Raw genomic sequence first — 114081 nt, 5'->3', positions numbered from 1 at the left:
TCAGGCGGACGACCGCGTCGGACAGCAGGCCGAGGGTGCCGTAGACGACCAGGCCGACGATGATGATGTCGGTCTGCCCGTACGTGCGGGCCAGTTCCATCATGTAGCCGATACCGCTGGTGGAGTTGATCTGCTCGACGACGACCAGCGACAACCACGCGCCGGTCACCGCGAACCGCAGCCCGAGCAGGAACCCGGGCAGTGCGCCCGGCAGTACGACGCGCCGGACGAACTCCCACTGCGACAACCCGACGGTCTGCGCGAGCTCGACGTACCGGCTGTCGATGGTGCGCAGGCCGTTGTGGGTGTGGATGTAGATCGGCACGAACACCCCGAGCAGGATGGTGACGATCTTCATCGACTCGCCGATGCCGAGCCAGAGGATCAGCAGCGGCAGCAGCGCCAGCGACGGGATCGCGCGCTTGATCTGGATCGGCCCGTCGAGGACCGCCTCACCGAGCCGGGACAGGCCGGAGATCAGCGCGAGGACCACGCCCAGCACGATGCCGAAGGCGAGACCGATCAGCGCCCGCTGCGCGGACGTCCACAGGTTCGACTGCAAGCGGCCGTCGGCGATCAGGTCGCCGGCCGTGGTCACCACGGTCCACGGCGCGGACAGTACTCGTTGGTCGATCCAACCGGTGGCGGATCCGGCGCTCCAGATCACCAGCAGCAGCACCGGCCCGATCGCGGCGCCGAACCTGATCGGCTTCCCGGGCCCGAGGCGCCGGCGCCGTACGACGGGGGCCGAGGTCGTGCGCTGCCGGAGCCCGGGCAGCGTGGTCGCACTCATTTGGCGTCTCCCTTGATCGCGTCCGCGGCGACGGTCTGGAACCGCAGGTCGTACAGGTCCTTGGCCTGGATCACCTTGTTGCCGGTCTCCTTGGCGAGCAGCTCGATGGTCCGCTGCTGCCGCTCGATCGCGTCGCTCCAGTCGGCGCCGATGTCCGGGTGCCCGGCGTTGTCGACGAGCCACTGCCCGTCGGCCTCGGTCAGGCCCTGGTCCTTCACGTAGTACCCCTGGATCCACTCCTTGGGGTGCTTGTCGATCCAGTCCTGCGCGACACCCCACGCGGCGACGTACGCGCGGATCGCGGCCGCCTTGCCCGGGTCCTCGAGCGACTCCACCGGTCCGTAGAGGTGACCGGCGTCGTCGCGGATCCCGTGCGGGATCGTCGTCGCGCCGTCCTTGCCGTACTTCGTCAGGTAGCGCTTGATCTGTACGCCGCCGATCGGGGCCACGTCGACCTGCTTGCCGGACAGTGCGTTCGAGTACACATCGCCCGTGCTCGGCAGCTCGACCAGCTTCACGTCCTCCTTCGTCAGGCCTGCCTTCTGGAGCACCTTCAGGACCAGCGCGCCCTGTGCCTGACCAGGGCTGTACGCGATCTTCTTCCCGCGCAGGTCGCCCAGCGTCTTGACCGAGACGCCCGGCGCGATGCCCAGCTGGTAGATCGGGTGGTTGAGCGGGTCCTTGCGGAACTTCGAGGCGACGATCTTCACCTGCAGGCCGGTCCAGGTCGCGTGGATCGGCGGGATCTCGGCGACCGAGCCGAGGTCGAGGGCGTGCGCCCGGAACGCCTCGGTGGTTTGCGGACCGCCACTCAGGTTCGCGAACTGGACGAACTTCGAAACCTTGTCGTACTGGCCCGACAGCTTCAAAGCCACCTCGGTGGCGGGATCGCCGACGACGATCTTGGCGCCGTCCGGGACCGTCGCCGGCAGCGGGGCGTCGAGGGACAGCTTCGCGGCGTTGTCAGCGGCCGCGTTGCTGCCGCAGCCGGTGACGAGCGCGAGCAGGGCGAGGGCGGAGTAGAGGCGTTTTCTAGACATGGTGTGCTTTCGCGTAGCGGCCGTCGTGGTAGAGCAGCGGTTCGTGCTCACGACGTTCGGTGTGGGTGGCGAGGCGGGCGACCACCAGGTAGTGGTCGCCGACAGCGAAACGGTGCGCGATCTGCGCGCGCAGGAAGCTCGGGGCGTCGTCGAGCGCGGGCTCGCCGGTGGCCAGCCGCGACCAGCGGGTCGGCTCGGCGAACCGGTCGATCCCGCTGGTGGCGAACCGGCCGGCGATCGCGTGCTGGTCGGCGGACAGGAAGTTGATCACCACGCTGCTCGCCGTACTCACGGCCGGCCAACTGGAGGCGCTGGTTGCGATCGCGAACGAGACCAGCGGCGGCAGCAGGCTGATCGAGACCAGCGAGGTCGCGGTGAAGCCGACCGGGCCGTGCCCGGCGTCCGCGGTGATCACCACGACGCCGGCGGCGTGGCGACGGAACACGGACTTGTAGACGTCGGCGTCCACGACCCGCTCCACACTGAAGTTTCTTGAGCGGTCGGGGACTACGGCCAGGGCAGGACGATTCAGGGCAGGTACAGACATGTCTCTCCCTCGGAACGGGGCAGGGACCACAGGTGATGTGTGTGAGAGGCGTGATTCAGACAGGCCTCATGCAGGCGGCAGCGAGAGAACGCGTCACCGACAGGTGGCGCTCGCCGTCCGCAGCAGGTCGATGACGCGACGGCGGGTGAGGAGTGTCGTCGTCATGTCAGCTATCTTCGCATCAATGTCTACTAGCTAACTGCACAATCTCGGAATCCGGACCACCTGTCCATCCGGCGGCCGACGGCGGGTTCCCTCACACCACCCGGCAGCCGTGCGTTCTACTGGCGTGATGGTCCGGGAGAAAGTCGGATTGCCGCCGTTCCAGGCGCTGATCGACGCGCACTGGCGAGACGTTGCCAGGCTGGCGCGGGCGATGGCCGGTCAGGACGGCGACGACGTCGCGCAACGCGCCTGGGAGAAGGCGTACGCGGCGTACCCGACGCTGACCTCGGCGAAGAACCTGCGTAGCTGGCTCCTCACCATCACCGCCCGGTGCGCGACCGACGTCCACCGGGCACGGAAACCGCAGCGCCCGCTGGACGAGGCGCCGCCGGTCGCGGTCGACGGGCCGGAGGCCGCGGCCTGGCCGGATCCCGACCTGTGGCGGGCGGTCAACGAACTCCCGGAGCGGCAACGCTTCGCGATCACGCTCAAGTACGTCGGCGACCTGGACCACCACGGCGTGGCCGCCGCTCTGGACACCACGCCCGCCGCGTCGCGCCGGCTCGTCAGCGACGCGCTGGCGACCCTGCGCACGAAACTCGGAGTACACGATGACTGATCTCGAGAGCCGGCTGAACCGGCTCGACACACCTGGCCTGAGGCCACCCGTCCTGCCCGACGCCGACGTCGCCTACACGCTGCACGACACCCCGATCGGAACTTTGCTGCTCGCGGTGGCCGGCGGTCGCGTTGTCGCCAGTTCCTTCGGGGACGAGGAGACGATGACCACCCGGCTCGCCCGCGCCGTCTCCCCGCGCGTACTACGGCAGCCCCGGCCGCTGGACGACGTACGACGGCAACTCGACGAGTACCTGTCCGGTGTACGCCGGGCCTTCGACGTCGAGGTGGATCTGGTGCTCGCGACACCGTTCCAGCGGCTCGTGCTGAACGATCTGCCGACCCACACGAGCTACGGCGCGACCACGACGTACGGCGCGGTCGCCAGTGACATCGACAAACCCAAGGCGGCCCGCGCCGTGGGCACCGCGCTGGGCGCGAACCCGGTCTGCGTCGTCCTGCCGTGCCACCGGGTGGTCGGCGCGAACGGAGCACTGACCGGATACGCCGGCGGGCTCGACGCTAAACGATTCTTGCTGAATCTCGAAGCAAAAAGCTGAGTTTTCCGGAAATACCGGGAGTGGATTTAGACTCGATGAAATAAGGAGCAGATCCCCAATGTGGAGTGGGGATCTGCTCCTGTTGACTTGTCAGAGGGTGTCTGAGGATTCTGCGCCGTAGCGAGGAGGTGCTCGGCACGGCATCTCCTCGCGACGGCGCAGAGTCCTCAGACACCCTCTCAGGAAGTTGCCGGTTGGTGGATCTCCAGGATCAGCCGGCGACGGCCGCCCCAGTCGCGTTTGTAGACCTTGTAGTCGTCGATTCCGGCGGCCGCGCAGAGCCGGCTGTAGCTGATCTCGTCGTGGATGAAGTGCACGCTGCTGCGGTCGTCGTCGTGCTCGGTGGTGACGATCCGGTGCTCCGGGCCCTGCCGCATCCCGTTGGCGATCTCGGCCGCGGTCGCCGGTCCCCAGACCGGGCCCTCGATGATCGCGATCCCGCCCGGCTTCAGCACCCGGGAGATCTCGCAGATCGTCGAGATCTGCTCGTCCTCGGCGAACAGCTCGTGGAACGCCGTCCAGAGGCAGATCACCGCGTCGAACGAGTCCCATTTGTACGGCAGATCGGTCATCGAGCCGATCGCCCAGTCGATCGCGAGCTCCTCCTCGGCGGCCCGCGCGCGGCCGGCCTCGAGCAGGTTCGGCGAGATGTCCAGCCCGCGGACGACCTTGCCGGCGCGACGCAGCGGCAGCGCGACCCGCCCGTACCCGCAGCACAGGTCGAGCACCGACTCGCGGCCCTCCAGCAGCTCCTGCACCGCCTTGACGATCAGCGCGTCCCGTTCGGGCGACGTACGCGCGGCCAGTCCGTCGGCACCGAGTTCCGCATACTCGGCCCGACTACGCAGTGCGGAGTTCAGCATGCCCGCCAGTATTCCGGGTGCTCTGGGTCAGTTGTCCAGCAGGGATCTGCCAATAGTGAAGAACTCGACAACATCGGGCAGCTCGGCGAGCGGCCGGACGGCGCCGAACGGGGCATTCCAGAAATCACCGGTCCGCGGTGTCCAGGTCGACGTACGCGTAAGGCTCGGCCAGGTAGTCGTCACCTGGTGAGACACCGTAGTTGACTTCCGCGACCGTGCGTCCATGGCGGGCTCTCTTCCTGTAACGCCTGGCCGGTGGCCGGCACTGATCTGTCGAACGGTCCGTGTCACAAGGGGCGGCCTACGCCGAACTGTGCGGCGCGACCGGCCCGGCCCTGCTCTGCATCGAGCAGGACGCCGAACTTCTTTGAAGGAGACACCATGCCCGAGTACGACGACCTGCGCGCGCTGTTCCTGAACTGCACGCTCAAGCGCTCGCCCGCGGTCAGCAACACCGAGGGACTGATCGACGTCAGCCGTCGAATCCTCGAGAAACAAGGAGTCCAGGTCGACGTGGTTCGTGCGATCGACCACGACATCGCCACCGGCGTCTGGCCGGACATGACCGAACACGGCTGGGCGAAGGACGACTGGCCGGCGATCCAGGAGCAGGTGATGGCGGCCGACATCCTGGTGATCGCCGGACCGATCTGGCTGGGCGACAACAGCTCGGTCACCAAGCAGGTGATCGAACGCCTGTACGGCAACTCGTCGATCCTCAACGAGCGCGGACAGTATGCGTACTACGGACGCGTCGGCGGCTGCCTGATCACCGGCAACGAGGACGGCGTGAAGCACTGCGCGATGAACGTCCTGTACTCGTTGCAGCACCTCGGCTACACGATCCCCCCACAGGCCGACGCCGGCTGGATCGGGGAGGCCGGCCCGGGTCCGTCGTACCTGGACGAGGGGTCGGGCGGCCCGGAGAACGACTTCACCAACCGGAACACCACCTTCATGACCTGGAACCTGCTGCACTTCGCGCGGCTGCTCAAGGACGCCGGCGGGGTCCCGGCGCACGGCAACCAGCGGTCCGAGTGGGACGCCGGCTGCCGGTTCGACTTCGAGAACCCGGAGTACCGCTGACATCGGGGGTGCTGCTGTACCGTCGGCATGTGGGGGTGGTGGTACCGACGGACGACGTACTCGTCGCCGGGCTGCGAACCGGGGACGAGGAGACGTTCGCGTGTCTGCTGAACGGCTGGTCGGGCTCGATGCTGCGGCTGGCCCGCTCGTTCGTGTCCACCACGGCCAGCGCCGAGGAGGTCGTCCAGGACACCTGGCTGGCCGTCTTCGAGGGGATCGGGCGCTTCGAGGGCCGCTCCTCGCTGCGTACCTGGGTGTATCGGATCCTCGTCAACATCGCGCGCAAGCGGGCGACCCGGGAACAGCGGACGGTGCCGTGGACCAGCCTGGTCCCGGACCACGTGCCGACGGTCGATCCGCAGCGGTTCCGGGGGCCGGGCGACCAGTACCCGGGCGGCTGGCGCGCGTTCCCGGACCGCTGGCCGACCACCGAGAGCGAGGTTCTCGCGCACGAGGTCCGGTCGACCGTGGCCGCGGCGGTCGAGAGCCTGCCGATCCGGCAGCAGGTGGTGCTGACGTTGCGAGACATCGACGGATACGGCGCGGAGGACGTGTGCGCGTTGCTGGAGATCTCCATGGTCAATCAGCGGGTCCTGCTGCACCGCGCGCGGGCGACCGTTCGCGGGCGGCTCGAGCGCTACTTCACCGGGGTTGACGCATGACGTGTGAGGAACTGGTCGAGCTCGTCACCGCCTACCTCGACGGTGCGCTCGATCCGGAGACCGAACAGCGGTTCGTCGAGCACCTGGAGCTCTGCGACGGCTGCGAGATCTACGTCGAGCAGATCCGGCGTACTGCCGCCGAGGTCGGGCAGGTCGAGCCCGAGGACCTGTCCGCGGAGACCCGCGATCGGCTGCTGGAGGCGTTCCGCAGCTTTCCGCGCTGACCTGTAACGCCCGGCCGCGTCGACGGCACTGAACCGGTATGCCGGACGTTGAGTTCACCAACCTGTTCGCGGTCGCTCTGATCGCGTTACTCGCCCCGCTGCTGCTCGGGCTCGCCCCGCGGCTGCGGGTGCCGGCCGTCGTACTGGAGATCGTCGCCGGGATCGTGGTGGGCCCGCACGGTCTCGGACTGGTCGACGTGGACCTGCCGCTGCAGATCGTTTCGCTGCTGGGGCTGGGCTTCCTGCTGTTCCTGGCCGGCCTGGAGATCGACGTCCACCGGTTACGCGGGCAGGTGCTGCGGCTGGCCGTTCTGGGCTATGTGGTGACGTTGCTGCTCGGTGGGCTGGTCGGCTTCGGGTTCTCCGCGGTCGGCTGGGTGCAGAGCGCACTCCTGCTGGCCGTGACGTTGTCCGCGACCTCGTTGGGTCTGGTCGTGCCAGTGCTCAAGGACGCGGGCAAGGCCGAGGGCAGCGTCGGGCAGTTCACCATCGCCGCCGCATCAGTCGCCGACTTCGCCGCCGTACTGCTGCTCTCCTTGGTGTTCTCGACCGAAGGCGGCAGCGCCGGCGAGCGGCTGGTGATGATTGGCTTGTTCGCTCTGCTCGTGGTCGTCACCGGTCTGGTCGTCACGACCGCTGGACGGTCGCAGCGACTCGGCGGGGTGCTGCTTCGGCTGCAGGACACCACGGCTGAAATCCGGGTGCGGGCGGCTGTGGTGCTGCTGGTCGCTTTTGTTGCGCTGGCGGAGCAGTTCGGGCTGGAGACGATCCTGGGCGCGTTCCTGGCCGGTGCGGTGGTCGGGATGGTCGACCGGGACGCCACCTCGCACCCACGTTTCCGGGTCAAGCTGGAGGCCTTGGGGTACGGGTTCCTGATCCCGGTGTTCTTCGTGACGAGCGGGCTCCGGCTCGATCTGCGAGGTCTGCTCGACGACCCGGCCGCGCTCGTCCGCGTGCCGCTGTTCCTGCTAGCACTGCTAGCGGTTCGCGGAGTACCGGCGTACCTCGCGGTGCGGACGCTGGGAGCTCGCGCGACAGCAGCGACGGCACTGCTGCAGGCGACGTCGCTCCCGTTCATCGTGACCGCGACGCAGATCGGCGTGGCGACCGGTCTGATGACACCGGTCACCGCCGCCGCTCTCGTCTGCGCCGGGCTGCTGTCGGTGCTGCTGTTCCCGGCCGCCGCGCTGATCCTGCTCAGGCAGCCTGCCGGCGACCGATCCGGCCGAGCAGCACAGCAGCCACCATCGAGACGATGATTGAGGTGTACGTCGCACCGAGCCAGCCGGGGACGGGCTGATCGTTGAAGATCGCCTGCTGGATCTTTGTCCAGAACGGGGACCAGCCGGAGACGGTGCCCGGGTTCACCAACTGGTAGGCGACGAAGCCGATCAGCCACGCGGCGGTCGGTTGCCAGCGGAACTTCGCCGCACCGGAGACGTCCCACTTCATCTTGCTGACCACGAAGAAGTCCGCGATCGCGACCGCGAACAGCGGGATGAAGACCGAGCCGATCAGGTACAGGAACTGGGTGTAGTTGCCCAGGTCGATGAACAGCGCGATACCGGTGGCGAGAGCGCCGATCGCGATCGAGATCCACCGCCGGTCGATGTGGCCGATCAGGTTGTGCGCGGCCATCGTCGTCGAGTAGACGTTCGCGTACGCCTCGTCGACCTCGTCCACCAGCAGGACCAGCAGTGCGATCGCACCGGCCGGCAGCGTGACCAGCGCGGTGATCACGTCGTCGCTGTTGGTCCCCAGTGTCGCCACAGCGACGACACCGAGTGCGTAGTACCCGATCGCCGCCAGGCCGTAGCCGAGTGCGGAGCCGCTGAACGCGGCCTTGTTGGTCCGCGAGTGCCGCGTGTAGTCCGCGGCCAGTGGCGCGAACGACACGACGCCCGCCGCGGCCAGGTCGACGGCCGGCCAGAAGCCGAACACGCTGTCCTGCGGCAGGGCGTGCACCGGCTTGCTGAGCACCTGCACGAACAGGTACACCGACGCGAGCAGCACCAGCCAGACCATGAACTTCCGCAGGATCCGCACGCTGCCGAGCGGCCGGACCGCCATCGCGGTCGCGATGATTCCGGCGAGTACGACGAACAACCAGCGCCACCGCTCACTCGTGACCGCGACCGCGGCCTGTGAGATCACGATGATCTCCATCGTCGCCCAGCCGATGTTCTGCGCGATGTTCAGTACGGTCGGCGCGATCGAGCCACGGCGGCCGAACAGACCGCGCAGGCTCGCCATCGCGGGCGCCCCCGTCTGCGACCCGAACACGGCCGCGCCGCCGAGCACCAGCGCACCGATGCCGCAGCCGACGACCACCGCGAGCAGTCCTTGCCACAGCGAGCCGGTGTACGCCGCCACGAGCGCACCGGTCACCGGACCGAACAGCGAGATGCCGAAGTTGCCCCAGAGCGTGAACTGGTCGAAGAAACCGAGCGTGCGCGGCGCATCGGTGGTGAGAACGAGCGGCGCCTCGGTGGTACCGGCAGGACGAACAGCTGTATCGGTCATGAGTGACCCCACTCCCTACGCCGGCATTACCCGGTCAGGTTCAGGCGGTCGGCGACCCAGCTGTCGCCCTCTCAGCCCGCGCATCCTCGGTGCGAGCTCCCGCTTAGGTTTGTGCTGCTGAGTTTAACTCGTCAGCTACTTTCCGGGAGAGCGGCTGCTCGTTCTATGAGAGCGGCCAGCTCCGGGCCGTTCGTCACGACCGGCATGTGGGCCCCGGAGTCCAGCGTGCGGGCCTCTCCATGGCTGAGTTCGGCGAGTCGTTCGACCCATTCCGCCGTACACATCAGGTCATGCCTGCCGCGGACGAGGACGACCGGCGCCTTGACGCCAGGCATGACGGCAGCCAGGTCGTGGTGCCTCGACGCCTCCGCGGCGCGGGCGATCGACGGCAGCGTCGTACGGGCGTATTGCGGACTGATCCGGACGAGCTTCGGCGCGTCCGGGATGGCCGAGCCGACCAGCCGGACCGCGCGGTCGACCCAGCTCGACAGCCGGACGTCGCCGGTCGGTGCGGCCAGTACGAGCGCGTGGGCGAGCTCCGGGTAGCGGATCGCGGTCTCGACGACGATCTGACAGCTCGCCGAGTGGCCGACCAGGACGGACCGCTCGCGGATCTTCTCCGCCAACCTCACCGCGAGAGCACGGGGATGCAGGTCCTCACGGCTGCCCGCCGGTTCGCCGTACCCGGGCAGGGTGACCACGTGGTACGGCGTGACGAGATGCTCGACCGTCCGCGCGTACGACTCAGGGCCGAGGCCCAGGCCGGGCACAAGGACGACGGGTGCGTTCACTCCCACGGAGCCTTGGCCGGGGCGCTCTTGACCACAGGGTTCGATACGTCGGGCTTGAGCTCGCGGTACCCGAGGAGGAGGCCGACGGCGAGGATGAGCAGGCCGAAACCACCCCAGCCGTACGCCGTGGGCAGCCGGTGCACCGCGCCGTCGCTGGCACCGAGACCTGTGGACAGCACCATGATCAGCCAGACCAGGATCGGGACGAAGGAGACCGCGACCAGGAGCAGACCGGCCAGCTCAGCCGGGTCCGGCCGGCCACCGGCCTTGCGGCGGGCCAGCACGTCGCGGACCCACATCACGAGCGCGCCGGTGCCGACGACCACGAGCAGCAGCTGGCCGATCGCGTCGAGCACGTCGGTACGCAGTGGGTGGTTGAGCGGCGAGCCCGGTGCCTGGGAGATCTCCCGGAGCGCGACGCGCTGGACGGAGACAACCAGCAGCCCGTAGATCGCGGCGATGAACGCGGCCAGGCCGACAACCCTCGCCGCACGCGGGTCACGCTCGTGCTGCTCGCGGCCGTACGTCGGGAGCTCATGCGGCTCAGGGCTCGCGGGAGCGCCGTACGGTGCACCTGGGCGGTAGGCCGGGGGCTGGTGGTACGCCGGGTTGCCCTGCGTCGGCGGCTGCGTTCCGTACGCCTGCGGCTGCGCATACGGGAACTGCTCCGGCGCGGCCGGCTGACCGACGCCGTACGTGCCGCCGCCGTACGGCGTGGGTGGCGCGTAGTGCTGCTCCTCGCCGGGCCCCTGCTGCTCTGGCTGCCCTTGCTGCCCTGGTTGCTCGTCCCTGCCGTACGTCGGGAAGTCCTGTGACGACATCGCTTGCTCCTCCCGTCGTCCCCAGTTTCTCAGGTGGCCTTGACCGTCGGCCAGGCGTTCGGCAGGCAGCCGGCCAGACCCTTGGTCTGCTGCATCATCACCGGCGCGGGGGTCTTCGGGGTCGTGCAGGTCGAGTGCCCGTGACCGAGCGCGTGCCCGACCTCGTGGTTGACCAGGTAGCTGCGGTACAGGTCGACCTTCCCGTTGTACGCCGGGATCGCGTACAGCCACCGCTTCGCGTTCAGCACGACACGGTCCTCGACCCGGCAGGAGACCTCACCGCCGGTGTCGAGCGGCAGACAGAGCTTGTCCGTCAGCGTCGGCGTGGCCAGGATGATCCGGAGGTCGGCGTCGACGCGGTCCGTCCGCTCGAAACTCACCGGGTGCACCGCCTGCCAGCCGCGCGGGTCCGTCAGGGTCTTGTGGATGGCCGCGGCGACCGCGGCACCGTTCACCGACACGCCCTGCTCAATCTCCACCCGGTACGTCATCTTGTCGCGGACACCGGTCGCCTTGTCGGACCCAGGCACCACGGCGAGCTTCCCGGTCGACACCAGGACGTTCGGCTTCGCACCCTTCGGCTTCCGCGTCAGCGTCGGTGCCGGCCGCAACGGAGTCGTGAACTTCTGCGTCGGCGTGGCCACCGGAACCGGCGTCGTTCGCGGCGTCACCGAAGCCACCGGCTCCTCCTGCGCAACCTCGTTGACCCCCGCAACAGCCTGCGCCGCCAAGCTGTTCCGATGCGCGACATCCGGATGCGCCACCACCACAGTCCCCAGCACCGCCAACGCGGTCACCACAAGCCACTGCCCCTTGTAGGACTTCCGCCGACTGTGCCGCCCACCCCGCCGCCGCCCAGACGTGTGTCCGCGCTGGCCGCTCCGCCGGGTGGTCATGACACGTGACCCTACCGATACCTGCCAAGGCACGAAACCCCGGTTGTGTTAAGCCGTCCTCGTCCGCAGGAATTTTCCGAAGTGGGGGACGGTGAAGGCTACGGTGCCGCGTTCGGCGGAGAAGACCAGGCCTTTCTTGATCAGGCCGTCGCGGGCTGGGGAGAGGGACTGGGGTTTGCGGTTGAGGGTGCTGGCTACCTCGGCGGTGGGGACGGAGCCGTCGTCGACGCCGATGCCCAGTTCGGCCATGGCGCGCATGTACTCGCGTTCGGCGGGGGTGGCTCGTTCGTAGCGGGAGCCGAAGAAGCCTACGGTCAGCTCGGCGGACGCTTCGGGGCCCGCGACGGCGACGTCCTTGATGGTGATGGGTGAGGTCGGCGCGTGGTCCCAGGTGGAGTGCGCGAACGCCTGCACGAAGTACGGGTATCCGTCCGTCTGCGCGTACAGCTCGTCCAGCGCCTCCTCGTCGTACTGCACGCCTTCGCTCTCCGCCGGCACCATCAGCGCGCGGTCGCACGCCTCCCGCGCCAGGCGGTCCACCCGGATGTAGCGGAACAGCCGCTCGGAGTACGACTTCGAGGCCGACAGTACGGCGGGCAGATGCGGCAGGCCCGCTCCGACGACGACCAGCGGTGCGCTCTGCTGCGAGATCTCGTGACATGCGGCGCACAGCGCGGACAGGTCGTCCGCACTGATGTCCTGCATCTCGTCGATGAACAGCCCGACCCCGACGGTCAGGTCACCGGCCAGGTCCGCGGCGTCGGTGAACAGCTCGATCAGGTCCATCTCCAGGTCACCGGAGTCGGCCCGGCCCTTCGCCGCGGCCACGTCCACCGGCGGATGCCAGCGGATGCCCTTGCGGTCGTTGGCCGCAGTACGCAGTGCGAAGGCCTTCAGTACGGCGCTGAACTGGTCGACCTTCTCGTCGTCGCGGTGCCGGTGTCCCAGCTCCCGCATCGCCGTGTGCAGCGCCTGCGCGATCGGCAACCGGATGCTCTGGTCCGGTCGCGCCTCGATCTTCCCGGTGCCCCAGGCCCGCTTGATCGCCTGCGAGCGCAGTGTGTTGAGCAGCACCGTCTTACCGACGCCCCGGAGTCCGCTGAGCACCAGGCTCCGCTCCGGTCTGCCTGCCGCGACCCGTTCGAGGACCACCTCGAACTGCCGCACCTCGGTGTCGCGTCCGGCCAGCTCAGGCGGCCGCTGACCGGCGCCGGGCGCATAGGGATTCCGGATCGGATCCATGCTTTCACTGTATGAGGCCGTCTAGCGTTATCCGTAGATTGACCGATCAACGACGAGAGCGTGTCGCGACAGGTCTCTACAGCTTTCTAGTGAAATCACTAGAAACCGATAGACACCACGAGCGACCGGAAGACCACTAGGGTTCCGCCCATGGTGGAGTGGGTTCCGCAGGCCGGCGCCTTGTACGAGCGGGTGCACCAGCAGTACGTCGGCGGCGCGCGCAAGCTCGAGGCGCTGATCAACGAGCTGATCGGCGAAGAGGAAGGCATCAACTACCTGACCGCGACCGCGCGGGCCAAGGACCCCGAGTCGTTCCTCGCGAAGGCGTCGAAGCCGCATCCCGACGACCCCGCGAGACCGAAGTACGACGACCCGCTGAACCAGATCACCGACCTGGTCGCGGCCCGGGTGATCACGTTCCTGGTCGAGGCGGTGGACCGGGTCTGCGAGGTGATCGAGGAAGAGTTCGAGATCGTCGAGCACACCGACATGGGCGCGCACACCCGGGCGCAGGGCGTCTTCGGGTACGCCAGCAAGCATTACCTGGTCCGGCTGAACGATCACCGCCGCGAGCTGCCGGAGTACGCCGTACTGAAGAACCTGGTGATGGAGATCCAGGTCCGGACGGCGGTCCAGCACGCGTGGGCCGAGTTCGAGCACGACATCCGGTACAAGCTGGACATCCCGCCGGATCGCAAGCCGGAGTTCGACCGGAGGTTCCTGCTGGCGGCGGCGTTGATGGAGCTCGCCGACAACGAGTTCACCGAGATCGACCGCCTGTACCGCGAGCTCGCCGCCACCGCTGAGGACAAGGCGCCGCTGGACCTCACCACGGCCACGCTGACGACCTACCTGACCCGCCGCTACCCGGATGCGCCGCATGCGAAGACCACTCACTACGCCTGGATCCTGGGCGTCCTGCACCGCCTAGGCGTCACCACGGAGGAGCAGCTCACCGAACTGCTCAGAGGCATCGACAGCGAAGCAGTACAGGCAGCCATGACGCACCGAGCCCCAGCCGGCACGGTACGGCGCCTCGACGACGACCTGCTCGCAGCCAAGGGACCTGCCTACCTTGAGCTGTTCCCTGACGAGGAACGCCGCCAGAAGATCCTCCGCGGCCGACTGAAGGCACTGGTCCGCGCCGAGATCATCCAGCCCTGACGAGGTCCTCCGCCGTACGACGTGCCCACCGGGATGTCGTGATCAGTCCCAGAACCAGTACTAGCGCTCCGCAGCCCGCAATGATGTACCAGCAGAGCTTGGCGGCGCTGACGAAACCTGTCTCGAAGGAGCCGACCAGGCGCGCGGTGAGGACGGTACCGGCGACAGCGACGCCCAGTGAGGCGCCGACCTGGCGGCTGGTCGAAGCGATGGCTGCTGCGACACCTGCCTGTGCTCGTGGCATGCCGGAGACGGCTGCGTTGGTAATAGGTGCGTTCAGTACGCCGAAGCCGAGCCCGAAGACCAGGTACGCGATCAGCAGGTACACGGTCGCAGTAGTAGCGGTCAGGAACGACAGCAGAAGCCCAGACACAGTCAGCATGCTGCCCGCCACCACAAGCGGTATCCGAGGGCCTCTGTGGCCGACCAGCCAACCGGAGACCGGCGCGAACACCACGGTCATCGCAGCCATCGGCAGTGTGAGCAGACCGGCATGCAGTGCCGTGAAACCACGCACCGACTGCAGGTAGAGCGAGTTGAGGAACAGGAACGCCGACAACGCCGAGAACCCGCACACCGCGATCAGCGTGGCGCCCGAGAACGGTGCGCTCCGGAAGAACCGGGGCTCCAGCAGCGGCTGCTCTCGACGGCGTTCGTAGTGCACGAGCGTCACCAGTGCCAGGACGCACACAACGAAGCACCCGATGATCAGCGGTGACCCCCACCCGGCGGACCGGCCCTCGATGATCCCGTACGTCAGACCGCCCAGCAGCAGTACGACGAGCACCTGCCCGACCGGGTCCATCCGCCGCGGTACGGCGGCCCGCGACTCGGGTACGAAGAAGGCAGTCATCAGTACGGCGGCGACCGCGACCGGCACGTTGATCCAGAAGATGAACCGCCACCCGGCCGCGTCCACGAGCGACCCGCCGACGACCGGGCCGACGGCCATGCTCAGCCCGACCACACCGCCCCACACCCCGATCGCCTGCGCGCGCTCGCGCGGGTCCGTGAACGTGTTGGTGATGATCGACATCGCCACCGGGTTCAGCATCGACCCGCCGACGGCCTGCAGTACCCGGAACGCGATCAGCAGGTCGACGGTCGACGCGACTCCGCACAGCAGCGACCCGATCCCGAAGAGCACCAGCCCGACCTGGAACGTCCGCCGCCGCCCGACGCGGTCCGCGGTCGAGCCGGACACCATCAGCAGACTGGCCAGCACCAGCGTGTAGGCGTCGATCGTCCACTGCAGCTTCGCGACCGTGGCCCCGAACTCGGACCGGATCGCCGGAAGCGCCAGGTTCACGATCGTCGAGTCCAGCCCGACGATGAACAGGCTGGAGCAACAGATCGCCAGCACCAGCAGCCGCCGCCCGCGCGTCAGCTCCTCCACCCGGCTCCCTCCGTCCGTTGAAGACTGTACTACCCGGTCTGGAAACGGTTCCCGGGTGTCCGCGAAAACGGTTTGACGGACTGTCGGCGGGGCCGCCTAGGCTTGATCTGTTCGCCTGGTCAGGTGCCTTCTTTCAACCCTTCTATGCCTCTTTGTGAGACGTCATGTCTTTGCGCCTCATCCCATTCGCCGATCCGGGTGTGCCGGACACTCGATCCGGCGTCCGACTCATCCTCTGGCTGGAGCACCAGCAGCTGCGCGGGCAGGCCCTCGCGGTGTTCTGGGGTCTCGTCTACTTCGGCGGCATCGCAGCCGCTCCGGTCGCCGTCGGTCTCGCCGTTCAGGCGGCGATCGACCTGTCCTGGCCGAAGCTGATGCTGGCCGGTGGCCTCCTGCTCGCGTTCGGTGCGGCCAAGGCCGGCGCCGACTCGTACTTCCACAAGGCCGTCGTGACCAACTGGATCAGTACGGCGTCCCGCCTGCAGCAGCTGCTCTTCCGCAAGGCCGCGGAGCTGGGTTCGCTGCTGACCCGCCGGATCGCCGCCGGCGAAGTGGTCGCCGTGAGCAGCGGCGACGTCGAGAAGATCGGCTGGTTCGTCGAGGTCCTCGGCCGGTTCGTGGCCGCGCTGCTGACCTGTTTCGCGGTCGTGATCGGCCTGCTGCTGTACGAGCCGCAGCTCGGTCTGGTGGTCGCGGTCGCCGTACCGGTGCTCGCGTTCTCGATCGTCCCGCTGATGGGTCCCGCGGAGCGCCGCGCGGACGCGCAGCGGGCCAAGGGCGGCCGGGCGACCGAGCTGGCCGCCGACACCGTCGCCGGTCTGCGCGTGCTGCGCGGTATCGGCGGTGAGCAGCTGTTCCTCGAGCGGTACCGCGAAGCGTCGCAGGACTACCGGAGCAGTGCGGTCCGCAGTGCCCGGATGTGGTCGCTGATCGCGGCTCTGCAGGTGCTGTTGTTCGGGCTGTTCCTGGTGCTCGTCGTCTGGATGGGCGTCCGGCTGGTGACGTCCGGCCACATCTCGGTCGGCGAGCTGGTCACGACGTACGGCTTCATCACGTTCATGCTGGTGCCGCTGCACACGTTCGAAGAGACGGCGAGCGCGTTCATCTTCTCGAAGGTGTCGGCGCGCCGGGCCGCGCGGGTGCTGTCGTTGCAGCGGACCGACGAAACCAAGGGGACCGGTGCGGCACAGCTGCCGGAGGGCGACGTGCTCGACCCGGTGACCGGGCTGCATGTCCCCGCTGGAAGCTTCACCGCGGTCGTCTGCGGTAACCCGGACGAGGGCGGTCTGCTGGCCGACCGTCTGGGCGGCCACAGCCCGTCAGCCACCGACGAAGCGTCCGTGCTGCTCGACGGCGTCGCACTGGACGAGATCCCGCTGGAGTCGGCGCGCACCGTCGTACTCGTGCAGGACAAGGACCCGGTGCTGTTGTCGGGGACGGTGCGCGAGCTGTTCGACGTGCCGGCCAGTGGTGCGGTCTCACCGGAGACAGCGCTCGACGCGGCGCAGTGCGAGGACATCCTCGACGTACTGCGGCAGACACTGCCTGCTGGTGAGTCCGACGCTATGAACGCGGTGCTGACCGAGCGCGGCAGGTCCCTGTCCGGCGGCCAGCGGCAGCGGGTGGCGCTGGCGCGCTCGCTGTACGTCGACCCGCAGGTGCTGGTGCTGGACGAGCCGACCAGTGCGGTCGACGCGCACACCGAGGCGCGGATCGCGGACGGCCTGCAGCTGCTCCGGCGCGGCCGGACCACGGTGGTGTTCACGTCCAGTCCGCTGATGCTGGACCGCGCGGAACGGGTCGTGTTCGTGCCGGACGGCCGTGTGGATGCGGTCGGTACGCACCACGAGCTGCTGCACACCAATGCGCGGTACCGCGCCGTAGTCACCCGTGAAGAAGAACCGACGTTCGAGGAGTTCGCGTGAAGCCCCCGGAGTACGACCCGGCAGCCCCGCAGGAGGTAGTGCGGCTCCCGGTGGCAAGTGGCGCGACCGTCCGTGCCTACATCAAGGAGCTGTTCCGCCGGCACCGGCGCCAGTTCCTGTGGCTGACACTCGTGAACGCGGTCGCGGCGCTGAGCGGCATGGTTGGTCCGTGGCTGCTCGGCAACGTGGTGCAGAAGCTGTCCGAGGGTCACACCGACGTGGACCTGCCGTACGTCGTGATCGGCTTCGTCATCGCACTCGCGGTGCAGACGGTGTTCGTGCGGCTGACCCGCCTGCGCGGTGCGGTGCTCGGCGAGGAGATGCTCGCGGATCTGCGCGAGGACTTCCTGGTCCGTGCGGTCGGGCTGCCGCCGGGCGTGCTGGAGCGCGCCGGGACCGGTGACCTGCTGTCCCGGATCACCACGGACATCGACCGGCTGTCGCACGCGATGCGGGACGCCGTACCGCAGCTGACGATCGCGATCATCTGGGCGTCGCTGCTGATCGGCGCGCTGATCGTGACCGCACCGGCGCTGGCGGTGGCCGTGGTGATCGCGGCGCCGATCCTGATCATCGGCGGCCGGTGGTACTTCCGCCGCGCACCTGCCGGGTACCGGTCGGAGGCGGCCGGGTACGCCGCGGTCGCCTCGGCGCTGGCCGAGACGGTCGACGCCGGCCGGACCGTCGAGTCGCACCGGCTCGGTGGCCGCCGGATCGCCGTGGGCGACACCCGGATCGGTCAGTGGGTCGCCTGGGAGCGGTACACGCTGTACCTGCGGATGGTGCTGTTCCCGGTGATCAACATGACCCACACGGTCGCGTTGGCCGCCGTACTGGTCATCGGTGGCGGTTTCGCGATCCAGGGCTGGCTGACGGTCGGTGCGCTGACCACAGGTGCGCTGTACATCCAGATGCTCGTCGAGCCGGTCAACATGATGATCCGCTGGTACGACGAGTTGCAGGTGGCGCAGGTGTCGCTGGCGCGGCTGGTCGGCGTCCGTGAGGTGGAGACGGCCGCGACGACGAGCGATGACGAGCCGGACGGGCGGACGGTGCTGGCCGACGACGTCCGATTCGGGTACCTGGAGGGCCGCGACGTACTGCACGGAGTCACGCTGACGGTCGAGCCGGGTGCTCGCGTGGCGCTTGTCGGGCCGTCTGGTGCAGGTAAGTCGACGCTGGGCCGTTTGCTGGCGGGCATCTACTCGCCACGCGTCGGTGACATCACCTTGGGTGGTGCGGCGCTGGACCGGATGTCTGCCGAGCAGGTCCGTAGTCACGTTGCCCTGGTCAACCAAGAGCACCACGTGTTCGTGGGCAGCGTGCGGGACAACCTGCGGCTGGCCAAGCAGGACGCGTCCGACGCGGACCTGTGGGCGGCACTGCGGTCGGTGGACGCCGACGGCTGGGTCGCCGGCTTCGACAACGGGCTGGACACGGAGGTGGGGTCCGGTGGGGTCTCGCTGACGCCGGCCCAGGCACAGCAGGTTGCACTGGCGCGTCTGGTCCTCGCTGACCCGCACACGCTGGTCCTGGACGAGGCAACCTCGTTGATGGACCCGCGTGCGGCGAGGCACCTGGAGCGGTCGCTGGCGACCGTACTGGAGGGCCGGACCGTAGTCGCGATCGCACACCGCCTGCACACCGCGCACGACGCCGACGTGATCGCTGTCGTCGAGGACGGCAAGATCGTCGAACTGGGCGGCCACGACGACCTCGTCGACGCCCAGGGCCCCTACGCCGCCCTCTGGCACTCCTGGCACGGCGACCGCTGACGCGGGGGTGTCCGGCGGACCATCCGCCGGGCACCCTGCGCGTGTGAGGATGAAGGGGTGTTGCTGACGACGCTCTTCTCGCTGCCCACGACCATGGCGCTGGATGTCGATGACGAGGGGCGGATGCTGGTTCTGTATGACGGCACCGGGACTCGGCAGGTCAATGAGGTCGGGCCGGATGGGGCCTGGCGGGCGCTCACCGATCTCGATGACACGTGCCGTGGTGCGCGGTTCGTTCCGGGTAGCAGTCGGGTGGTTGTCGAGCACGACACCGGTGGCGACGAGCGCGGTCAGCTCTCGCTGCTGGACCTCGACGAGCCCGGTCTGCCCACCCTGACCCCGCTGGTCCACGACGCCGAGTACATCCACCACCTGGTCGCAGCTCGGTCCGGCAGTGTTCTCTACACGACGAACCGCCGCAACGGCACCGACTTCGACCTGGTCACCCGCGACCTGGCGACCGGCCGCGAGATCGTCCTGTACGACGGCGGCGGCTGGGTGATGGGCGTCGACCCGTCGCCGGACGACAAGTGGGTCGTGCTCTCGAAGGCCAGCACGCCCGCGAACTCCATGCAACTGCTTCTGCTCGACACGTCCAGCAAGAGCGTCACCGAACTCACCGCGGAAGACGCGCACAACGACCAAGGCCCGGTCGCGTGGCTGCCCGACTCATCGGCGTTCCTGGTGTCCAGCAACGCCGACCGCGACCGGATGGCGATCCGCCGGTACGACGTCAGCGCCGCGACGTGGACCGAGTTGCTGGCCGACGACGCCCGTGATCTCGCCGGGTGGCCGTCCCCGGACGGCGAGCACCTGTTGGTCGGCGTACTGGAGGACGGCGAGGTCGCGCTGGCGCTGCACCGGTTGGAGGACGGGTCGGCGATCGCTCCACTCGACCTGCCCGCCGGTGGTTGCGCTGGCCTGTTGTACGCCACCCCGGATCCGATCTGGTCGCCGGACGGCTCGTTCGCGGCGATCACCTACAACTCCCCGGTCGTCCCGCCGACCGTGTACCGGTTCGTGCCGGGCGGTGAACTGACGGCGATCCGCCCGGTGGAGGTTTCGGCCGAGCTGCAGCACCCGGAGAGTCTGCGCGTTCCGTCGTTCGACGGCGAACAGGTGCCGGTGTTCGTGTTCCGGCCGACCGCGCCGAGCCTGGGGACCACGGTGGTCCATGTGCACGGCGGTCCGGAAGGCGCGGCGATGCGGATCTGGAGCCCGATCATCTCGGCGCTGGCCGGTGAGGGCCACACAGTCGTCGTACCGAACGTCCGTGGCTCGGCCGGCTACGGCAAGCGCTGGTACTCACTGGACGACCGCGAGCTGCGACTGGACTCGGTGAAGGACCTGGCCGCGATCAACGCTTGGCTGCCGACGATCGGCGGCGACCCGCAGCGCGCCGCGCTCTGGGGTGGCTCGTACGGCGGGTACATGGTGCTGGCCGGTGTCGCGTTCCAGCCGGACCTGTGGGCGGCCGGTGTGGACATCGTCGGAATCGCTTCGCTGGTGACGTTCCTGGAGAACACCTCGGACTACCGGCGGTCGATGCGCGAGCGCGAGTACGGGTACCTGGCAACGGACCGGGAGTTTCTTCAGGAGGCGAGCCCGCTCAGCCGCGTCGACGACATCCGGGCGCCGCTGTTCGTCATCCACGGCGCCAACGACCCACGGGTGCCGTTGTCGGAGGCAGAGCAGATCACGGACGCTCTGACGACGCGGGGCGTACCGTGCCAGCTGCTCGTGTACCCGGACGAGGGGCACGGTCTGGCCAAGCTCACGAACCGCCTGGACGCCTACCCGCAGGCGTTCAGCTTCCTGCGAGACCACCTGGCGTGAGCACACCTGCGGTCGCGTCGAGCCGTACCGACAGGCCCAGCGGTACGGCGAGGTTCAGCGCCTCATGCCCGATCGCAGCACCCTCCACCATCGGTACGCCGAGTGGCTCGAGCCGCTCGCGGATAACCTCACCCGGGTCCTGGGTGCCGCTGAAGTCGCCGACCACCACACCGGTCACTTCGTCGAACCACCCGGCACGCAGCAACTGGGTCAGCAACCGATCGACCCGGTAGCCCGCCTCGTCGACGTCCTCCAAGACAACGACACCGGCCGGCGGTGCGTACGTCGGCGTACCCACACTCGAAGCCAGCATCGCCAGGTTGCCGCCACGCAACGGGCCCTCGGCAACGCCTCCCACCACAGTGCGCGCGCCCACTGGTGCGAGCAGGTCAGTCACCGTCTCCGGCTCGAAGAGCAAGGCCCGTAGCCGTTCACGTCCGTCAGACGTGTCCAGCTGCTCTACCGCAGCAGCCATCGGCCCGTGGAGAGTCACGAGGCCACGTGCGTTCAGCGGCTCGTGCAGCGCGGTGATGTCGCTGAACCCGACGAACCACTTCGGTACGGCGACCAGCTCGTCGACGTCGACGTACTCGAGCATCCGCTGCACGCCGTACCCACCACGGGCGCAGAACACCGCGGCGTACTGCGGATCCAGCCAGGCGTTCCGCAGGTCCTCGGCGCGTGCCTTGTCCTCGGCCGCCAGGTACTTGAAGCGCTCGTGCCCGGCGAGCACCGACGGCATGACGTCCGCCTCAAGCCCCCAGGACTTGAGGTGGACCACTCCAGCGTCCAGCCGCAGAGGGTCAACCCGCCCCGACGGCGCCACCACAGCAACTCGGTCCCCGCTCCGCAGCCGCTGCGGCACCACCACGTCAGTCACCTCGCCGACGCTACCAACCGACCTGCAGCGTCGTGCTCTTGGAGACGCCGTTCACCGTCACGCCCAGCTGGGCCGTGCCGGGGCGTAGTGCGGTCAGTACGCCGGTGGACGGGTCGTAGGAGGCGACTGCCCAGAACGGGGCGGTCTTCGCGGGGCCGATGTGCAGCGTGGACGAGCCCCACCAGTCAGCCGACACCGGGAACGCCACCGGGACCCGCCGACTCTCCTGTACGACGGTCGCGGCCGCCGTACCGGTCTGGCCGCGGCGCAGGGAAGCCGGCGCGGCCAGTTCGAGGGAGTCGACGTGCGGCCGCAGCTCCACCTGGAACCACGGCTGCGCGGACGGGCGGGCCGCGATGCCCACAAGCGCCCAGCCGGTGAATCCACCCGCGTCCGGTGCGGCCGCGGGGCTCTTACCGGAGTTGCCAGTCAGCGGGAGCAGCACACCGTCGGTACGAGTCGCGGCGAACGTGCCCGCGTGCGCCGCCATGTAGGCCGCACCCTTACCGGTCGAGGCGCGGAAGTCGGCCAGCCACTTCACGATCATCGCGGCTTCCTTGCGGTCGCCGAGTTGCGAGTTCTGCGTCGGCGACGGGTCGTCGATCGGGTGGTGTGCCATCACGACCACATTCTTGATCGACCGGTCCGCCGCAGCGGCGTCGAGCTGCTTGCGCAGGTCGAGGATCTGGTCGAACCCTCCGGCCCGGAGCGATCCGAGCGACGAGTCCCGCAGAACGAACCGGGTGCCCTTGTGGTCGAACGTGCTGGTCGCGTTGCCGAAGACCTTCTTCCACTCGGACAGGTCACCCGGGCCGTAGGTCTCGTGGTTGCCCGGCACGTAGTGCACCGGCACCTTGCCGGCCACTTCCTCGTCGATGATCTGCTTGGCCAGCGCGATGTCCGGACCGAACGCGCGGTCCACGAAGTCGCCGTTGATCACCAGGAAGTCGGGTTTCTGCGCGAGGACCTCGCGGATCGTCCGGCGGGCCTGCTTCACGTAGTCCGAGTTCGGGTCGTCGGCGGTGAACTGCGCGTCGGACATCACCGCGAACCGCCAGCGGCCGCTCGTCGCCACAGTCCCGTCGGTGACGACCATCGGGTCGATCACCTTGGCCGGCGGCTGGAGAGTCACCGGCGGCGCACTGCGAACGGTCAGGTCGTCGACGACGATGCGGCCGGAGTACTGCCGGGTCGGCGAGGTCTCCACGACGTAGATCCGCCAGAACCGCAGCGGCATCGTCAGCCCGGGCGGGATGTCCGCCTCGACGTACTTCCACCCGGTCCAGTCCACCGTCGGAGCCAGGTTGAGCGTCTGCGCCGAACCGCCGGCCGCGTCGTACGCGTTGGCCCGCAGCCACGCGCCCTTGCCGTCGCCGTACACCCAGGCGCCGAGCTTCTGCGGCTGTCCCGGCAGCGTCTGCTGCGGGGTCTGAGAGAGGTACGCCGCTCGCGTGGCGGTACTGCCCGTCAACGAGTAGTCGAGCGCGATCGCCTGCCCGCCGTCATGCCCTTCCGCGGCGGACCGCGTCGCCGTCGCGGCACCGGCCGGTACGGCGTTCGCTGCCCACTTGGTGACGTCGTCGAGCTCGTCGACCACCGTGCCGGCCAGACCGGAGGTGACGCTGAGCTGCGTGCTCAACCCACCGACCGTCGCCGTCACGACGGCCGATACCGCGTCGTTGCTCAAGGCGTTGACTTCGAATCCATTGCGCACAGCAACGATCTTCACGAGCGCCGCGTCATAGCTGAGCTTGACGTCGCGTGGTTCGATCCAGGTGGAGAACCCGTCGGCGTCGTACCCGTCGATCTCGAAGAAGCCTTTGGCGGCGGAGTCGGCGAGCGACACCTGCCGGGTCGAGGGCGCCAGGCGGGTCGGCGTACCGAGCACTGTCATCGGGAACCTTCCGTTCGCCGCGCCACGGGTCGCGGTGACGATCGCGTCGCCGGCGCGGCGGCCGGTGACCACGCCGTGCTGGTCGACGCGGACGTTGCTGCCGGCGTACCAGAACGGCGTACCGGTCGCGGGTGCGTACGTCTCGTCGTGGCCGGTGGCGCTGAGGACTCGGCTGAGTCCGGTGAGGACGCGGGAGCTGCGGGAGAGGTCGGCGTCCTGGTCGGCCTCGGAGGTGCCGACAGACTCGACGCGGAAGCCCTTCAATCGACCCGATCCCTTCACGGGGACGAGGCCGAGTCCGTTCGGCACGAGCCGCTCGCCGCCGTCGGACGGATCGTTCACGACCTCCGGCGCGGCCTTGCCCGGGGTGCGGGCGAGCATCGTCGAAGAGCCGCCGCCGTCCAGGTTGAGCGCGTCGTCAGCCCCGAGGCTGATCATCAGCCGGCCCATTTCCTTCAGCGACAGACCGCGCGACCCAGTGGCCCGGCCGTCGACGGTCAGCAGGATCATCCGGCTGCCGTCGGCGTCGAACCCGATCGCCGTGCGCGGCGCGAGGTCGGCGTCCGGCACCGTGTCCGGGACCTTGCCGTCCTTCGCGAGCTGGTAGTTGCCGCTCACCGCGGCCGCGACCTCGCCCGCGTCCGGGCGCAGGCCGTACTCGACGGCGACCTTGTCGCCCACGGCGAACGCGGCGAGCGCGTCGGCGCCTGCCTCGCGGCCGATCAAGGCCTGCTCGTTCGCTGCCAACGCAGTGGTGGCCGGAGTGTTGGCGATGGAGACGACGACACCGTCGCGAAGGATCACCTCGCGCACGGTAGGCAGGCCGTCCACGGTCCGGGTCCGGGCCGCATCACCCCACTCCGGGGTGTAGAGGCCGATACCGCCGGTGTTGACGGTCGGCGAGTTGAGGTTGGTCAGCTCGAGCTTCGTGGCGCCGTCGACGGCCGTCCCTTGCAGGAACAGCTGAGCAATCTTGCCGAGGCCGTCCTTGCCGATCACCGCGGTGTCGTTGTGCCCGGCGGCGGGGGCGTTGAGCAGCTTGCCGGACTCCACCCCGACGCCGAGCGGCGCGGTCGTGTCGTTGATGTCGAAGAAGTCGCCGTTGACACCAGCGATCGCGCCCTTGCCGGCCAACTGCTGACTGAGCGGCTGGCCACCGGACACCTTGCCGGTGTTGACCAGGTCGACGGTCACGCCGCGCGTGTCCAGGTCGGTGTCGAGGATGTCGCCGCGCTGCCAGCCCTTCGCGTCCAGGCGCTCGAACGACGTGTAGTTCACGCCCGGCGCCACCGGGCTGTCGTCCCGCGACGTCAGTACGCCGGTCTCGGCGATCGCGGCGTCGGGAATCCCGGTGGTAGCAGTGCTCGCGGTCCGCGCGGCAGCCGGGCTGACGAGAAAGCCCGCCAACAGGCCACCCACACCGATCGCTGTGGTCAAGGGACGGATGAGCGACACAGGAGCCTCCCCACGGTGGACGGACTCGGTCATCCGACGCCGCGCGCGCTACCGCCTCATGAGCCGCAGGTGTACGTCGATCAACCGACCGGTGACAAAGTAACGCCTGCGGTCACCGTGTGGAAGGTTTTCTTCTCAGTTCGTGGCGACCGGGCGGCCCGAGGTCTGCCAGGCGTGCATGCCGCCGTCGAGGTTGATCGCCTCGCGGCCGAGCTGGTTCAGGAACTGGGTGGCCATGCCGGAGCGGCCGCCGACCGCGCACACGCAGAGCACCTTCTGGTCCAGCGGCACCTCGCCGACCCGCTCCTGCAACTCGCCGAGCGGGATGTGCGTGGCGCCCTCGATGTGCCCGCGGTCCCACTCGTCCGGCTCCCGCACGTCGAGCACGAACGCCTCCGTCAGCAGGTCGTCGTCGAGCTCAGCCACCACGACCGAAGGAATCTCCTGGTTCCGGAACATGCCCCCAGCATGTCAGACCGGAGGGTAGGCGGCTGCCCGGAGTCCGGATAACGCGTTGACACCGGACGGCGGATTTCGGACCGTGGCTCGAAGGAGGCTGCGGTGGCACTGATTCAGGGGATCCCAGGGGAGTTCGAGCCGCAACCCTGGGGCGAGGCGATCCTGCGGAGCCGTGAGCTTCTGCTGCTCCGGATCGCGCGCCGGCCACCGGACCACGAGGTCCGCCTGCCGGGCCTCGCCACCACGCCACGGCACGTCGTCGAGGACCACACCGGCAAGGCGCTGACCTGGCGCCGCGACGGCGACGACCTGGTCGTCCGGCTGCCGGAGATCGGCGAGCCACCGGTCGTCCGCGTGGCGCTGCAGGGCAAGCTGCGGATCGTCCCGCCGGACACCGTCACCGCGAACGCGGACGGCGTCTGGGACCTGACTCCGACCGGTACGCCGGCCCACCTGGTCGCACGTCGCGCGACCGATGTCGCCGTACGGTTCATCGGCCTGGTCGATCCCGACAGCCGGCACCAGATCCGGCTGGCCGGTCGCAGGTACGGCGTGACCGGTCACGAACTGACCCGGACCACGATCGGTCCGTTCCCGATGCCGGAACTCCGCGTCCTGCCGCTGACAGTACCGGCCGGCGTACGGCGGGTGCTCGTCGCGCCGGTCGGCACCGTGCTGGCCTCGATCCATCCCGGCCGCGACGAGATCACCGTGGTCGTCACGAACTTCGGCCGGACGCCGGCGCGCGGTGAGGTGGAACTCCCCGTGCCGGCGGGCTGGTCCGCGAGCGAGCAGGTGTGGACGTTCGACGGTCTCGCTCCGGGCCGGTCGGTCGGCTGGGCGACGCGGATCGCGGGCCCGGCCGGTGCGCACGAACTGCGGGTCCGGCTGGAGGCGGGCCGACGATCCGCGTCATCGCCGTACGTCGTCCACCTGTGATCTAGGCAGCCGCGGCCTTGTCCTTCTCCTTGACCTCGGCCTCGACGCGCTTGCCGAGGTTGACGAAGAAGAAGATCAGGCCGAGGGTGATCGTGATGTGCCCCAGACCGGACAGACCGTCCAGTGCGGGACCGGCCTCGTGACCGAGCACGGTCAACGTGCCGCGCACGATCATCAGGCCGACGGTGAGGGCGAGACCGGCGTTGTAGACCCAGAAGAACGCGGTGAACAGCTTGCCGGCGCTCAGGGTGAACAGCTTCTCGAGTGCGAGCGCGATCAGGAAGAACAGCATGCCCAGCGCGAGGATGTGGGTGTGGACGACGCTGAGCTGAGTGTCGCCGGTGAAGTCGTTCGCCTTGGTGAGCTCGCGGTAGTACAGCCCGCTGATCAGCCCCAGGATCATGTAGACATCTGCTGCCACGAAGAGTTTCCGCATGCGCGGGAACCTACTACTTGAGCAGCTTCGACAGTCTCCGGTCGGCCAGCGGTTTGCCGCCGGTCTGACAGGTCGCGCAGTACTGCAGGGAGGAGTCGGCGAAGCTCACCTCGCGGACGATGTCGCCGCAGACCGGGCACTTCTCGCCCTTACGGCCGTGCACGCGCAGACCGGACTTCTTCTCCGACTTCAGGTCCTGCACGGCGAGGCCGGCGGAGCGGTCGACCGCGTCCTTGAGGGTTTCCCGCATCGCGTCGTACAGCGTCTTCAGCTCGTCGCCGGACAGGTTCGACGCCGGTTTGAACGGGCTCATCTTCGCGACGTGCAGGATCTCGTCGGAGTACGCGTTGCCGATACCGGCGATCACGGACTGGCTCCGCAGGACACCCTTCAGCTGGACCCGGCCCTGGCGTTTCAGGATCTCGCCGAAGTCCTCGAGCGACAGCGTGAACGGGTCCGGCCCGAGCCGCGCGACCCCGGGGACCTCGTTGACGTCGCGCACGACGTACACCGCGAGCTTCTTCTGCGTGCCGGCCTCGGTCAGGTCGAACCCGGCGCCGTCGTCCAGCACGGTCCGGAGCGCGATCGGCCCCTTCCCCGGGCGCACGAGGCCGGTGTTCTGCTCCTCTTTCCACCGCAGCCAGCCGGCCCGCGCCAGATGGATCACCAGGTGCACACCCTGTGCGGAGATGTCCAGGAACTTCCCGTGCCGCTGCACGTCGTCGATCAGCAACCCGACCATCGCCGAGATCGGCGGGTCGTAGGTCTTCAGCGCACTGATGGCCGTGATGTCGGCCCGCACGAAGGCGTGACCGACCGCGCGCTCCCGCAGGAACACGGCCAGCGACTCCACCTCCGGCAACTCCGGCATGGTCCTAGTGTGCCTGACGCCAGGGACAGTTCCGGAGGATCACCTATGGAGGAGGGTTGTGACGGCCGGTAGTTTCGGTGGCAACAGACGAGGGAGGCCCTGATGGGGTTCGTGAAGACAATGCTCAAGGGCGCTGTGGTCGCCAAGCTGGTGCAGGTCGCCCAGCGCGAGCTGAGCAAGCCGGAGAACCAGCAGAAGATCAAGCAGGCGGTCCAGAAGGTGCAGCAGCGCCGGGCTCACTGAGCGGGTTTGTGCGCCTGCAGGGTGTAGGTGGCGGCCAGATGGTGCGGGTTGTCCGTCAGGCGCCACTCACCTTCCGCGTCCTCGGTCATGAGGCCGGGGAGGGCGTTCCACGGTGCGCTGTCGTGGTCGGTCAGTGAGTCGAACACCAGACCGGCCCGCTGTACGGCGGTGATGGTCTCGCCGAGGCCGTGGTTCCACTCGTGCGTGATCGTGCTGGAGAACTCGACCTCGGTCTGGGCGTAGGTCCCGCCCTCGTCCCAGACGATCGGCGCCGCGGTCTCGAAGTACGGGAACCGCACCTCGGGGACCTCCGGTCCGGCGTCCAGCGCCCACAGCATCGGATGGCCCTCGCGGACGAACAGCCGCCCGCCCGGCTTCAGCAACCCGGCGACGACCTGCGCCCACCTGTCGATGTCCGGCAGCCAGCACAGCGCCCCGATCCCGGTGTAGACGAAGTCGTACGCCGACGCGCCCAGCACCCGCACCGCGTCGTACGCATCAGCCACGTGGAAGTCGACCGACAACCCGAGCCGTGTTGCAAGCGACCGCGCCTGCTCGATGGCCGGCTCCGAGAAGTCCAGCGCGGTCATCTGTGCTCCGAGCCGCGCCAGCGACACGGTGTCGGTCCCGATGTGGCACTGCAGGTGTACCCCGCGCAGCCCAGTGACATCACCGAGGCGCGGGCGGTCGAACCGGACCACCTCGCTGAGGTACGACGGGTCGGACAGGAAGTCGTCGACGTGGTAGCTGGGTGACGCCACATGCGCCGGGACCCGCTCGTCCCAGTTGGCCCGGTTCACCTCGCGATAGTCGCTCACACGGTCGAGGGTAGAGGTAGCTCTACCTTCGAGGAGGATTCAGCGCGACTGTGCACTCAGGGTTGCCCTGATGTGCTGGAGTGCATGAGCCAGGTACTCGATCGAACGCGTATTCAGGACATCGACGCGCTGCGTGGTTTCGCCCTGCTGGGCATCTTGGTCGTGAACATCACCTTCGCCGCCTCCGGCTTCCCGATCCATTTGGCCCAGAACCCGGCGTACGACTCCTGGCTCGATCACTCGGTGCACTGGGTGTCGTCGACGTTCGTGGACATGAAGTTCTACCTGCTGTTCTCGTTCCTGTTCGGGTACAGCTTCCAGTTGCAGATGGAGGCGGCGCAGCGGGCCGGTGCGGCGTTCAGACCGCGGATGCTGCGGCGACTCGGGGGCCTGTTCGTACTCGGTGCCCTGCACGGCGTCTTCCTGATCACGGGCGACATCCTGAGCGTCTACGCGATCATCGGCCTGGTCCTGCTCGCCATGCGCCGAGTGAAGGACCGCACGGCGCTCCTGGTCGCAGGAGGTATCTACGTGTACATGTTCATCACCCTGGCGGTCGCTGCGCTCTTCGTCGACAGCACCCAGTTCATGGACCCCACCACGGCAGTAGCAGCCGCACAGGAGACGACTGCGAACCTGGCGGGGTCGTTCAGCGACGTCATCGGCGAGCACGTCCGGGCGCTCCCGACGTACGGCCTGTCTCTGCTGACAGTGCAGGGCCCGACCACACTGGCCGCGTTCCTGATCGGCATGGTGGCCGGTCGACGGCGGCTGCTGCAGAACACCCACGATGCCGATGCGCTGCTGCGGCTCATCCAGCTGGTCGGCTTCGCGATCGGTATCACCGGCGGGCTCGTCTACGCGGCCGGCGGCAACGGCGACACCAGGGCAGTGCTGATGAGTGTGATGACAGCACCGTTCCTGACCGCGGCGTACGTCGCTTCACTGCTGCGGCTCATGCACTCGGACCGCGGGGAGGACATCCGCCGGCTCCTCGCACCGGCCGGACGGATGGCGCTGTCGAACTACCTGGGGCAGTCAGTGGCGACCATGCTGATCTTCACCGGTGTCGGCTTCGGACTGGCGGGTCAGGTGTCTCCGCTGGAGACGGTGGGCTTCGCGGTCGGCATCTTCACACTGCAGCTGCTCCTGAGCCACCTGTGGCTGAACAGCTACCGCTACGGCCCGGTCGAGGGCGCGCTGCGGGCGGTCACCAATGGGACCGCCCCCAGCTGGCGCAAACTCACTCAGGCCGCGTGACGGCCGTGGTGCAGGCGAACGGTGCGGATGTTGTGCACCGTCTCGGTGGTTGAAGCGGGCTTGTGGTTGAAGGGCTTGGCCGCCGCGCCGAGGGCGAGCAGGTCGAGCTTGGTCCGGGCCACGTCACGATCGTCGGTGATCCAGGTGCCCCGCGGTCCGGTCGCCGGACCGGTCGAGTTGCGCCTGTTGCTGATCTCCAGAGCCGCGATCACGGCCAGCACGATGACTGCGAGAACGATGTATCCGGTCATGGCAGTAATGATTCTATCTATCAGATCCTGCCACCAGTGGCACTATTGACATAGTCCGACAAATTACTGCCATACTGGCCAGATGCTGCAGAAGATCGCCGTCGTCCTGATGGAGGACGTCGCCCTGTTCGAGTTCGGCGTCCTGGCCGAGGTCTTCGGAATCGACCGCACCGACGACGGCGTGCCGCCCTTCGACTTCAAGGTGTGCTCGACCACGCCGGGAGTGCCGATGGAGACGAGCAGCCACTCCCAGGTGGTCGCGCCGTACGGGCTGGAGGAACTCGAGGACGCTGACCTGATCGGTATCCCGGCCACCACCTGGCGGCATGCGTACGACGACCGGATCCTGGACGCGTTGCGGCGGGCCGAGGCGCGCGGCGCGATCCTGCTGACGGTCTGCTCGGGCGCGTTCGTGCTCGGCGCCGCCGGCCTGCTCGAGGACCGCGCCTGCACCACGCACTGGCGCTACATCGACAAGTTCCACGACCAGTTCCCGGCGGCGAAGCTCGACCCGGACGTGCTGTTCGTCGACGACGGCAACATCATCACCAGCGCCGGCACCGCGGCCGGGATCGACGCCGCCCTGCACCTGGTGCGCCGCGAGCTCGGCAGCGCGGTCGCGACCCGGATCGCCCGCCGGATGGTGGTCCCGCCACAGCGCGACGGCGGCCAGCGGCAGTACGTCGACGTACCGGTGCCGGAGTCGTCCGGGGAGAGCCTGCAGCCGGTCCTGGACTGGATGGTCGACAATCTGACCGTCGACCACACCGTGCCCGCACTGGCCCGGCGCGCGCAGATGTCCGAGCGCACCTTCGCCCGTCGCTTCGTCGCCGAGACCGGTACGACGCCGCTCAAATGGGTCACCACCCAGCGCGTCCTGCGCGCCCGCACGCTGCTCGAACAGACCCGGATGGGGATCGAGCAGATCGCCGCCGAATCAGGATTCGGGACGGCCGCGCTGCTGCGGCATCACTTCCGTAGGGTGGTGGGCGTGCCACCACAGGACTACCGCCGCACCTTCCGGACCGCCGGCTGATGATTGCCTACCGCAACGCTACCGAAGCCGATATCGACGCAGTACTGGGGTTCTGGGCGACCGCCGCCGAGGATTCGCACCGACCACCGGACTCGGCCGACGCCGTCCGCCGGCTGATCGAGCGGGATCCGGAGGCGCTGATCCTCGCCGTCGACGGTGACACGGTCGTCGGCTCGATCATCGTCGGCTGGGACGGCTGGCGCTGCCACCTGTACCGCCTCGCGGTCGCGCCGACCCATCGCCGCCAGGGCATCGGCCGCGAACTCGTCACCCGCGCCGAGGCCCGCTTCACGACGTACGGCGGAACCCGCGCCGACGCGATGGTGCTCGACGACAACGCGCCCGCACACAGCGTCTGGTCCACCGCCGGCTACGCGCCGCAGCCCGAGTGGTCCCGGTGGGTCAAGCCACTCTGAAGCCGCTCTGAACCTGCTCCGACGGCCACGTGACATCGCGCACAGGATTTGCATCGTCACCCCCTGCTCTGGCTAAGGTCACGAGGGGGTAACAGCGATGTGTAGATGGAGTGGTTGTGACGACGCCGGACCGCCCCCTGGGCAGGACCGAACGCCGATTGAGCTGGGACGTGGTGCGTGTCCTGGCGGTACTGGCAGTGATTTTCACGCACACGACGTACATAGGCCCGTTCCTGCACCCTGAGCTGGGCGCACCACTCGGGCCGTACCCGTTCCAGGTCGGCGCCAGCGTCCTGCTGGTGATCAGCGCGTACTTCGTCTGCGTGACGGTCCGGAAGGGCTCGACGTACCGCTGGTTGTGGCGACGGGTGTGCCGCGTGCTCCCGCCGTACCTGATCGCCGTGCTGTTCACCTACCTGGTCGTGGTGCGGTTCGGGCCCAACAACTGGGTCATGCCGACGCGGCGCGACCTGTGGGCCAACCTCACGCTGGCCGCCTCGTTCGACCCGGGCGTCCAGCTCATCGACGGCTCGTACTGGACGCTGCCGCTGCAACTGATGGCGTTCGGCGCCGCGGCTTTGCTCTGGCCGCGGGGCCTCGGGCAGCGGATCACCACACTGCTCTGGATCATGATCATCGCGCCGGTCGTCCTGCAGTGGAACGACCGCATCGGCCACAGCCCGTTCTGGGTGCAGCAGGCGTGGAACGGCCTCGGACTGCACCGCCTGCAGCTGTTCGCGATCGGCATCGCGATCTGGCTCTGGGCACAGCGACGCATCGGCGTGGTTCATCTCAGTGCCCTGCTCGCGGCGACCGTCTTCGCGCAGCACGCGCACACCGCGGACCTGCCGTCGTCGCTGGGCATCGGAGCGTTGCTGGCGCTGGTCGCACTGGCTGCGCGCGGCCCGGACTGGACAGTCTTCTCCCGGCTGCGGCGACCGATCCAGTTCCTCGCCCGGATCTCGTTCGGGCTGTATTTGCTCAACCAGGTCGTCGGCTACCTGATCGCCTACCGCCTGATGGAGCTCGGCGCCGGCCGCCTGGTGCAGATCGCCGGCGCGGTCCTCGGCGTCATCGGGCTCGCCTGGCTGCTGACGAAGTACGTCGAGGAGCCGGCGTACCGCGCCCTCGCCGGCCTTCACGTCCGCGGCCTGGGAGCCCGGGCGTTCGCCTGGCTGAATACTTGACATCGGATACTCGTATCGTCGGCCTGGCTCTCCACCCGCACCTTCCGCAGCTACGAACGGTCAGTGTGAGGCGTACCAAGGCTTGATCACGTTGTCGATCAGCGCGAGTCGTTCGTCGAAGGGGATGAAGGCGGACTTCATCGCGTTGATCGCGAACCAGCGGAGGTCGGGGAGACCGTAGCCGAACGCCTCCGAGAGCAGGGCGAGCTCGCGGCTCATCGACGTACCGCTCATCAACCGGTTGTCGGTGTTGACGGTGACCCGGAAGCGGAGCTTGGCGAGCAGGCCGATCGGGTGGTTCGCGATCGAGTCGGCCGCACCGGTCTGCAGGTTGGAGCTCGGGCACATCTCCAGCGGGATCCGCCGGTCCCGCACGTACGCCGCGAGCCGCCCGAGCTCCGCCTTCTCACCCGCCTCGTCGTACGTGATGTCGTCGATGATCCGTACGCCGTGACCGAGCCGGTCCGCGCCGCACCACTGGATCGCCTGCCAGATCGACGGCAACCCGAACGCCTCGCCGGCGTGAATGGTGAAGTGCGCGTTCTCCCGCTGCAGGTACTCGAACGCGTCCAGGTGCCGGGTGGGCGGGAACCCCGCCTCGGCGCCGGCGATGTCGAACCCGACCACGCCGGCGTCGCGGTACGCGACCGACAACTCGGCGATCTCCATCGAGCGCGCCTTGTGCCGCATCGCGGTCAGCAACTGCCGCGCCACGATCGGCCGCTCGGCAACCGCCATCCCGTGCTCGAACCCCTCCCGCACCGCATCCACGACCTGCTCGAGCGTGAGCCCCTTGTTCAGATGCTGCTCCGGCGCGTACCGAACCTCGGCGTACACCACCCCGTCCGCCGCAAGATCCTGCACACACTCACTGGCCACCCGCTTGATCGCCTCAGCGGTCTGCATCACCGCAACCGTGTGATCGAACGTCTCCAGATACCGCTCCAACGACCCAGAATCCGCCGACTCCACAAACCACGCCCCGAGCTCCGCCGCATCCCCCCGAGGCAACACATGCCCAATCTCCCGAGCCAGCTCCACCACCGTCCCCGGCCGCAACCCACCATCCAGATGGTCGTGCAACAACACCTTCGGCGCCGCAACCAGCTGCTCAGGAGTGATCATCCAGCCATAGTGCCATCCGGCAAACGTTCAAGACTTCTGTCGGTTGGGGGTGTCATCGTGAGGGGATGGTGAGGCGGCTGCGTGGGCGGGCTGAGTGGCGGTTCTTTGGGGTGTTGGTGCGGGCGGATCGCCGGCTGGGGGTGGCCTGGTGGGTGCTGTTGGTGGTGCGGGGGGCGTTGCCGGCGGTGTTTGCGGTGGCTATGGGGTGGTTGGTGGGGGCGGTGCAGCGCGGCGAGGGGTTGGGGGCGCCGTTGGGGTTGATGGGTACGACGTTCGTCCTGCTGCAGGTGCTGACTCCGGTGCATCAGGCGGTCAGCGCCAACCTGGGGAGTCGAGTGTCGGCGTACCTGAACGACGCGCTGGCGAAGGCTTGCGTCGGGCCGCCGGGGATCGGGCATCTCGAGGATCCGGAGCTGAGTGAGGACCTGACGGTGGCGCGGGAGTTCGACCAGGGGCAGACCGGGCCGCCGATGTACCTGAATGTCGACTTCGTCGCGGGGAGTCTGGTCGAGCTGGTCGGCGGGATCGCGTCCGCGGTCGTGCTGTTCGGGTTCACCTGGTGGGCGCCGCTGGTGCTCGTCGCCGCGTGGTCCGCGACGCACTGGCTGCTCCGGGAGAGCGGTGTCTGGAAGGATCGGAACACGGCCGAGGTCCGTGCGGCGCAGCGGCACGCGACCTACGCGTACGAGTTGGCCGTCGAGCCCGATGCGGCGAAGGAGCTGCGCCTGTTCGGCCTCGCCGACTGGACCGTACGGCGCTTCACCGAGCGCCGCCGGCGTCTGTTCGAGCTGCAGTACGCCGCGACGCGCCTGCGCGAACGCCCAATGGTCTGGAGTCTGCTGATCGTGGTGGTGGCCAACGGTCTCGTGTTCTGGGCGCTCGGGTCGGCGGCGATCGACGGACGGCTGCCACTCGACCGGCTGGTGGTGTTCGCCCAGGTCGCCATCGGGGTCGGCATGATCGCGTTCGGCGGGCTGAACTGGGCGTTGGACGGAGCAGCCGCCCCGGTCGCCGCCGTACAGCGGCTGGAGCCCGCGATGGCGCCGGCCGGCGCGTTGAGCACCGGGCACCGACCGGCCGGTGCGGGTCCGGTCGAGATCGGGCTCCGGGGGCTGAGATTCAGTTATCCACAGGCCGATCGTCAGGTCTTCGACGGCCTGGACCTGACGATCCCGGCCGGGTCGTCGCTCGCGGTCGTCGGTCAGAACGGTGCGGGCAAGACGACGCTGGCCAAGCTGCTGTGCCGGCTGTACGACCCCGGTTCCGGGACGATCCGGGTCGACGGCAACGATCTGCGGGACCTCGACGTCGACGCCTGGCGGACGCGCGTCGCGGCTGTCTTCCAGGACTTCCTCAAGCTCGAGCTGCCGTTGCGGGACAACGTCGCGCCGGCTGGTGCACCGGAGGCGGACATCCGTGCCGCACTGGCGGACGCGGGCGCCGACGACCTGGCCGATCTCGACACCAGACTGGCCACGGGGTACGGCGATGGCACCGATCTCTCGGGTGGGCAGTGGCAACGCGTCGCGCTGGCGCGGGCGCTGTGCGCGGTCCGGCAGGGCGCGGGCCTCGTACTGCTCGACGAACCGACCGCCCAGCTGGATGTTCGCGGTGAGGCGGCGATCTTCGACCGGATCCTGACCGCGACCCGCGACGTCACCACGATCCTCATCTCGCACCGGTTCTCCACGGTCCGGCACGCTGACCGGATCTGCGTCCTGGAACACGGCCGCGTCGTCGAGCTCGGCAGTCACGACGAGCTGATGGCGCTGGGCGGGCGGTACCGGACGATGTTCGACCTGCAGGCACAGCGCTTCACGGCCGAGGTCGACGAGGAAGGGCTCAGCTATGACACGCTCTGACGACCTGCCCCGCGCGCTGCCGGCGATGTGGCGCCTGTGCAAGCTCGGGTACCAGCACGAGCCTTGGCTGCTCGTCGCCGCGTTCCTGATGACGCTACTGGCCGCGGTGCCGGACGCATTGCTCGCGCTGTGGCTGAAGATCCTCGCCGACGGCGTACTCGACGGCGATCGGCGCGCCGCACTGCTGGCCGCCGGCGGCCTGGCGTTGTCGGTGACGGCGACCTGGTTCCTGCGGACGTTGTCGACACGGATCTCACGCCGCTTCCGGGACCGCGTGACGATCATGCTGGAGGCGCATGTCGCCCGGCTGCAGGCGTCCGTCGCCACCATCGAGCACCACGAACGCCGTGACTACCTGGACCGGCTGTCCGTACTGCGCAAACAGGTCTTCGTACTCGACCACATGTACATGTCGCTGTTCTCCACCTGCGGCTGGCTCCTGCGGCTCGGCGTCACAGTCGCTCTGCTCGTGTCGATCCACCCGGCGCTAGCGCTCCTGCTGCTCTTCGCACTACCGACGGTGCTCAGCTCCAGTTGGCGACCGGGCGTCGAGCGTGAGGTGGAGGAGCGGCAGGCTCCGCACAGCCGGCTGGCCGATCACCTCTTCAGGACCGCGACGACAGCTGCTCCCGGCAAGGAGGTACGGGTCATCGGCATCGGCCCCGATCTCGTCGCGGGACGGCGCCGCGAGTGGGAGCAGTGGTACGGACCGATCGCGGCCGCTCGCTGGATCAGTGCGGTGTGGCACGGGATCGCGTGGGCGGTCTTCGGTGCGGCGTACGTCGGTGCTGTGCTGTTCGTCGCCTCGGGGCTGAACGGGTCGGTCGGTGCGGTGCTGCTGATCCTGGCCGCCGGTGCGCGGTTGTCGGCGTACGTCGGAGCGACGGTCGGCGAGATCGGGTTCCTACGCGGGATCTGGCTGGACGGGTCACGGCGGCTGGTCTGGCTGGAGAAGTACGCGGCCTCGTTCGACAGCGCAGCGGATCAGCCTGCGCCCGAACGGCTCGTCGACGGCATCCGCCTGGAGCACGTGTCGTTCTCGTACGCCGGAGCGTCGCGTCCCGCACTGGAGGACGTCGACCTCACACTCCCGTCCGGCAAGGTGATCGCGGTCGTCGGCGAGAACGGTGCGGGCAAGTCCACGTTGGTGAAGCTGATCTGCAAGCTGTACGAGCCTTCGGGCGGAAGGATCCTGGTCGACGACCAGCCGCTCGACCTGGTCCCGGCGGAGGCGTGGCGGGAAAGGATCGCGGGAGCGTTCCAGGACTTCTTCCGGTTCGAGTTCCGCGCAGGGCACAGCGTCGGACTCGGCGACCTGCCGCGACTGGACGACGTACCGGCCGTCACCACTGCTGTCGGTCGGGCCGGCGCGGAGGACGTGCTGGAGCGGCTCGAGTCGGGATTGGACACCCAGCTCGGTGCGACCTGGCCGGACGGTGCCGAGATCAGCTTCGGGCAGTGGCAGAAGCTCGCGCTGGCCCGCGGGTTCATGCGGGACCGGCCGCTGCTGCTGGTCCTCGACGAGCCGACGGCCGCCTTGGACGCCGAGACCGAGCACGCACTCTTCGAGCGGTACGCAGCGGCGGCGAAGGACAGCTCTGACGGGCGGATCACGATCCTCGTCTCACATCGGTTCTCGACAGTGCGGATGGCCGACCTGATCGTCGTACTGGACGGTGCTCACGTCGTCGAGACCGGCACCCACGAGGAGCTGATGGCACGCAACGGCCACTACGCGGACCTGTACCGGATCCAGGCAGCGGCTTATCACTAGTTGATTTTGAAGACCGGTACGCCGGGGGCGACGTGGTGGAGGACCTCGTCGGAGGAGTTCTTCGAAACGTCGCCCTCGAAGAACGCGCCGACCTCCCAGGCCCACTGCTTCAGGTACAGCCGGAGTGCGGGCAGTTTGTCGGCGTCGGCGAGCTCCTCGGCGCGGAACGTCTCGATCTTTCCGCCGAGCTGCAGCCGGCCCTCGCCACTCACCCGGAGGTTCTTCACCCACTGGGTGTGGCCGCGCGGCGCGACCAGGTAGCGCTGCCCGTCGATCACCAGCAGGTTCACCGGCGTACTGCGCCATTCGCCGGACTTGCGGCCCTGGACCGACAGCACCCGGCTGCCCATCAGGCTGAGACCGAGCTTCGTCAGCCGCGCGACGATCCGGTTGAAGACCCGCATGCTGCCCTCGTTGGCGGTGATCACGCGCTTGCTGTCGTAGGTCTGCTTGTACTCGGTCACGGTGCTTCCTCACTGTCCTGCGAGAGCGGTGCTCTCTGTTGTGATCAGTGAACATCAGATCGCCGCTCACTGTCAAGAGCACTGCTCTCGTTTCTGTGGCACACTGGCTCCATGAACGCCGGACGTACCGCCCGTGAACGAGCCCGGGCCGAGCTGACCGAGGAGATCAAGACCGCTGCCCGGCAGCAGCTGGCGACCGTCGGCGCCGAGGCGCTGTCGCTCCGGGCGATCTCCCGCGAGCTCGGGATGGTGTCGTCGGCGCTGTACCGGTACTTCGCGAGCCGCGACGAGCTGCTGACCGCGCTCATCATCGACGCGTACGACGCGCTCGGTGCGGCGGCCGAGGCGGCTCCGGCCGGTGGTGATCCGGTCGGCGACTGGATCGCGATCTATGCCGCCGTACGCGATTGGGCGCGGGCCAATCCGCAGGAGTACGCGCTGATCTACGGCTCCCCGATCAGCGGCTACCAGGCGCCGCAGACCACGGTGCAGCCGGCGTCGCGGGTGCCGTTGCTGTTGCTGGGGTTGTTGCAGCGTGCTCAGGAGTCCGGGCGACTGGTGACGCCTCCGGACGCGCCCACGCCGTCCGGAGCGCTGGCTCAGCAGACGGAGGTGCTGGTCGCGTTGGCGCCAGGGGTGCCGCCGGCGGTGCTGGTGCGGACCGTGATCGTGTGGACGCAGTTGTTCGGGATGCTCAGCTTCGAACTGTTCGGTCAGCTGGTCGGGTCGATGGACCCGGCGGACGAGTTCTTCGCGTCGGCCTCGCGGCAGATGGCGGCGTTCGTCGGGCTCAGCTGAACGCCTTCGGCAGCGGGACCTCGAGCGCCTTCGCGACGCGACGTACGTAGGTCTCGCGCGGGATCGAGACCGCGCCGAGCGTGGCCAGGTGATCGGTGACCCACTGGATGTCGAAGACCCGGTCGGCGGCGTACTCGTCGTTCAGCAGCTCGATCGCGCCCGCGACGGCCGCCTTCGAGCCGTCCGTCTTGTGGTGGAACATCGACTCGCCCGCGAACAGTCCGCCGACCGCGACGCCGTACAGTCCGCCGGCCAGCTCGTCGCCGTCCCACGCCTCGACCGAGTGCACCCAGCCGAGCCGGTGCAGTTCGGTGTACGCCGCGATGATGCCGGAATCGATCCACGACCCCGGGCGGCGCGGGTCGGCGCACGCGCGAATGACCTGGTCGAACGCGGTGTCGACCCGGATCTCGAACTTCCCGCGCGCCCGCCGCAGCGACCGCGACGGTTTGTAGTTGGCGATCTCGATCACGCCGCGGTCGACCGGCGACCACCACAGCACCGAACCGCGATGGTCCGGCATCGGGAACAGGCCCCGCCGGTACGCCGCGAGTACCGTCCCCGGCTCCAGGTCAGCGCCGCCCGCCACCACATCACTCGCCCCGGCCACACCGACCGGCGGGAAGTCCCAGTGGGACGGGTCAGGTTCGATCGGCACGACACCATCCTGCACCAGGGCACACCTCAGGGTTTGTCCCGAGTGCCGCGGGCCGGCGAGCCACGTACAGTTGAGGCACGTCCGGGTTCTGACGCGTGGGGCCGGGCGGGAAGGAGCACCGTGGCCGGAGTAGCCAGGTTCGTCGCCAGTAGTCTCGCGCCCGCCGCCCAGCGGTTCGCCCCGACGGCAGCGGGCGGCGTGTTGCGTCAGATCCTCGAGATCGCGATCGACGGGTACCAGCGGTTCCCGGGCGCGGAGCGGATCGCCGACAACAAGCTCGAACGATGCGACGGCGACGTCACGGACGCGATCGAGGCAGTGATCGACCAGCACATCCGGCTCGCCGGCGTGCAGGGATTCGTCACCAGCATCGGCGGTCTCGTCACCCTGCCCGTCGCGCTGCCGGCCAACCTGACCGGTCTCGCGGTCGTCCAGTGCCGGATGGTCGCGGCCATCGCGCACCTGCGCGGGTACGACCTCGACGACCCACGGGTCCGGACGGCGGTCATCACCTGTCTGCTCGGTGAGGAGGGAGTGGCGGCGCGGCTCCGGAAGTCGAGCCTGGTCTCGTCCCCGCTCGCGATCGCGACCGCGCCGGTGTTCGACCCGGAGCTGGATCGCCAGATCTCCGGCGAGGTCGTCGCGGAGCTGATCGGGCGGATCAGCGGCAAGCGGATGGCGTTGACCGTCACCCGCCGGATCCCGCTGCTCGGTGGCGCCGTGGGCGCCGGTGTCGACGGCTGGACGACGTACCGCGTCGGTCAGTTCGCGGACCAGAGCCTGGTCCGGCGCATCCGCCGGCCTATCGAGCAGTAGCCGTCCCGCGGGTGAGCTGGAGTTTGGCTCGGGTTTCGTCGTCGGCCGGGGTCTCGACGTAGAGGACCAGGTCCGGGTGGGCCGTCACTGCCAGTTCGGTGACGGTCAGGTGGAGTTCTCCGGCGATCGGGTTGCGGATGCGGCGGAGGCGCGGCGTACAGGCGGCGACCTCGTGGCGTGACCACAGTTGGGCGAACTCGGGGCAGATCGACCGCAGCCGCTCGAGGTCGGTCTCCCAGTCCGGGTCGCCGACGTATTCGCCGTACGCCGAGCGCAGGCGGCCGACGAGATACGGGACCTCGGTGTCGTAGTTCAGTAACTTCTCGCGGGCGGACGGCTCGGTGATGATGCACCAGAGCAGGTTCTTGTGGATACAGGGCAGTTGGTGCCAGTCGTGGACAGGTCGTGGTACGCCTCGTTCGCGCGGATGATGTCGAAGCGGGTGTTCGTGATCACCGCGGGCAACGGGTCGAGCGCCGCCACGATCTCTTCGAACACGCTCTCGCTCGCGCAGTCCGTCGTCCGCGGCAACCGCACCGGCGTCGCCTCGGCCAACCGGTACAGGTGCTCGCGCTCGACCGGCGTCAGCTGCAGCGTCGACGCGACCGCGTCCAGCACCTGCCCGCTGGCGTTGATCGGCCGTCCCTGCTCGAGCCACGTGTACCAAGTCACGCCGACACCGGCGAGCAGCGCCAGCTCCTCCCGCCGCAACCCAGGCGTCCGCCGCCGCCCGCCGCTGGGCAGGCCGACGTCCTCCGGCGTCACCCGCGCCCTCCGAGCCTTCAAGAACTCGCCGAGCTCAGCTCGCTGCGCACTCACCTAGCCAGGGTGGCAGGCGCCACCGACAGTTTCAGCCGGTTTTCAGCCCGCGAGGGCCTGCACTACTCGGCTCGGCGACGGTTTGCCGAGTTGTTCGGCCATCCAGGCGCTGGTGGAAACGAGTTTCTCCAGGTCGACGCCGGTTTCGATGCCGAGGCCGTTGAGTTGCCACAAGAGGTCCTCGGTGGCGAGGTTGCCGGTCGCGCTCTCGGCGTACGGGCAGCCGCCCAGCCCGCCGGCGGAGCTGTCGACCGTGGTCACACCGTCGCGCAGCGCGGTGAGCGTGTTGGCGAGCGCCTGCCCATACGTGTCGTGGAAATGCACCGCCAACTTGTCCACATCCACCCCGGCCGCACCGAACGCGGCGATCAGCGCACTTACCTGGCCCGGCGTCGCGACACCGATCGTGTCGCCGAGCGACAGTTCGTGGCACCCGAGGTCGACCAGCCGCGCACCGACCTTGACCACCTGGTCGATCGGTACGTCGCCCTCCCACGGGTCGCCGTAACACATCGACACGTACCCACGCACCGACAGACCCTCGGCGAGCGCCCGCTGGATCGTCGGCGTGAACATCGCGAACTGGTCGTCGAGCGTCGAGTTGAGGTTCTTCGCCGCGAACGTCTCGGTCGCGCTCGCGAAGATCGCAATTTCCCCGACCCCGGCTGCGAGCGCACGGTCGAGGCCGCGCTCGTTCGGGACCAGGACCGGGGCACGGACGCCGTCCGGCAGTTCCAGGTGGTCGAGCAGCTCGGCCGCGTCAGCCAGCTGCGGGACCCATTTCGGGTGCACGAAGCTCGTCGTCTCGACCGTCGTCAGACCCGCGTCGAACAGTCGCCGGATGAACTCGGCCTTGACCGCGACGTCGACGATCGCCGACTCGTTCTGCAGCCCGTCACGCGGCCCGACCTCGTAGATCGTGACCCGGTCGGGCAGTCCGTCGGCCTTCACCAGCTGCGGTTCGCGCATCCTGTCGCCTCCTCTGCGAGCCTGACACGGGATCTCCGCGACAATGCTCGTGATGACATCTCTTGCTGCCATTCTGCGGGGCGTCGAGCGCGGCGCGTTCCCGCCCCCGGATCTCGGGCTCACCGTCGTCCCCGCGCCGTCGGAGCGGGGGTCGTGCGTGGTCGCGTTCACCGGCCACATCGTGATCGCCGCGGACATCGATCCGGCGTGGGTCGCGCAGCGGGTCCCGGACGGCGATCCGTTCGCGCCGACCAGCCCGCGGTTCCTCGCCGCGCTGCAGGAGTTCACCGGTCGCCAGGTCAACACGATCGACGCGATGCTGCTCGCGCCGGCCCTCACCGATCCGGCGCCGCGCGACGCCGCGCTTGCGGGCCTGACCGAGCTCGTCGACCCCGAGCATCCACGGGTCGAACACGCGTTGCGGTACCGCGACGACGTCCGGGTGTACGGCGACCCGCACCGCGGGCTCGTGGTGATCGGCCACGGCCTCGCCGGCCGGCTGGAATGCGCGATCGAGGTGCCGCCGGAGGCCCGCGACCACGGCAACGGCCGCCGGCTGGCCCGCACCGCTCGCGCGCTGATCGGCTCAGACGCATCCGTCTGGGCCCAGATCACTCCAGGCAACGCCGCATCGATGCGAACCTTCCTGGCAGCCGGTTTCAAGCCCGTGGGGTCCGAGGCCCTGCTGGTCGGCTGAGCACGAAACGCCACCGGCTGACAACAGGAGCGCGACCCCATAGGGTCGAACTCAGACAGGGATCGCGGGGGATAGGCACGGCAGCGTTCCGGGGGTCGAATGCTTGATGCGCTTGTTCACCAGGGCAAGTTCGGCGAAGACTACGTCCGCGTTCTTGCATCCGCGGCCGGTCTGCTGGTCTCGAAGGACGACGTCGACCACGACGGCATCGACCTGTGCATCAAGTTCCCGGGACGCTCGGCTTTCGGCTGGTCCCCACGGATCGACGTACAAGTCAAGACCACCTCACGCCCCAGGCGTCGCGCCGCCGCGTTCGACTTCGACGGACTGAACCAGTCACAGTTCAATCGACTCGCCGGGCCCGACTTTCTCGTGCATCGCTATCTGTTCCTCGTGATCGTGCCGAAGCGAGCTGATGAGTACGCCGCCCTCGACACCGGCGGCCTACTCCTTCGGGATGTCGGCTACTACGTCTCGCTCCGGGACCACACGCCGATCGACGAACCGAGGAGCGACAGGCGGATCCGAGTCGCCGTGCCGACGGCCAACGTGCTGACGGTGACCACGCTGCGGCACCTGATCACCGGGGAAACCGGCGGTGCGACCCAGTCGACCCAGGACTCCGCATGACCGAATTCGGCATCACCGAGGTCAACGACTACCTGGCGGACGCAGGCTGGTCCCGCACGGAACGCACGTGGCACGGTGCCGCGATCTGGTCAAACGGTGCGGACGAGGTGCTTGTGCCACCTCGCGACGGAATGGGAGACAGCGCCGCACGGCTCCGCGAGCTCCTGGACGCGCTGGAGCATGTAGAGAATCGCTCAGCTGATGAGATCGCCCGCGAGATCGCCTACCCACTCGTCGACGCAGCCATTTACCAGGCTCCCGCGAGCAGCGGTCCGGAAGGTTTCGTACCGCTTCCGTCCGGCCTCAACGCACTGCAGGGGATCCAGGAGATGCTGCGTACGGCAGCCTCGGACGTGCTGGCCGCACCGAGATTCGAGCGCGGTACGACGCACGCGGTATCCGAGCTGCTCGGAGGAGTTCAACTCGGCACCGTGACCGCTCAGCAGATCGCCTGGGCGTTTCTCGTACCGATCCAGGTCGAAGCCGACGCAACACCAGTCGGTCGACAAGTGCTGCTACACGTCTTCCAATCAGCAATTGCTGTGCGACAGGCCCTAACCCGGCCGGATCGCAATCCTGGGACGGCGGTCGGACCGGAGTTCTGCACAGCGCTGAGCACATTGGCCGGCGAGCAGCTGACGATGCCCTTCCAGCTCGGGTTCCGCTGGGGTCGCGGTGTGCCGTCCGAGGTGCCCGATCAGGTCGTGGAGTTCCCGCCCGGAGCCGGCGAGGTCATCCAGGACATCTCGCGACGGCTGCAGCTCGCGACAGCACGCCCGGTGGCCGCGAAGGCGTCGGAAGAACCGGGCCCGGCCGTGATCACGGGCCTGGTCGAAGCACTCCACGACAGCGAGACAGGGGACGACCGGCGCCGGGTGAGGGTTCGCGGTCGATTGGCCATCGGGGACCGCCGACCAGTGACGAGGCCCGTGTGGATCCGGCTTCCCGACCAGGAGACCTACGAGATCGCGCTCTCAGCTCATCGCACCCACACCAGGCTCGCGATCAACGGCCTGTGGACCAGCCGCGAGAAGAACGTCCGGATGATCGCCGACCCCGACGGCGTGCGCATCGTCGACGAGCAGGACCTGCAGTGAGCCGACGTACCCGATCAAAGCGACAGATCCCACCGGAGGACCGACCTGTGCCCGCTCAATCGCTGACCCTGAAGGAGCGAGCCGTCCTGCTCGCACTGCTGGCCGAGGCACGACCAATCACGAACGTCGAGCTGCGCGAAGCCGCGGGCCTAACGCTCGACGGTGCGAGCCGGTACAAGCTGAACGATCTCAAGCTCGTGATCAGCCAGAAGGAGGGCCGTTCCTTCGTCCATGAACTCACGGAGGATGGGACCAAGTGGTGCGAAAACGAACTGAGCGCGGAACGACCGGAACGGGCCGGCTCCGTCGGTGGAGCGCTGTACGCGCTGCTCGCCGGCCTTCATCGGTACTTGCAGCGGACAGGGCTGCGGCTGGTCGAGCTGTTCCCCGCCGCGGAACCCGATCTCGAGACGAGGATCAGATCGGCGTACCGCACGTTGAGCGCTGACTCGGGCCTGCCGTGGGTGGGTCTGGTCGCGCTGCGAAACGAACTGGCAGATGTGGCTCGCGAAGAGCTCGACTCGGCGCTGCAGCAGCTGTCGCGACAGCCCGGCATCCACGTCCAGGCCGAGGCGAACCAGCAGGCGCTGACCGACGCCGACCACGAATCCGCCGTTCGATTCGGCGGCAGCAGCCGTCACCTGTTGAAGATCGAGAATCCATGAAGAACGCAGAGCGAGCCGCACTCGCCGCAGTCCAGTTCAACTGGGCGGTGACACCGGACGCGATCTGGAGTCCCGCCGAGCATCACGTCGACCGATTGCACGCCAATGTCGTCCAGACTGTGCTCGCCTCCGTCGCCGCCGCACGTCGCAGTACCGGCGGGAGTCCCATCGGGATCGCTCTCGAAGGTGAGAAGGGTGTCGGCAAGACTCACCTACTCGGCTGGGTGAGACAACGGGTTCAGGGGACCGAGGGCTACTTCTTCCTGATCAAGTTGGTGAACGGCGCGTCCTTCTGGCCAAGCGCCGTCCGGGGCATCCTCGACGGATTTCACCCGGGCCAAGGCGATCAGCTCACGGTGTTGCTGCGACGGCTTGGCGAACAGGCCGATCTCGATGCCGACCTACAGGCGACCCTGCGCGGTGATCGCGCCGCCACCCGCGTCGATCTCGACGCGTTCGTCGCCGGACTGAAACGCATCGACGCCAGGGTCGGGGCCGACTGCCAGAACACCGCGCGGGCGCTCGTTCTCTACCGGAGCCCGGACCCCGCAGCGCAGGAGATCGGCTACAGCTACTTCGAGCTGGACGGCGATGTCGAGGACAAAGACCGCGACACGTGGGGATTCCGCCGGGGACGCCGCCTGCCACAGCAGATCCTGGGCGACTTGTCGCGGCTGCTCGCACTCACCGGTCCGACCGTCCTGGCCGTCGACCAGATCGACAGCGTGATGGCGCAGGTGTCGACCGGTCGCACCGACAAGACGGGGGCTCAGGAAGCACGGAACCGTCTGGTCAACGAGCTCGCCGACGGACTCATGGAGCTTCGCGAGTCGACGCAGCGGACGCTGACTGTGGTGGCCTGCATACCGGCCACCTGGCGGCTGATCAACACCGTGGCCACCAGCCCGGCCGCAGACCGCTTCCGCGTCGTCACCATGCAAAGCCAGCTACCGGATGCGCAGATCGCCAACGATCTGATCGCGCGCCGGCTAGCCCCGTTGTACGCCGCGGCAGATTTCGAACCGCCGTACCCGACCTGGCCGATCCTGCCTTCGGCCTTCGCCAACGACGGCGCACGCGACTTCACACCGCGACGGCTCCTGCAACGGGTCGACAGTCACGTCAGACGATGCCTGGAGAGCGACAGCCTGACGGAGCTCGCCAGTCTCGACGAGCAGCCGGAGCCAGAACCCGCTCGTCCCGGCAAGCACACTGCGCCGACCGGACTGAGCCGACTCGACGCCAGGTTCGCGGAGCTCCGCGACGCCGCCGACATCAGCGGAGCACTCGACCATCAGACCGAGGACCAGCAGGTGCCTGTGCTCTTGGCCGCGGCGCTCACCTCCTACATCGCCGAGCTCGGCGACGACGGACAGGATTTCGAACTCGATCCAGCACCCGGACCAAAGCCCGCGCTGCATGCGCGGCTGCGAAGAACGCTCGACGAGCAGACCGACGACGAGATGCATTGGTGCTTCCGGGCGATCGCGACCGAGCACGCCCGAGCTGCGCTGACGAGGTTGCGTGCCGCGCGTACGGAGGCCGGACTCGAAGAGGGCGTCAGCAAGCGCCAGCTGGTGATCCTGCGGAACACCCGGTGGTCGAGTGGGCCCAAGACGCGCGAGGAGATCGCGGAGTTCACCGCCGCTGGTGGTTTGTCGCTGCCGATCACCGTCGAGGATCTGAAGACCTTCGCGGCACTGGACGCGCTGCGTCGGCATCCGGATCCCGGCTTCCTCCAATGGCTGGCCGCGCGCAGACCGGCCAGCTCGTCCGAACTGTTCCGGCGCGTCTTCGGCGGCACCGATCCGAGGGCAGGCGAACCGCCAACGGACACCCGGCCGACGGCACGAGCTCGCAGAGCCAGGTCGGCGACGTCCGATAGAACAACCGCGCCTTCCCCGGTGGCCGGTCTGGCCGATCCAGTGGCGGCAGCCCCTGAGGTGCCGATCGGGCTTAGCACGAGCAGGCCCCGGCCGTTCGCCGTACCGCTGGAACAGCTGCGCAAGCACGCGGTTGCGTTCGCCGGATCCGGATCGGGGAAGACAGTGCTGCTCCGCCGGCTGATCGAAGAATGTGCCCTGCACGGTGTCTCCTCGATAGTGCTCGATCCGAACAACGACCTCGCCCGCTTGGGAGATGCCTGGCCGGACCCGCCCAGCGGCTGGGGACCCGGTGACCCGGACAAGGCTCGCGCCTACCTGGCTGGCACGGAGGTCGTCGTGTGGACGCCGCGGCGAGCGCGAGGACGTCCGCTGGCGTTCCGGCCGCTTCCTGACTTCTCCGATGTCTTGGAGGACGCAGACGAGTTCAGCGACGCCGTCGACGCGGCGGTCGCGGGTCTCGTACCGAGGACTCAACTGACCGGCCGGAAGGTCAAGACTGGGCAAGCAGTGCTCACCGAGGCCCTGCGGTACTTTGCTCGCCGCGGCGGCAAGGACCTCAATGCCTTCGTCGATCTCCTCTCCGACCTGCCGATCGGAATCAGCCGCGTTCGCAGTGCGCAGAAGGTCGCCGCCGACATCGCCGAGGCGTTGAACGTGGAGATGGTGAACGATCCGCTGTTCGGCGGAGCCGGCCAGGCGCTGGATCCGGGCATCCTCCTCACTCCCGTCAACGGCTACCGCGCCCGGGTCTCGGTGATCAGCTTCGTCGGGCTTCCCAGCGAGGAGCAGCGGCAGAGCTTCGTCAACCAGCTTCAGATGGCACTGTTCGCCTGGATCAAACGGAACCCGGCCGGCGATCGGCCTCTGGGCGGGCTGCTGGTGATGGACGAAGCTCAGACCTACGCACCGTCCGGCGCGGCAACAGCGTGTACAGCGAGCACGCTTGCGCTGGCCGCTCAGGCACGGAAGTACGGACTCGGCCTGGTCTTTGCCACTCAAGCTCCTCGGGGGCTGCACAACCGGATTCCCGGCAACGCCACCACGCAGTTCTTCGGCTTGCTGAATTCAGGGACGCAGATCAACGCGGCCACTGAGCTCGCCAAGGCCAAGGGCGGACGGGTCGACGACATCGCCCGACTTCCTACCGGTCACTTCTACGCGGCCGGCGAGGGGGCTGAATTCGAGCGGATCAAGGTTCCGATGTGCCTCAGCTACCATCCACCGAGTCCGCTGACACCGGACGAAGTGGTCGAGCGCGCTCGGTCGAATGGCGAGAGGCCGGATCTGGAGGACAGTGCCAACGGCGTGTGATTCAAGTGACCGGCAAGTGAACAGATTGTTGCCGACAGCACCCAATACACAGCTGTGGAAAACCCTGGGGACAATCACCTGAGTGCCGGGCGGTGGTACCGGGGCTCCCGGCCGGCGTAGAAGGTCGTGCGGTAGACGCCGCGGATGATCTCGGCCTCGTAGCCGTCGAGTTCCGGCATCCCGAGCTCCCGGGCGATCGCCAGCTCGGCGTGCGCGTCGTACGGGACATGGACGAACTGGATCGAGTACGGCGCCGGATCGGGTGAGTCCAGCACCCCTTCGAGGATCACGTACCCCGGCGTCGGGTCACCGAGACTGTTGCCGACCGAGCCCGTGTTGAAGAGCGTCCGCCCGCGGTCCTCCTCGTAGAACGGGTCGTGAATGTCGGCGTACCCGACGATCGACGGCACCGGCCCGTCTCCGGTCGCCGGGGTGTTCTCGAAGAAGCTCGCGTACTGCTCCGCGTCGTGATCGAACACGATCCGGTGATGAACATCCGCCGACGAGGCGTGGAACAGCCGCACCTGCCGGCCGCTCAGCAGGAAGTCGTGGCAGAACGGCAGTCCCCGCAACCAGGCCCACTGGTCCTCGCGGAGCTCGTTCTTCCACCACCGCAGACCTTCACTGTCCTCGGCACGCTCGGGATCGGGCAGGAAGTCGTCCCAGTTCCCGAGGATGTTCACCTCGCAGACCTCCTGGCAACGATCCACGACCGCCTGCCCTCGCGGCCCCTTCCCCACGTAGTCCCCGAGATTGAACACCCGCTGGATCCCGCGCCCTTCGATATCCGCGAGCACCGCCTCCAACGCCGTCAGATTCCCATGCACATCCGAAATCAACGCAATCCGCTCCAGCCCCATGCCGGCATGCTTTCACCCCCACCGGTCCGCGACCTGACGACCGGTTCCCGCGATGGTCCTTGAGTTGGCTACCAGTTGCCGGAGGGGCCGGTGTCTCCGCCGGTTGTGGAACCGGCCGGGACCTTAGGGCTTGGGCTCGGGCTGGTCCGCCCGCCGGGGCTTCGGCTGTTCGCGCGACCGCCGCCTGACCGACTGCCACTCGACCGAGGCATCGACGCCCCAGAACTACCACCACCCGCCTCACCAGCCGAATGCGCCGCCGCCCCGGCAAACGCCCCCGCAGCCTTCTTCGCCGCAGCCGCAGCAACCCCCGCCGGCCCAAGCGCAGCCCCACCCGCAGTCTTCCCCCCAGCCGTCACAGCCCCAGTAGCCCCAGCCCCACCAGCCCCAGCCCCTGAAGCCCCGGCGCCACCGCCCGACGAGGCCGCGCTGAGACTGCCCCCGCGAGCACCACCGGACGAACCGACGTTGACCGCACCCGACGCCAACGAACCCGTGTCGGGGCCAGTGCTGCCCATTCCGGCCGACCCGCCCCCGACAGCCGCGGTGATCGGCACCGCGAGGCGCAGCAATGCCGGCATGGCGAGAACAGCGAGCAACATCATCATCAAGGCGGTGAGCGACTGCATCAGCCCGGTGCTCGCCCCGAGCATCTTGTCGTCCTTCAGCTTGATCGCGGCCGCGTAGATGAGCGCCGCCGCAGGCTTGTAGGCGATGAACCCCAGGGTCCACGCGCAGTACTTCTTGAACCACGCCTTACCGACCTCGGTGTTGGTCGCCGCGGCTGCGAGCGGCAGCGTCGAACCGAGCAACACCAGCATCGCCGATCGAATCAGCATCAGCACGATCTGGATGAGTGACGACCACGCCGCGACCTGGCCGATCAGGATCAGCATCAGGAGTGAGGTCATCCCCGCACCGCCGCCGCGCTCGGTCGGATTCGTCAGCAGGTTCTTCATGGTCGACTCGAAGCCCTCGCCTCCGATGGCGGCGTTGATGACCTGCAGGGAGAAGGCGTCCGACCAGGCGATCAGCAGTTGCACCGTGGCCGTCCCGGCCCCGCAGACGACGATGAAGGTCAGCAGCGCCTTGAGCAGCTCCTGGACCGGCTTCGCCCGTTGCTCCCACGCCATCCGCATACCGGCGATGACGATCGCGAGGGCAAGGATCGTGAGGGTCAGCTTGAGGGTCTGCCCCTGGACGAACGCGACCGTCTTGCTGTCGGTCCAGGTGTGGCCGTCGTCGGTGCTGGTCGCGAGTGAGACCGGGGTTTCCGGCTTGACCCAGAAGGTCGCCAGTGAGTTGAGGATCGTCGAGAAGAAGTCCGTCGAGATCTGATTGGCGCTGGCGATCCAGTTGCTGGCGGCCGACTGGACGCCTTCGACGACGTGGCACTTCATGTCCATGGGGGAGCACATCAGATACCACTCCATTTCACGAAGTCGCTCAGGTCGCGGTGCTGGGAGAAGGGGGCTCCGACGGCCTCGCCGGGAGGGGGTGGCTGGAGTCGCCAGTCGCCCTGGTGCCAGACGAGGGTCAGGTTGGCGCTCATGTACACGGACTCGACGGGCATGGCGAGCATCAGGGTCACTCGATCCGGCTCGGCGGCGATGACCCGGTAGCCGACGACCTGGACCGTGGAGGCGTCACTCGACGACCCGCCCGCAGCGGCCTGGCGGAGCAGGCTGTCGGTCGCCGACCCGGGAACCATGAGCTTCTTGACGGTCGGCACGAGCTTGCTCTGGTCCGCGATCGCCGCGATCGCGCTGTACGCCGCGTACACCGCGCCGGTCGGCGAATGCGCGAAGCAGTGCCGGAACCCGTCGGAGTCGGTCGTGCCCGGTCCGTACGTCGAGGAGCGCGGTACGACGACCTTCCGGCTGACCTCCCACCCGTCGACAGCCGGCGCCTCGGCGGGAACGGTCTGGTCACCGGCAGGAAGGCCGCACGAACCCGTCTGCCGCTCGGGGCTGTTCGTCGGTGCCGGCCCACTGGCAGGTGCGGTGGCGGGCTCGTCCGTGGGCTGAACCGAGGCGGCCTCGACCGGCTGCTGGGCCGGGGCGATCGCGTGGGCCGAGCGGTCCCCGCCCGCGAAGATGATCACGATCCCGCAGATCAGGACCGCACCGACGACGATGCAGGCCGCGATGAATCCAGCGCCGTACGGCGACTTCTCGTCCTTGTCCTTGCTCATCCGACTCCCCGATCCGAAGGTTGGCAACCTCACGGATCAAGGCTCGCAAAAATCGCCGGACCGCCGCGGAAGTTATCCACAGGCCCGAAAGCTCAGCTCCCGGGGCTCGTGTATCTCGGCATCATCTTGGTGAAGAAGGTGTAGCCGAGGACGAAGACGATGACGCCGGCGAGCGGGGAGAGGGTGGTCAGCCAGGTCGGGAGCGGGACGTCGGAGGTGCGGTCGAGCAGAACTGTCGCCGGCAGGAAGGAGATGAACGCCATCGGGAACAGCGTGCAGAACGCGTAGAAGGTCGCCCGGCCGAACATGGTCAGCGGGTAGCCGGAGAACTGGGTGATCGAACTGTCGGCGAAGATGCGCAGGGAGAAGGTGGACGTGGCGACGAAGGACAGTCCGCAGAAGAACGTCTGGATGCCGGTCTCGACCAGGCCGCCGCCGACGACCGCGAGGATCAGGTAGCCGATCTTCGCCGGAGTCCAGTCGACGGGTGCCTGCCAGCCGAAGACGGCCAGCGCGCCGAAGCCGAGCAGTGCGTCCCCGAGCGACATCAGCGGGAACATCCGCGTGACCAGTTGCAGGAACGGGTTCACCGGTCGCAACAGGACCCGGTCGAACTCACCGTCGCGGACCATCTCGTCGGTCAACCGCAGCGCCCCGAACGGGACGACGTACAGGGCGTGCGACGCCAGCCGCATCGCGAACACGAACGCGACCGCAGAGAACCCCCAGCCGCCGATCAGGCCGAACTTCCCGAGGAGTACGCCGAGGAACAGCAACTGCGTGCCCTGGTACGCGACCCCGCCCATCAGAGTGGTCCAGAAGTTCACGCGGTACTGCAGCTGCGCCCGCAACGCCGCGCGTTCGAGGACGACGTACTGACGCAGCCAGGTCTGCTCAGCCACCCTGCACCACCACCCGGTACCGCGCCCGTCGCCAGACCAGTTCGAGGAGGACTGTCGACAGGACCACCCACACCAGCTGTACGCCGACCAGCGCGAGGGCCTGACCGCCCCGGGTCTGACCGAGATAGATCGACACGGGTGTGTACACCTGCGCCTGGAACGGCAGCCACTCGACCGAGCCCCGCAACCACCCCGGCATGAACCACAACGGGATCAACGATCCGGAGAGGAACGCGCTCCCGAACCGGTACACCATCAACGGCCCGCTGACCTCGAACGTCCAGAACGTCACCATCGAGACGATCAGGTTGCACAGCATCGCGACGAGGGCGCCACCGACCGTCGCCACCAGCGAAAGGAGACCCGCTGCCCATCCCGGCGGCAGCGTGAGCGCACCGAGGACCGCCGCGACCGCGAGCCCGATCGCGCCGAGCGGGAGCCGGCCGAGCAGTACGCCGAGGTTCTGGCCGAAGACCTGCCAGATCAGACCGAGCGGCCGGGTCAGGTCGGTCGCGATCTGCCCGTTGCGGATCCGCATCGGCAACGTCGAGAACTGCCACGGAAGGAGAACCGATTGGAGACACGCCGCGATCGCCGCGTACGCCACCGCCGTCCGGGCGTCCACGCCGTCGACCGGCCCGCGTCCGGAGTAGACGATTCGCCAGACCGCGATCGCCAGGACGACCTGGATCACCAGGGCCACCGCGCCGGTGATCAGATCGCCTCGGTAGATGAGGACGGATCGGGTTCCGGCACGGGTCATCCCGCGGAACGCCCTGACCTGGTCCGCCGTGCTCACGTCAGCAATCCGTCGTACAGCTGGGAGATCACGTCGGTCAGCCGGGGATCGACGATCGACAACTCGTCGACCTGGTACACCTGCGACGCCCGCGCGATCAGCTCGGGCGTGGTGACCTCCCGCGGGTCGAAACGCAGGACGACGCTGCGGTCCGGGTACGGCAGGACGGTTCCGACCGCGCTGGGCTCCACCTCGGTCGCGGACGGGATGTCCGCGACCCGGCGGATGCTGCGCTCGGCAAGGGTGAGGACGAGGAAGCGGTACGGCATGAAGCGTTCCTTCAACCGCGACAGGTCGCCGTCGTAGAGGACGGTGCCCGAGTCGATCACGATGATCCGTTGGCAGAGCCGCTCGACGTCTTCCATGTCGTGCGTCGTCAACACCACCGTCGTCCCGTCGGACCGGTTGGTTTCGGCGATGAACTCGGTCAGCCGGGCCTTCGCGACGACGTCCAGGCCGACGGTCGGCTCGTCCAGGAAGAGGATCGACGGTTCGTGCAGCATCGCGGCCACCAGATCGCCCCGCATCCGCTGGCCGAGCGACAGCGAGCGGACCGGCGTGTCCAGGAAGGCGGACAGGTCCAGCAGTTCGGTGAACAGACCGACGCGCTTGCGGTACGTCGTGCGGTCGAGGTTGTAGAGGTCTGAGAGGACCTCGAACGAGTCGCGGAGCGGGAGGTCGTACCAGAGCTGGGTCCGCTGGCCGAAGACGACCCCGATGTTGCGGGCGTTCCGGGCGCGGTCCCGGGACGGCTCCAGCCCGGCGACCCGGCAGACCCCGGACGTCGGGGTGAGGATCCCGGTCAGCATCTTGATCGTGGTCGACTTGCCGGCGCCGTTCGGTCCGAGGTACCCGACGAGCTCACCGGGCTCGACCTCGAAATTCACCCCGTTCACCGCGCGGGTGATGTCGCGTTTGGTGCTGAACAGGCCCCGCAGTCGTGGCAGCCGGCCCTCCAGCACGGCCGGCCGGCTGAATTCCTTGACCAGGTCAGCCGCCTCGATCACCGCCATGCGTACCCTCCCCAGCGAGCGCAGAATGGTCATCCTCCCACCGATCCGGCGTCGCCGCAGTCTGAAATTCACCGTTCTAGACCGGATCTGTCCGCAGTCGGCCGGTTACGCTCAGGGTCTTGCGGTTCTGGGTCGATCTGTAGCCGAAGGGTCACCCCGTGTAGCGAAGTGACCTAGTCAGCTAATAGAGTCCGCGCATGACCATCGCGCCTTCGCTTTGCTCGCCCCTAGCGCTCGCCGATGCAGAACCCACCCGCGCTGCCGAACCCTGGGAAAGCGACGTACTGACGGCCTACGGCCTGCTGCGAGAAGCAGCAGCCGAGTTGGATCACCTGATGCGTCATTCCCTGAAGCGCAGTGGACTGCAAATGGCAATGTTCGAACTGTTGCTGCGGCTGGCCCGCAGCACCGGGGAGAAGCAGCGTCTTACCTCCCTCGCCCGGGAGTTGACCGTCACCACCGGCGGCATCACCCGGCTGGTCGACCGTGCCGAGAACCTCGGACTGGTCCGCCGGGAGCCTTGTCCCGACGACGCCCGCGGCTCGTTCGCGGTCCTGACCGAGGAGGGAAAGCGGCGGCTGCGCGACGCACTGCCGGACCACCTGCTCGAGATCGACAGCCTCTGGATGTCCCAGTTGGCCGACGAGCAGGACGTCGTTCTCGGCAAGCTCCGTCGAGTGCGGGACAACGCCCGCCGCTGGCCGAACGGCCGCCCGGGGCTCGGGCCCATCACACCCGACCGGATCTGACCAACCTCACAACTACACAAGAGCATTACCCGCGACTAACGGATGGGGCGCCCGACTGGTGTCGGGCGCCCCATCGCGCAATGGTTGAGAAGTGAAACAACCCTCGGACCAGCCGGAACCCGGCACGACGAGCACCTCCGACGAGTGGCCCACCTACGCCACCCGGAGCACAACCGCCCCCGATTCGGACACCGCCGTGGGCGGGAGCACGCGCGGGCTCGACGGTGAGTCGAGTGGGCCGGGTGGATCCGGCGGTAACGGACCGGCAGCCGGGGGACCGGCAGTCGAGGGACCGGGCTCGGTGGGACCAGGCTCGGCGGCACGGGCGATCCGGTGGCGTGGTGCTGTGGGCGGGGTGCTTGCTGCGCTCGCGGGGCTGGCGGTTGGGAGTGTGGCGGCAGGGATTCTCGGTACGGCGCAGACGCCGGTCGTCGCGATCGGGTCCGCCTTCATCGACCGAGTGCCCCCGTGGCTGAAGGACCTGGCCATCTCCTGGTTCGGGACCCACGACAAGGATGCGCTCCGAGTGGGCATCCTGATCGTCGTCGCGGCCCTCGCCGCAGTCGGCGGCATCCTCGCCGTACGACGCTACTGGGCGGGCGCACTGATCACGATCGCCCTGTCCGGTGTCGCCGTCGCCGCCGCGACGACACGCGCCGACTCGGGCCAAACCGGCTTTCTCCCGTCGGCGCTCGCGGGAATCACCGCGCTCATCATCCTGAGACTGTTCAGCCGCCGGCTCGAACCGCTGCTCGCCACAATCAACGGAAACAGCGCCGACGACGGGGTCAGCCGCCGCGGCTTCCTGCAGTTGTCTGCCGGTGTCGCCATCGGCTCGGCCGCGATCGGCGCACTGGGCAGGGTCGTCGGCGGGAACCGCGCCGCGGTGGCGAATGCCCGCGAGCAGCTCAACCTTCCGCAGCCGCCGACCCTCGCCCCGCCCGCCGGCGTCCAGGCCGCCGGCGCCGTACCGTGGGCGACGGCGAACGAGGACTTCTACCGCATCGACACCGCGCTCTCGGTGCCGCAGATCGTGCCCGCGGACTGGAAGCTCCGCGTCCACGGCATGGTCGACCGCGAGCTCAACCTGTCCTTCGACGATCTACTGAAACGCCAGGTCATCCACAAGTGGGTCACACTCACCTGTGTGAGCAACGAGGTCGGCGGCGACCTGATCGGGAACGCGTTGTGGTCCGGCGTACTGCTCAAGGACCTCCTGGAGGAAGCCGGCCCGGCGAAGAACGCCGACGCGATCAAGTCGACGTCGAAGGACGGATTCACCGCCGGTACGCCGCTTCCAACGCTCCTGGACGACCGGCAGGCGATGCTCGCGTTCGCGATGAACGGGGAGCCGTTGCCGGTGGAGCACGGGTTCCCGGTGCGCATCGTCGTACCCGGGCTGTACGGCTACGTGTCGGCGACGAAGTGGCTGGTGGACATCGAGGTGTCGCGGTTCGACCAGTTCGAGGGGTACTGGACACCGCGCGGATGGTCGGCGCTCGGCCCGATCAAGCTGTCGTCGCGGATCGACACTCCACTGGGGAAGAACGTCGAACCGGGACGCGTGACCGTCGCCGGCGTGGCCTGGGACCAGCATGTCGGAGTGTCGAAGGTCGAGGTCCGCGTCGATGGGGGCCCTTGGCAACAAGCCACCCTGGCGGCCGACCCGTCGATCGACACCTGGCGGCAGTGGCACTGGCCGTGGGACGCGTCGCGCGGCACGCATGTGCTGCAGGTACGGGCGTTCGACGCGAAGGGCAATCCACAGGTCGAGTCCTCGGCACCGCCCGCCCCGGACGGCGCGACCGGCCTGCACACGGTCAGCGTGAAGGTCGGCTGACCGCTTCCAGCACCATCGGCAGGAACGTGTGCTCGAGCGACCCGGCCGGGACCTCCCGTGGCTCGAGCAGGCTCTGGGAGCGCGCGCCCTCGTGCAACGCCATCACCATCCGCACGAACTGCTCCGCAGGCACGGTGAGCTCCAGCCCTCCGGTCTCGGCGATCTGCTCGACCAGGCGGGTCAGGCTCTCGCGGAACATCGCCCGTTGCTCGTTCAGAGCCTTCGCGGCGTCCGGGTCGCGCAGCGCGTGCAGCGTGAACTCGGCCGAGATCAGATGCCATTGCCGCTGGTCCGGCGCGGTCTCGTCGAGTAGTCCGAGGACGGCGTCCAGGAGTGAACCAGGCTGATTGGCGAGCTCGGGGAGCAGCGCCTCGATCTGCTCCAGGAGCCGGTCGGTCGTGGCCTGGAAGAGGGTGAGAACCAACTCGTCCTTGGAGCCGAAGTTCGAGTAGAAGGCGCCGCGGGTGAACCCTGCCCGCTCGCAGATGTCCTCGACCGACGCGCCGTGGAACCCGCGCTCGGCGAACACCTCCAGCGCCCCTTCGAGAAGTCGGGCCCGGGTGTTGGAGCGGCGGCGCTTGGGCGGTTCCATACGAGTAGGATACAGTTCTGTATTGAATACACAACCGTATTGAACGGGGATGCAGGATGGAGCTCGAGGCCGCCGGGATCAGCGTGCGTGGACCGCACGCACCGATGCTGCACGCCACGTCGGTATCGGTCGCGGATCATCAGGTGGTGCTCCTGACCGGGTATCCGGGCGCAGGGCACGTCGCCGCAGCGCTCGGTCTGTCCGGGCGGCTGAAGCCCGACACCGGGAGGGTCCGGTTCGACGGCAGATCCGACCCCGCTCTGCTGCGTCGCCGCGTCGCCGTGGTCGACGCACCCGGCATCACCGAGCCTGATGACGCACTACCTGTTCAGACCGTGGTGGGCGAGGAGCTGGCGATCGCCGGTCGCAAGGCGGGGCGTAAGGCCGTGCTGGAGTGGCTGAACGAGCATGACGCGGCAGAGCACGCCGACAAGCGGTTCGAGCACCTGCCGGTCGCCGTACGGACCAGGCTGCTCACGGAGCTCACCGTGGCGCGTCCCGACGTACAGGTGGTCATTCTGACCATGCCGGATCGGCACGGGGGCGATCCACATGAGTGGTACGAGTTCGGACGCGGGCTGGCGGCGCAGGGGTACGGCGTGATCATCACGTGTGCTGATGCGTCAGCACGGCTGCTGGACGTCAAGGCCGCTCGGATGGGCGAGACAGATCAGCCCGACCCGGTGCAGGTCACACCGATAGCTCCTGTTGAGCCTGTGACTGCAATTGAAGACGAAGAGGAGACAGAGGCGTGACCGCGCTGCGGATGGCCCTGAGTGAGTTGCGTCGCCTGACGGCCGGGCGGCTGCCCAAGCTGGCCGTGGTCGCGCTGCTGCTGGTCCCGGTGCTGTACGGCGGCCTGTACCTCTATGCGAACCACGACCCGTACGGGCGACTGAACAAGATTCCGACCGCGGTGGTCGTCGAGGACGAGGGTACGACGCTCGCGACCGGCGAGAAGCTCAACGTCGGACCGCAGGTCGCGGACGAACTGGTGAAGTCGAAGAGCTTCGACTGGCATCAGGTGAACCGCGCGGACGCGACGAAAGGGGTGTCGGACGGGAAGTACGAGTTCGCGCTGGTGCTGCCGAAGTCGTTCTCGTCCGACCTGGCGTCGAGTGCGGACTTCACGCCGCGGCAGGCGGAGCTGGAACTCCTGACCAACGACGCCAACAACTACATCGCGCACACGATCGCCAACCAGGTCGTGGCGCAGGTGACGAAGACCGTCGCCTCGCAGGTGAGTGAGACCGCGGCATCGCAGCTCCTGGCCGGCTACAACACCATCCACAAGCAGGTGAGCTCTGCGGCTGCCGGTGCTGCCCAGCTCCAAACCGGGCTGACGTCGGCGTCGACAGGTGTCGCGAAGCTGCAGTCCGGTGCTACGCAGCTGAACACCGCGCAGAAGCAGTTGTCAGCAGGAGCGACACAGTTGGCCACCGGCGCTGCACAGGCGTCGCAGGGTGCGTCGTCGTTGGCGTCCGGTGCTGCGAAGCTGGACAACGGTCTGGAGACGTTGGAGGACAAGACTGCGTCACTGCCGAACCAGACGAAGCAGCTGGCGGCCGGGGCGGACCAGGTTGCCGATGGCAACGAGAAGATCGCCGGCACGGGGCGACAGGTAGCGACCGCGTCCAGCACGTTGGTGAAGGACCTCAAGACGTTCGACACACAGCTGGCTGCACGGTTGAAGCAGCAGGGGCTGAGCCAGCACCAGATCAGGGTGATTCTGCTCGAGACGGCGAAGTTGCGAGCTCCCGTCGTACGGGCGAACACGAAGATCCAGGCGACGTCCAAGCAGCTCAACCAGCTAGCGAGCGGTGCGCGGAAGGTGTCGAACGGCGCGTCGGCGCTGGCCAAGGCGACGCCGGCTCTGACGAGTGGAATCAGTACTGCGTCCAGTGGGGCGCATCAGCTCAGCACAGGTGCTGGGCAGCTGAAGACCGGGCTGGGCACGCTGCAGACTGGTGCGCAGAAGCTTGCTGCGGGCGAGAAGCAGGCTGTCGCTGGGCAGGGGCAGTTGCTGACCGGTGTGAACAGCCTCGCGACCGGTGTGGGTCAGCTGAAGACCGGAGCGACGCAGCTGAACACCGGTCTGCAGAGCGGCGTGAAGCAGATCCCGAACCCGTCCGCCGATCAGCGCAAGGCGGTCGCCGAGACACTGGGTGCGCCGGTCACGCTGCAGAACGTCTCGCAGGCCACGGCTGACAGCTACGGTGCCGGTCTGGCCCCGTTCTTCCTCAGCCTCGCGTGCTGGATCGGGGCGTACGTCCTGTTCCTGCTGGTCCGTCCGTTGTCACCGCGCGCGCTGGCCGCGCTGCAGTCGCCGTTCCGTGTCGCGCTCGGCGGGTGGTTGCCTCCGGCGCTCTTCGGCGCGATCCAGGCCACGCTGGTCTTCGTCGCGGTCGTCCTGGGGCTGGGCATCCACGCCGCGCACCCGTGGCTGACCGTCGGCTTCCTGATCCTGACGTCGTTCACGTTCGTCGCGATCCTGCACGCGCTGTCCGCGTGGTTCGGCGCCGTCGGCAAGTTCCTCGGCCTGGTCCTGATGGTCGTCCAACTGGTCAGCGCCGGCGGCACCTTCCCGTGGCAGACCATCCCCGAACCCCTCTACTTCTTCCACCACGCCCTCCCGATGAGCTACGCCATCGACGGCGTCCGCCACCTCATGTACGGCGGCCCCGGCACCTCCCTCGGCCGAGACCTCCTCGCCCTAGCAGCCTGGTTCACCGCAGCCCTGGCAGCCTCAACCCTCGCCGCCCGCAAACAACGCGTCTGGCCAGCAAAGAAACTCCAGCCCGAATTGGCGCTCTAGCTGTTCACGAAGGTCGCGGTTTCGGTGAGGAGGGTGTTGGTGGTGGGTTGGTCGAAGAAGGTGATGAGGGCTTCGTAGGTGCCGGCTTCGGCGGCGGAGGGGTCTACTACGTAGCCGTAGTAGCCGTCGGTGTAGCCGATGACTCGGGTGATGGGGTGGGTGCTGTCGGCCTGGAGGCAGGCGCCGTGGACGGCGAAGAGTTCTACCGGGAGGTTGATCCAGCACACGTCGCCCATCGTCACGGTGCTGACCGGGAGGTCCAGGGCCGGTGGGAGGTCGGCTGCGGCCATCAGGGCCTGGCCGCGGGCGCCCTCCAGGCGGGTTAGGGAGATGCGGCCGGACGGGTCGCCGGCGTCGTTGGTACGGGACTCGGCGACGCGGCTCTCCACGACGGACGCGAGCTTCTCGGACTCGTCGACGGGCGGTACGGACCGGACAGGCAGAGTCAGAGTGGTACGACGGATGCTCGGCGCGGACTGAGGTAGCTCGAGACCGGGCGTAGCGAGAGCCTCACGGACCCGAGAAGCCAGTAGACCGCCCAGACGCGCGACCTCGGCGGCACCGCGACCCTGGCGGGTGAAGCGGGGGCTGACGTCACCCGCGGCCCCTTGCAGGAAGCCGACCACGGCGGGAGCGAGAGCGGCACGCGCGGCTCCGGGCCAGTCGGCCGAGTACTGCAGGTTCTCCGGGCCGTACGTCGTCGGATGGCACGCGAAGTCCAGCAGGACCGCCTCGAGGGAACCGCCGAGCCCGTGCAGCGCGAGGATGCCGGCGGTGGTGTCGTGCGGACCGTTCTTGCGGTGCCGGTTCGTACCGACGCCGATGACCTCGATCGAGTGCCAGCTCGCCGTCACCGGCTGCCGCTCGAGCACGGCCGACCGGACCGCGCCGACCAGCGACTCGACCAGCGGGCGTTCCCGCTCGGCCGGAATGATGGGGTGAATCTCGCCGGTCCATCCGGACGGACCGGAGTGGGTGTGCGATGCGGACACCACGACGTGCGACGGCGGGATGCCGGCAGCGGCACCGGCGGCCGCGGCGAGCTCCGATGAGAGCGCGCTCCCGACCGCGATCGCATCCAGCGTGAGCCACAGCACGCCCGGATCGTCCTCGGTGGACAACCAGATCAGGGTGGCTCGGAGCGGGTCCGCGGCACCGGTCGAGAGCCCGGCGCGGGCGGCGTACCCATCGAGCCGGTGGCCGGGCGGCGGGGTGACGTCCAGGGACGTCGCGGCCAGGAGGAGTTCGGTCACGTGAAGTCTCCAGCTGTCGTACCGGGACTGATCGGACGAGGTACGGCCAAGATAACGGCCTACACCGTAATTATCGAGGTCGCGCTCGACGGTGCGTGATGATCAGGTCGGCATACGTTCCGGCTGGTCCGTCGGCGAGGCGTTCCGCGCCGTCGAGCGAGTTGCCCGCCGCCGGTGTCAGCTTGGCCCGCGGCGGCAACGCCTCGCGGACAGGTGTCAGCAACTGCTCACCCGCGCCGTCGAACAGGCCGCCGACACACGCGACCGGCACAGGCCCCTCACCGGCCAGTTGGTCGACCGCGGCGCCGATCGTCTCGGCGATGTCGCCGGCCGCGGCGACCAGGAGGTCGAGCGCGACCGGATCGCCTTCGGCCGCACAGCGCAGTACTTCGGGGGCGAAGCGGGCCACGTCGTCGACCAGCGTGGACGACCGGTACAGCGCGACCGGATCGAGCGCGGTGTCCGCGAGCTTCGTCACCGGACCACGGCCGTCCCGGGCACGCTGTACGGCGACCAGTCCGGCGCGGCCGATCGCGAAGGCACTGCCCGCGTCGCCGAACAGGTACCCGTGCCCGTCGAGCTTGCGCCACGTACCGTCCCGATCCACGGCGAGACAGACGAGCCCGGTGCCCGCGGCAACAACGACGCCGTACCCGTCCGGCAACGCGCCGGCGTGTGCCGTGACCATGTCCTGGGTGAGGCGTACTTCGTCCGCGTTCAGCACCTCACCGACATCGGCCGCGAACCGTTCCGCGGCGCCGTGCGCCTGGGGATACCCGGTCAGGCCCAGTGCGACGACCTCGACCGGATCGGTCAGCTCGGCCTCGGACGCGGCAGCCCGAATGGCCTCGAGGAGATTGGACACGGCGTCCGGTCCGTGCGTGTAGCCGGGGCCGTTGCCGGAACGTCGGGACGGGAGGACACGAAGACGGAGCGCCGACTGGCCGCCGTCGATGGCGATGCGGGTCATTGAGTGGTCCCAGGTGGATAGTCCTGACAATGATGAAAGGCGGCGTACCCACAGGCTCCGGTTACCGGGGAAGGGCTGCCTCGAGGTCGTTCAGGAGCACGTCCAGCGGGACACCGGTGAGTTGGACGCTCGGCTGCATCCAGTCGTTGAGAATCGGGTCCTCGGTGGCCAGGTGGTCCGAGAACTCGGTCTGGCTGAGTTCGAACACATGGGCTGGGTTGCCGGTGAGGTCGACGACGGTCTGCATCAGCCGTCCGACCTGGTCCTCCCACAGCACGTCCTCGAACTCGTGCCGGTCCGGACGGATCAGCAGCAGGTCGACGTCGCTGTCGAGATCACCGTCACCACGCGCGACCGCGCCGTACACGCTGGTGTGCACCGGCGCGATCCGCCAGGCACTGATCTCGTCGGCGAGCCGGGCGATCAACGTACTGCGGAGGTTCGCGAGCTGCTCGACGATCGGGGCGACCAGGTGCTTGCGGTTGAGGCGATAGAGCAACGAGTTGCCCAGGTCGTCTACATGTACCAGACCGGTTGCTGCCAGGCGCTGCAGTACGAGGCGCACGCCCGCGACGCTTCCGGAGCCCGCGAGCTTGTGGATCTGCCGCCCCGACAGGCCGTCCTCGGCCTGGGCCAGCACCCGCAACACCGGCCCGTCCAACGACGGCACGACCGTGCTGATCGGACTGTTCAGATCCATGACCCGACCCTAGTGATCACCCGACCACGCCAGTAATCACCATGACACGTCAGCTACCTCTAACTAAGGTGGAGTAGACGACTGTGGTCTGTCCACGCGTGCTGCCGCGCGCCTCGACCGCCCCGTGATGCCGCGCAACCGCAGCCGTCAAAGCCGCCTGTCGTGCCCGAACGCGTGATCGACAAACCGGAAGCGATGGCCCTACGGCACCGGTAGTCTCCAGCTCTTCCCGCTGGGGATGCGAATGCGTTGTTCGTGCGGCGTTACGGTGACGCGGAAGCTTTGGATGTCCGGCTCGCCGGAGGAGTGCCATGACTCCACTGCGCTCTCGACTTGGTCCCAGAGACGCTGAGGGCCGCCCTGCTCGATAATCCGACGGCCCGGTCCTCCACGGAAGGCAGCATACGAATCGTCTGGCTGGACCAGCAGATGTTCGGGAAGGTCGCTGTCTGGGCCAAAGCTCACATGCTGAGCTTCTGGAACTGCCAACTGCGCTACAAGCTGGCCAGGTCCGTAGGTCGTGAGCACATCTGGCGCGAGCGTAGTCTCACGGGAGACCCCACCTTCAGATAGGTCCGGGATGACGACGGGCTGGGGGTTGTGCGCCCGGGAAGGCATGAAGCTCACGTACCCCGGCAAAAACTGTCCCTCCGCGGTTCCGTCACCAGTGACAGTCAGCTTGACGAGGCCGGTGCCTCCGAGCCAGCCCGACAGAGTAACCAGAATGATCGCGCCCAGTTTGGATTGCTGAAGCCAGGCCTGCGGGACGTACCGAAACGAACACGTCGCAATGATCCGGTCATACGGCGCTCCGCGGAGTGATCCCTCCTCGCCGTCGCCAACGACCAGTTGCGGGTGGTAACCAGCGCGGGCGAGCGCCTGACGAGCCCGTCCAGCCACTTCGGGGTCGACATCCACTGACGTCAGGTTGCTTTCACCGAGCCTGTGACAGCCGAGCGCGGTGGAGTACCCGGTGCCGGTTCCGACCTCCAGTACGCGGCTTCCGTCGACGACATCCAGGTCTTCCCACATCCGAACCACCAAGCTTGGCATCGTGGACGACGAGGTCGGGTTGCCGTCGACAGGTTCCAAGACATCGGCCGGTGAGATCTGGCCGTTCAGCTGAGTGACATGCGAGAGATCTTCGTAGGCCAGTCGGAGCCACCTCTCAGCGCCGGACCGCTCGGCCGAGATTGGATCCCACAGAGTCGGCCCGTCCGTCCGATCGATCTTGGCGAAGAATTCGGGGATGAACTCTTCCCGAGGAACGTCCTCGACTGCGGCTCGCCATTCCTTCGAGCGGACATGACCGGCACCGACGAGGTCCATGGCGAGTCGTGCTCGCAGCTCGGCCGCGTGCCAGGTGGGCTGGTTGGAGGTCACAGGTTTCCTTCCAGTGCATCGGCGAAGGTAGCTGCCATCGGCAGCCCGGTCGGTGGTTCCATCCACGCCCATTGGCCGTTGGGGTTGCACTCAAGAAAGTACGGCACGCCACCGGCGTCGAGTGCAAAGTCGAAGCAACCGAATATGAGGCCGAACCGCCGAAGGTAGAACTGCATGCGCTCACTGATTCCGACGGGCGGCTCGACGGCCTGGTAGGACAGGGTGTCGTAGTCGGAGCGCCAGTCCAAGCGATCGACCGATGAATCGATGCGGACGCAGAACACCTCGTCCCCGACCATCGTGACTCGCAGGTCGGCGACCTTGTCGACCACTTCGGCTTGAAACAGGTGCGCGGTGCCGGCGATCGAATCGTCCAGTTCGCCAGGCTCCACGCGCCGCGTCCAGATAGCCTGCGCCCGCCCCTCCCGCACGAGCGACGTGACTCGCAGTGGTTTGTAGACGATCGGTGCGTGCTTGTCTGCGAATGACCGCGCCACTGCTGGATCCGCGGTGATGAGCGTTGCCGGCACGTTGAATCCGAGTTCGGCCGCCACGGCCAGCTGATGCGGCTTGTATTCGGCCGCCCAATTGCGGTGAGGGTGGTTCACGTAGCGGGCATTCGGGAGGCTGGCAAGCACACCCCCCACACCTTCTCGCACTTGTGCCCTGGCGAACTCGGCGGCTGCCTGATCCAACCCGGGGAACGTGCTCGGAGTTGGCCGGCGCCAGTACACCGAAGTCACGTCGGCGAGGTCGAATTGGCGGCTGGACGTACCGATCGGCCCGGTCCATCGCCCCGATTCGGGATCCAGCGATGCCGACATGCTGACATCGCGTGGGAATTCGCCTGGGTCGACCCGGGCAACTTCACAGCGTCCGCGCTTGTTCAGCTCAGCGATAACTGCATCGGCCGTGACATCATCCGCCTCGGTGATCACCATGACGATCGGCCGGTGAAGTTGGCGAAGAGTCATCAGTCGCGATCGCTGTCGAAACCTGAGTCGCTGTCCGGTGCGGGACCGCCACCGCCGTCCTGACCGGTGGCAGTGCGCGGGTTGGTCGTCGTGCCGGAGCCGTGCTTCGGCGACGCCATCATCGGATCGACCACCACACCGTTGCCGTCCCGGAACCGACCCAACTGTGTCACCGGATCGACGTCGACGGTGCTGTAGCCCAAAGGCGCAGGCTCCGCGAAGTCGCTGGCGCGGCTGAGTCCCCAGGGTGTCGGCACGCTGTCATTCATCAACATCACTCCTCGTCTAGATTGCAATGCCCTTGAACTCCAGATCCGTCGTGGTTGACGGGGCCGGCGCCGGTCTCAGGGCTTCACGGCGCCGGTCCCGCCGATCGAGGGGAACGACACAAGTCCACCCGACGCAACCGCCGACGGGGAGGAGCAAAGGCCGTGCACTTGGCAACGACCGGTGCAGAACCTGTGCACTGCACACCAAATCGCCGCAGGAAGAGGAGTGTTCGCGGCGCTACCTTCCGGCTACAGTGAGTGGTCTGGTCCAGGATCCCGAAGAGGCTGCATGAGTTCGCCCAACGAGTTGTTCGCCGCACTGATGGACAGCGCCGGCTGCTCGCGAAGTGCTCTCGCCAAGGACATTCGAGAGCTGGCTGCAGCCAGAGGACTCAACAACATCCGTTGCGACCACGTCGACGTTGGCAGATGGCTGCAAGGGATGGTGCCGCGTGGCGAGAAGCCTGCGCTGATCGCCGAGGCACTTGGCCGACGCCTCGGCCGTGCCGTGTCATTGAACGATCTGGGCTTTCCGGCGGACCACCGTTGACGCTCGCGCTGACGTTCTCCGAGTCGCGCGACGTAACGATCCAAACCTCTCGCATGCTCTGGACAGAAGACTTGAAACGCTCGGAGTTCCTCCGCATGGCGGTCAGCGCGGGCTCCCTGACTACTCCGCTGGCGCGGTGGCTGATCTCACCCCCGGCTGATCCGCCGTACGGCACAGGGAGTTCGCGACGAGTCGGCGCCGACGACGTCGCTGCCGTACGTGCGACGCTGCATATGTTCGAGAGTCTCGACCACCAGTTCGGTGGTGGACATGCTCGCTCGGCAGCAGTCCAATACCTGAGTGACGCGGTGACACCGCTGCTGCACGCGCGCTACACGGATGCGATCGGGCGAGAGTTGTTCTCGGTCGCGGCTCAGTTCACCTACAAGACTGGCGCGATGGCGTATGACGTCGGCATGCACGGACTGGCACGTCGATACTTCGTCCAGGCTCTGAACCTGGCTCATGCATCCGGTGACCGCCCGCTGGGTGGGAAGGTTCTGGCGCTCATGAGTCATCAGGCCAACTACCTCGGTGAATACCAGGAGGCCGTTGATCTGGCGAGAGCCGCCGCGCTCGGCGCAGGCAGTGAGGCGACGTCGCGGACCAGGGCGATGTACGCCGCCATGGAGGCACGGGGCCTGGCAAGCATCGGCGACAAACGCGCCTGCCTGCGCATGATGAAGCAAGCGGACGCGAGCTTCGCTCAGGCCTCGGGGGATGACGAGCCGGATTGGATCGAGTACTTCGACCAAGCTGAGCTTCAGGATGAGCTTGCACATTGCTTCACGTCGCTCCGGGCGCCGAGAGACGCCGAGAATCATGCGAACCTTGCCCTGAGCCAGTCCTCAGATCTGCATCCGCGGAGCCGCACCTTCTGCCGGGTCTCGCTCGCCACCTCGTACCTCGACGCCGGTGATGTACCGCGCGCGTGCGACACGGCAATCGAAGCTGTGACGGCCGCCGGGAGGATCAAATCCGCGAGGATCCGGAACTATGTGCGGGTCTTCGATCGTCGCCTGAACGAGTTCGGATCTCAGCGGTCCATCACGGAATTTCGTGAGCGCGCCGGCACGCTGTTGGCCTCCTGATCGTCAGGTGCCCGGCGTCCAGGAGCGTGGTGCGTCAGGCTCGCGGAGTGAGGCGAGGCGGTTGGCCGCTTCGTTTCTGAGCCGTGGTTCGCGGGTCAGGCGACTCAGCAGCCAGGCGGTCATGCGGAACTCGCGGAGGGCGGTGTAGGTCTCGAAGCCTGACCAGCTCCGAACATCCCAGCCGTAGGCCTCGACGAAAGCGGCGTATTCGGAGTCGGAGTACCAGCCCAGGCGCTGATAGACAGCCGGTACGACCAGGTCCCACTGTCGTGGGCCAATGCTGAAGCGCTCGAGGTCCAGTAGCACAGCTCGGCTGTCGCTGCCGCGGATCGCGTTCTTGCGGTTCGCATCGCCATGAATCACACAGACCCGCAGTCCATCGCTGACGGATGCGTAGTCGACTTTGAGTTCTTCGAGCCGGTTGGCGAGGAAGTCACGGTCGCTCGGGCTCAGCTCGGACTCGGCGGCCTTGAGGTGCTCGTTCAGTCGCACGAACGGATTCAGCACGGGGACGTCAAAGTCCGTCGGTATCGGCAGTCGGTGCAATTGCCGCAGCAGGACTGCGAGTTCCGAGGTACTTGCGATGGATGCCTCGGGAATCTCATGCCACAGCGTGACGACGTGGCCGTCGACGCTCAGCGGCTGCTGAATCGACTCCAGCGGCTGCACTGCCGGGAGGCCCTGAGTTGCAAGCCATCGCCCGGTGCGAACCTCGCGGAGAGCCCGTTCCCCCGCTGCGGATGTCGCTATCCGAACTACCGTTCGCCCCGGCAACCGAAACACCGCGTTATCGGCGATCGGCCCTAATAGCTCGATCTCCCGATGGTCGAGCCCGAGCTTCGCGGCGACCGCTCGGACCACCACGAACGCCGCCTCGCGATCAACCGCCATACGAGCAGTCTGTCACCCCGACTGAGCTCCGTCGCCGCCGCACAGCGCAGTCGGGTCCTTGTCCTGACAGGCTGGCAACACCCAGTCAAAACCTCCGGTTGACCGCTGAGGCCAGCCACCACTCAAATCTCTTCTTTTCTCTGTTCTCTTTCCTCCCTCCTCCTACACCGTCTGCTACTCGGCTTGCGCTCCTCCAGCCACTGCGCAAAAACAAGCACGCTTGATTCTTTTTCCCGCCCGTGGGACGCTCGGCTGCACGAGCCCCTCGCGAGGGAGTGCAGCGTGCGACTGGACGAAGTGCTGGCGGATCTTTGGGCCGAGAGTGCGGAACTGGATCGGCTGGTGGGTGGGTTGGCCGCGGGTGAGTGGGCGACGCCGACGCCGGCCGAGGGGTGGACGATCGCGCATCAGATCGCTCACCTGGCCTGGACTGACGAGGCCACCCATCTGGCCGCGACCGATCCTGAGTCGTTCAAGGAGTCACTGCAAACAGCGGCTGCGAGTCCCACGACGTACGTCGATGACGGTGCCGCGGAGACTGCCGCGCTGCCGCCGGACCAGCTCCTGACGTACTGGCGGGAGACGCGGGCCGAGGTCGCCGAGGCGTTGAAGAAGGTGCCGGCCGGCGAGAAGGTGCTGTGGTACGGACCGCCGATGAGCCCGACGTCGATGGCGACCGCGCGGCTGATGGAGACGTGGGCGCACGGGCAGGACGTGTTCGACGCCCTCGGCGTACAACGGCAGCCGAGCAACCGTCTGCGGCACGTCGCCCATCTGGCGGTCCGCACGCGCGACTTCGCGTACCTGCTCAACAACCGCACGCCGCCCGCCGAACAGTTCCGCGTCGAGCTGACCGGACCGGACGGCGACCTGTGGACCTGGGGTCCGGAGGACGCCGGCCAGCGGGTGACCGCGCCGGCGGTCGACTTCTGTCTGCTCGCCACGCAACGCCGCCACCGGGACGACCTGGACGTGCGGGCCGAGGGCGCGGACGCCGAGGAATGGATGGGAATCATCCAGGCCTTCGCCGGTCTACCCGGAAAGGGCCGTAAGGCAGGACAGCATGACTGAGCCGATCCGGATCGGGAACGCGTCCGGCTTCTACGGGGACCGGTTCAGCGCGGTGCAGGAGATGCTGACCGGTGGGCCGCTGGACGTGCTGACCGGGGACTACCTGGCCGAGTTGACGATGCTCATCCTCGGCCGGGATCGCCTGAAGGACCCAGGACTGGGCTACGCGAGGACGTTCCTCAAGCAGCTCGAGACGGGCCTGGGCGAAGCGCTCGATCGAGGTGTGAAGATCGTCAGCAACGCGGGCGGCCTGAACCCGGCCGGTCTCGCGGAAGCGATCACCGAGCTGGCCGATCGGCTCGGGCTGCAGCCGAAGGTCGCGTACGTCGAGGGCGACGATCTCCTCGGCCGTGCCGAAGAGCTGGGCCTCGGTACGCCGATGACCGCCAACGCCTACCTCGGCGCGTGGGGAATCGCGGAGGCGTTGCAGGCCGGGGCGGATGTGGTGGTGACCGGTCGGGTCACCGATGCGTCCGTGATCGTCGGACCGGCCGCGGCGCATCACGGGTGGAAGCGGACGCAGTACGACGAACTCGCCGGGGCCGTCGTCGCCGGGCACGTGATCGAGTGCGGCTGCCAGGCGACCGGCGGGAACTATGCGTTCTTCACCGAGATCCGGGACTTCGGGCGCCCCGGGTTCCCGATCGCGGAGATCCACGCGGACGGCAGCAGCGTGATCACCAAACACGACAACACCGGCGGCGCGGTCACGATCGACACGGTCAAGGCACAACTGCTGTACGAGATCACCGGCGCCCGGTACGCGGGTCCGGACGTCACGACCCGCCTCGATGCGATCGAGCTGGACGAGGACGGTCCCGATCGCATCAAGATCTCGGGCGCGCGCGGTGAGGCCCCGCCGCCGACGTACAAGGTCTCGCTGAACAGCGTCGGCGGGTTCCGCAACGAGGTCGACTTCGTGCTCACCGGGCTGCAGCTGGAGCAGAAGGCCGAGCTGGTGCAGCGGCAGCTCGAGCAGGCGTTGCCGAAGCGGCCGGCCGAGCTGAAGTGGACGCTGGCCTGGACCGAGAAGCCGAACGCCGAGTCCGAGGAGGAAGCGAGCGTCTTCCTGCGCTGCGCGGTGAAGGACCCGGATCCGAAGGTGGTCGGCCGCGCGTTCAGCAACGCCGCGGTCGAGCTGGCGCTCGCGAGCTACCCGGGATTCCACGTCACCGCGCCGCCCGGCGACGGTTCGCCGTACGGCGTCTTCCGTGCTGGGTACGTCGACATTCACGAGGTGCAGCACGTCGTCGTACTGCCGGACGGCTCGCGGCACCCGATCGAACCGGCCGCTGAGACTCAACCGCTGCAACCGGTCGACGACATCGAGGCGCCGATGCCGTTGCTGCAGCTCTCGAGCGGACCGCCGCGCACCCGCGAGGTTCCGCTCGGCCGGATCGTCGGCGCGCGCTCGGGCGACAAGGGCGGCGACGCGAACGTGGGTGTGTGGGCCCGCGACGAGAAGTCGTGGCGCTGGCTCGCGCACACCCTCACGGTCGAGCTCTTCACCGAGCTTCTCCCGGAGACGCAGCCGCTGATCGTCACCCGGCACCTGCTGCCGAACCTGTGGGCGATGAACTTCGTCGTCGAGGGTCTGCTGGGCGAGGGCGTCGCGGCGCAGGCCCGGTTCGATCCGCAGGCGAAGGCGCTGGGTGAGTGGCTGCGGTCGCGGTACGTCGACGTACCGGAGGTGCTGTTGTGAGTGCCGAAGAAACAGCACTGCGGGAGTCGGTACGGCGGTTCATGGCGGCTGAGGTGTTGCCGCATCTGGATCAATGGGAGCGGGACGGCGAGCTGCCACGGGAGTTGCACAAGAAGGCCGGCGCCTTGGGGTTGCTGGGCGTCGGGTTCCCGGAGGAGGTCGGTGGCGGGGGCGGGTCACTCCTCGACGCGATCGCCGTCGTCGAGGAGATGCATTACGCCGGCGGGTCCGGCGGACTCGTCTCCTCCCTTCTGACGTGCGGTATCGCCCTTCCCCACATCGTTGCTGGAGGCAATCAACAGCACATCGAGCGGTGGGTCCGGCCGACGCTGGACGGTGAGCTGATCGGCGCGCTGGCGATCACGGAGCCTGGTGGCGGATCGGATGTGGCTTCCCTCCGTACGACGGCGCGCCGCGAGGGCGAGGTGTTCGTGGTGAACGGCGCGAAGACCTACATCACCTCAGGTTGCCGCGCGGACTTCGTGACAACCGCCGTACGCACTGGTGGACCTGGAGCGCACGGGATCAGCTTGCTGGTGATCGAGCGCGGTACGCCGGGGTTCGCGGTGTCTCGGAAGCTGGCGAAGATGGGGTGGTTGTGCTCGGACACGGCTGAGCTGTCGTTCATGGATGTTCGCGTGCCGGCCGAGAATCTGGTCGGGGCCCAGGACTCCGGTTTCGTGCAGCTGGCGGTGAACTTCGTGGCCGAGCGGCTCACGCTGGCTGTGCAGGCGTACGCCGGCGCGCAGCGGGCGCTCGATCTGACGGTCGAGTGGTGCCGGCAACGCGACACGTTCGGCCGGCCGTTGATCTCACGGCAGACGGTGCAGCACACGCTGACCGAGATGGCTCGGCGGATCTCCGTGGCGCGGGTCTATGTGCACGAGGTGGCGCGGCGGGCAGGCGCGGGCGAGGACGTGATCGCGGAGACGTGCTTCGCGAAGAACACTGCGGTCGAGGCCGGGCAATGGGTCTGCGACCAGGCGCTGCAGTTGCACGGCGGGTTCGGGTACATGCGGGAAGCCGAGGTGGAACGCCAGTACCGCGACCAGAAGATCCTGGCCATCGGTGGCGGCACCACCGAGATCCTGACCGGCCTCGCCGCCAAGAGACGGGGGTACACGGCATGAGCAACCGCGACGCGATGCTGGAGAAGCTCGCCGCGCTCGACGTCGAGCACGAGAAAGCGCTGGCCGGCGGCGGATCGAAGTACGTCGAGCGGCATCACAAGCGCGGGAAGCTGCTGGTGCGGGAGCGGATCGAGCTGCTGCTGGACCCGGACTCGTACTTCCTCGAACTGTCACCGCTGGCCGGCTGGGGTTCGGACTTCACGGTCGGTGCCAGCCTGGTGACGGGGATCGGCGTGGTCGAGGGCGTCGAGTGCCTGATCACCGCGAACGACCCGACCGTCAAGGGCGGTGCGAGCAACCCGTGGACGCTTCGCAAGGCGCTCAGGGCCGACGAGATCGCGCGGGCCAACCGACTTCCGGTGATCAGCCTGGTCGAGTCCGGCGGCGCGGATCTGCCGACGCAGAAGGAGATCTTCATCCCCGGCGGGGCGATGTTCCGGAACCTGACCCGGTTGTCGGCCGAGGGGATCCCGACGATCGCGCTGGTGTTCGGCAACTCGACCGCGGGCGGTGCGTACATCCCCGGCATGAGCGACTACGTGGTGATGGTCGACGGCGGCGCGAAGGTGTTCCTGGCCGGGCCGCCGCTGGTCAAGATGGCGACCGGTGAGGACGCCGACGACGAGTCGCTCGGCGGCGCGGCGATGCACGCGCGGAAGTCCGGTCTGGCCGACTACTTCGCGGTGGACGAGCCGGACGCGATCCGGCTCGGACGGCAGATCGTCTCGCGACTGAACTGGCGCAAACAGGGTCCGGCGCCGAAGCCGTCGTACGACGAACCTCTGTACGACGCCGACGACCTGCTCGACATCGTGCCGGGGGACCTCAAGGTGCCGTTCGATCCGCGGGACGTAGTCGCTCGCGTGGTGGACGGGTCGGTGTTCGACGAGTTCAAGCCGCTGTACGGGTCGTCGCTGGCGACCGGGTGGGCGTCGGTGTACGGGTACCCGGTGGGGATTCTCGCGAACGCGCGCGGGGTACTGTTCAGCGAGGAGTCGCAGAAGGCGGCGCAGTTCATCCAGCTCGCGAACCGGTCCGATACGCCGCTGATCTTCCTGCACAACACGACCGGGTACATGGTCGGGCAGGAGTACGAGCAGGGCGGGATCATCAAGCACGGCGCGCAGATGATCAACGCGGTGTCGAACTCGAAGGTCCCGCACCTCTCGATCCTGATGGGGGCGTCGTACGGCGCCGGGCACTACGGGATGTGCGGACGGGCGTTCGATCCGCGGTTCCTGTTCGCGTGGCCCTCGGCGAAATCGGCGGTGATGGGTCCGCAGCAGCTCGCCGGCGTGCTGTCGATCGTCGCGCGGGCGGCCGCGGAGGCCAAGGGGATGCCGTACGACGAGGACGGCGACCGGCAGATGCGCGCGTACGTCGAGGGCCAGATCGAGGCGGAGTCGTTGCCGATGTTCCTGTCCGGCCGGTTGTACGACGACGGCGTGATCGATCCGCGCGACACCCGAACGGTTCTGGGCATCTGCCTGTCCGCCATCCACTCCGCCCCGGTCGAAGGTACGTCGTCCTTCGGCGTCTTCAGGATGTGAGCCCCGATGATCACCTCTGTACTCGTGGCCAATCGCGGCGAGATCGCTCGGCGCATCTTCCGCACTGCCCGGGCGCTCGGTCTGTCCACGGTCGCCGTCTACTCGACCGCGGACGCCCGGATGCCGTTCGTGGACGAGGCGGACGCCGCGGTCCATCTCCCCGGGAACGCCCCGGGTGACACGTATCTGCGGGCCGAGCTCATCATCGACGCGGCCCGACGGGCGGGCGCGGACGCTGTACATCCCGGGTACGGGTTCCTGTCGGAGAACGCGGCGTTCGCGCAGGCGGTGATCGACGCGGGGCTGACGTGGATCGGGCCGCCGGTGGATGCGATCTCGTCGATGGGGTCGAAGATCGAGGCGAAGAAGCTGATGGCGGCGGCCGGCGTACCGGTCCTCGCCGAGCTGACCCCGGCCGCGGTGGCGGCGTCCGACCTTCCCGTGCTGGTGAAGGCGTCGGCCGGTGGCGGCGGGCGTGGGATGCGGGTGGTGTCGCGGCTGGAGGATCTTGCCGCCGAGATCGACGCGGCGTCGGCGGAGGCGTTGTCGGCGTTCGGGGACGGGACTGTCTTCTGCGAGCGGTACCTGGCGACCGGGCGGCACATCGAGGTGCAGGTGATGGCCGACCGGCACGGCACGATCTGGGCGGTCGGCGAACGCGAGTGCTCGATCCAGCGCCGCCATCAGAAGGTGGTCGAGGAGGCGCCGTCGCCGCTGGTCGAACGGATTCCGTCGATGCGGGCGGAGCTGTTCGACGCGGCACGGAAAGCGGCGGCCGCGATCGGGTACGTGGGGGCCGGGACGGTCGAGTTCCTCGCGGACGAGAGCGGCAACTTCTACTTCCTCGAAATGAACACCCGCCTCCAGGTGGAGCATCCGGTGACCGAGGAGACCACCGGGCTGGACCTGGTCGAACTCCAGTTCGCCGTCGCCGCGGGCGAGCGGCTGCCGGTGAATCCGCCGCCCACGGTCGGGCATGCGATCGAGGTCCGGCTGTACGCGGAGGATCCGCTGCACGACTGGCAACCGCAGACGGGAACGCTCCACCGCTTCACACTGGAGCGAGAGGTTCGGGTCGACTCCGGAGTCGAGGACGGGTCGGAGGTGTCGCCGTACTACGACGCGATGCTGGCGAAGGTGATCGAGTTCGGGCCGGATCGTACGGCGGTCGCGCGGCGGCTCGCCGGCGTACTGGAACGCGCGACGATCCACGGGGTCGGGACGAACCGCGAGTTGCTGGCGTGGATCCTCCGGCACCCGGCGTTCCTCGCGGGCGACACCGACACCGCGTTCTTCGACAAGTACGGCGTGGGGCCGGGGACCGATGACGCGGTGGTGCGGGTGTCGGCGCTGGCGGCTGCGCTTGCCGATGCTGCGGGCCGGCAGGCGGGTGTCCACGGGCGCAAGGCCGGCGGGCCGGTGCGGGTGCCGAGTGGGTGGCGGAACCTGCCGTCGCAGCCGCAACGCAAGAGCTACCGGGCCGGCGACGCGGTGCACGAGGTCGAGTACCGGCTGACGCGGGACGGGTTGGTTGTGGACGGCAACATCACGCTCCTGGACAGCGGCCCGGAGCGAGTGGTGTTGGAGGTCGACGGCGTACGCCGGGTGTTCGGCGTCGCGGCGTACGGCGGGCTCGTGTGTGTGGACTCGTCGCTCGGAAGTGTGAGCCTGACACCGGTGGAGCGGTTCGTGGATCCGGCCGATCAGGTGGCCGCCGGGTCGTTGGTGGCGCCCATGCCGGGGACCGTGATCCGGGTCGGCGTCGCGGTCGGTGACGTGGTGAAACAAGGACAGCCGCTGCTGTGGCTGGAGGCGATGAAGATGGAGCACACGATCGCCGCCCCGGCAGACGGCGTGGTCGGCGAGTTGACGGTGGAAGCAGGACAACAGGTCGAGGTCGGCGCCGTATTGGCCGTGGTTGGGGAGGATGCATGAGCTTCGTCGAGTCGGAGGAACGTCGGGAGCTGCGGAAGGTCGTCAGCGAGCTCGGCAAGAAGTACGGCTATGAGTGGTTCAACCAGCAGGCTCGGACCGGCGGGCACACCACCGAGCTGTGGCTGGAAGCCGGCAAGCTCGGGTTCCTCGGCGTGAACCTGCCCGAGCAGTACGGCGGCGGAGGCGGCGGTATGGCCGACCTGTCGATCGTGCTCGAGGAGCTCGGCGCGGCGGGCTGCCCGCTGCTGATGATGGTCGTGTCCCCGTCGATCTGCGGCACCGTGATCTCCCGCTTCGGCACCGACGATCAGAAACAGCAGTGGCTCCCGGGACTCGCCGACGGGACGACGATCATGGCGTTCGCGATCACCGAACCCGACGCCGGCTCGAACTCGCACCAGATCACCACCACGGCCCGCCGGACCGACGACGGCTGGTCGCTGACCGGGCGCAAGGTGTTCATCTCCGGGCTCGACGTCGCGAAGGCGATCCTGGTCGTCGGACGCACCGAGGACGCCCGGACCGGGAAGCTCAAACCGGCGCTGTTCATCGTCCCGATCGTCGCGCCGGGCGTGGAGTTCCAGCGGATCGAGATGGATCTGATCAGCCCGGACAAGCAGTACGCGTTGTTCCTGGACGACGTACACCTGCCGCGGGAAGCGCTCGTCGGGTCCGAGGACGCGGCGCTGATGCAGTTGTTCGCGGGGCTCAACCCGGAGCGGATCATGGCGTCCGCGTTCGCGATCGGCATCGCGCGGCATGCCCTCGGCAAGGCGACGGCGTACGTCAAGGAACGGCAGGTCTGGAAGGCCCCGATCGGTGCGCACCAGGGCCTCTCGCACCCGCTCGCGCAGATCAAGATCGAGCTCGAACTGGCCCGGCTGATGATGCAGAAGGCGGCCGCGCTGTACGACGCGGGCGACGACATGGGCGCGGGCGAGGCCGCGAACATGGCGAAGTACGCCGCCGGCGAGGTCGCGGTACGAGCCACCGATCAGGCCGTGCAATCGCTCGGTGGGAACGGTATGACGGTCGAGTACGGCGTCGCGTCGCTCGTCGCGGCCGCCCGCGCGACCCGGATCGCGCCGGTGAGCCGGGAAATGATCCTGAACTTCGTGGCACAACACAGCCTGGGACTGCCCAAGTCGTACTAAGGAGTGGGGCAATGATCATCACCAGTGAGTTCCCGCCCGTCGAGGTGCTCGACGTACCGATCCACGACGCCGTTCTCGGTAGAGCCCAGGAGTACGGCGACCGGCCGGCGATGGTCGACGGTGTCACCGGCAAAGAGCTGAGCTACGCCCAACTGGACCACCTGACCCGTCGGGTCGCGGCGGGCCTGGCGGAGCTCGGCATCCGGCACGGCGACGTGATCGCGCTGTACAGCCCGAACACGATCCTGTACCCCGTGGTGTTCTACGGCGCCACCCGCGCCGGCGCGACCGTGACCACGGTGAACGCGCTCTACACCGCCGACGAGCTGCACAAGCAGCTGATCGATTCGAAGGCGAAGTTGCTGGTGACGATTTCGCTGTTCCTGCCGGTCGCGACCGCGGCGATCGAAGGCACCGACGTCTCGGAGATCTTTGTCTGCGATCAAGCCGAGGGGTATAGGTCGGTGCAGGAGCTGTTCGCGTCGACGGGCCCGGAGCCGGTGGTGACGATCGATCCGGCGGCCGATGTCGCCGTACTGCCGTACTCCAGTGGGACCACCGGCGCGGCCAAGGGCGTGATGCTGACGCACCGGAACATCGCGACGAACATCGCGCAGGCCGAGGCCACGATCAAGCTGGGCGAGAACGAGCGGGTCATCGCGATCCTGCCGTTCTTCCACATCTACGGGCTCACCGTCCTGATGAACCTGCCGCTGCGGCTCGGCATCACGGTGGTGGTGCTGCCGAAGTTCGACCTGGAGCAGTTCCTGACCACGCTCCAGGACCAGCGGATCACGCGGGCGTTCGTCGCACCACCGGTGGTTCTGGCGCTGGCGAAGCACCCGGCCGTCGACTCGTTCGACCTGTCCGCACTGCAGCACGTGATGTCGGCCGCGGCGCCGTTGGACGGCGAACTGGCCGAGGCGTGCGCGAAGCGACTCGGTCTGCATGCGGTGACGCAGGCCTACGGGATGACCGAGTTGTCGCCGGGAACGCACGCCGTACCGCAGGACGACCCGGAGCCGCCGCCGGGCGCGGTCGGCAAGCTGTTCCCGTCGACCGAGATGCGGCTGGTCGGGGCCGACGGCAACGACGCGGACGAGGGCGAGATCTGGATCCGCGGCCCGCAGGTGATGAAGGGGTACCTCGGGCGGCAGGCCGAGACGGACGCGACGATCGACACGGACGGCTGGCTGCACACCGGCGACATCGGCCGGGTGGACGCACGCGGCTACCTGTACGTCGTGGACCGGGTGAAGGAGCTGATCAAGTACCACGGGTACCAGGTGCCGCCCGCGGAACTGGAGGCCGTGCTGCTCACCGACGACCGGATCGCGGACGCGGCCGTCATCGGCGTCAGCGCGGACGGCAACGAAGTACCGAAGGCGTTCGTGGTGCCGATGCCGGGCGTGACGCTGACGGCGGACGACGTCATGGAGTACGTCGCTGCGCGGGTGGCGCCGTACAAGAAGATCCGGCAGGTGGAGTTCATCGACGCCGTACCGAAGGCTGCGTCCGGGAAGATCCTGCGGCGGGAACTGCGGGCCCGTGAGGCCGCGCGTGAGTGAAGTTCTGAAAGCACCCCAGCAGGACCGGTCGCGGGCGACGCGGCAGCGGTTGCTGGAGGCCTCGGTCGAGTCGCTGGCCGAGGTCGGGTACGCCGCGACGACGGTGTCGGTCGTCGCGGCGCGGGCCGGGGTGTCGCGGGGTGCGGCACAGCATCACTTCCCGACCCGGGCGGACCTGTTCGCGGCGGCGGTCGAGTACATGACCGAGGTGCGGTTGGCGGAGATCCGCGCGCAGGCCGGTGCATTGCCGAGCGGGGCGGGGCGTACCGAGGCGATCGTCGGGATGCTGGCGGATGTGTACACCGGTCCGCTGTTCCGGGCCGCACTGCACCTGTGGGTGGCGGCGTCGACAGAGGAGGCGTTGCGGCAGCAGATCGTTCGGCTGGAGTCATATGTGGGGCGGCAGGCGCACCGGGCGTTGCTCGACGTACTCGAGGTGAACGAACGGACGCCTGGGGTGCGGGAGACCGTGCAGGGCGTGCTGGACATGGCGCGTGGTTTGGGGCTGGCTGACCTGCTGACGGACGACAGCGCGCGGCGGAGAGGCATCGTGCGGCAGTGGAGCCGCATCCTCGATCAGGCCTTGCGTGACCCTGGTGTGTGACCGAAGGCGCTCTTGAACGTGTCGATGAACGCACTGGTCGACGCCCAACCACACCGGTGCGCCACGCGAGTCACCGACTCTCCTCCCGCTAGCAGCCGGAGAGCCTCGTGCAGTCGCAGCTGGGTTCGCCACTGCGGGAAGGTCATCCCTAGGTCGGTTCTGCACAGCCGGCTGAGAGTCCGCTCACTCGCACCAACCTCCCGCCCGAGCTCCGTCAGAGTCCTGGCCTCAGCTGGGTTGTCCCGCAGCAGGTCGCAGACAGCTGCGAGCCGAGGGTCACGCGGCGTCGGCAGGTACGTAGGACGCTGAGGCGACCGCCGCAGCTGGTCCAGTAGTACTGCGCGCAAGCGCTGTGACTCATCTGGGTGGCTATCTGTGGGACCTGTGTACGTGAGGATCAGTTCGCGGAGGAGGGGACTGACTACTAGGGCTGACGGTTGGTCCAGGGCGAGCGGGTTCTCCTCCAGGCCGATGGTGTGGAGGGTGGTCTCGCCGTACGCGCGGTGCTGGTGGAGGGTGCCGGCCGGGATCCAGATGGCTCTGGTGGCGGGGGCCACCCAGCTGCCGGCGTCCGTGGTGACGGAGAGAACACCGCGCCCGGCGTACACAATCTGGTTCCGGTCGTGCCAGTGCGGCTCGATCCCGCCACCGGCCTGGATCGGCTGGTGGCCGGTCGTCGCGGGACGTTGGCGGGTTTCCGGCATGACTTGGCATTTTATCGGAAGCCGGACAGGCCACCCGGCAGTGACGATCGACAGGTGAAGAGATCGATCGGGCTGATGGCCGCCGGCCACGCGTGCGTGGACATCTACCAGGGCTGCGTGCCGGCGCTCGTACCGTTCCTGGCCGCCGAGCGCGGCCTCGGGTACGTCGCCGTCTCCGGCATCACCCTCGCGGCGACCCTGCTCTCCTCGGTCGTCCAGCCCGTGTTCGGCGTACTGACCGATCGCCGTCCGCTCACCTGGCTGATTCCGGTCGCGATGACCACCGCCGGACTCGGTATCGCCCTCATCGGCGTCGGACAGACCTACTGGCTCATGTGGCTGGCGGCCGCGCTGTCCGGGCTCGGCGTCGCGGCATACCACCCGGAGGCCGCCCGGATGGCCCGCGTCGTCAGCGGTGGCAGCCACGTGGGGATGAGCTGGTTCTCGGTCGGTGGGAACGTCGGGTTCGCACTAGCACCTGTCCTCGTCACCCCGATCATCGCCGCGGGCGGGCTGTCGCTCACGCCACTGCTCGTCGTACCGGCGCTGTTCGGCGCGACAGTCACCACGTGGGCGGTCCGCTCGCGCACCGCCGTCGCCGTCACCTGCGGCAATGGTGAAGGCGCAGACGACTGGCCGTCGTTCCTGCGGTTGTCGCTGATCATGGTCTGCCGGTCGATCGTGTTCGTCGGTCTCGGCACCTTCATCGCGCTGTACGCCGGCCAACGCGTCGGCGGCGGTACGACGACCGGCGGGATCGCCCTGTTCGTCCTGTTCGCCGCCGGCGCACTCGGCACCCTCCTCGGCGGCCGCCTCGCCACCCGCTACGGACGAGTCCGCACCCTCCGGACGTCGTACGCCGTCGCCGTTCCCGCGATCGCGTGCCTGGTCTTCGTTCCCGGACCGGCGTTCTTCGGTTTCCTCGCGGCGACCGCGATCGCGATGTCCATCCCCTTCTCGCTGCACGTGACGCTGGGCCAGGACTTCCTCCCCGGCCGCGTAGGCACCGCAGGCGGCATGACCCTCGGCCTCGCCGTCAGCATCGGCGGCGTCGCCACCCCACTCCTCGGCACCATCGCCGAGCACACCTCACTACGCCTCGCCCTCAGCACCCTCATCGCACTGGCTCTGTGCAGCACCTTGATCGCCCACGCCCTCACCGAGCCCGCCACGGAATGACTAACGGCGGGCGGCGCGTTCGGCGATGCGGAGGTCTACCTTGGCGGCGAGTTCGTCCGGTACGCACTCGGCCAGGTGGTCGCGGACGAGCAGGTGGATGAACGAGTACTGCGCATGGCCGGTGCGGGCCAGCACGTAGCGATCAGCGGCGTACTGCAGGAACGCCCTGCGGTGCCACGGCAGGTAGCCGCTCCAGCGCAGCAGTGAGTCGTGCAGCAAGCGGGACATCGGTCCAGCGAGAACAGGTGGCCGGCGACGCCACGCCTTCGCGGCGACCGTGCCGACCACGATTCCGGCGACCGCCTCCAGTTGCGGTGACGCCAGGTCCGCTCCGAGAAGCAGTGCGACCAGAAACGCGACGACAGCTCCACCGGCGACCCATGGGTCCATCCGCCACCCCTTGTCGCCTGTGCTGGGGAGATGGTCGGTCGGTAGGGACTTGATCATCCGGATGCCCTGAGCAACCAGCAGCCCGACCGCTACCCCACAGGCGAAGGCAGTCGCATCGCCGAAGCTCAGGGTTATCCAGCTCGCCACTGCAACCACAGCTACCCGTACGCCGAGCAGCAGCCGCCGCCGGTTGTTGTGAAAGACGAGCAGTTCGACGCCATAGGCTCCAGCGATCACAGCAGCCTCGACAACGAGTGTCGGCTTCGCTGTGAGCAGCTCGACCAGTCCGAGCGCAGCAACGGTCACAGCGACCGTGACCGCCGTACCGCCGAAGAGGATGAGCGCGAACAGCGGTACGCGGTCCGGTCCGCTCCCTTCGTGCTTCTGCCAGGGATGCGGCAACAGATGCACGAGCAACAAGGCAGAGCCGGCCGCAGCGAGTCCCGCGAGTGCGCCGTACTGCGCGACCATCACCAGCGTCACGCCGGCAGTGAGTGACGCGAACAGTGCGGGCAGACACACGGCATGCGTCAGGTAGTCCACCCCCGGCAGCGACAACCCGTACCAGCCGTCGGGCATCATCCACCGAGGCACTGCAGTCCGGTCCCCCGCTCGGCGACGAGTCCACCAGGCCAGACACCACAGACGCCGCACGGCGGTCTTGGCGTCGTACTGTCGCGCGGTCTGGCGGTTCCGGGCGAGCACCTCGCAGATGTAGGTGTCGAAGAGCTCCCGGCGCAGGTCCGCGACGCCCCGCGCGTTGATGTCCTCGGGCGCGCGGCCCTGGTACGCGAGGACCATCACATTGAGCATCAGCGGCGAGTTGACCAGTTCCCAGAGTGCGGCGTCCTGCTCGATCGCTGCGCGCGCACCGTCGAGCGCGGGCCCGACCTCGGCGAAGTACCCCAGGACCTGTTCCTTCGTGAGCGGCCTGATGTGGACCGCCCCGAACAGCCGCAGCTTCTGCGGGAGGCGTTCGTAGTCGTTGGTCCGGCACGTCACCGCGAGCTGGCCGATCCGGTAGTTGTGGCGGAGTTCTTCCAGCGCCGGGGCGAGCTTGGCGCGGTGCGGCTCGGCGATCTCGTCCAGTCCGTCCAGCAGCAGGGTCAGCTGACCGTCGCTCAGCCAGGTCCGTCCGACAGCGGGTGGGATGCCGTAGCGCTCGTCGAGCTCGTACAGCAGCCAGCGCACAAAGCCCGCGAGCAGTGGGCTGTCACTCGGGTCGTCGTCCTTCTGGTACGACGTCTGCGCGGACCAGCCGGCGAGATCCACCACCACCGGCATCGGCTGGTCCTTGCTGTCCTGTGCCTGCTCGGCGAGGTTCCGGGCGAGGTCCAGCAGCAGAGTGGTCTTGCCGGCACCGGGTGCGCCGAGGATCAGCATGGAGTCCTGCAGTTCGTCGAAGACGCCTGCGATGTCCGCTTCGTTGGGGACGCGCCGCGGTGCGCTGTCGAGCGGCTGGACGAACAGGTCGTACGGGCGGACCACGACGCCCGGATGCTCGTCCAGCGCCAGCGCGATCCGGGTCCGCGCGGCGAGCGAGCCGGCCCGGCGCTCGGAGTAGTACCGGTCGATGCGAGCGAGCGCGTTCGGGCGGTTCCGCGGCTGGTCGGCAGCCCGCCGGGAGATCCGCGGCAGGCGGCGGTCACGGAGCTCGAACAGTGCGGTCAGCACGGCGACCAGCCAGAGCACCCCGATCGCCGGCCAGACCCAGCCGACGTACGGCGCAAGGAACGCAGGAGCGGTGCCGCCGGTGCCGACGTTGATCGCGATCGGGAGCAGCACCAGCCCGAGCGAGACCGTGACCACGAGCACGACGCCACGCAGCACGACCCGCATCCTCACCCTCGGAGCGTAACGGTCCGTGAGCCCACCGTCCCGGCGAAGCGCGTCCCCTCGGCCCTTGCACCTGCGCCCGCTGCGTCGTCGTCTCCACGGACGTCCACTGGGCGGCCGCGGGGTGGGGAACATCTGTCGATTCACATACATTGGTTGGTGATATGACTACAGAGCGGATCGACCGGACAGGTGTGGGACTTCGCTCGGAGCGAGGGCCGATTCTGCTCGCGGTGATGCTGAGCGTCGGGCTGGTCGCGATCGACGCGACGATCCTCGCCACCGCCGTACCGTCCGTCGTCGCCGACCTCGGCGGATTCACCCAGTTCCCCTGGCTGTTCTCGATCTACCTGCTCGCGCAGGCCGTGTCGGTGCCGATCTACGGCAAGCTCGCCGACCAGCGCGGACGGAAGCCGATCATGCTGCTCGGCGTCGGGCTGTTCCTGCTCGGGTCGGTGCTGTGCGGGTTCGCCTGGAGCATGCCCGCGCTGATCGCGTTCCGGCTGATCCAGGGGCTCGGCGCCGGGGCGATCCAGCCGATCGGGATGACGATCGTCGGCGACATCTACACGGTCGCGGAACGGGCCAAGGTGCAGGGCTACATCGCCAGCGTCTGGGGGATCTCGTCGTTCGTCGGCCCGACGCTCGGCGGCGTGTTCTCGGACTTCATCTCCTGGCGGTGGATCTTCTTCGTGAACATCCCGCTCGGGATGGCGGCCGCCTGGGTGCTGGTCCGCCGGTTCGACGAGAAGGTGGCGGACAAGACCAGTCACCGGATCGACTACGCCGGCGCGATCCTGCTCGCGGTCGGCGGTTCGCTGCTGCTGCTCGGGCTGCTCGAGGGCGGCGTGATGTGGGACTGGGACTCGCCGGCGAGCATCGTGATCCTGGCCGCGGCCGTCGTCCTGCTGACCGCGTTCGTGCTGGTCGAGCGGCACGCCGCCGAACCGATCCTGCCGCTCTGGGTGCTCGGCCAGCGGGTCCTGAACTCGGCGAACTCGGCCGCGTTGCTGATCGGGTTGCTGATGATCGGGCTGTCGACGTACGTGCCGCTGTTCGCCCAGAGCGTCCTCGGTACGTCGGCCCTCGTCGCCGGGTTCACGCTCGCCGCGATGACGCTGGGCTGGCCGATCGCGGCGTCCCTCGCCGGGCGGATCTACCTGCGCGTCGGCTTCCGTACGACGATGTCGATGGGCGCACTGATCGTCGTCCTCGGATCCGGCGTACTGCTCACGGTCGACGCCACGAGCGCCGTACTGCACCTCGCCGCCGCCTGCTTCATCATCGGCATCGGGCTCGGGTTCTCCGCGTCACCGTCGGTCGTCGCGGCACAGTCGTCCGTCGAGTGGCAGACGCGCGGTGTCGTGACCGGGGCGAACATGTTCGCGCGCTCGGTCGGCAGTGCGGTCGGGGTCGCGGTCTTCGGCGCGGTGGCGAACGGGGTCGTCGCAGCTCGCCTGGGTGATGACCACGCGGACCTGGAGAAGGTACCCGCCGGGGTCCTGGCCCCCGCCATCCACGACGTCTACTACGGTGCCGCCGCAGCCGCCCTCCTCCTCGTCGTAGCCGTTCTCTTCATGCCCAACCGAATTACCGAGCACCCCGTCCGCTAGCTAGCTCAGTAGGTTGGGGCCATGCGCGCGGTCGACTGTGTTGGGGCACTGATCCAGGACGCGGAACATCGCGTCTATCTGCAGCGGCGTACGGCGGACCGGCGGTTGCTGCCGGGGATCTGGGACATCGTCGGTGGGCATCTGGAGGCGGGCGAGACGCCTGAGCAGGCGCTGGCGCGGGAGGTCGAGGAAGAGACCGGCTGGAAGGTCCGCGAGATCGTCCGGACCGTCGCGGACTGGGAATGGGAGTGGGAGGGCCGGGTACGGCGAGAGGTCGACTACCTCGTCACCGTCGACGGAGACCTCACCCAGCCGCGCCTCGAAGCCGGTAAGCACGATGCGTCCGCCTGGGCTGGACCGGGCGACCTTGACCTGCTGATGGAGAACCGGACCGACGGCGACCGGCGCCTGCGGGACCTGGTGGCGCATGTGGTCCGGACACGGTTAACCGACCGCCTCCGACTGGAGCCGATCACCGGCCCGAACGGCGTACTGCCCGGACACGGACCGGACCTCGAGCGGCTGTATGCGGACCCGTGGGTGGCCCGCTGGTACGACGCGACGTGGTCACCGGAGGAGGCGGCCGCGCAAGCCGCCACGCAGCAGGCGAACTGGGACCGCGACTCGGTGGGCAAGTGGATCGCGTACGAGCGCTTGAGTGGCGAACTGGCCGGGCGCGGCGGAATGTCCCGGATGGCACCTGGTACGCCGATCGCCGAGGCCATCGCGGCGTTGGTGGGACCCGAGTGGACAGGCCTCGAACTCGGCTGGGCCCTCGTTGAGTCCGCCCGCGGCCGCGGCCTCGCCACCGAAATCGGCCGCGCGGGCCTCAACTACGCCTTCACCACCCTGAACGCCACCTCGGTCATCGCCTTGACCGAGGAGGTCAACACCGCCTCCCAGGCCGTGATGAAGCGCCTGGGCATGCAGTACGCCGGCCAGATCCACGCGGAGGGCTGGGCCGAGGGAGTCCCCGACGTACAGCCGGACGCCCCGTTCGCCGTCTATGTCACGACCCGTTGACCACCTGGCGGGGCCCTTGAACAGGTTATTCAGGGTCTCGCGCCGCCAGTTCCTGTCCACCGCCCCAGCTTGGCGTGAAAAGGCTCCGAGTGTGACCGCCCAGGCGCGGCGGTCACACTCGGAGCCGACCACCTCAAGGGGGAGGTTCCCGGTGAGGTGTCGGGAGCCTCCGGTGTCCTACCGCCCAGGACACTCGGCCCTGCCTGGCCCGAGGTGTCGGCCAGGAGGTGGGGTTGGAACGGCTGGGCGGCGGCGATACAGGGAACTCAGCCGCCAGGCCCAGCCGGGTCGGGTGGGCGGTGCGGTCCGGAGCTGAGGAGTGCTCCGGACCGCACCTTTGGGTTTCGTCCGGGACTGAGGAGTGCCACGGACCTTCCAAGCGCCGACCCTGAACGTGAGGAGACTCCAGGGTCAGCAGACCGGGTCTGAGGAGGACCCGGAAGCGGAACGGGTGTTTCAGTCGGTTGGGTCGAGCGGCCCGAGCAGGTCGTTCGTCACTTTGAGACCGGCGAAACGGCGCCGCATCGCCTGTTCGTAGCGGGCCGCCAGCGGCGCCTCCGCGACGTACTGCGCGATCACGTGCTCGCCGAACCAGACCCGGACTCTGCGCCGGTGCTGTCTCGACGTCATTTCCGCGATGGTCACAACCTCTCACCCCGTAACTCTCAGGCCTTGCAACCAGTTGGACTTACTGGTTGTCATGGCAGTAATGGTGCACGAGCCCAACGTGACCGCTCTAGGACCTGGACCGGACCTTTGCCGGACCTCTTCCGGTCCTCTCGCGGACATCTGGGGGACAGCACCTTGTCGTGGGGCACAAGTCGAGACAACGTCTGACTGACGTGAACGGGAGGAACGATGGCGGGTAGGTACGCGCCAAAGACGGTCCTGGCGCACCTGATCCAGCGCCGGAACCAGACCTACTCCGAGATCGTCGCCGAGTTCGTCGAGCTGGGTGGAACCATCACCGAGCGGCACCTGCGTCGACTCGCATCGGGCGAGCGCGCAGGGACCACTCCTCAGACCCGGCGCACCCTGCAACGTCTGTTCGGCAAACCGGTCGAGGAACTCCTCGCGCCGTACCAGCCGGAACAGACCGCCCAGGTGGTGCCGGCACCTGCCGCGAGTGGACGGATCACGACAGGTAATGAGATGGAGGTTCTCGACATGGCTGCCAGCCGCGCGAGGGCATTTGCCCTCGCGGCCCAGTCCGGTCTCGGAAGCGAGGCCATGGAACAGGTGTACGACGACGTACGTCACGCCGCCCAGGCGTACCCGCAGCGCCCCCTCCCGGAGATCCTCGGCCAGCTGGTCGAGACCCAGGACCTGGTGTTCGGACTGCTGGAGAGTCGCCAGCGCCCCGAGACCCACCGTCAGCTGTACTTCCTGGCCGGCGTCACCGGCGGCCTGCTCGCCAAGGCCTCCCACGACCTCGGCAACCCGCACGCCGCGCTGACCCAGGCACGGACCGCGTTCATGTGTGCCGACAACGCCGACCACCACGGCCTGCGCGCCTGGGTGCGCGGCCTGCAGTCCCTGGTCTCCTACTGGGCCGGCAACCCGCACGACTCGGTGCGGTACGCGCAGCTCGGCGCCGGGTACGCCGAGCAGGCCAACAGCACCACCAGCGTCTGGCTGCCGGTCAGCGAGGCCCGCGCCTGGGCCGCGCTCGGCAACCCGGAGGCCACCCGCGCCGCGCTGGAGCGCGCCGAAGAGGCGTGGAACTCGGTGCACAACGACGACCTGGACGACATGGGCGGGCTGTGCACGTTCGGCCGCAACCGCCAGCTGTACTACGCCGCCGACGCGCTCGCTCAGCTGCCCGGTGAGGTCGACCAGGCCCAGCGGTACTCCAGCCAGGCCGTCGACGCGTACACCGACCAGAACCACCCGGAGTGGGCCTTCGGCGACGCCGCCGGCAGCCACGCCGCGATGGCGATCACCCGGATCGCGAGCGGTGAGCTGGACGGCGCGGCGGACGCGCTGGCGCCGGTGCTGACGCTGCCGACCGAGCGCCGGATCAACGGCGTGGTGCACTCGGCCCGCCGGGTCCACCAGGCGCTGCGGCAGTCCGGTCGCGCCGACGACGCCCGGGAGCTCCAGGAGGAAATCGAGACCTTCACCCGGACTCCGATGCAGACCTACCCCCGGTAGCCTGCCCGGATGGAACCGCTCCACGGGACCCTGACCGTCTTGCGTGAATTCCGGACAACCGACCTCGACGACTACCTGGCCATCGCCGGCGACGACCGCGTCACCACGTGGATGGCGTTCGACAGCTACGACCGCGCCAAGGCCGAGCAGAGCCTGGCCGCCATGGTGACGCGGGCCGCGCAGGAGAAGCGTCCCGACTACATGCTCGCCGTGACCCGGCCGGACGACGATCGCGTGATCGGGTTCGGCCGGATCGCGCCGAGCGGGTCGTGGACCGCCAAGCTCGGCTACGCGATCGGCGCGGACCACTGGGGCCACGGGTACGCGACGGACGCGGCCCGGGTGCTGCTGGGGTTCGCCTTCGGCACGCTCGGCACCCACCGGGTCACGGCCGCGATCGGCCCCGAGAACGAGGCGTCGATCGCGGTCGTCAAGCGCCTCGGCTTCACCTACGAGGGCCATCTGCGCGACCACGTCTTCACCAACGGCGCCTGGCGCGACTCGCTGCTCTATTCCCTGCTCGAAGACGAGCACGCCGGCTGACCCGGGCTAGGGCACCGCTCGCCACGCCGCCGGCCCGCCCTCGGCCAGATCGGAGCCCAGCGGCGTCCGGGCGTACAGCACCCGGCGTCCTTGCCGGTGCGAGACCAGGAGACCGGACGCCGCCAGCACCGACAGGTGATCACTGACCGTGCCGGCTGACAGGCCGACCTCGCGGGCCAGCCAGGTCGTGGTCCGCGGCAGATCAAGGGCATGCAGGATCGCGGCGCGGGAACGGCCGAGCAGGGCCGACAGTGCATCCGGCTCTGTCGTAGCACCCTTCGGCTCCCACACCAGAGCCGAACCACGAGCCGCATAGCTGATGACGCAACTGGACGCTGTCTTGCCCACCGCGACCCACGGCCAGCGGAACGCGGACGGAACCAGCCATACCCCGTCCGGTCCGCACGGAACGGTCGCCCTGGTCCGGTGGAAATCCACGGTCAGGCCACCGTCGCCGTACGAGAGCTCGTGGTGCACCTCGTTGATCGCCTGCGCGACGCCGGACCGCGCGATCTGCCGGCTGTGATACGTCAGGTCGTCCGACGCGACACCCTCGATCCGCTCCCAGATCGGCTCCAGCACGTCACGCCAGTACGCCGCCAGCGCGGTGGCGACCTTGTCGGCGTACTGCGCCGTACTCGTGAACGTCAGGTCCGGACAGCGACGGGACAGCTGCTCCAGGTCAGAACGCAGTACTGCGTCGGCGGTCTCGCGGAGCGCGGCAATCTGGGTGAGCGGATGCAGAGGGTCGACCCGCGGCGCGGGAGCGAGGATGTCCGGGAACCACTGCGGGTCGTCGGTGAGCGCCAGCAGGAACGGCAGGTCGTAGCCGGGCCGGGACGGTACCCGGCTGCGCAGGCGAAGATGCACCGCGTGCTGCCGCGGAAAGGTCAGTACGTGCAGACTGGCGACCGTCTCCCACACCGCGTCGCTGGTCAGCCGGACCGAACCCAGTCCGGAGGCTCCGAGCTCGATGCGCAGTGCCACGTGTCCTCCCGGCGTTCAGGTGCCGCTCACTGTAGTGGCGTCCCGGCGGCCGGCACCGACGTTTCCGGCTGGACGGAAACGTGGTCCTCCGGGTGCTGTCTGGCCAGTCTGTTCAGCCACCACTACACGAGCAGGAGGGTGCCAGATGAGACGAGCGATGAAGCACTTGGCCTGGGGTACGGCGGTGTCGGTATGCCTGACCACGGGCGCCGCGGCCTCCGCCTCCACCCGGGACGCGGACGCCGAGGAACGCAACGCGCACTGTCTACGCGAGTTCGACGCGACGCAGCGCGCCGACATGGAGTCCTTCCGGGACTTCGACGCCGCGACCTTCCGCCGGGTGCACGCCGACGACGCGGTGAGCATCTATCCGACCGGCGAGCGGTTCACTGGCATCGACGCGATCATGGCCGCGGCCGCGAACCACTTCACCAGGAAGTACGCGGTCTGGTCGTGGACCGAGCTGAACCGCCGGGTGGACGGTTGCCGGTCGGCGGTGATCACGTACGACGCGACGTACGACATCCCGAAGTACGAGTACCACCAGCGCGCGCTGACCGTGGTCACGTACGTGTACGAGCGCGGTCGCTGGCAGGCGGTCATGGACCAGGGCACGCTGCTCGAGATCAGCAGCTGAGCAACACTGGGGGCATGGGAGCCACCGACCTGATCACGCTGCGGGACGGGCTGGCACGGATGATCCTGACCAAGGTCGCCGGGCCGGATCCGCAGGTTGAACGCGGGCGGGTGCACGACACCCCCGGTCCGCGCTGGTTCCCGCCCGACGCACCGATCCGGCGGGTGCACGGGGACGCGTCGATGTTCGCCGGGGGACTGCGGGCGTTGCTGCTGCAGTCGCTGCACCCGCTGGCGATGGCTGCCGTGGCCGCGCACTCCGGGTACCGGGGCGATCCGTGGGGGCGTCTGCGGCGTACGAGCTACTTCCTGGCGATCACGACGTACGGCGCGATCCCAGACGCCGAGGCGGCGATCGAGCACGTGAGGTCCGTGCATGAGCGCGTCCGCGGGACCAGCCCGGACGGCGTGAAGTACCGGGCGTCGGACCCGCACCTGCTCAAGTGGGTGCATGTGGCCGAGGTCGACAGCTTCCTCGCGGCACACCAGCGGTACGGCGCGCATCCGCTCACCTCGGCGGAGCAGGACCAGTACGTCCAGGATGCGGCGCTCGTGGCCGGCAAGCTCGGCGTGATCGACCCGCCGACCACGGTGGCCGAGCTGCACGACCTCCTGAAGCAGTACCAGCCCGAGCTCCGCGGTACGACGGAAGCGCGCCAGGCCGCCCGCTTCATGCTGGTGCACCCGCCCGTGCCGTGGGCCGCACGACCCGCGTACGGCGTACTGACGGCAGCTGCGGTCGGTCTGCTCCCATGGTGGACCAGGCTCCCGCTCCGGCTCCCGTACCTCCCGCTGGCCGAGCAGACCGTCGTACGAGCCGCCGGCGACGGACTCACTCGAACCATCCGGTGGGCACTCGCCTCACCAACACTCGCAGCACAGAGCCCAGACGTCCTCTAAGTTGTTCTCGTGCCGCTGCGTCCTCATCGTCCTCTCCCGTTGGCTACTCCAGCGGGAGTCGAGGTGCTGACCAAGATCCTGACCCAGGGGCCGATCCCGCGGGTGGAGATCGCGCGCCGGACCGGGCTGTCGCAGGCGGCCGTGACGAAGGCGGTCGCGCCGCTGATCGAGACCGGGTTCGTCACCGACCAGTCGGCTCCGGCGGACGGCGACGGCCAGCTCGGGATCGGGCGGCCGGTGAGCCCGCTGACCGTGGTACCGAGCAGCGTCTCGGTGATCGGGGTCAAGGTCACGCCGACCAGCCTGATCGGGGTCACGACCGACTTCACCGCGGGCATCCTCAACGTGCGCCACGAGGAGCTGGACAGCACCGACCCCGAGGCGGTGATCGAGCAGCTCGCCGGGCACGTGAAGGCGCTGATCGCCGCGCTCAAGTCCGGTACGGCGGTGGCCGGTCCGCTTGCCGGGATCGGGATCGCGGTGTCGGGCGACGTCGACGCGTCGCACGGCGTGGTCCGGGACTCGCCGCTGATGGGCTGGCGCGGCGTCCCGGTCGCGGAACTGCTCGGCAAACGGGTCCGGGTCCCGATCGTGGTGACGAACGACGTCCGCGCGCTGACCGTGGCCGAGCACTGGTTCGGGGCCGGCGTCAACGCCGACTCGTTCGCCGTCGTGACGATCGGCTCCGGTATCGGGTGCGGGCTCTACATCAACGGCGAGGTGGTGTCCGGCGCGTACGGCGTCTCGGGCGAACTCGGCCACCTGCCGCTCGCGCCGGGCGACCTGGTGTGTACCTGCGGCCGGCGCGGCTGTGTGGAGACCGTGGCGTCGTCGGACGCGATCCTGACCCGGACGCGGGAGACCACCGGACGGTCGGACCTGGACCTGGCCGGTGCGATCAAGTTGGCGCACGAGGGCGACGAACACGCGCGCGAGGCGTTCGACCGGGCCGGTGAGGTGATCGGCGCCGCCCTGGCCGCGATGGTGAACCTGGTCGGGCCGGAGCTGGTGATGATCGCCGGCGAGGGCGTCGCGGAGTACGACCTGTACGAGGAGCGGATGCGGCGCGCGTTCGCCGAGCATGCGTTCGGCGCGGCCGGGGACTGCCGGCTGATGCTCCGCTCCCACACCTTCGACGACTGGGCGCGAGGGGCGGCCGCCACGGTCATCCGTTCGTACGTCCGCGGCGAGCCACCCCTGGAACGCGGGACCTAACTGCGGGCCGCGGCGAGGATCTTGCGCCAGACCTTCTTGTAGGACTCGAGGCCGTCGGCCGCGAGCGGCCCGGTGGGACCGGCCGTGATGGAGACCCGCTCGGGGATGGTGCCCCAGACCGGGATGTTCTCCTCGGCGTACTGCTGCATGGCTTCCTGGTACGACCGGGTGTAGGTCCGCGCCGAGCAGATCACCAGGCCGACCGGGATGTGGTCGGGAACCAGCTCCAGCACCGCCTTGACCCGCGGTGTCTCGACCCCGCCGACCCGCGTCGGCAGGATCACGATCCGGGCCCGTTCGAGCGCCTTGTTGAGCATCCGTTCGTGGGACGGCGGCATGTCGACGATGCCGATGCCCTCCGGCGGGACCTTGTCCACCGCCTTGCTCAGGAGGCGCTCGGTCGGCGCCTCGGCGATCTCGATCCGGTCCAGGTGGTCGTCCTCGGACTCCGCGATCCAGTCCGCGGCGCTACCCTGCGGATCGGCGTCGATCAGAGTGGCTGTGCGACGGTTGGAAGATGCCAGCGCGGCCAAGTACACCGACGTGGTTGTCTTTCCGACCCCGCCCTTCAGTGCAGCTGTCACGATGATCATAGGAGTGAACTTACCCGGTTTTGTCCGAAATCCGGCGTGTCATCGGCGTTGCCCGTGAAGATCGTGATAGTTGCCCCCGGCCCGTGTGAACAAGCTCAAGCCCGCTTCAGCCTGAATCCTTTCGCCCGCCCGGTGCCTCTTACTCCCGAAATCGCCCCCCGATGAAGGAGCACCTCATGACCTGGATCATCGTCGCCGCGGCCGTCGCGGTCCTGCTGCTGGGCACCTGCAGCGTGGTCGTCCTCCGCCGGAGGCACGCTGGCTAGCCGGCCTTCTTGACCATTTCGACCAGGGCGCTCAGGCCGTCGGCGCCGTACCCGGCGGCGTCGGCGCGGGCGAACAGCGCGGCCACGGCCCCCGGCACCGTCACGTCGAGTCCGGCCTCGGTGAACGCCTGCACCATGTGCTCGGAGCCGACGGCCTGCATGTGCAGGTTGTTCTCGGCGCCGGGGTGTTCACCGGATTCCAGTTCCGCGGTCAGGATGCGCAGGAAGCCCATCGAGCCGTCCTCGGTCAGGTCCTTCAGCATCGTCGCGGCGTACGGGCGCAGCTGTTCGGCGCCGCCGACCAGGCTCGCCGAGTAGAAGTAGCTGATCAACGTGGTCCAGAAGATGTTCAGCATGGCCTGGTAGTAGAGCATGGCCTGTCCGGGGTCGGTGCCGACGTGGTCGGCCCGGCCCAGCACCTCCAGCGTCGCCTGGTGCGCGGCGATCGCTTCCGCCGGTCCGGCGTAGAACACGTACGAACCGGGCTGCCCGATCCCCGGGGGCGGCACCATGATGCCGCCGGTCACCAGCGTCCCGCCGCGCTCGGCCACCCATTCGGTCGCCTGCCGCAACCGCTCGGGGCTGTCCGAGCTGAGGTTGAACAGGACCCGCCCGTTCAGGTCCGCGTCGGCCAGCGACTCGAACATCGCCGCGTAGTCGACCTGGCTGATCACCACCACCTTGCTCGCGGCCACTGCCTCGGCCGCGGTCGCCGCCGGTACCGCCCCCAGCCCGTCCGCCTTGCCCGGCGTCCGGTTCCAGACCGTGGTCGGATGGCCCGCGGCGACGAACGTGCGGGCCATCGTGGACCCCATCGAGCCGAGCCCGATCACTGTCACTGCTTCACGTGAACTCATACGGCCGATGCTCGAAGAACGCGCTACGGGTTTACTACGGGTATGTACTTCGGGGTGCTCGGTCCGCTGCTCGTGCGGACGGACACCGGCGTACCGGTCGCCGTACCGGACACGAAGGTCCGGACCCTGCTCCTCGACCTGCTGGCGAACCAGGGCCGGCCGGTCAGCGCGGACCGGTTGATCGACGACCTGTGGGGCACCCGTCCGCCCCGCAACGCGACCGGCACGCTGCAGGCCCGCGTGTCCCAGTTGCGCACCGCACTGGAACGCGCGGAGCCCGGTGCGCGCAGCCTGGTGCAGCACGGGCCGGCGGGGTACACGCTGACCGCGGAGGTTGTCGACAGCAACGTCTTCGAGCAGTACGTGCGGACCGGCCGGCTGAGCGACGCGCTCGAACTGTGGCGCGGGCAGCCGTACGCCGACGTACCTGACCACGAGTTCGCCCGTCCGGCCCGAGAGCACCTGGAGGACCTCTACCTGACGGCGATCGAGCACGGCGACGACGTACTCCAGCAGACAACCGCACTGCTCCAGCAGCGGCCGCTCGACGAGCGTCTGCACGCGGTACACCTCAAGGCTCTCTACCGCGCCGGTCGGCAGCATGAGGCTCTGGAGAAGTACGCCGAACTCCGCGATGCGCTGGCCGAAGAGCTGGGCGCCGACGTCAGCCCTGCGCTTGCCGAGCTGCACCAGGCGATCCTGCGCCACGACCCGTCCCTCCGCCGCACGGCTACTCTCCCGGAGCCGCTGAACGACCTGATCGGCCGGGACGAGACGCTGGCCGAGGCACACCAGCAGCTGGCTGCCAACCGACTGGTCACCCTGGTCGGCCCGGGCGGCGTCGGGAAGACCCGGCTGGCGCTCGAGCTCGGCTCACCCAACGCCCACCTGGTGGAACTCGCTCCGCTACGGCAAGACGACGTACTGGACGCTTTAGCCACGGCACTGGGTCTCCGCGACGAGTCGAGCGACCTCCTCCCGCGGCTGCTCGATTCACTCAGCACGAGGCAGCTCCTGCTCATCCTCGACAACTGCGAGCACCTGGACCTGGCAGACCTCGTACGCCGGTTGCTCGCGGCAGCTCCTGGTCTGCGTGTACTCGCAACCAGCCGGGAGCCGCTGGGGCTCACCGGCGAGCGAGTACTCGACGTACCGCCTCTGAGCGCAGCAGCCTCAGTTGAGCTCTTCCAGACCCGGGCGGGTGTCACCGACGACGTGACGGCGATCTGCGAGCGGCTCGACGGCATCCCGCTCGCGCTGGAGCTGGCTGCGACTCGTGTCCGTGCGTTGGGCGTCCAGGGGCTCGCGGAACGGCTGGACGACCGCTTCCGGTTGCTGGCCGGCGCCAAGGGCGGACCGGAGCGGCAGCGGACGCTCCGGGCGACGATCGACTGGAGCTGGGACCTGCTGGACGACGAGGAGCGCCGGATGCTCCGGCGGCTCGCGGTCCACGCCGGCTCGTTCTCACTGGAGGCGGCGACCCAGGTGAGCGAGCTGCCCGAGCACCTCCTGCTGGCGCTTGTCGACAAGTCGCTCGTGGTGGCTAGCGCCGGGCGGTACCGCCTGCTCGAATCAGTAGCGGCGTACAGCCTCGAGAAGCTGGTCGAGGCCGGTGAGCAGGCAGACCTCAGGCACAGGCACGCCGACTACTACCTCGCCCTTGCGCGGAAGGCCGACCTGCACGGCCCGGGGCAGCGGGAGTGGCTCCGACGGCTGGATCTGGAGGCGGCGAACTTCCGGGCCGCCCCGCTGTCGCTGGAACTCGCGACAGCGCTCGCTTGGTACTGGTACCTGCGCGGGCGCCATGGCGAAGCACGCCGTAAGCTCGCGGCCGCTCTCGCGCTGCCCGACCAGCAGCCGGAGCTTCGTGCGCAGGCGATGGTCTGGCTGGCAGGCATGTTGGCGACCGATGCCCAGGGCACCGATGTCGCGGCGGCCGGCGAGGAGGCGCTGCGGGCCGTGGGGGACGACCCGCACGCGCTCTGGTTCCTGACCATGACCCGCTGGGCGTACGGCGACGCGACCGTGCTGTTCCCCCGGATCGACCGGGCGATCGAGGCGTTCACCGAACGCGGCGACCAGTGGGGGCTCGCGGCCGCGCTCAGCACCCGCGCCCAGCTGAACATCGTGCGCGCGGACCTTCCAGCCATGCGCCGCGACAGTCTGCGCAGCCTCGAACTCTTCGACGCGCTCGACGACGACTGGGGCCGGTTGCAGGCGACGTACGCGCTGATCGTCGCCGCGGAGATCAGTGGGGACTATCCGACCGCTACGGCGTACCTGGAGGACGCGATCCAGCACGCGGAGGATCTCGGGCTGTGGACGGAGGTGTCCTTCCGGACCGCTGGGTTGGGCCGGATTGCTCTGCTGACCGGCGACCTCGCGCGTGCGGACGAGCTGCACGAGCAGGCGAGGCGGCTGGCGGTCGAGCAGTCGAACAAGTCGGCCGAGGAGTACGCCGAGGTCGGCCTCGGCCTGTCCGCGCGACGCCAGGGCCGGCTCGACGACGCCGAACGGTACTTCACGAAGTGGCTCGACTGGCTGACCCAGATCGGCGGCACACCCGGCATCGCGTTCATCAGCAACCAACTCGGCTTCATCGCCGAACAACGCGGCGACTACGCCACAGCCCGCACCCTCCACGAACGCGGCCTAGAACTCGCCCAGCAAATCGGCGACCAACGCGCCATAGCCCTCGCCCTGGAAGGCCTGGCCGGCGCGTCAGAGCCCCCACTCCTCGCCCTACTAACCAAAGCAACAGCCCTACGCCAGCAACTAGGCACCCCACTCCCACCCGCCGAACGCTTCGACGTGGAACGAATCCAGGCCAGGGTCCCACCGCCCTGACCGAACTCAGACCATGTCCGCAGCCGTGTAGTGACGCACCCGGCCATCGACTGATGTGCCGCCGCTCCGTGTCCAGAATGCCTGCTCCAGATCCGGGTGTGCGGGCGGAAGGTACGCCACCTTGCCGACGAGAGCGTGCAGGTCACGAGGAGTCGGACCGCCTTCGCGCCACTTGACCTCGCCGAGAAGCCGGGTCTGCCCGTCAAGGAGTCCGAGAACGTCTACTTCGGCGACCTCATCACGCCACCACCTTCCGACTGTCGTACCTGCCGGAAGTTCGCCTGCCTGGACAAGCCGGATGGCGTGATCCCGCGCGGCTTCCTCGAACACGCGGGCGAGGTGAGACTGCCAACGACCCTGCACCCGTTGCTGAACCGCCTCCCCCTGGCCACCTTCGACAAGATCGGCGTCATCCCGCAGGACCGCGAACCAGTAGGCCAGGTAGGGGTCGGCGATCTCGTACAGGGGGTCCGCGCTCGACGCCGCGCCGAGCGGGCGCGTCGCCCGCACGTATCCGGCCCGGCGCAGTCGGTCGAGGGTGTAGTCGATTCGCTGCTGCGCACGACTCGCGATCCGCGATCTCCGCCGTACGCCCGATCCGAGGGCGGCGAGAACGCGTTCGTAGCCACCGCGCCAGTCGAGATCCTCACTCAGGATGTCCATCGCGTCCCGCAGAAGCATCCCGCCGGGTTCGAAGGCCAACCGACGCAGGTTCGCCGCCGGCTTCAACTCAGGCTGCCACCGCTGGAGATGCAGTGGATATCCGCCGCAGGCCGCATAGGCCTGAACATAGTCGGCAGCAGGCAACTGTGGTTGAAACGCTCGTGCGTCGACGAACGAGAACGGATCAAGGCGACGCTCGATCGTCGGACGACGGTGTAGTCCGCCGTCCGGTCCCAGCATCTGCTCCATGACCGAGACCGCCGAGCCACTCAGCGCGAGCAGGATACGGCTGCCGCTGGACCGGCCTTCCCAGACCGCGGACAGCAGGTCGGCGAAGTCGGGACGCCCGGCAAGCAACCGCGGGACCTCGTCGAGTACCACCAGCAACGGGTCGTCGACCGAGATCCGAAGCACGAAGCGAAGGGCGGCCTCCCAGTCGGTGAAGCCGCCGCCCATCAGATCCGCCGTGTCCTCGCCCAACTGCTCGCCGACGGCGGCGGCGAACCGTGCGACCTGCCGCTCCTCGCTGTCCTGCCGGGTCGCTGTGAAGTACACCGTGCGCTTGCCGTCGGCGAAATGTGTCAGCAGGTAGGTCTTGCCCACCCGGCGCCTGCCCCACAGCGCCACCAGTTGAGGTTCGCCGCGCCGAGCCCGGTTCCAGGCGCGTTCCAGTTCGCCCAGCTCGGCGCGGCGACCCACGATGGCGTCCACTGCATCTCCCTAGATCTTCGTAGTACAAATTAGTTGTATCACAACCAGCTTGTACTATCGTTCTAGTGAGAGTCCCACTACATCTGGTTACGATCTGCCGAGCCAGGTGTTGACCTTTGACTCGTTGGACTTGACCCACTTCTCGGCGGCCTGGTCGGGGGTCAGTTTGTCGACGGCGATCATCCGGGCCACGGCGTTCTGGTCTTCGTTGGTCCACTGGAAGTTCTTGACCAGGTCGTACGCCGGGCTGCCGGAGTCGGCGAACTTCTTCGAGACAATTTTGTCGAGGTCGTACGGCGGGTAGTCGCAGGCGATCTTCGCCGGGACCGCGTCGCAGCCGGCCTTGTATGCGGGCAGGTTGACCTTCACGAGCTTGATCTCGTTGAAGAACCACTGCGGCTCGTAGAAGTACGCGAGCAACGGCCGCTTGTTCTTCTCCGCGTCGCGGAACGCCTGGATCAGCGCGGTCTCGCTGCCGCTCTGCACGACCTTGTAGTTCAGCGCCAGGTTCTTCACCAGCGCCTCGTCGTTCGTCACGTACGACGGGTCGCCGTCGAGCAGCTGCCCCTTGCCGCCGGACTCCGACGTCTTGAAGAGCGCGGCGTACTTGTTGAGGTTCTTGTAGTCGGTGATGTCCGGGTACTTGGCGGCCATCCACGGCGGCACGTACCAGCCGATCACGCCCTTGACCCCGGTGGACCCGGCCTCGACCGCGACCTTGTCGGTCTCGATGTACTTCTTCTTCAGGTCCTCGTGGCCCCAGTTCTCCAGGTTCACGTCCACCTCGCCGGTGGCGAACCCCTGCCAGGCGATCTCCTCCTTGAGGTTCTTCTTCACCACCTTGCAGCCGAGGTCCTTGGTCGCGACGTACGCGACCACGGCGGCGTTCGCCTCGTACCCGACCCACGGGCTCACGGTCAGGTTGAAGGTGCCGCACTCCTTACCGGCGCTCGGCTGCGGCTGTGAGCCGACCTTCTCGCCGCCGCACCCTGCGACCGCGAGCGCGACCGCCGTCAGCACACCGGCGTACCGGAGCTTCTTCACCGCTTGTCTCCTCTACCTTGGACACCCTGGAAATTCTGAGTACGCCGGGCAGCTGCCTGCGTGATGCGGTCGAGCATGACGCCCAGCAGGACGATAGCGAGCCCGGCGGCCAGCCCCTTGCCGTACAGCTCGCTCTGCGCGAAGCCCGCGACCACGTCGTACCCGAGAGCGCCCGCACCGACCAAGCCACCACAGACCACCATCGACAACACGTAGATCAGCCCTTGGTTCACCGCGAGCGTGATCGCCCGCCGCGCCACCGGCAGCTGCACCTTGCTGATCACCTGCCAGGTGCTCGACCCGACCGAGTTCGCCGCCTCCACAGTCACGACCGGCACCGCCTTGATGCCGTCCGCAACGATCTTGGTGGTCACCGGTACGGCGAACACCACCGCGGCCGCGATCGCGGTGAACCGGCTGGTCCCGAACAACGCCAGGAACGGCACCAGGTACACGAACGGCGGCATCGTCTGCCCCGCGTCGAGCACCGGCCGGATCCAGATGTCGACCCGGTGGTTCCGCCCGGCCCACACACCGAGCGCGAGGCCGACGGCCACGACCACGACGGTCGCGAGCAACGTCGACGCCAGCGTGACCATGCTGTCCTGCCACACGCCGGTCGCGACCAGCAACCCCAGGCAGACCGCCGCCGGCACGGCACCTCGCCAGCCGCCGAGCAGAAAAGCCAGCGCGACGACGACCGCGCTGACGAGCCACCAGGGCGACCCGGTCAGGAGCCCTTCGAGCGGGTTCAGGAGGCCGATGGTGACCGCGTCCCGCACGCCGTACGTGAACCCGCCGAACACGTCCTGCACCCACGCGGTCACGTCGGACGCGACCACGGCGATCCGCGAACCGACGTTCACGTCCGAGGGGAACTCGGCCGCCCACACGTACGTGCGCGAGAACCAGACCGCCACGAGCACCGCGACGGCACCCGCGCCGAGGAGCACCTTGCGCCGCACGCTCGCCGTACGCCACGGCCGGTCGCCCGCTGCGGTCGTCACACGGTCGAGGACGATCGCGATCACCACGATCGCGAGCCCGGCGTTGAATGCGACGCCGACGTCGAGCGTCTGCAGCGCCTTCAGCACGGTCTGGCCGAGGCCGGGCGCGTCGATCAGCGCGGCCACGGTCACCATCGACAGCGCCGCCATGATGGTCTGGTTGATGCCGACGACAACGGTCGACCGGGACATCGGCAGCAGGACCTTCAGCAAGGTCTGGCCGCGGGTCGAGCCGAGCGAGCGCGCGGCCTCGACACTCTCCGGCGGCACCGAGCGGATCGCGTGCGCAGTCAGCCGGACCGCGGGCGGCGCCGCGTAGATCAAGGTGGCGATCGTCGCCGCGGCCGGGCCGATCGCGAAGAACAGCGTGAGCGGCGCGAGGTACACGAACGTGGGCAGCGTCTGCATCAGGTCGAGCGCCAGCGTCGCGACCCGGAACGCCCGGTTCGACAGGCCGGCCCAGATACCGAGCGGGATCGCGACCAGCAACGACAGCAGCACAGCCGCGACGGTCAGCGCGAGCGTGTCCATGCTCTCCTGCCACAACCCCTGCAACCCGACGAAGCCGAGCCCGGCGGCCGTCAGTACGGCGACCTTCCAGTTGCCGAACGCCCACGCGCAGTACGCCGCGATCGCGACCACGCCGAGCCACCCGATCACCGGGACCGGACGGTCGAACGACGGTTGCGAGATGAGGTTCTGCAGCAGGACGACGAAGTGGTCGACGACGATCCGGATCGCATCGAAGAACGCGTTGCCCTGGCCGACGTCGTCGCGGTGCTCGGTCAGCCAGCGATGCAGCGAGGTGGTCTCCTGCCCGCCGAGGACGAGCGTGTCGATCCCGCGCAGGACGAAGTACGCCGCGACCCACACGACGAGCAGTACGCCGACGACCACGCTCCGCCGAGGCCGGCGTACCTCGACTTCCAGGTCACTCGTGATGGCGGCCATCAGTTGTCCGCGACGACGGCGAGGATCTCCTCGTCACCGATCACACCGAGCAGCGTGCCGTTCGAGACGACCTTGACCGGCCGGTCGGCCTCCAGCACCAGGCGGGTCGCCTCGCGGACCAGAACGTCCGGACCGAGCTCGGGTCCGTCCAGCGGCTCGCCGTCGCGCGGCCGCCGGGCGATCCAGCGCAGGGTGAGTACGTCGGCGCGCTGGACGTCGCGGACGAACTCGCGCACGTAGTCGTCGGCCGGCGCCCCGACCAGCTCGTCGCCGGTGCCGAGCTGGACCGCGGCGCCGTCCCGCATCAACAGGATCCGGTCGCCCAGCTTCAGGGCCTCGGACAGGTCGTGGGTGATGAACACCATCGTCTTGCCGACCTCGCGATGCAGCCGCACCACCTCGGTCTGCATCTCACGCCGGATCAGCGGGTCGAGCGCGGAGAACGGCTCGTCGAAGAGCAGTACGTCGGGATCGTTGGCGAGCGCCCGCGCCAGGCCGACGCGCTGCTGCATGCCGCCGGACAGCTGCTCGGGGTACAGGTGCTCGTTGCCGGCCAGACCGACCAGATCGATGACCTCCTGGGCACGGCGCCGCCGGTCCGGTTTGCTCTCGCCGCGGATCTCCAGGCCGTACGAGACGTTGTCGATCACCTTGCGGTGCGGGAGCAGCCCGAAGTGCTGGAACACCATCGAGAACTTGCTCCGCCGCAGTGCGCGCAGCCGCTTCTCGTCGGCCGCGCGCAGGTCCTCGCCCTCGAACACCAGCCGCCCCGCTGTCGGCTCGATCAGCCGCGTCAGGCACCGGACCAGCGTGGACTTCCCCGAACCGGACAGCCCCATCACGACGAACACCTCACCGGGTGCGACGTCGAAGCTCAGATCGCGAACAGCCGCCGTACAGCCGGTCTTCGCGTACAGGTCCGCCCGGTCGAGCCCCGCAAGCTCCGGCCGGTGCGGGACCCGCTGGGCCTTCGGTCCGAACACTTTCCACAGGCCCTGCACGGACAGCAGCGCGTCAGAATCCTGGATGTCGGGGTATTCGAGCTGAGCGGTCACTTGTAAACCCTCGCATCCCCGCTGGCAGACACAACGTGAACCGGGACTCTACCCAACCTCCAGTTCGCCGAAGCCCCTACCGTCCGCAAGACTGACCAGACGGATCGCGAGGAGGCTGATATGCCCGACGAGGAGACCACGAAGCCCGACGAGCCCACTCCGCCTGGTGTGCGCGCACAGATCCTGTCCACGGAGCACTGGAGCCTGCTGGCCACCCGGAGTCTGGCGTGGAGTGAGAGCTTCAGCCGTGCCAGCTGGTTCGTCACGGTAGTTTCGGCGGCGGTTGTCGCCCTCGCACTCGTCGCGGACAGCACCGACTTCGGGGCCGGCTTCCGGGTCTTCGCGCTGCTGATCATCCCGGTGCTGGTGATCATCGGGATCGCGACGGTGATCCGGCTCGTCCAGCTCAACGCCGAGGACGTCGAGGTGGTGGCCGGGATGAACCGGCTCCGGCGCGGCTACCTGGACATCGCGCCCGAGCTCGAGAAGTACTTCGTCACCGGGCACGGGGAGGACATCGCCGGAGTGATGCGGACGTACGGCGCCCGGCGGACGCGGGTCCCGGCCACGCAGTACCTGTCGAGCATCGCACTGCTCGTGAGCGTGATCGTCGCCGTTCTGGTGGGCGCCCTGGCGGGGATCGTAGCCGGGGCGCTGGGCAGCGCACTCGTGGTGTCGCTCGTCGTGGGGCTCGTCACGGGCCTCGCCGCCCTAGCACTCGTCGTACTGCTCGTCGTCCGTCACGTCCGCCGGACCTGGGCAGCGCGGAACTGATCCAAAGGGCTGATCCAAGGGGCCGGCCTCAGGGCTGGTACGGCGGCGCCTCGCCCCAGCCCCAGTGCGGAACAGGGGCCTTCGGCGGCGGGGTCGCACCGGCCTGGGAGTTCGCCAGCGCGATGCGCGTGCCCCACTCGACGTACGCGACGAACGCGGACCGGAACTCGGGGTCGTCCGGAAGGCCGGCGGGGTCGGCGCTGCTCGCGATCAGGGCGGCCCAGCGCGACCGCTGTTCCTCGGTCAGCTTCAGGTTCAGGTGGTGCGACAGCATCGCCGGGTAGCCGCCGAGCTCGTCGGTGTACCGGCTGTGGCCGCGGAACACCTCGCCGAGCCAGATCGCCACGTGCTCGCGGTGGTTCTCGCTCATGTGCGCGAAGACGGGTGCGAGGATCGGGTCCTCGAGCACTCGGTGGTAGAACACCTCGGTCAGCCGGCGCAGCGCCTCGTGCCCGCCGGCCCACTCGTACAACGTCGGAGTAGTCACGTAATCATGTAATCACACGAACAGGGCCGCGGACACCGCCGCGAGTTCGTCCTCGATCCGGGTATCGCCGTCTGCGGTGAACCACAGCACGTTCTGCAGGATCCGCCCCGCCGTCCAGCCGAGCGCACGATCCCGGTCGATGCCGGTCACCTCGAGCATCAGGTCGAACCGGTCGCGGATCGCTTGCGAGAGGTCGCCGGTCGCCACCAGGTCGTCCCAGCGGTTCCACACCGCCGGCATGAGTTCGAAGGCCGGGTCACCGGCCAGCGGCTTCGGGTCGATCACCAACCACGGCTGCCGCCTGGCAGCCATCACGTTGTAGTAGTGCAGGTCCCAGTGCAGGAGGCGGTCCCCGGGTTCCGGCAGCAGCTCGGTCACCTGCGCGACGAACCGCCAGGCCAGCGCCTGCTCGGCCGGATCGGACAGGCGAGGGATCAGCCGCGGTGCGTCCTCGATCATTCCGGCGGCGATGTCGGAGAGGTGGCGGATGCCGGGCGGGGCGGGGACGACCATCAGGTGGGTCAGCAGCTCGGCGAGGATCCGGGTCGCCTCGACGTCGTCCGGCAGATCGTCGAGGGTCCGGGGCTCGAGGCGTTCCAGCAGCAGCGTCGACGTCTCCGGGTCGTCCTCGTACACCTCGACGACGTCGTCGTGGTTCCAGGTCCGCAGCGCGAGCGCCTCGCTCTCGGACTCGTCGTTGACGCTCTGCAGTTTGAGCATCGCCGCGGTCCCGTCCCGCCGTACGACGGGGAGGATGAGCGAAGCCTCACCGCTCAACGGGTCCCCGGAAACGGTCAGCTGCCACTCGTCGACGTACCGCTCGACCGCCCCGGGCAGCCCGGCCAGCCAGTCGGGCGCACTCTCCTTGTGATTCCGGACAAGCTTCGCGGGAATCTCGATCACCCTCGGCACAGTAGGTGATTCGAGCTCGATGCGCCCCGATTTTCGTAGACTGGCGGCATGGCCGACGAACTGGACATCGAGCAGCGCTGGCCCGAGCTGTTCGCCCCGCTCGACGACAACCAGTGACGTGCCGTCGTGCAATCACTCGCGAACATCTGGCACGAAGGCTGGGAACCGAACCGAGCGGACGTCGAGAACCTCGTCGACCGCGCCCGCGGCCTGATCGATGATGACGAGTACCTCCGCCGAGCCCACGCCGCCGCTCGCCGGAGTTGAAGGAGGCCCGCCGGGTCGCCGGGCTCGATCCGAGCGAGGCGCCGACCCGGACCACCCAACCGGGAAGCAGCACCGCTGCCCGGCGCGGGAGCTCGTCCCGGGGGCGCCCCGGGCAGTCTCCCGAGCTGGGCTGAGGACGGGTCGCCAGTAGGCGCTTCGCCAGAGTTGTGCTTGGGTTCTGCCGTGGAGAGCAGGCTTCGGCGGGTTCAGCGGATCGTGACGGCGATTTACCTCGGGATCCCGGTAGCGCTGCTGGTGGTGGTCGCGTTGATCGCGGTGACCGGCTCGCCGGCGGCGTGGATCGGGTGTGTCGTGCCGGTCGCGATGCTGGTGACCGGGTTCGTGTTGCGGCGGCGGCATCGGCATCAGCCGCGGTGGTGGCTCGGCGTTGCTGGGTTGTTCGGCGGTCTGACCGGGCTGATGGTGACGCTGTTTCCGTTGGCGGTCGGGGTCTGGTGGCCGGCGATTCTTGCGCTGCCCGGTCTGATCCTCGGGATCATCGGGGGACTGGCGCTGGCGCGGGCGGCCGACCGTGCGCTGCTGGTCCCGTTCGTGCCCGAGCTCGCGGGTACGCCGTACGAACTGGTCTTCCGGCTCCGTGGCATCCCGCTCGCCGCTGTCCTTGTCGGGGCGGACTCGGTCACCGTCCAGTCGCACCCGGTGCCGCGCGCCGATCATCAGTTCCGCACGTATCCACTGACCGCGATCACCGGCACGTACGAGTTCTCGCTCTCCGGTTCGGAGCGGCTGAAGTTCCCGATCGCCGTGACGCATGCGGTCGCCAGCCAGGGCCCGGCCGTGATTCTGCAGGCGAACGGCGAGGACTGGGTCCTCCCCACCAACCAGGCCGGCACGCTGATCGACGTACTGACCGAGCGCCGCGGTGGTTGAGGTCTAGGCAGGTACGTCGCCGGGTGTCACTCTGCTGATATGTGGGGGCACAGAGTGGTTGCGGCGCTTCTGGCGTCGGCAGTGGTGGGGACTGGGATCACAGCAGCTGAAGCTGCGGTGGACCCAAAATTGACGGTCACGAGCGTGACAGCTGACCGAACGACGATCGCGGTATCCGGGCTGAACACCGTCCCGGTGAAGTTGACCGTCGCCGCGAAATACAACACGACGAGCCCGGACGACGAGAATCTGGTCCTGCTCGTCTACATCAAGCGGATCAGCGGGACCGGCCCGATGACCGAGCTCCTGTCGACAGATCTGCCACGAACCTCGGGCACGGTGCAGAACGGCGTCTGGTCCGGCCCGGTGTACATCCCGTCGACAGCGAACGGGACCTACAAGGTGTACGGCGTCTCGTACGGCCCGTTCTTCACCTGGCAGGCGGGCGGGATGCTGCCTGACCCGACCCCGGTCGACGGTCCGACGCTGACCATCACCGGCACGCACCAGCCGAAGATCACCGCCAAGGTGACGCCGCCGGTGGTGCCGTTCGGCCCGAACTACACGATCACCTGGGCGATCACCGACCGCACGACCGGCAAGCCGTACGGCACCCGCCTCCGGGCCATGCTCGGCGTCGACAACCAGTGCGCCGAGGAAGCCGGCGGGATCAACGTGCTGACGACGACCGGCGGCCTGATCTCCTACTCGTACCCGTCCAGTGCCGGCGAGTCGATCAACTGCCTGCGGATCAAGAGCACCCCGCTCGACATCACCGGTCTCGGTCTCGCCGTCATCCGGCCCGGCGTCGTGTCGGCCGTGCCGTCGAAGACGAGCGCGCCCGTCGGCACGATCGTGCCGGTCAACGGCAGCGTGCTCGGCCCGGCGGCCTTCTGCCCGGTCGTCCTCCAGCGGCTGTACGGCGCCTCGCAGTGGCGCGGTGTCAGCACCGCGAAGACGCGCCAGAGCGGACGCTTCACGGTGTCCGCGCAACCGGCGTACAAGGGTCTGATCCCGTACCGCGTCTACTTCCCGAAGTGCAACCGCTACCTGGCCGGTGTCAGCCGGGTGTTCTACATCCGAGGGCTCTAGGAAGACTGCTGGCGGGCGGTCTCAGCCTTCTCCGCCTGCCAGCCGTCCTCGTTCTTGCCGAGCCGCCAGTAGCCGGACAACGAAACGCGGTCCCGGCCGAGTCCACGGTCCTGGAACAGGTTCTTGCGGATCCGGAAGACGAATCCGGCCTCGCCGTGCACGAACACGTGCGGCGTACCGTCCGGGAAGTCGAGGGCCTCGACGGCCGCGACCAGTCCGTCACCGCGCTCGCCGTCAGCGGTCGCGCGGTGGAACCACCGTACGTCGGTCTCGCCCGAGCCGCCGAACTTCTGCTCCTCGGTCTCGTCCGCCACCTCGACCAGAACCGTCGCGCGCGCACCCGGCGGCAACTGCTCGACCGCGGCGCCGATGGCCGGCAGTGCGCTCTCGTCACCCACGAGCAGGTGCCAGTCGGCCGCCTCGTCCGGCGAGTACGCACCGCCGGGGCCGTTGAACCACAGCACGTCACCCGGTTGCGCGGACGCCGCCCACGGACCCGCGACGCCCTCGTCACCGTGGTGGACGAAGTCGATGGTCAGCTCCCGCGTCGCCTCGTCCCAACTGCGGACGGTGTAGGTCCGCATGGTCGGCCAGTGCTCGGCCGGGTACGTCTCCCGCACCACGCCCATGTCCAGCGGCTCCGGGTACTCGACGCCGTCCTTGCAGAACAGCAGCTTCACGTAATGGTCGGTGAAGCCGTTGTCGGCGAAGTCGTCGGAGCTGAGCACGACCCGGATCATGTGCGGGGTGATCCGCTCGGTCCTCAGGACGACGGCGCGCTTGCAGACGCGATTACGGCGGGGTGCGGGGCTGGTCACGCGACCACGGTCCTCTCGGGCGGGTAAGTTAGGTGAACCTAAGTAAGCCTAACCCACCCGCCCCAAGGCTCAGGTCCCGCGGACGTAGAGCACCTTGCTGACGCCGGCCTGGTAGTTGCGGCACCTGGGGAAGGAGACCCGGTACGGGATGGTCCCCTTGTACGCCGGTTGCGCGTTGACCGTGAACCGGCCGGACTGCCGCACCGTCGCGGAGTTGACGGTCCGCCATTGAGTGGCGCCGTACAGCCGCTGGAGGTGCACCGGGCAGCTGTAGGGCGGGCCCTGGACCGACCCGTTGACCGGAACGAGCGTGCCGACCGGTGCGCTGGGCTTCGACGGAGCCGCGGACACGATGCCCGGACGGGCCGGGACGAACGAGAGCCACCCGATCGCGTCCGGAGTGCCCGGGAGCAGCAGGCAGGTGATGGGTGCCATCGACACACCTGGGTACGCCTTCGTCACGACGCCGTTGGTGTCGGTCAGGTTCGTGGAGCGCGGACCGAAGTACTCGACGCAACTGCTGTTCGTGCCGAGGAACACCCGGACCCGGGTGCCGTAGGGCTTGCCGGTCTGCGCGTCGCTGACTGCCCACTTGATCGAGTACGGCTGGTTGAACGGCACGACCTTCGGCGTGACCACGGCGGTGATCTTGGGTTGGTGCGTCCCGGTCACCGCGATGGACGGGCCGGCGTACGGCGTCACGTCGTAGATCGGCGGGCTGGGCGGGAAGAAAGGCCCCGTGACCAGCCCGATGACCTTGAATGTGCCGTTCGCCGTCGACGGGACGTTCAGCGGTCCGCTCCAGGTGCCCGCCGCCTCGTTGCGCACCAGATTGGTGGACAGCATCTGCGACAGTTGGCCGGAGCCGCCGGTACGTTCGAGGATCACGTTCACCGGGGTGTTCGCGTTGGCGTCGTACTTTCCCTTGACCGTCACCATGATCGGGGCCGTGTTCAGTCCGCTGACGGCGACGCTGGTCTTGTTCAAGGTCACGGACTCGATGTGCAGATCAGGATCCGGCGCGGCCTGCGCGACCAGCGGTGAGGCCATCAGAGGTGTCGCGAGCAGGGCGGCCAGCACGCGTCGCATGGGTCAGGTCCCCTTGATGTAGAAGGCCTTGCTGACGCCGGCCTGGTAGTTGTAGCACTTCGGGAAGTAGACGCGGTACGGGATCAGACCCTTGTACGCCGGCTGCGCGTTGAGCGTGAACTTTCCGCTGTACGACCGGATGTTGCCCGCGGGGCTGACCGTCTTCCACTGCGTGGCGCCGTACAGCCGCTGCAGGTACACCTTGCACGCGGACGGTGCTCCTGCGACGACGCCGTTCACCGGCACGATCGTGCCGACCGGTGCGCTGGTCTTCGACGGTGTCGCGGTCACGATGCCGGGCCGCGCGACGACGAGTCCCTGACCGTCGATCGACGCCGGGTTTCCGGGCAGGATGAGGCAGTTGACCCATTCGGCGTCCGACGCCGCGTAGGACTTGGTGACCACGCCGCTGGTGCTGGTCAGGTGCGTGTAGCCGGGACCGAAGTTCTCGGCGCAGATGTTGTCGGTGCCGAGGACGACGCGGACCTTGCTGCCGTACGGCTTGCCGGTCTGCGCGTCGGTCACCGCCCAGGTGATCTTGAACCCGGAGCCGAACGGCACCACCTTCGGGGACACCGACGCGGTGATCTTCGGCTGATGCGTCCCGGTGACCGCGAGCGACGGGCCGGAGTACGGCGTCGGGTCCGTCATGCTCCCGCTGCCCGGGAAGAACGGGCCGGTCATCACGCCGGTCACCTTGAACGTGCCGTTCGCCGTCGACGGGACGTTCAGCGGTCCGGTCCAGGTGCCGGCCGCCGTGTTGCGAACCAGGTTCGTGGACCAGAGGACCCGCTGCCGGCCGGTGCCGCCGGTCCGTTCGAGGAGCACGTTCACCGGGACCTTCTCGTCGGTCGACGAGCCGGTGTCGAAGACGCCCTTGACCGTCACCGTGACCGGCGCGGTGTTGAGCCCGCTGACGGCGACGCTGGTCTTGTTCAGCGTGATCGAGTCGATCTTGAGGTCGGGATCAGGGGCGGCCTGGGCCGCGGCCGGGAAGAGGGCCAGCAGCAGCGGTGCCGCGAGCAGCGCAGCGAGAACTCGGTTTCGCTTCATCAGGTTCCTCGGATGTAGAACGTCTTGCTGACGCCCGCGGCGATGTTGTAGCAGGTCGGGAAGTAGACCCGGTACGGAATCAGGCCCTGGTACGACGGTTGCGCGTTGACCGTGAACCGCCCGGACTGCCGCACCGATGCCGAACTGACGGTCCGCCACTGCGAGGCGCCGTACAGCCGCTGCAGATGCACAGAGCAACTACCCACGCGGTAGACCGAACCGTTGACCGGGACAACGGTCCCGACCGGCGCACTGGTCTTCGACGGGACCGCCGACACGATCGCCGGGTGCGCGACGAACAGCCACTGGCCGACGATGTAGTACGGGTCGGCGTAGATGTGCGCGCAGTTCATCGCGCCGCCGTCGTACGCGGTGTACGACTTGGTGATCAGGCCGTTCGTCCCGGTCTTGTACATCGGGCTGCCGCCCTCGGCGCACGGCGTGTCGACACCGAGCCCGATCGGGATCTGGGTGCCGTACGGCTTGCCGGTCGCGGTGTTCGTGACCGCCCAGGTGATCGAGTACGGCTTGTCCCACGGCACCACCTTCGGATTCACCGAGGCGGTGATCTTCGGCAGGTTCGTGCCCTTCACCGTGATCGTCTGGCCCGAGTACGGCGTCGGGTCGACCGGGGTCCCCGGGTCCGGAGCGCCGTACGGACCGGTCATCACGCCGGTCACCTTGAACGTGCCGTTCGCGGTGGACGCGACGTTGAGCCGGCCGGTCCAGGTACCGTTCTGGACCGTCCCGGCGGTCAGCTTGAGATCGGCGGACACGATGCTGTCGCGCGGTCCGGTGCCGCCGGTGCGCTTCAGGACGACGTTCAGCACGACGCTGGTGTCCTCGCCGGAGTAGCCGCCCTTGACGGTGACGTTGATCGGGTAGGTGTTCAGCCCGGAGACCGCGACCGAGGTGCGGTCCAGGACGACCTGAGAGATCGTCAGGTCCGGATCCGGGTCGGCCTGCGCAGAACCGACCGGCAGCAGGCCGGCCAGGGGTACGGCGAGTAGCGCCGCGAGCACTCGTCCGATTCTCATGCACTGAGGGTGACAGCGGTACAGGCCGCTTCCAAGCATTTCGGCCCAGGTATGCGCGATCGGGTCGCGGTGTGTAGACCGGTTGCCACGAGCCCGTGGTTCAACTTCCGGGAGCCGACTGTTAACCGGTAAGTAACTCACCGACCGTGTCGGCGACGGCTACGGTCCGCACGCTGTCCCCATGAGCCAGGTCTTCGGAGCAGACGGGCACCCGGCGTACCTGATCACGCGCAGGGACCAGCTCGGTGCACCGCTCTCGTTGAGCGGCGTACTTCCGGAGAGCAAGGCGATCCTCTTCCAGGGCGCGCCCGGTATGGGCAAGACCACCGAACTCAACCGGGTGGAAGATCTGGCCGAGGTCCACGGCTGGACCACGATCCGGGTGACCGCGTCCGAGAACATCCCGCTCGAGCACCACCTGACCACCGCGTTCCGGCAGAAGCTCGACGACCTGCGGGACAGGTTCGGCAAGCGCCAGGTCCGCGACCTCAGCAAGACGGTCCGCGACCTGACCGCGAGCGGCCGCAACACCCGGTGGGGCTGGGAAGCGCGGCTCGGGGGCGGCCCGGTCCCGGTCGAGTTCGTCGGTAAGCACGAGAAGGACACCACCGCACACGACAAGCTCGGCACCACGCTGAACGATTTCGCCGACGAGCTCGGCCGGATCGCCGGCCACGAGAACGAGCCGATCCTGCTGCTGATCGACAAGATCGACGCGGCGTCGGAGCACGACCAGGCGGGCGTGAACGACCTCGCGATCCATCTCGAGGAAATGGATCGCCCGGTCTGGCTGGTCATCGCCGGCGGCACCAAGTCGACGAGTTCGCTGATGCACGCGTCCCGGCGGATGTCCGGTATCGCCACCACGATCACCAACCAGTTCAGTGTCCGCGAGCTCGAGCCGCTGTCCGACGAGGACCTGGCCGTGTCCCTGACCGAGCCGCTCGACGACGAGCAGATCCCGTACGAGTACGCCGGGATCGACGTCCTGGTCCGCGCCGCCAACGGCAACCCGAGCCAGTTGCGGAAGTTCGCGCTGGCCGCTGTCGCGATGCGGGACCCGGAGCGCGGGATCACGGCGGCGGCTGCGGAAGCCGCGACAGCCAGGGTCTGGAGGGACTCGGAACACAGCTACCAGAGCAGGTGGGACCAGCCGGAGACCACCCACGCCCAGAAGGATCTGCTCGCCAAGGTCGCGGCGCAGGGGACGAACGGCCTGTACATGCCGGCCGAGACCCGTACGGACCAGTCGGACCAGTGGCAGCAGGTCGACAAGGCGCGCCAGGAGCTGGTCGCCCGCGGAATGCTCCGGGAGCACGACGGCCAACTCGTGACGATCCCCGACAAGGGATTCCGGGACTGGCTCAACCAGCACCTCGACCAGACACCGGCACCGCCCCACGGGCCGGAAGTCGGCCGGCCGGCCGCCAACCTGGCACCGGTCCACCTTGCGGGGGACCGGGCCGCGGTCACCAAGGTGTTCGGCACGTCCGATCAGCTCGTCGAGCCGATCGACCGCAAGGACAAGGACGGCCGGCCGATCTCACTGGACCAGCGACTCCCGATCGGCACCACGGTGTTGTTCACCGGACCTCCCGGCATCGGCACCAGCCAGGAGCTGAACCGGGCCAAGGCGCTGGCCGACCAGGAGGGCTGGATCACGATCCGGTTCAGCGCCTCCCGACGCGAGTCGGTGGAGGCCAGGATCATTCGCGCCGTCCAGGACGAGATGGACACCTTCAAGCGGCGGTACCCGGCCGACCAGGTCAAGGAACTGAAAGAGATCCTGAACCGGATGGCGGTCCGGACCAAGAACTCGATGAACACCGCGCAGATCCGGGCCGGCCTCGCGCCCGGACCGAAGATCGGCGTCCACACGGCCTGGGAAGGCGTCACGAAGGACTCGGTCGGCCGGACCTTGAGTGAGCTCGGCGAGCAGCTCGGCAAGATGGCCGGGCCGCGGCGCGAGCCGATCGTGCTGATGGTCGACAACCTGGACGCCGCGTCGCGCGACGGCGCGTCGCGCGACGACCTGGTCGCCCTGGTCGGGCTGTCGGCCACCCTGCACGAGAACCGGAAACCGGCGTTCCTGATCGCGGCGGGCGGCAACCAGATGGAGTCCCGGCTGCTGTCGGCCTCAGGTGGCGCCTCCGGGACGGAGACCGAGCTGAAGCTCGACGTCCGCGCACTGGTGCCGATGAACGCCGCCGAGATGCGCAAGGCACTCGTCACGCCGCTGGCCAAGGCCGGTTACCAGTGCGAGCCGGGTGCTGTGGACAAGCTGATGGAGGACGCCCAAGGTCACCCGAGCAGGTTGCGGATGCTCGCCGGCGCGGCCCTCGAGCTCGTTCCGCCCGGCGAGAACACCATCACCGCCGAGGTCGCCGCGACCGCGGCCTCCCGGCTGAACACCCGGTCCCAGTCGCTGTACGCCGCTGCCTGGAGAAACTGCTCGAACCACGAGATGGCGTTGCTCGCGAAAACCGCGGCGCACGGTTCCCATGGGGTGCCCATCCCGACCCGGACCGCGGGCCCGGATCGCTGGGACCTCGACGACGCGTCCAAGGCACTGATCTCCCGTGGCCTGCTGACCCGGACCGACTTCCGGATCCACGTCACCGACCCAGGCTTCCAGGACTGGGTACAGACCCGGCTCGGCACAGCCACCGCACTGTCCGGCATCGCCGCACCGGCCAGGCCGCACGCGCAGCTCACGACGACCGGAGGGCGGGCCGGAGAACACCGGCCCGCCCTCGGCGCCAAACAGGACGTGCAGCAGAACCGCTGAGCCTCCGAGGCCCTCTTACGGCCAGATCGACGCGATCCACTCCGGGTGGTCGATGAACGGGTTCCGGTTGTGCTGGAACTGGCTGTAGATGACCTCGTTGCGGTTCTTCTCGAACGCGTCCGGCGGGTCGGCCGCGGCCCAGGCCTTCAGCACCGTGAGCTTGCCGATGTACGGCGCGGTGCCGTTGCCGACCGAGTTGTTCAGCTCGAGGTTCGCGAACCCGTCGTCGCCCTCGTAGCGCACGGCCATGTAGAAGATCATCCGGGCCACGTCACCGCGGACCGCTGCCCGGGGCGCGAACGAGTCCGAGTCCGCCGTACAGCCGGAGCACTGGGCGACCGCCGTACCGCCGTTGTCGAAGTCGAGGTTGCCGCGGGCCGAGTTCACCGTCACGTCCTCGGGGCGGAGGTGGTGGATGTCGGTGCCCGGGCCGGTCGCGGTGCCGAAGTCGCCGTGCGATTTCGCCCAGACGTGTTCACGGTTCCAGTCGTCGGCGT

The 114081-nt window shown here is 68.4% G+C and carries 108 protein-coding genes and 1 riboswitch (2 of these 109 only partly in view); of the genes, 53 read left to right on the top strand and 55 right to left on the bottom strand.

Annotated features, from left to right (window positions below):
* The 3 genes in view from E0H50_RS04215 to E0H50_RS04205 are tightly spaced (each overlapping or abutting the next) and all read right to left on the bottom strand, a layout consistent with a single transcriptional unit that may run on beyond the window.
* A protein-coding gene (locus E0H50_RS04215; protein WP_131284828.1) for an ABC transporter permease crosses the window boundary here: on the bottom strand, nt 1–793 show its 5' portion. Its footprint begins 44 nt before the window's first position; 793 of the gene's 837 nt are visible here — the first part of the coding sequence; the start codon lies at nt 791–793; the stop codon falls past the left edge of the window.
* Nucleotides 790–1833, bottom strand: coding sequence for an ABC transporter substrate-binding protein (locus E0H50_RS04210; RefSeq protein WP_131284826.1), 1044 nt, complete (start codon nt 1831–1833; stop codon nt 790–792). The genes E0H50_RS04215 and E0H50_RS04210 overlap by 4 nt, the downstream gene beginning before the upstream one ends.
* Nucleotides 1826–2380, bottom strand: a complete 555-nt coding sequence (locus tag E0H50_RS04205; RefSeq protein WP_131284824.1) for a flavin reductase family protein — start codon at nt 2378–2380, stop codon at nt 1826–1828. The genes E0H50_RS04210 and E0H50_RS04205 overlap by 8 nt, the downstream gene beginning before the upstream one ends.
* Nucleotides 2381–2672: 292 nt before the next feature.
* Here E0H50_RS04205 and E0H50_RS04200 point away from each other — a divergent pair, with 292 nt between their 5' ends.
* Together E0H50_RS04200 and E0H50_RS04195 are read left to right on the top strand one after the other, a co-directional pair.
* A complete protein-coding gene (locus E0H50_RS04200; RefSeq protein WP_131284822.1) occupies nt 2673–3164 on the top strand; it encodes an RNA polymerase sigma factor in 492 nt (163 codons plus the stop codon).
* Nucleotides 3157–3723, top strand: a complete 567-nt coding sequence (locus tag E0H50_RS04195) for a methylated-DNA--[protein]-cysteine S-methyltransferase (RefSeq protein ID WP_131284820.1) — start codon at nt 3157–3159, stop codon at nt 3721–3723. Before E0H50_RS04200 ends, E0H50_RS04195 begins: the two co-directional genes overlap by 8 nt.
* A 179-nt stretch (nt 3724–3902) precedes the next feature.
* Here E0H50_RS04195 and E0H50_RS04190 read toward each other — a convergent pair whose 3' ends face one another.
* Nucleotides 3903–4586 (bottom strand): class I SAM-dependent methyltransferase, encoded by a 684-nt coding sequence (locus E0H50_RS04190; protein ID WP_131284818.1) that lies wholly within the window; start codon nt 4584–4586, stop codon nt 3903–3905.
* A gap of 27 nt (nt 4587–4613) precedes the next feature.
* The gene (locus E0H50_RS04185) at nt 4614–4769 is read right to left on the bottom strand and encodes a hypothetical protein (protein WP_202867998.1); all 156 of its coding nucleotides are present in this window, start codon (nt 4767–4769) and stop codon (nt 4614–4616) included.
* Between the two features lie 198 nt (nt 4770–4967).
* Here E0H50_RS04185 and E0H50_RS04180 point away from each other — a divergent pair, with 198 nt between their 5' ends.
* The 4 genes from E0H50_RS04180 to E0H50_RS04165 are packed head-to-tail and all read left to right on the top strand — an operon-like array spanning nt 4968 to nt 7817.
* Complete coding sequence (locus tag E0H50_RS04180) at nt 4968–5672, top strand: flavodoxin family protein (RefSeq protein ID WP_131284816.1); 705 nt, start codon at nt 4968–4970, stop codon at nt 5670–5672.
* A gap of 29 nt (nt 5673–5701) precedes the next feature.
* Entirely contained in the window at nt 5702–6334 is a 633-nt protein-coding gene (locus E0H50_RS04175) for an RNA polymerase sigma factor (protein WP_238150761.1), read from the top strand.
* Nucleotides 6331–6558, top strand: coding sequence for an anti-sigma factor family protein (locus E0H50_RS04170; protein WP_131284814.1), 228 nt, complete (start codon nt 6331–6333; stop codon nt 6556–6558). The genes E0H50_RS04175 and E0H50_RS04170 overlap by 4 nt, the downstream gene beginning before the upstream one ends.
* Nucleotides 6559–6596: 38 nt before the next feature.
* Nucleotides 6597–7817: a cation:proton antiporter gene (locus E0H50_RS04165; RefSeq protein WP_131284812.1), complete on the top strand. Its 1221-nt coding sequence runs from the start codon at nt 6597–6599 to the stop codon at nt 7815–7817.
* Here E0H50_RS04165 and E0H50_RS04160 read toward each other — a convergent pair.
* The 5 genes from E0H50_RS04160 to E0H50_RS04140 all read right to left on the bottom strand — a co-directional run bounded on the left by E0H50_RS04160 (nt 7756) and on the right by E0H50_RS04140 (nt 12831).
* Complete coding sequence (locus tag E0H50_RS04160) at nt 7756–9081, bottom strand: purine-cytosine permease family protein (protein WP_131284810.1); 1326 nt, start codon at nt 9079–9081, stop codon at nt 7756–7758. The two genes, E0H50_RS04165 and E0H50_RS04160, sit on opposite strands and share 62 nt — an antisense overlap.
* A riboswitch (TPP riboswitch) is annotated at nt 9077–9194 on the bottom strand. (Overlaps the previous gene by 5 nt.)
* 18 nt (nt 9195–9212) lie before the next feature.
* Entirely contained in the window at nt 9213–9872 is a 660-nt protein-coding gene (locus E0H50_RS04155) for an alpha/beta fold hydrolase (RefSeq protein ID WP_131284808.1), read from the bottom strand.
* Complete coding sequence (locus E0H50_RS04150) at nt 9869–10693, bottom strand: hypothetical protein (RefSeq protein ID WP_131284806.1); 825 nt, start codon at nt 10691–10693, stop codon at nt 9869–9871. Before E0H50_RS04150 ends, E0H50_RS04155 begins: the two co-directional genes overlap by 4 nt.
* A gap of 29 nt (nt 10694–10722) precedes the next feature.
* Entirely contained in the window at nt 10723–11589 is an 867-nt protein-coding gene (locus E0H50_RS04145) for a DUF3152 domain-containing protein (protein ID WP_131284804.1), read from the bottom strand.
* 48 nt (nt 11590–11637) lie between these two features.
* A complete protein-coding gene (locus E0H50_RS04140) occupies nt 11638–12831 on the bottom strand; it encodes an ATP-binding protein (protein WP_131284802.1) in 1194 nt (397 codons plus the stop codon).
* Between the two features lie 150 nt (nt 12832–12981).
* Here E0H50_RS04140 and E0H50_RS04135 point away from each other — a divergent pair, with 150 nt between their 5' ends.
* Complete coding sequence (locus E0H50_RS04135; RefSeq protein WP_131284800.1) at nt 12982–13995, top strand: GTP pyrophosphokinase; 1014 nt, start codon at nt 12982–12984, stop codon at nt 13993–13995.
* Here the strand turns inward: E0H50_RS04135 and E0H50_RS04130 are convergent.
* A complete protein-coding gene (locus E0H50_RS04130; RefSeq protein ID WP_131284799.1) occupies nt 13982–15391 on the bottom strand; it encodes an MFS transporter in 1410 nt (469 codons plus the stop codon). The two genes, E0H50_RS04135 and E0H50_RS04130, sit on opposite strands and share 14 nt — an antisense overlap.
* A gap of 164 nt (nt 15392–15555) precedes the next feature.
* On the opposite strand from E0H50_RS04130, the gene E0H50_RS04125 reads away from it, so the two are divergent.
* Genes E0H50_RS04125 through E0H50_RS04115 form a run of 3 tightly spaced genes read left to right on the top strand, consistent with a single transcriptional unit; the run spans nt 15556 to nt 20927 of the window.
* Nucleotides 15556–17316 (top strand): ABC transporter transmembrane domain-containing protein, encoded by a 1761-nt coding sequence (locus E0H50_RS04125; RefSeq protein WP_131284797.1) that lies wholly within the window; start codon nt 15556–15558, stop codon nt 17314–17316.
* Nucleotides 17313–19091, top strand: a complete 1779-nt coding sequence (locus E0H50_RS04120; RefSeq protein ID WP_131284795.1) for an ABC transporter ATP-binding protein — start codon at nt 17313–17315, stop codon at nt 19089–19091. The genes E0H50_RS04125 and E0H50_RS04120 overlap by 4 nt, the downstream gene beginning before the upstream one ends.
* A gap of 57 nt (nt 19092–19148) precedes the next feature.
* Complete coding sequence (locus E0H50_RS04115) at nt 19149–20927, top strand: S9 family peptidase (protein ID WP_238150760.1); 1779 nt, start codon at nt 19149–19151, stop codon at nt 20925–20927.
* Here E0H50_RS04115 and E0H50_RS04110 read toward each other — a convergent pair.
* The 3 genes from E0H50_RS04110 to E0H50_RS04100 all read right to left on the bottom strand — a co-directional run bounded on the left by E0H50_RS04110 (nt 20899) and on the right by E0H50_RS04100 (nt 25615).
* The gene (locus tag E0H50_RS04110) at nt 20899–21807 is read right to left on the bottom strand and encodes a S66 peptidase family protein (protein WP_131284793.1); all 909 of its coding nucleotides are present in this window, start codon (nt 21805–21807) and stop codon (nt 20899–20901) included. The genes E0H50_RS04115 and E0H50_RS04110 overlap by 29 nt on opposite strands.
* Before the next feature lie 10 nt (nt 21808–21817).
* A complete protein-coding gene (locus E0H50_RS04105; protein WP_238150759.1) occupies nt 21818–25108 on the bottom strand; it encodes a phosphodiester glycosidase family protein in 3291 nt (1096 codons plus the stop codon).
* 183 nt (nt 25109–25291) lie between these two features.
* Nucleotides 25292–25615, bottom strand: a complete 324-nt coding sequence (locus E0H50_RS04100; RefSeq protein ID WP_131284789.1) for a rhodanese-like domain-containing protein — start codon at nt 25613–25615, stop codon at nt 25292–25294.
* A gap of 102 nt (nt 25616–25717) precedes the next feature.
* On the opposite strand from E0H50_RS04100, the gene E0H50_RS04095 reads away from it, so the two are divergent.
* On the top strand, nt 25718–26554 hold the full coding sequence (locus E0H50_RS04095; protein WP_131284787.1) for an NEW3 domain-containing protein: 837 nt from the start codon (nt 25718–25720) through the stop codon (nt 26552–26554).
* 1 nt (nt 26555) lies between these two features.
* Here E0H50_RS04095 and E0H50_RS04090 read toward each other — a convergent pair whose 3' ends face one another.
* Entirely contained in the window at nt 26556–26990 is a 435-nt protein-coding gene (locus E0H50_RS04090; protein ID WP_131284785.1) for a DUF2871 domain-containing protein, read from the bottom strand.
* A 13-nt stretch (nt 26991–27003) separates the two neighbouring features.
* The gene (locus E0H50_RS04085) at nt 27004–27861 is read right to left on the bottom strand and encodes a DNA-formamidopyrimidine glycosylase family protein (RefSeq protein WP_131284784.1); all 858 of its coding nucleotides are present in this window, start codon (nt 27859–27861) and stop codon (nt 27004–27006) included.
* 102 nt (nt 27862–27963) lie between these two features.
* Between E0H50_RS04085 and E0H50_RS42750 the strand changes: the two genes are divergently transcribed.
* A complete protein-coding gene (locus tag E0H50_RS42750; protein ID WP_165546414.1) occupies nt 27964–28104 on the top strand; it encodes a hypothetical protein in 141 nt (46 codons plus the stop codon).
* Here the strand turns inward: E0H50_RS42750 and E0H50_RS04080 are convergent.
* Nucleotides 28098–28922, bottom strand: a complete 825-nt coding sequence (locus E0H50_RS04080) for a class I SAM-dependent methyltransferase (protein WP_131284782.1) — start codon at nt 28920–28922, stop codon at nt 28098–28100. The genes E0H50_RS42750 and E0H50_RS04080 overlap by 7 nt on opposite strands.
* An 84-nt stretch (nt 28923–29006) precedes the next feature.
* On the opposite strand from E0H50_RS04080, the gene E0H50_RS04075 reads away from it, so the two are divergent.
* Nucleotides 29007–30182, top strand: a complete 1176-nt coding sequence (locus E0H50_RS04075) for a DUF418 domain-containing protein (protein ID WP_131284780.1) — start codon at nt 29007–29009, stop codon at nt 30180–30182.
* On the opposite strand, the gene E0H50_RS04070 is transcribed toward E0H50_RS04075, so the two are convergent.
* Nucleotides 30170–30433 carry a hypothetical protein gene (locus E0H50_RS04070; RefSeq protein ID WP_131284778.1) on the bottom strand — a complete coding sequence of 88 codons (264 nt, stop codon included), beginning with the start codon at nt 30431–30433 and terminating at the stop codon, nt 30170–30172. The two genes, E0H50_RS04075 and E0H50_RS04070, sit on opposite strands and share 13 nt — an antisense overlap.
* An 82-nt stretch (nt 30434–30515) precedes the next feature.
* On the opposite strand from E0H50_RS04070, the gene E0H50_RS04065 reads away from it, so the two are divergent.
* The 3 genes from E0H50_RS04065 to E0H50_RS04055 all read left to right on the top strand — a co-directional run bounded on the left by E0H50_RS04065 (nt 30516) and on the right by E0H50_RS04055 (nt 33072).
* A complete protein-coding gene (locus tag E0H50_RS04065) occupies nt 30516–31469 on the top strand; it encodes a GlxA family transcriptional regulator (protein WP_131284776.1) in 954 nt (317 codons plus the stop codon).
* Nucleotides 31469–31885 carry a GNAT family N-acetyltransferase gene (locus E0H50_RS04060; protein ID WP_131284774.1) on the top strand — a complete coding sequence of 139 codons (417 nt, stop codon included), beginning with the start codon at nt 31469–31471 and terminating at the stop codon, nt 31883–31885. Before E0H50_RS04065 ends, E0H50_RS04060 begins: the two co-directional genes overlap by 1 nt.
* Nucleotides 31886–32001: 116 nt before the next feature.
* The gene (locus tag E0H50_RS04055) at nt 32002–33072 is read left to right on the top strand and encodes an acyltransferase family protein (protein WP_165546988.1); all 1071 of its coding nucleotides are present in this window, start codon (nt 32002–32004) and stop codon (nt 33070–33072) included.
* A gap of 60 nt (nt 33073–33132) precedes the next feature.
* Here the strand turns inward: E0H50_RS04055 and E0H50_RS04050 are convergent, their stop codons facing one another.
* A complete protein-coding gene (locus tag E0H50_RS04050; protein ID WP_131284770.1) occupies nt 33133–34197 on the bottom strand; it encodes an adenosine deaminase in 1065 nt (354 codons plus the stop codon).
* A 221-nt stretch (nt 34198–34418) separates the two neighbouring features.
* Here E0H50_RS04050 and E0H50_RS04045 point away from each other — a divergent pair, with 221 nt between their 5' ends.
* Both E0H50_RS04045 and E0H50_RS04040 read left to right on the top strand, forming a co-directional pair.
* Nucleotides 34419–36059 carry an ABC transporter ATP-binding protein gene (locus E0H50_RS04045; protein ID WP_238150758.1) on the top strand — a complete coding sequence of 547 codons (1641 nt, stop codon included), beginning with the start codon at nt 34419–34421 and terminating at the stop codon, nt 36057–36059.
* The gene (locus E0H50_RS04040; protein WP_131284766.1) at nt 36046–37833 is read left to right on the top strand and encodes an ABC transporter ATP-binding protein; all 1788 of its coding nucleotides are present in this window, start codon (nt 36046–36048) and stop codon (nt 37831–37833) included. Before E0H50_RS04045 ends, E0H50_RS04040 begins: the two co-directional genes overlap by 14 nt.
* Here the strand turns inward: E0H50_RS04040 and E0H50_RS04035 are convergent.
* Complete coding sequence (locus E0H50_RS04035; RefSeq protein WP_238150757.1) at nt 37830–38297, bottom strand: nitroreductase/quinone reductase family protein; 468 nt, start codon at nt 38295–38297, stop codon at nt 37830–37832. The two genes, E0H50_RS04040 and E0H50_RS04035, sit on opposite strands and share 4 nt — an antisense overlap.
* A 111-nt stretch (nt 38298–38408) precedes the next feature.
* Here E0H50_RS04035 and E0H50_RS04030 point away from each other — a divergent pair, with 111 nt between their 5' ends.
* The gene (locus E0H50_RS04030) at nt 38409–39095 is read left to right on the top strand and encodes a TetR/AcrR family transcriptional regulator (protein WP_131284764.1); all 687 of its coding nucleotides are present in this window, start codon (nt 38409–38411) and stop codon (nt 39093–39095) included.
* Here the strand turns inward: E0H50_RS04030 and aat are convergent.
* Nucleotides 39088–39753: a leucyl/phenylalanyl-tRNA--protein transferase gene (aat, locus tag E0H50_RS04025; RefSeq protein ID WP_131284762.1), complete on the bottom strand. Its 666-nt coding sequence runs from the start codon at nt 39751–39753 to the stop codon at nt 39088–39090. The two genes, E0H50_RS04030 and aat, sit on opposite strands and share 8 nt — an antisense overlap.
* 120 nt (nt 39754–39873) lie before the next feature.
* Here aat and E0H50_RS04020 point away from each other — a divergent pair, with 120 nt between their 5' ends.
* Entirely contained in the window at nt 39874–40569 is a 696-nt protein-coding gene (locus E0H50_RS04020; protein WP_131284760.1) for an EcsC family protein, read from the top strand.
* Here E0H50_RS04020 and E0H50_RS44430 read toward each other — a convergent pair.
* From E0H50_RS44430 to E0H50_RS04010, 3 genes are read right to left on the bottom strand one after another with little or no spacing between them, the layout of a single operon-like run.
* Nucleotides 40556–40915, bottom strand: a complete 360-nt coding sequence (locus tag E0H50_RS44430) for an MmyB family transcriptional regulator (RefSeq protein WP_420323232.1) — start codon at nt 40913–40915, stop codon at nt 40556–40558. The two genes, E0H50_RS04020 and E0H50_RS44430, sit on opposite strands and share 14 nt — an antisense overlap.
* Nucleotides 40882–41388, bottom strand: coding sequence for a helix-turn-helix domain-containing protein (locus E0H50_RS43670; RefSeq protein WP_238150756.1), 507 nt, complete (start codon nt 41386–41388; stop codon nt 40882–40884). The genes E0H50_RS44430 and E0H50_RS43670 overlap by 34 nt, the downstream gene beginning before the upstream one ends.
* A gap of 42 nt (nt 41389–41430) precedes the next feature.
* The gene (locus E0H50_RS04010) at nt 41431–42357 is read right to left on the bottom strand and encodes a hydroxymethylglutaryl-CoA lyase (RefSeq protein WP_131284758.1); all 927 of its coding nucleotides are present in this window, start codon (nt 42355–42357) and stop codon (nt 41431–41433) included.
* Between the two features lie 52 nt (nt 42358–42409).
* Between E0H50_RS04010 and E0H50_RS04005 the strand changes: the two genes are divergently transcribed.
* From E0H50_RS04005 to E0H50_RS03985, 5 genes are all read left to right on the top strand, one after another.
* A complete protein-coding gene (locus E0H50_RS04005; RefSeq protein WP_131284756.1) occupies nt 42410–43054 on the top strand; it encodes a GNAT family N-acetyltransferase in 645 nt (214 codons plus the stop codon).
* Nucleotides 43055–43153: 99 nt separating this feature from the next.
* Nucleotides 43154–43684 carry a DUF4365 domain-containing protein gene (locus tag E0H50_RS04000; protein ID WP_131284754.1) on the top strand — a complete coding sequence of 177 codons (531 nt, stop codon included), beginning with the start codon at nt 43154–43156 and terminating at the stop codon, nt 43682–43684.
* A complete protein-coding gene (locus E0H50_RS03995; RefSeq protein ID WP_131284752.1) occupies nt 43681–44781 on the top strand; it encodes a hypothetical protein in 1101 nt (366 codons plus the stop codon). Before E0H50_RS04000 ends, E0H50_RS03995 begins: the two co-directional genes overlap by 4 nt.
* A 47-nt stretch (nt 44782–44828) precedes the next feature.
* The gene (locus E0H50_RS03990; protein WP_131284750.1) at nt 44829–45446 is read left to right on the top strand and encodes a hypothetical protein; all 618 of its coding nucleotides are present in this window, start codon (nt 44829–44831) and stop codon (nt 45444–45446) included.
* A complete protein-coding gene (locus E0H50_RS03985; RefSeq protein ID WP_131284748.1) occupies nt 45443–48643 on the top strand; it encodes an ATP-binding protein in 3201 nt (1066 codons plus the stop codon). Before E0H50_RS03990 ends, E0H50_RS03985 begins: the two co-directional genes overlap by 4 nt.
* A 74-nt stretch (nt 48644–48717) precedes the next feature.
* On the opposite strand, the gene E0H50_RS03980 is transcribed toward E0H50_RS03985, so the two are convergent.
* The 6 genes from E0H50_RS03980 to E0H50_RS03955 form a co-directional block, all read right to left on the bottom strand.
* Nucleotides 48718–49503 carry a metallophosphoesterase family protein gene (locus E0H50_RS03980; protein ID WP_131284746.1) on the bottom strand — a complete coding sequence of 262 codons (786 nt, stop codon included), beginning with the start codon at nt 49501–49503 and terminating at the stop codon, nt 48718–48720.
* Between the two features lie 68 nt (nt 49504–49571).
* Complete coding sequence (locus tag E0H50_RS03975; RefSeq protein WP_131284744.1) at nt 49572–50909, bottom strand: TrbL/VirB6 family protein; 1338 nt, start codon at nt 50907–50909, stop codon at nt 49572–49574.
* An 11-nt stretch (nt 50910–50920) separates the two neighbouring features.
* Nucleotides 50921–51697 carry a DUF8175 domain-containg protein gene (locus tag E0H50_RS03970; protein ID WP_131284742.1) on the bottom strand — a complete coding sequence of 259 codons (777 nt, stop codon included), beginning with the start codon at nt 51695–51697 and terminating at the stop codon, nt 50921–50923.
* A gap of 92 nt (nt 51698–51789) precedes the next feature.
* Nucleotides 51790–52599: an ABC transporter permease gene (locus tag E0H50_RS03965; protein WP_131284740.1), complete on the bottom strand. Its 810-nt coding sequence runs from the start codon at nt 52597–52599 to the stop codon at nt 51790–51792.
* Nucleotides 52592–53398: an ABC transporter permease gene (locus tag E0H50_RS03960; RefSeq protein ID WP_131284738.1), complete on the bottom strand. Its 807-nt coding sequence runs from the start codon at nt 53396–53398 to the stop codon at nt 52592–52594. Before E0H50_RS03960 ends, E0H50_RS03965 begins: the two co-directional genes overlap by 8 nt.
* Entirely contained in the window at nt 53395–54411 is a 1017-nt protein-coding gene (locus E0H50_RS03955) for an ABC transporter ATP-binding protein (protein ID WP_131284736.1), read from the bottom strand. The genes E0H50_RS03960 and E0H50_RS03955 overlap by 4 nt, the downstream gene beginning before the upstream one ends.
* Nucleotides 54412–54608: 197 nt before the next feature.
* On the opposite strand from E0H50_RS03955, the gene E0H50_RS03950 reads away from it, so the two are divergent.
* Entirely contained in the window at nt 54609–55160 is a 552-nt protein-coding gene (locus E0H50_RS03950; protein WP_131284734.1) for a MarR family winged helix-turn-helix transcriptional regulator, read from the top strand.
* Nucleotides 55161–55251: 91 nt separating this feature from the next.
* Nucleotides 55252–57000, top strand: coding sequence for a molybdopterin-dependent oxidoreductase (locus tag E0H50_RS03945; protein WP_238150754.1), 1749 nt, complete (start codon nt 55252–55254; stop codon nt 56998–57000).
* Here E0H50_RS03945 and E0H50_RS03940 read toward each other — a convergent pair.
* Complete coding sequence (locus E0H50_RS03940; protein ID WP_131284732.1) at nt 56981–57592, bottom strand: TetR/AcrR family transcriptional regulator; 612 nt, start codon at nt 57590–57592, stop codon at nt 56981–56983. The two genes, E0H50_RS03945 and E0H50_RS03940, sit on opposite strands and share 20 nt — an antisense overlap.
* Nucleotides 57593–57648: 56 nt before the next feature.
* Here E0H50_RS03940 and E0H50_RS03935 point away from each other — a divergent pair, with 56 nt between their 5' ends.
* Together E0H50_RS03935 and E0H50_RS03930 are read left to right on the top strand one after the other, a co-directional pair.
* Entirely contained in the window at nt 57649–58347 is a 699-nt protein-coding gene (locus E0H50_RS03935; RefSeq protein WP_131284730.1) for a P-loop NTPase family protein, read from the top strand.
* Nucleotides 58344–60407 carry a YhgE/Pip family protein gene (locus tag E0H50_RS03930; protein ID WP_131284728.1) on the top strand — a complete coding sequence of 688 codons (2064 nt, stop codon included), beginning with the start codon at nt 58344–58346 and terminating at the stop codon, nt 60405–60407. Before E0H50_RS03935 ends, E0H50_RS03930 begins: the two co-directional genes overlap by 4 nt.
* Here the strand turns inward: E0H50_RS03930 and E0H50_RS03925 are convergent.
* The 6 genes from E0H50_RS03925 to tgmA form a co-directional block, all read right to left on the bottom strand.
* On the bottom strand, nt 60404–61660 hold the full coding sequence (locus E0H50_RS03925) for a hypothetical protein (RefSeq protein ID WP_131284726.1): 1257 nt from the start codon (nt 61658–61660) through the stop codon (nt 60404–60406). The genes E0H50_RS03930 and E0H50_RS03925 overlap by 4 nt on opposite strands.
* A gap of 70 nt (nt 61661–61730) precedes the next feature.
* A complete protein-coding gene (locus E0H50_RS03920) occupies nt 61731–62630 on the bottom strand; it encodes an N-acetylglucosamine kinase (RefSeq protein WP_131284724.1) in 900 nt (299 codons plus the stop codon).
* A gap of 61 nt (nt 62631–62691) precedes the next feature.
* Nucleotides 62692–63330, bottom strand: coding sequence for a hypothetical protein (locus tag E0H50_RS03915; RefSeq protein WP_131284722.1), 639 nt, complete (start codon nt 63328–63330; stop codon nt 62692–62694).
* A gap of 201 nt (nt 63331–63531) precedes the next feature.
* A complete protein-coding gene (gene tgmC / locus E0H50_RS03910; RefSeq protein ID WP_202867996.1) occupies nt 63532–64713 on the bottom strand; it encodes an ATP-grasp peptide maturase system methyltransferase in 1182 nt (393 codons plus the stop codon).
* Nucleotides 64710–65687 (bottom strand): ATP-grasp ribosomal peptide maturase, encoded by a 978-nt coding sequence (gene tgmB, locus E0H50_RS03905; RefSeq protein WP_131284720.1) that lies wholly within the window; start codon nt 65685–65687, stop codon nt 64710–64712. The genes tgmC and tgmB overlap by 4 nt, the downstream gene beginning before the upstream one ends.
* Nucleotides 65687–65956, bottom strand: a complete 270-nt coding sequence (gene tgmA, locus E0H50_RS03900) for a putative ATP-grasp-modified RiPP (RefSeq protein ID WP_202867995.1) — start codon at nt 65954–65956, stop codon at nt 65687–65689. Before tgmA ends, tgmB begins: the two co-directional genes overlap by 1 nt.
* Nucleotides 65957–66245: 289 nt before the next feature.
* Here tgmA and E0H50_RS03895 point away from each other — a divergent pair, with 289 nt between their 5' ends.
* Nucleotides 66246–66506, top strand: coding sequence for a hypothetical protein (locus tag E0H50_RS03895; RefSeq protein WP_131284715.1), 261 nt, complete (start codon nt 66246–66248; stop codon nt 66504–66506).
* On the top strand, nt 66503–67597 hold the full coding sequence (locus E0H50_RS03890; protein ID WP_131284714.1) for an NsdA family TPR-like regulatory protein: 1095 nt from the start codon (nt 66503–66505) through the stop codon (nt 67595–67597). Before E0H50_RS03895 ends, E0H50_RS03890 begins: the two co-directional genes overlap by 4 nt.
* A 3-nt stretch (nt 67598–67600) precedes the next feature.
* On the opposite strand, the gene E0H50_RS03885 is transcribed toward E0H50_RS03890, so the two are convergent.
* Nucleotides 67601–68488, bottom strand: a complete 888-nt coding sequence (locus tag E0H50_RS03885; RefSeq protein ID WP_131284712.1) for a phosphotransferase family protein — start codon at nt 68486–68488, stop codon at nt 67601–67603.
* Between the two features lie 282 nt (nt 68489–68770).
* Between E0H50_RS03885 and E0H50_RS03880 the strand changes: the two genes are divergently transcribed.
* Genes E0H50_RS03880 through E0H50_RS03845 form a run of 8 tightly spaced genes read left to right on the top strand, consistent with a single transcriptional unit; the run spans nt 68771 to nt 79202 of the window.
* Nucleotides 68771–69559 (top strand): TIGR03084 family metal-binding protein, encoded by a 789-nt coding sequence (locus E0H50_RS03880; protein ID WP_131284710.1) that lies wholly within the window; start codon nt 68771–68773, stop codon nt 69557–69559.
* Nucleotides 69552–71261 carry an acyclic terpene utilization AtuA family protein gene (locus E0H50_RS03875; RefSeq protein ID WP_131284708.1) on the top strand — a complete coding sequence of 570 codons (1710 nt, stop codon included), beginning with the start codon at nt 69552–69554 and terminating at the stop codon, nt 71259–71261. Before E0H50_RS03880 ends, E0H50_RS03875 begins: the two co-directional genes overlap by 8 nt.
* Nucleotides 71258–72391, top strand: coding sequence for an acyl-CoA dehydrogenase family protein (locus E0H50_RS03870; protein ID WP_272948484.1), 1134 nt, complete (start codon nt 71258–71260; stop codon nt 72389–72391). The genes E0H50_RS03875 and E0H50_RS03870 overlap by 4 nt, the downstream gene beginning before the upstream one ends.
* Nucleotides 72388–73941 carry an acyl-CoA carboxylase subunit beta gene (locus tag E0H50_RS03865; RefSeq protein ID WP_131284706.1) on the top strand — a complete coding sequence of 518 codons (1554 nt, stop codon included), beginning with the start codon at nt 72388–72390 and terminating at the stop codon, nt 73939–73941. Before E0H50_RS03870 ends, E0H50_RS03865 begins: the two co-directional genes overlap by 4 nt.
* A 6-nt stretch (nt 73942–73947) precedes the next feature.
* Entirely contained in the window at nt 73948–75876 is a 1929-nt protein-coding gene (locus E0H50_RS03860; RefSeq protein ID WP_131284704.1) for an acetyl/propionyl/methylcrotonyl-CoA carboxylase subunit alpha, read from the top strand.
* Nucleotides 75873–77030, top strand: coding sequence for an acyl-CoA dehydrogenase family protein (locus tag E0H50_RS03855; protein ID WP_131284702.1), 1158 nt, complete (start codon nt 75873–75875; stop codon nt 77028–77030). The genes E0H50_RS03860 and E0H50_RS03855 overlap by 4 nt, the downstream gene beginning before the upstream one ends.
* An 11-nt stretch (nt 77031–77041) precedes the next feature.
* Nucleotides 77042–78598: an AMP-binding protein gene (locus E0H50_RS03850; protein WP_131284700.1), complete on the top strand. Its 1557-nt coding sequence runs from the start codon at nt 77042–77044 to the stop codon at nt 78596–78598.
* Nucleotides 78591–79202 carry a TetR/AcrR family transcriptional regulator gene (locus tag E0H50_RS03845; protein WP_202867994.1) on the top strand — a complete coding sequence of 204 codons (612 nt, stop codon included), beginning with the start codon at nt 78591–78593 and terminating at the stop codon, nt 79200–79202. Before E0H50_RS03850 ends, E0H50_RS03845 begins: the two co-directional genes overlap by 8 nt.
* Here the strand turns inward: E0H50_RS03845 and E0H50_RS03840 are convergent.
* Nucleotides 79175–79906, bottom strand: a complete 732-nt coding sequence (locus E0H50_RS03840; RefSeq protein ID WP_131284698.1) for an AraC family transcriptional regulator — start codon at nt 79904–79906, stop codon at nt 79175–79177. The two genes, E0H50_RS03845 and E0H50_RS03840, sit on opposite strands and share 28 nt — an antisense overlap.
* 54 nt (nt 79907–79960) lie before the next feature.
* On the opposite strand from E0H50_RS03840, the gene E0H50_RS03835 reads away from it, so the two are divergent.
* Nucleotides 79961–81085 (top strand): MFS transporter, encoded by a 1125-nt coding sequence (locus tag E0H50_RS03835; protein ID WP_238150753.1) that lies wholly within the window; start codon nt 79961–79963, stop codon nt 81083–81085.
* Here E0H50_RS03835 and E0H50_RS03830 read toward each other — a convergent pair whose 3' ends face one another.
* On the bottom strand, nt 81086–83314 hold the full coding sequence (locus E0H50_RS03830) for an NACHT domain-containing protein (RefSeq protein ID WP_238150775.1): 2229 nt from the start codon (nt 83312–83314) through the stop codon (nt 81086–81088).
* Nucleotides 83315–83475: 161 nt separating this feature from the next.
* Between E0H50_RS03830 and E0H50_RS03825 the strand changes: the two genes are divergently transcribed.
* On the top strand, nt 83476–84924 hold the full coding sequence (locus tag E0H50_RS03825; protein ID WP_131284696.1) for an MDR family MFS transporter: 1449 nt from the start codon (nt 83476–83478) through the stop codon (nt 84922–84924).
* Between the two features lie 21 nt (nt 84925–84945).
* Complete coding sequence (locus E0H50_RS43370; protein ID WP_202867993.1) at nt 84946–85947, top strand: GNAT family N-acetyltransferase; 1002 nt, start codon at nt 84946–84948, stop codon at nt 85945–85947.
* A gap of 456 nt (nt 85948–86403) precedes the next feature.
* On the opposite strand, the gene E0H50_RS42745 is transcribed toward E0H50_RS43370, so the two are convergent.
* The gene (locus tag E0H50_RS42745; RefSeq protein ID WP_165546409.1) at nt 86404–86577 is read right to left on the bottom strand and encodes a hypothetical protein; all 174 of its coding nucleotides are present in this window, start codon (nt 86575–86577) and stop codon (nt 86404–86406) included.
* A 228-nt stretch (nt 86578–86805) separates the two neighbouring features.
* Between E0H50_RS42745 and E0H50_RS03810 the strand changes: the two genes are divergently transcribed.
* Together E0H50_RS03810 and E0H50_RS03805 are read left to right on the top strand one after the other, a co-directional pair.
* Complete coding sequence (locus E0H50_RS03810; RefSeq protein WP_131284694.1) at nt 86806–88101, top strand: NsdA family TPR-like regulatory protein; 1296 nt, start codon at nt 86806–86808, stop codon at nt 88099–88101.
* A 9-nt stretch (nt 88102–88110) separates the two neighbouring features.
* Nucleotides 88111–88644 carry a GNAT family N-acetyltransferase gene (locus E0H50_RS03805; protein WP_131284692.1) on the top strand — a complete coding sequence of 178 codons (534 nt, stop codon included), beginning with the start codon at nt 88111–88113 and terminating at the stop codon, nt 88642–88644.
* Nucleotides 88645–88650: 6 nt separating this feature from the next.
* Here the strand turns inward: E0H50_RS03805 and E0H50_RS03800 are convergent, their stop codons facing one another.
* Nucleotides 88651–89631 (bottom strand): ArsR/SmtB family transcription factor, encoded by a 981-nt coding sequence (locus E0H50_RS03800; RefSeq protein ID WP_131284690.1) that lies wholly within the window; start codon nt 89629–89631, stop codon nt 88651–88653.
* 157 nt (nt 89632–89788) lie between these two features.
* On the opposite strand from E0H50_RS03800, the gene E0H50_RS03795 reads away from it, so the two are divergent.
* From E0H50_RS03795 to E0H50_RS03785, 3 genes are all read left to right on the top strand, one after another.
* A complete protein-coding gene (locus E0H50_RS03795) occupies nt 89789–90268 on the top strand; it encodes a nuclear transport factor 2 family protein (protein WP_165546987.1) in 480 nt (159 codons plus the stop codon).
* Nucleotides 90269–90282: 14 nt separating this feature from the next.
* Nucleotides 90283–91167, top strand: a complete 885-nt coding sequence (locus E0H50_RS03790; protein ID WP_131284686.1) for an oxygenase MpaB family protein — start codon at nt 90283–90285, stop codon at nt 91165–91167.
* 63 nt (nt 91168–91230) lie between these two features.
* Entirely contained in the window at nt 91231–92382 is a 1152-nt protein-coding gene (locus E0H50_RS03785; RefSeq protein ID WP_238150752.1) for an ROK family protein, read from the top strand.
* On the opposite strand, the gene E0H50_RS03780 is transcribed toward E0H50_RS03785, so the two are convergent.
* Together E0H50_RS03780 and E0H50_RS03775 are read right to left on the bottom strand one after the other, a co-directional pair.
* Entirely contained in the window at nt 92379–92975 is a 597-nt protein-coding gene (locus E0H50_RS03780) for a ParA family protein (protein ID WP_131284683.1), read from the bottom strand. The two genes, E0H50_RS03785 and E0H50_RS03780, sit on opposite strands and share 4 nt — an antisense overlap.
* Nucleotides 92976–93237: 262 nt before the next feature.
* Nucleotides 93238–94098 carry an imine reductase family protein gene (locus tag E0H50_RS03775; protein ID WP_131284681.1) on the bottom strand — a complete coding sequence of 287 codons (861 nt, stop codon included), beginning with the start codon at nt 94096–94098 and terminating at the stop codon, nt 93238–93240.
* Nucleotides 94099–94140: 42 nt separating this feature from the next.
* On the opposite strand from E0H50_RS03775, the gene E0H50_RS03770 reads away from it, so the two are divergent.
* The gene (locus E0H50_RS03770) at nt 94141–96945 is read left to right on the top strand and encodes an AfsR/SARP family transcriptional regulator (protein WP_131284679.1); all 2805 of its coding nucleotides are present in this window, start codon (nt 94141–94143) and stop codon (nt 96943–96945) included.
* 6 nt (nt 96946–96951) lie between these two features.
* Here the strand turns inward: E0H50_RS03770 and E0H50_RS03765 are convergent, their stop codons facing one another.
* The 4 genes from E0H50_RS03765 to E0H50_RS03750 all read right to left on the bottom strand — a co-directional run bounded on the left by E0H50_RS03765 (nt 96952) and on the right by E0H50_RS03750 (nt 102376).
* A complete protein-coding gene (locus E0H50_RS03765; RefSeq protein ID WP_131284677.1) occupies nt 96952–98319 on the bottom strand; it encodes an ATP-binding protein in 1368 nt (455 codons plus the stop codon).
* An 87-nt stretch (nt 98320–98406) separates the two neighbouring features.
* Nucleotides 98407–99363, bottom strand: a complete 957-nt coding sequence (locus E0H50_RS03760; RefSeq protein WP_131284675.1) for an ABC transporter substrate-binding protein — start codon at nt 99361–99363, stop codon at nt 98407–98409.
* Nucleotides 99360–101321, bottom strand: a complete 1962-nt coding sequence (locus E0H50_RS03755) for an ABC transporter permease (protein WP_131284673.1) — start codon at nt 101319–101321, stop codon at nt 99360–99362. The genes E0H50_RS03760 and E0H50_RS03755 overlap by 4 nt, the downstream gene beginning before the upstream one ends.
* Nucleotides 101321–102376, bottom strand: a complete 1056-nt coding sequence (locus E0H50_RS03750; protein WP_131284671.1) for a quaternary amine ABC transporter ATP-binding protein — start codon at nt 102374–102376, stop codon at nt 101321–101323. Before E0H50_RS03750 ends, E0H50_RS03755 begins: the two co-directional genes overlap by 1 nt.
* Nucleotides 102377–102496: 120 nt before the next feature.
* Between E0H50_RS03750 and E0H50_RS03745 the strand changes: the two genes are divergently transcribed.
* Entirely contained in the window at nt 102497–103150 is a 654-nt protein-coding gene (locus E0H50_RS03745) for a hypothetical protein (protein ID WP_131284669.1), read from the top strand.
* A gap of 28 nt (nt 103151–103178) precedes the next feature.
* Here the strand turns inward: E0H50_RS03745 and E0H50_RS03740 are convergent, their stop codons facing one another.
* Nucleotides 103179–103637, bottom strand: a complete 459-nt coding sequence (locus tag E0H50_RS03740) for a group II truncated hemoglobin (RefSeq protein WP_131284667.1) — start codon at nt 103635–103637, stop codon at nt 103179–103181.
* 12 nt (nt 103638–103649) lie between these two features.
* Nucleotides 103650–104570 carry an aminoglycoside phosphotransferase family protein gene (locus E0H50_RS03735; protein WP_420323231.1) on the bottom strand — a complete coding sequence of 307 codons (921 nt, stop codon included), beginning with the start codon at nt 104568–104570 and terminating at the stop codon, nt 103650–103652.
* A gap of 105 nt (nt 104571–104675) precedes the next feature.
* On the opposite strand from E0H50_RS03735, the gene E0H50_RS43365 reads away from it, so the two are divergent.
* The 3 genes from E0H50_RS43365 to E0H50_RS03720 all read left to right on the top strand — a co-directional run bounded on the left by E0H50_RS43365 (nt 104676) and on the right by E0H50_RS03720 (nt 106799).
* A complete protein-coding gene (locus E0H50_RS43365) occupies nt 104676–104816 on the top strand; it encodes an antitoxin VbhA family protein (RefSeq protein WP_202867992.1) in 141 nt (46 codons plus the stop codon).
* A gap of 216 nt (nt 104817–105032) precedes the next feature.
* A complete protein-coding gene (locus E0H50_RS03725) occupies nt 105033–105707 on the top strand; it encodes a PrsW family intramembrane metalloprotease (RefSeq protein ID WP_131284664.1) in 675 nt (224 codons plus the stop codon).
* Between the two features lie 144 nt (nt 105708–105851).
* On the top strand, nt 105852–106799 hold the full coding sequence (locus E0H50_RS03720) for a hypothetical protein (RefSeq protein ID WP_131284662.1): 948 nt from the start codon (nt 105852–105854) through the stop codon (nt 106797–106799).
* Here E0H50_RS03720 and E0H50_RS03715 read toward each other — a convergent pair.
* From E0H50_RS03715 to E0H50_RS03700, 4 genes are all read right to left on the bottom strand, one after another.
* The gene (locus E0H50_RS03715) at nt 106796–107617 is read right to left on the bottom strand and encodes a siderophore-interacting protein (protein WP_131284660.1); all 822 of its coding nucleotides are present in this window, start codon (nt 107615–107617) and stop codon (nt 106796–106798) included. The genes E0H50_RS03720 and E0H50_RS03715 overlap by 4 nt on opposite strands.
* Nucleotides 107618–107686: 69 nt before the next feature.
* Nucleotides 107687–108706: a hypothetical protein gene (locus E0H50_RS03710; RefSeq protein ID WP_131284658.1), complete on the bottom strand. Its 1020-nt coding sequence runs from the start codon at nt 108704–108706 to the stop codon at nt 107687–107689.
* 3 nt (nt 108707–108709) lie between these two features.
* The gene (locus E0H50_RS03705) at nt 108710–109759 is read right to left on the bottom strand and encodes a hypothetical protein (protein ID WP_131284656.1); all 1050 of its coding nucleotides are present in this window, start codon (nt 109757–109759) and stop codon (nt 108710–108712) included.
* The gene (locus tag E0H50_RS03700; RefSeq protein WP_131284654.1) at nt 109759–110796 is read right to left on the bottom strand and encodes a hypothetical protein; all 1038 of its coding nucleotides are present in this window, start codon (nt 110794–110796) and stop codon (nt 109759–109761) included. The genes E0H50_RS03705 and E0H50_RS03700 overlap by 1 nt, the downstream gene beginning before the upstream one ends.
* 181 nt (nt 110797–110977) lie before the next feature.
* On the opposite strand from E0H50_RS03700, the gene E0H50_RS03695 reads away from it, so the two are divergent.
* The gene (locus E0H50_RS03695; RefSeq protein ID WP_131284652.1) at nt 110978–113584 is read left to right on the top strand and encodes an nSTAND1 domain-containing NTPase; all 2607 of its coding nucleotides are present in this window, start codon (nt 110978–110980) and stop codon (nt 113582–113584) included.
* A 15-nt stretch (nt 113585–113599) separates the two neighbouring features.
* On the opposite strand, the gene E0H50_RS03690 is transcribed toward E0H50_RS03695, so the two are convergent.
* Nucleotides 113600–114081: the 3' portion of an endonuclease gene (locus tag E0H50_RS03690; RefSeq protein ID WP_238150750.1), read on the bottom strand. The gene runs 637 nt beyond the window's last position; the window shows 482 of its 1119 coding nt (coding positions 638–1119); the start codon falls outside the window, past its right edge — the gene reads right to left on this strand; the stop codon is at nt 113600–113602.

Origin of the sequence: Kribbella sindirgiensis (assembly GCF_004331435.1) — a bacterium.
GTDB classification, from domain to species: domain Bacteria; phylum Actinomycetota; class Actinomycetes; order Propionibacteriales; family Kribbellaceae; genus Kribbella; species Kribbella sindirgiensis.
Note: the sequence above shows the minus strand (reverse complement) of the source record. Positions and strands in the feature narration are given on the sequence as shown.

Coding starts and splice junctions, on each gene's coding strand:
- E0H50_RS04150 (WP_131284806.1), bottom strand. CDS start 10,693: ATGTCGTCACAGGACTTCCCGACGTACGGCAGGGACGAGCAACCAGGG.
- tgmB (WP_131284720.1), bottom strand. CDS start 65,687: ATGACTCTTCGCCAACTTCACCGGCCGATCGTCATGGTGATCACCGAG.
- E0H50_RS03915 (WP_131284722.1), bottom strand. CDS start 63,330: ATGGATCTGAACAGTCCGATCAGCACGGTCGTGCCGTCGTTGGACGGG.
- E0H50_RS04170 (WP_131284814.1), top strand. CDS start 6,331: ATGACGTGTGAGGAACTGGTCGAGCTCGTCACCGCCTACCTCGACGGT.
- E0H50_RS04205 (WP_131284824.1), bottom strand. CDS start 2,380: ATGTCTGTACCTGCCCTGAATCGTCCTGCCCTGGCCGTAGTCCCCGAC.
- E0H50_RS03840 (WP_131284698.1), bottom strand. CDS start 79,906: ATGCCGGAAACCCGCCAACGTCCCGCGACGACCGGCCACCAGCCGATC.
- E0H50_RS03830 (WP_238150775.1), bottom strand. CDS start 83,314: ATGCGGGTCGTGCTGCGTGGCGTCGTGCTCGTGGTCACGGTCTCGCTC.
- E0H50_RS04210 (WP_131284826.1), bottom strand. CDS start 1,833: ATGTCTAGAAAACGCCTCTACTCCGCCCTCGCCCTGCTCGCGCTCGTC.
- E0H50_RS04005 (WP_131284756.1), top strand. CDS start 42,410: ATGACATCTCTTGCTGCCATTCTGCGGGGCGTCGAGCGCGGCGCGTTC.
- E0H50_RS04060 (WP_131284774.1), top strand. CDS start 31,469: ATGATTGCCTACCGCAACGCTACCGAAGCCGATATCGACGCAGTACTG.
- E0H50_RS03710 (WP_131284658.1), bottom strand. CDS start 108,706: ATGCGACGCGTGCTGGCCGCCCTGCTCGCGACACCTCTGATGGCCTCA.
- E0H50_RS03920 (WP_131284724.1), bottom strand. CDS start 62,630: ATGACCCGCATCGCCATCGACGGCGGCCAGTCGGCGCTCCGTCTTCGT.
- E0H50_RS04145 (WP_131284804.1), bottom strand. CDS start 11,589: ATGACCACCCGGCGGAGCGGCCAGCGCGGACACACGTCTGGGCGGCGG.
- E0H50_RS03885 (WP_131284712.1), bottom strand. CDS start 68,488: ATGGCGGTTGATCGCGAGGCGGCGTTCGTGGTGGTCCGAGCGGTCGCC.
- E0H50_RS03700 (WP_131284654.1), bottom strand. CDS start 110,796: ATGAGAATCGGACGAGTGCTCGCGGCGCTACTCGCCGTACCCCTGGCC.
- E0H50_RS04200 (WP_131284822.1), top strand. CDS start 2,673: ATGGTCCGGGAGAAAGTCGGATTGCCGCCGTTCCAGGCGCTGATCGAC.
- E0H50_RS03940 (WP_131284732.1), bottom strand. CDS start 57,592: ATGGAACCGCCCAAGCGCCGCCGCTCCAACACCCGGGCCCGACTTCTC.
- E0H50_RS03705 (WP_131284656.1), bottom strand. CDS start 109,759: ATGAAGCGAAACCGAGTTCTCGCTGCGCTGCTCGCGGCACCGCTGCTG.
- tgmA (WP_202867995.1), bottom strand. CDS start 65,956: ATGAATGACAGCGTGCCGACACCCTGGGGACTCAGCCGCGCCAGCGAC.
- E0H50_RS03950 (WP_131284734.1), top strand. CDS start 54,609: ATGACCATCGCGCCTTCGCTTTGCTCGCCCCTAGCGCTCGCCGATGCA.
- E0H50_RS03975 (WP_131284744.1), bottom strand. CDS start 50,909: ATGGACATGAAGTGCCACGTCGTCGAAGGCGTCCAGTCGGCCGCCAGC.
- E0H50_RS03985 (WP_131284748.1), top strand. CDS start 45,443: ATGAAGAACGCAGAGCGAGCCGCACTCGCCGCAGTCCAGTTCAACTGG.
- E0H50_RS04040 (WP_131284766.1), top strand. CDS start 36,046: ATGACACGCTCTGACGACCTGCCCCGCGCGCTGCCGGCGATGTGGCGC.
- E0H50_RS03805 (WP_131284692.1), top strand. CDS start 88,111: ATGGAACCGCTCCACGGGACCCTGACCGTCTTGCGTGAATTCCGGACA.
- E0H50_RS42750 (WP_165546414.1), top strand. CDS start 27,964: ATGGGGTTCGTGAAGACAATGCTCAAGGGCGCTGTGGTCGCCAAGCTG.
- E0H50_RS04100 (WP_131284789.1), bottom strand. CDS start 25,615: ATGTTCCGGAACCAGGAGATTCCTTCGGTCGTGGTGGCTGAGCTCGAC.
- E0H50_RS04135 (WP_131284800.1), top strand. CDS start 12,982: ATGGTGGAGTGGGTTCCGCAGGCCGGCGCCTTGTACGAGCGGGTGCAC.
- E0H50_RS03745 (WP_131284669.1), top strand. CDS start 102,497: ATGCCCGACGAGGAGACCACGAAGCCCGACGAGCCCACTCCGCCTGGT.
- E0H50_RS03790 (WP_131284686.1), top strand. CDS start 90,283: ATGGGAGCCACCGACCTGATCACGCTGCGGGACGGGCTGGCACGGATG.
- E0H50_RS03995 (WP_131284752.1), top strand. CDS start 43,681: ATGACCGAATTCGGCATCACCGAGGTCAACGACTACCTGGCGGACGCA.
- E0H50_RS04065 (WP_131284776.1), top strand. CDS start 30,516: ATGCTGCAGAAGATCGCCGTCGTCCTGATGGAGGACGTCGCCCTGTTC.
- E0H50_RS04090 (WP_131284785.1), bottom strand. CDS start 26,990: ATGCGGAAACTCTTCGTGGCAGCAGATGTCTACATGATCCTGGGGCTG.
- E0H50_RS03895 (WP_131284715.1), top strand. CDS start 66,246: ATGAGTTCGCCCAACGAGTTGTTCGCCGCACTGATGGACAGCGCCGGC.
- E0H50_RS04125 (WP_131284797.1), top strand. CDS start 15,556: ATGTCTTTGCGCCTCATCCCATTCGCCGATCCGGGTGTGCCGGACACT.
- E0H50_RS03810 (WP_131284694.1), top strand. CDS start 86,806: ATGGCGGGTAGGTACGCGCCAAAGACGGTCCTGGCGCACCTGATCCAG.
- E0H50_RS03860 (WP_131284704.1), top strand. CDS start 73,948: ATGATCACCTCTGTACTCGTGGCCAATCGCGGCGAGATCGCTCGGCGC.
- E0H50_RS04140 (WP_131284802.1), bottom strand. CDS start 12,831: ATGGATCCGATCCGGAATCCCTATGCGCCCGGCGCCGGTCAGCGGCCG.
- E0H50_RS43370 (WP_202867993.1), top strand. CDS start 84,946: ATGCGCGCGGTCGACTGTGTTGGGGCACTGATCCAGGACGCGGAACAT.
- E0H50_RS04075 (WP_131284780.1), top strand. CDS start 29,007: ATGAGCCAGGTACTCGATCGAACGCGTATTCAGGACATCGACGCGCTG.
- E0H50_RS03825 (WP_131284696.1), top strand. CDS start 83,476: ATGACTACAGAGCGGATCGACCGGACAGGTGTGGGACTTCGCTCGGAG.
- E0H50_RS04000 (WP_131284754.1), top strand. CDS start 43,154: ATGCTTGATGCGCTTGTTCACCAGGGCAAGTTCGGCGAAGACTACGTC.
- E0H50_RS03795 (WP_165546987.1), top strand. CDS start 89,789: ATGAAGCACTTGGCCTGGGGTACGGCGGTGTCGGTATGCCTGACCACG.
- E0H50_RS03865 (WP_131284706.1), top strand. CDS start 72,388: ATGAGCAACCGCGACGCGATGCTGGAGAAGCTCGCCGCGCTCGACGTC.
- E0H50_RS03755 (WP_131284673.1), bottom strand. CDS start 101,321: ATGGCCGCCATCACGAGTGACCTGGAAGTCGAGGTACGCCGGCCTCGG.
- E0H50_RS04085 (WP_131284784.1), bottom strand. CDS start 27,861: ATGCCGGAGTTGCCGGAGGTGGAGTCGCTGGCCGTGTTCCTGCGGGAG.
- E0H50_RS03695 (WP_131284652.1), top strand. CDS start 110,978: ATGAGCCAGGTCTTCGGAGCAGACGGGCACCCGGCGTACCTGATCACG.
- E0H50_RS04010 (WP_131284758.1), bottom strand. CDS start 42,357: ATGCGCGAACCGCAGCTGGTGAAGGCCGACGGACTGCCCGACCGGGTC.
- E0H50_RS03775 (WP_131284681.1), bottom strand. CDS start 94,098: ATGAGTTCACGTGAAGCAGTGACAGTGATCGGGCTCGGCTCGATGGGG.
- E0H50_RS03955 (WP_131284736.1), bottom strand. CDS start 54,411: ATGGCGGTGATCGAGGCGGCTGACCTGGTCAAGGAATTCAGCCGGCCG.
- E0H50_RS03780 (WP_131284683.1), bottom strand. CDS start 92,975: ATGATCATCGTGACAGCTGCACTGAAGGGCGGGGTCGGAAAGACAACC.
- E0H50_RS42745 (WP_165546409.1), bottom strand. CDS start 86,577: ATGACGTCGAGACAGCACCGGCGCAGAGTCCGGGTCTGGTTCGGCGAG.
- E0H50_RS04030 (WP_131284764.1), top strand. CDS start 38,409: ATGAACGCCGGACGTACCGCCCGTGAACGAGCCCGGGCCGAGCTGACC.
- E0H50_RS03980 (WP_131284746.1), bottom strand. CDS start 49,503: ATGGGGCTGGAGCGGATTGCGTTGATTTCGGATGTGCATGGGAATCTG.
- E0H50_RS03970 (WP_131284742.1), bottom strand. CDS start 51,697: ATGAGCAAGGACAAGGACGAGAAGTCGCCGTACGGCGCTGGATTCATC.
- E0H50_RS04190 (WP_131284818.1), bottom strand. CDS start 4,586: ATGCTGAACTCCGCACTGCGTAGTCGGGCCGAGTATGCGGAACTCGGT.
- E0H50_RS03875 (WP_131284708.1), top strand. CDS start 69,552: ATGACTGAGCCGATCCGGATCGGGAACGCGTCCGGCTTCTACGGGGAC.
- E0H50_RS03770 (WP_131284679.1), top strand. CDS start 94,141: ATGTACTTCGGGGTGCTCGGTCCGCTGCTCGTGCGGACGGACACCGGC.
- E0H50_RS03850 (WP_131284700.1), top strand. CDS start 77,042: ATGATCATCACCAGTGAGTTCCCGCCCGTCGAGGTGCTCGACGTACCG.
- E0H50_RS03935 (WP_131284730.1), top strand. CDS start 57,649: ATGGAGCTCGAGGCCGCCGGGATCAGCGTGCGTGGACCGCACGCACCG.
- E0H50_RS04070 (WP_131284778.1), bottom strand. CDS start 30,433: ATGACCGGATACATCGTTCTCGCAGTCATCGTGCTGGCCGTGATCGCG.
- E0H50_RS04180 (WP_131284816.1), top strand. CDS start 4,968: ATGCCCGAGTACGACGACCTGCGCGCGCTGTTCCTGAACTGCACGCTC.
- E0H50_RS04165 (WP_131284812.1), top strand. CDS start 6,597: ATGCCGGACGTTGAGTTCACCAACCTGTTCGCGGTCGCTCTGATCGCG.
- E0H50_RS03855 (WP_131284702.1), top strand. CDS start 75,873: ATGAGCTTCGTCGAGTCGGAGGAACGTCGGGAGCTGCGGAAGGTCGTC.
- E0H50_RS04160 (WP_131284810.1), bottom strand. CDS start 9,081: ATGACCGATACAGCTGTTCGTCCTGCCGGTACCACCGAGGCGCCGCTC.
- E0H50_RS04050 (WP_131284770.1), bottom strand. CDS start 34,197: ATGATCACTCCTGAGCAGCTGGTTGCGGCGCCGAAGGTGTTGTTGCAC.
- E0H50_RS04195 (WP_131284820.1), top strand. CDS start 3,157: ATGACTGATCTCGAGAGCCGGCTGAACCGGCTCGACACACCTGGCCTG.